A 113,324-nucleotide genomic window follows, 5' to 3' on the forward strand; every position below is an offset into this window, starting at 1 on the left:
CTGATAGGTCATCAGGCGTTCGTAGAGGACATGGTGCTGGCGTCTGGATTCAAGCAGCGACTGCTCCAGGCGCACGCGCGTGGACGCCAGGTGCCTGGCCGTGGGAACGGTGAACAGAAAGTTGGCGATCGGCTGGCTCAGCGCACTGTTCCAGTACTGATCGAAGCTGTACCCCAGTTGCTGGGCCACCGGCCCGAAGCCGAGCAGGTCGATGTCGGTGAAGTTCATGTCCGGCTCGGCGTCGAAGTATTCGTCGCCCAGGTTGCGCCCGCCGACGATGGCCACGCTGTTGTCGGCCAGCCACAGTTTGTTGTGCATGCGCCGGTGTTGCCGGGACAGTTGCAGCAGGCGGCCCACTGCACGCGTGGCGCCGGTGGATCGGCCCAGGTGCGTCGGGTTGAACAGGCGGATCTGGATGTTCTGATGCGCGGCCAGGGTGGCGATGGTCTTGTCCAGGCCATCGCTGGTGGTGTCGTCCAGCAGGATGCGCACGCGCACGCCGCGGTCGGCGGCCTTGAGCAGCTCGTCGACCAGCGCCCGGGTACTGAAACCGTCGTGGACGATGTAGTACTGCAGGTCGAGGCTGCCCTGGGCGTTGCGGATCAATTCGGCGCGTGCGCGAAACGCCTCATCGCTGCTCGACAACAGGCGGAACCCCGATTGTCCGTGGTGGGCCTGTACCTGAGCCTGCACCGACCTGCCGAAGGCCGATTGTTCGGCCGGTAACATCTCGCTGTAGTCCCGCGGCGCGTTCACGCTGGCGCAGCCTTGCAGGGCCAGGATCAAGGTCAACAGCAGCGGTAACAGCCTGGGGCAGGGCAAAGCGATCATCCTTGGCAGAGGGGGAGACGTGCAGTTCGACCCTGGCAGGCCGTCAAAGGTCGGCATCGGGGTGTGGATTTTCCACCAGCAGTTGCCGTGCGCAGTTGCCCACCGCGCGCACCGCGGCCTCTATCTGCGGCGTGGGCTTGCTGGCGAAGTTCATGCGCAGGCAATTGCGATATTTGCCCGACGCCGAAAAAATGCTGCCCACGGCGATCTGCACCCCCTGGTCGAGCAGCAGGCGGTTGAGCTTGAGGGTATCGAAGCCGTCGGGCAATTCGACCCACAGCATGAACCCGCCTTGCGGGCGGCTGCAGCGGGTGCCGGCGGGAAAGTAACGAGTGACCCAGTCGATCATCAGGTCGCGGCTGCGCTGATACTGGGTGCGCATGCGCCGTAGATGCGGTTCGTAGTGGCCGCCCTTGATGAATTCGGCGATGGCCAGCTGCGGCTGTGTCGATGTCGACCCGGTGCCGATGTACTTCATGTGCAGCACCCGTTCCAGGTAGCGGCCCGGGGCGACGAAACCGATCCGCAGACCCGGCGCCAGGGTCTTGGAGAACGAACTGCACAACAGCACCCGGCCGTCTTCGTCGAACGACTTGATCGTGCGCGGACGGGGGTAGCTGAAGGCCAGGTCGCCATACACATCGTCCTCGATGATCGCCACGTCGAAGCGCTGGGCGAGCGTCAGCAGCGCGCGCTTGCGGGCTTCGGGCATGACGTAGCCCAATGGGTTGTTGCAGTTGGGCGTCAGCTGTATGGCCTTGATCGGCCACTGCTCCAATGCCAGTTCAAGCGCCTGCAGGCTGATGCCGGTCAGCGGGTCGGTGGGGATTTCCAGAGCCTTCATGCCCAGGCCCTTGAGCGTCTGCATGGCGCCGAAGAAGCTCGGCGAGTCCACGGCGACGATATCGCCGGGTTCGCAGATGGCGCGCACGCTGGCCGACAGCGCCTCGTGGCAGCCGGTGGTGACCACCAGTTCGCCAATGCTCAACTGGCAACCGGCGTCCACCAGCAACCGGGCGATCTGCTCGCGCAGGGCCTGGGTGCCATACAGCGAATCGTAGTACAGGCCCGGCATGGCCTGGTGCCGGCTCAGACGGGCCAGCTCGCGCAGCAGGGGGCGCAGGGTCGGGCTGCTGACATCGGGCATGCCGCGGCCCAGCTGCACCACATCATCACGCGGCGCGGCGCGCATCAGTTCGACCACCTGGTCCCACTGCGAGATTTCCACCGGACGCTGCATGGGCCGGCCTACCGCTGGCAGCGCCGGCAGCTCACGGGCGGTGGGCACGAAATAGCCGGATTTGGGCCGCGGTGCCGCCAAGCCGTGGTCTTCGAGCTGGCGATAGGCTTGCTGCACGGTGCTCAGGCTGACGCCGTGCTCGATGCTCAGGGCGCGCACCGAGGGCAGTCGATCGCCGGGGCGATAGAGGCCCTGTTCGATGCGCCGAGTGAGCAGCTGGGCGAGGTTCATGTACAGGGTCATAGGATCGCTCGCGCGGGTAACCATACAGATGCGCCCAAAATACAGCATTCAGACCGGCAGGTCAGCTGACTGTATGAAAAACATAAGCCCTTTTTGAATCTGTATGAGATGCCCTCGGCTGCGGCACCATGGCCTTGCTGTCCAAACACTTCAAGGAGAACGGCCATGAATGGCTTGACCGATGTACGTCTGCTGCTGCGCACCGAAGAATTGCTGGAAGAGCCGAGGCTGCGCCCCTGCGCCGAGCGTGCACCGGCAGACCTGGGACGTTGGGCGCTGATGCTGCATCGCCTGCGCACACGGCCAGCCTTGCTGGAACTGGACAAGGACCAGTTGCGCGATATCGGCCTGGATGCGCAGCAGGCGCGTAGCGAAGGCTTGAAGCCGTTCTGGCGCCTGTAGTCGTGCGAGTTCCTGGCGGCTGCAGCGTTCGCAGCGCTAGCCCAGTTCCTTGAACCGGTGCCAGAGCATGCCCAGCGCCAGCAGCGGCGAGCGCAGGTGGCGACCGCCGGGAAAGGTCATGTGCGGGACCTTGGCGAACAGGTCGAAGCCGCGGCTGGCCTGGCCACTGATGGCCTCGCCGAGCAGCTTGCCGGCCAGGTGGGTAACGTTCAGGCCGTGCCCGGAGTATGCCTGGGCATAGAACACGTTGGGCTGTTCCTTGAGCCGGCCGATCTGCGGCAAACGGTTGGCGCCGATGCCGATCATGCCGCCCCACTGATAGTCGATGCGCACATCCGCCAGTTGCGGGAACACCTCGAGCATCTTGGGCCGCATGTACTGGGCGATATCCTTCGGGTCACGCCCTGAATAGTGACAGGCACCGCCGAACAGCAAGCGCCGATCGGCAGACAACCGGTAGTAGTCGACCGTCACGCGCTGGTCGCACACCGCCGTGTTGCGCGGCAGCAACTGCCGCGCCTGCTCGGCATCCAGCGGCTCGGTGGCGATGATATAGCTGCCTGCAGGCAGCACCTTGCCGCTCAGCTGTGGGTTGAGATCGTTCAGGTAGGCATTGCAGCCCAGCACCAGGTAGCGTGCCCGTACCTGGCCCTGAGCGCTGTGCACGCGCACCTGCGGGCCATACTCGATGCGTGTCACCCGCGAGTGCTCGAAAAGCTGCACGCCGAGCTGCCGCGCCACCTCGGCTTCGCCCAAGGCCAGGTTCAGCGGATGCAGGTGGCCGGAGCCCATGTCGACCAGGCCGCCGTGGTAGCGATCCGACCCGACCACGCTGCGCATGTCCTGCGCTTCGACGATCTGCAACTCATGCGCGTAGCCCAGGCTGCGCAGCGCCTCGGCTTCTTCCATGAAGCCCTGCAACTGGGCCGGTTTGTTGGCCAGATCACAGTAGCCCCAGGTCAGGTCGCACTCGATACGATGCTGGTCGATGCGCCGGCGCACGATTTCGACCGCTTCCAGCCCCATCAGGGTCAGGTCGCGCACACCGCCGTCGCCGATGACCTTGCGGAACTGCTCCAGGCCGTGGCCGACCCCACGAATCAATTGCCCGCCGTTGCGCCCACTGGCGCCCCAGCCGATCTGGTGGGCTTCGAGCAGCGCGACACTGAGCCCGCGCAGAGCCAGCTCGATCGCGGTATTGAGTCCGGAGAAACCGCCGCCCACCACGCAGACGTCGACGCTGACCTCACCCAGCAGGGGCGGGTATACCGGCTGCCGGTGCAGGCTGGCGGCGTAGTACGAAGCGGCGTGCTCGGCGTGAGCGTTCATGGATAGGGTCCTGATGGCAGTGTGTGGAAAACCTGACGCAGCATAAGCCGGGGTTTCCCATGGCGGCAACCGCGCGGCACAATGGCGCCTTGCCCACCAGGTGACCCGTCATGAGCTGCAACAGCCACAAGCTCCGCTTTCTTCGCGAGCAGATTCCCTCGTTCGAATGCGTGCCGGGCTGCCACGACTGCTGCGGTCCGGTGACCACATCGTCCGAGGAAATGGCCCGGCTGCCGCGCAAGACGGCCGCCGAGCAGGAGGCCGCGATGGCCCGCCTCGACTGTGTGCACCTGGGGCCGCAGGGATGCACGGTGTACGAGGAGCGCCCGCTGATCTGCCGGCTGTTCGGGACTACGCCGACATTGCCGTGCCCCAACGGACGGCGCCCCACCGAGCTGATCGACCCTGCCGTGGAACATCAGGTGCACAAGCTGATCGCCAGTACGCGTCAGGTGCTGGTCTGAAGCATCTGTGGATCAGTCCGGCACCGGCAGGTTCAGGCTCTCCTTCACTTCTTCCATGACGATGTAGCTCTTGGATTCGCGCACGTGGGGCAGTTTGAGCAGGATATCGCCCAGTAGCTTGCGGTAGGACGCCATCTCCGAGATACGTGCCTTGACCAGGTAGTCGAAGTCACCCGACACCAGATGGCATTCCAGCACATGGGGCAGCTTGAGCACGGCGCGGCGAAACTCTTCGAAGGTGTCGCCCGACTTGTAGTCCAGGCTGATCTCGACGAACACCAGCAGGCTGCCGCGCAGATGCTGCGGATTGAGCCGGGCGTAATAGCCCATGATGATGCCTTCGCGCTCCAGGCGGCGGACTCGCTCGGTGCACGGTGTGGTCGACAGGCCGACCTTCTCGCCCAGTTCGGTGAACGACATGCGTCCGTCGGCCTGCAGGATGCGCAGGATGTTGCGGTCGATCTTGTCGAGTTCGCGTTTGCTCTGGTGCTGGGTACGCACAGGCGATGCCCCTCCGTTAAAGCGCTGATGGCCGAGAATTGTCGCCAAATATAGCCTTGCATACAGTGAAAAGCACTGGCTGGACCTTTTTATACTGCCCACATCTTCGGACCTAACATCTTACGTCAGCGGATTTCCGCGATGAGGGCGACACACATGCGCGTTCTGGTACTCGGTAGTGGTGTGATCGGCACCGTCAGTGCCTATTATCTGGCTCGGCAGGGCATGGATGTGACCGTGGTCGATCGCCAGCCGGCCGTCGCCATGGAAACCAGCTTCGCCAATGCCGGGCAGGTATCGCCGGGCTATGCCTCGCCCTGGGCGGCGCCGGGTGTGCCGCTCAAGGCGATCAAATGGCTGCTGGAACGCCATTCACCGCTGGCGATCAAGCTGACCGGCGATGTCGACCAGTACCTGTGGATGGCGCAGATGCTGCGCAACTGCACCGCCAGCCGCTATGCGGTGAACAAGGAGCGCATGGTGCGCCTGTCCGAGTACAGCCGCGACTGCCTCGACGAGCTGCGCGCGGAAACCGGCATCGCCTACGAAGGCCGCACCCTGGGCACCACTCAGCTGTTCCGTACCCAGGCGCAACTGGACAACGCGGCCAAGGACATCGCCGTTCTGGAACAGTCCGGCGTGCCCTACGAATTGCTCGACCGCGAGGGCATTGCCCGCGTCGAGCCGGCCCTGGCATCGGTGACCGGCATTCTGGCCGGCGCCCTGCGCCTGCCCAACGACCAGACCGGCGATTGCCAGATGTTCACCACCCGCCTGGCGCAGATGGCCAAGGATCTGGGTGTGCAGTTCCGCTTCGGCCAGGCCATCGAGCGCCTGGATTTCGCCGGTGACCGCATCAACGGTGTATGGATCGACGGCAAGCTGGAAACCGCCGACCGCTACGTGCTGGCACTGGGCAGCTATTCGCCGCAGTTGCTCAAGCCATTGGGCATCAAGGCGCCGGTCTACCCGCTCAAGGGCTATTCGCTGACCGTGCCGATCATCAACCCGGCGATGGCGCCGACCTCGACCATTCTCGACGAGAGCTACAAGGTCGCGATCACCCGTTTCGACAACCGTATCCGCGTGGGCGGGATGGCCGAAATCGCCGGTTTCGACCTGAGCCTGAACCCGCGTCGCCGCGAGACCCTGGAAATGATCGTCAATGACCTGTACCCACAGGGGGGCGATCTGGCCCAGGCCAGTTTCTGGACCGGGCTGCGGCCAACCACCCCCGACGGTACGCCGATCGTCGGTGCCACACCGTTCAAGAACCTGTTTCTCAACACCGGTCACGGCACCCTGGGCTGGACCATGGCGTGCGGCTCGGGGCGCTTGCTTGCCGACCTGATCGCGCGTAAAACGCCGCAGATCAGCGCTGCCGGTCTCGACATATCGCGCTACGGCCAGCCGTACGACACGGTTCGCCGAGGCCAGTCAGCGCCGGCGCACTCGTAAGTTTCACACCTGCTCCTCGCCCGGTTCGGTATACAACCGGGCGACTTCGTCAACTTTTGCACAAGAAGCCCGCCATGCGTCCAGCTCGCGCCTCGATCGACCTTTCGGCCCTGCGCCACAACTATCGCCTGGCGCGTGAAATGAGCGGGGCCAAGGCACTGGCAGTGGTCAAGGCCGACGCCTACGGTCACGGTGCAGTGCGCTGCGCGCAGGCGTTGGAGGGCGAAGCGGACGGGTTCGCCGTGGCCTGCATCGAGGAAGCCCTGCAACTGCGCGCGGCTGGCATCGAGGCACCGGTGTTGCTGCTCGAAGGTTTTTTCGAAGCCAGCGAATTGCCCCTCATCACCGAGCATGGGCTGTGGTGCGTGGTGCACTCGCTGTGGCAGCTCGAAGCCATCGAGCAGGCGCGGTTGAGCCAGCCGCTGCAGGTCTGGCTCAAGCTCGACTCGGGCATGCACCGCGTGGGCCTGCACCCCAAGGATTACCAGAGCGCCTATCAGCGCCTGCTGGCCAGCGGCAAGGTGGCCAAGATCGTGCTGATGAGCCATTTCGCCCGCGCCGATGAACTGGACTGCCCGAGCAGTACCGAGCAATTGGCGGTATTCGACACGGCGCGCCAAGGCCTGTCAGCCGAAATCAGCCTGCGCAATTCCCCGGCCGTGCTTGGCTGGCCGCGGATCCCCAGCGACTGGGTGCGTCCGGGCATCATGCTTTACGGTGCCACACCGTTCGAAACCGCCACGCCTGCCAGCGCCGCTCTGCAGCCGGTGATGACCCTGCAATCCAAGGTCATCAGCGTGCGTGAGCTGCCTGCCGGGGAGGCCGTGGGCTACGGTGCGCGCTTCGTCACCCAGCGGCCGAGCCGAATCGGCGTGGTGGCCATGGGTTATGCCGATGGCTACCCGCGCCTGGCACCCAACGGGACGCCGGTGCTGGTCGACGGCGTACGCACCGGGTTGGCAGGGCGGGTGTCGATGGACATGCTCAATGTCGACCTGACCGATGTGCCCTATGCCGGCGTCGGCAGCACGGTCGAACTGTGGGGCAAGCAGGTGCTGGCCAGCGACGTGGCCCATGCTGCCGGGACCATCGCCTACCAGATCTTCTGCAACCTGCGCCGGGTGCCTCTGCAGTACCTCTAAGGCAACCTCTGGCGCCACGGCCAGGGCGCGTTGCGCCCATGTGCCGCGGCGGCGCCTGCCAATGTGTTGTAAATCCCGAACGCTGTTGCCATGATACCGGCCATCATGAACTGCACAGCATTCCAGGAGGCTTACGCATTGGACGTCGGCGAACGACTGCAAGCCATTCGCAAACTCAAGGGTTTGTCCCAGCGTGAACTCGCCAAACGGGCGGGCGTCACCAACAGCACCATTTCCATGATCGAGAAGAACAGCGTGAGCCCCTCGATCAGCTCGCTGCGCAAGGTGCTGGGCGGGATCCCGATGTCCATGGTCGAGTTCTTTTCCGAAGAGCTGCAGGCCGAACGGCCAACCCAGGTGGTGTACAAGGCCAGTGAGCTGATCGATATCTCCGACGGCGCGGTCACCATGAAGCTGGTGGGCAAGGCCCATCCAAGCCGGGCCATTGCCTTTCTCAGCGAGGTCTATCCACCCGGCGCCGATACGGGCATGGAAATGCTCATGCATGAGGGCGAGGAGACCGGCATCCTGGTGGAAGGGCGCCTGGAACTGGTGGTCGGCCAGGACACCTACGTGCTGGAAGAGGGCGACAGCTACTATTTCGAAAGCAGCAAGCCGCATCGCTTCCGCAATCCGTTCGATACGCCGGCACGCCTTATCAGCGCCGCCACACCGGCCAATTTCTAGGGAGCCTGGGCATGGTCCAGCGATGTTCCATCGAGGCAGCCGTGGACCAGGTGCTCGAACGACTGCCTGCCCACATTCACATGGGCATGCCGTTGGGCCTGGGCAAACCCAACCGCTTCGTCAACGCGCTGTATGCTCGGATCAAGAGCCTTCCCCAGCGACGCCTGACGATCTACACCGCACTGGTGCTGGGCCGGCCACCCTTGGGCGACGGTTTGCAGAAGCGCTTGCTCGAACCCTTCGTGGAGCGCGTTTTCGGTGATTATCCCGAGTTCGAGTTTCTCGCCGACCTGCGCCGTGACGAGCTGCCCGCAAACGTCAGCGTGCAGCAATTCTTCATGCAGCCGGGCAGTTTGTTGAGCAGCACGACGGCGCAGCAGAGCTATATCAGCAGCAACTACAGCCACGCCGCTCGCGACATCAATGCCAAGGGGCTGAACCTGGTAGCGCAACTGGTCAGCCAGCACCCCGAGCAGGCCGGTCGCCTGAGCCTGAGCTGCAATCCGGACATCACTCTGGACCTGCTGCCGATGATCGAAAAGCGTCGCGCTGCCGGCGAGACCATCCTGGTGCTGGGCCAGGTCCACGAGGCATTGCCGTTCATGCCGGGCAGTGCCGAAATCGACAGCGCGGCCTTTGACCTGCTGGTCGATACCGCAGAGCGCTCGACGCTGTTCTCGACGCCGAACATGCCGGTCGGCCTGCAGGATCACTTCATCGGTCTGCACGCCAGCACCCTGGTGCGCGACGGCGGCACCCTGCAGATCGGCATCGGTGCAATGGGCGATGCGCTGAGCGCTGCCTTGCTCGCGCGCCAGGCGGACAACGGCGGCTACCGGGCGCTGCTCGCTGAGCTCGATCTGTCGCCCTGGCAGGCGCTGATCCAGGCCGAAGGTGGGGTGGAGCCTTTCGCTACCGGCCTGTACGGTTGCAGCGAGATGTTCGTCAACGGCCTGCTGGCCCTGGCCGAAGCAGGCGTGATACGCCGCAAGGTGTATCCCGACGTGGCTCGCCAGGCGGCGGCCAACGCCGGTGTGCTGCACGCCGACGAGGACCGGGACGGGGTGGTGGTGCACGGCGGTTTCTTCCTCGGGCCGAACAGTTTCTATGAGCGCTTGCGCGAGCTGCCCCCGGCCAGCCTTGCGCAGTTCGACATGACCGCGATCAGCTACATCAACGAGTTGTACGGCGACGAGCAGCTCAAGCGTCTGCAACGGCGCGACGCGCGCTTCATCAACACCGTGTTCACGGCCACGGTCATGGGTGCGGCGGTGTCGGACCAGCTCGAAGACGGTCGGGTCATCAGCGGGGTCGGCGGGCAATACAACTTCGTCGTGCAGGGGCATGCCCTGGAAGGCGCGCGTTCGGTGCTGATCCTGCGCAGTTGGCGCGAGTCGGCGGGGGTGATCAGTTCCAACGTGCTGTGGGACTACGGCCATTGCACGATTCCACGGCACCTGCGCGACATCGTCGTGACCGAGTACGGCATCGCCGACTTGCGTGGGCGTACCGACGCCGAGGTGATCGAGGCGATGATCAACATCAGCGATTCGCGCTTTCAGCCCAGCCTGATCGACGAGGCCCAGCGTGCCGGCAAGTTGAGCCGGGATTTCGTGCTCGATCCGCGCTTCGCGAACAACACCAGCGAGCGTCTGCAGGCGATTCGCGAGCGGCATGCTCCACTGTTTCCGGAGTATCCGCTGGGGTGTGACTTCACCGATGAGGAAAAGGACCTGCTGCGGGCGCTGAACTGGCTCAAGAGCAAGTTCAAGCTCAGCGAAATGCTCGAGCTGGGCAAGGCAGCGCTCGAAGCGCCCCCGGCCAACCGCTACCCGCTGCACCTGCAGCGCATGGCGCTGGACCAGCCGCAGGGTTTGCGCGAAGAGCTTTACCAGCGCCTGGTACTGGCCGCCCTGCAGGAGACCGAAACCCCGGTGTTCTAGGCGCTACACCGCGTGGCTCCCTTCGCGGCCGATGACCGCTCCTACGCAGGCCAATGATGCTCGCCGTAGCGGTCATGGGCCGCTCCTACGCAGGCCAATGATGCCAGCCATAGCGGTCGTGGGTCGCTCCTACGCAGACCAATGATGCCAGCCATAGCGGTCATGGGTCGCTCCCACGCAGGCCGATGATGCTCGCCGTAGCGGTCATGGGTCGCGTCTACGCAGGCCGATGATGCTCGCCGTAGGAGCGGTCATCGGCCGCGAAGGGCTGGATGCGGTGTATCAGGTCACTCCAGGAAGGTCACGACGCCGTTGGCCAGCGACTGCACGCGCGCCAGGGACTCTACGCGATAGCCCTGTGCATCGAGCTCGGCGCGGCCGCCCTGGAAGGATTTTTCGATGACGATACCCAGCCCGGCCAGCTTGGCACCGGCCTGGTTGATGATCGAAATCAATGCCTGCGACGCCTTGCCGTTGGCCAGGAAATCATCGATCACCAACACGGTATCGCTGCTGTTCAAATGACGCGGCGAAATGGCCACGGTGCTTTCGGTCTGCTTGGTGAACGAATACACCGAAGCCACCAACAGGTTTTCCGTCAACGTCAGAGATTGATGCTTGCGCGCGAAGATCACCGGCACGCCCAGGCGCAGCCCGGCCATCACCGCCGGCGCGATACCCGAGGCCTCGATGGTGACGATCTTGGTGATCCCGGCATCGGCAAAGCGGCGAGCGAACTCGTCGCCGATCTGCTGCATCAAGAGCGGATCGATCTGGTGATTGAGAAAGGCATCGACCTTCAATACCTGATCGGAAAGCACGATGCCTTCTTCGCGAATCTTTTTGTGCAGAGCTTCCACGGTGGTTCCTCGATGTACCAATGTGCGCGGGCCGGCTGTGGCCCGGGCAGGGTTGAATTCAGCGTTTGAGCATGGCGCGGATGTCGGCCAATGCAGTATTGCCGCGCACGGCTTTGACTTCCGTGGGCGTATCGTCGTTGCCTTCCCAGGCCAGGTCGTCGGGCGGCAGCTCGTCGAGGAAGCGGCTGGGTGCGCAATCGATGATCTCACCGTACTGCTTGCGCTTGGCGGCAAAGGTGAACGCCAGGGTCTGTCGCGCGCGGGTGATGCCCACGTACGCCAGGCGGCGTTCTTCCTCGATGGTGTCGGCCTCGATACTGGAACGGTGCGGCAGGATTTCCTCTTCCATGCCCATGATGAACACGTAGGGAAACTCCAGCCCCTTGGAGGCGTGCAGAGTCATCATCTGCACGCCCTCGGCGCCGTCCTCTTCTTCCTGCTGACGTTCGAGCATGTCGCGCAGCACCAGCTTGCCGATCGCTTCCTCGACCGTCATGGCGCCGTCTTCGTCCTTCTCCAGGGTGTTCTTCAAGGCCTCGACCAGAAACCACACGTTGCTCATGCGGTAGTCGGCGGCCTTCTCGCTGGAGCTGTTGGTGCGCAGCCACTGCTCGTAGTCGATGTCCATGATCATGCTGCGCAGCGTGCCGATCGGGTCTTCACCGGCGCACTGCTCGCGGACCTTGTCCATGTAGCGCTTGAAGCGGCCCAGGCGGTCGGTGAAGCGGGCGTCCAGATGTTCGCCCAGGCCGATTTCGTCGGTGGCCGCGTACATCGAGATCTTGCGCTCGGTGGCATAGTTGCCGAGTTTCTCCAGGGTCGTCGAGCCGATTTCCCGACGCGGCACGTTGATCACGCGAAGAAAGGCATTGTCGTCGTCCGGGTTCACGATGAGGCGGAAATAGGCCATCAGATCCTTCACTTCCTGACGCCCGAAGAAGCTGTTGCCACCGCTCAGGCGATACGGAATCTGGTGGTGCTGCAACTTCAGCTCGATGAGCTTGGCCTGGTAGTTGCCCCGGTAGAGGATGGCGAAGTCACTGTAGGGCCGGTCGGTGCGCAGGTGCAGGCTGAGAATCTCGACGGCCACCCGCTCGGCCTCGGCATCTTCGTTGCGGCAGCGGATCACGCGGATTTCATCGCCGTGACCCATTTCGCTCCACAACTGTTTCTCGAACGCGTGGGGGTTGTTCGAGATGAGCACGTTGGCGCAGCGCAGGATGCGGCTGGTGGAGCGATAGTTCTGCTCCAGCATGACCACCTTCAGCGACGGGTAATCGTCCTTGAGCAGCATCAGGTTTTCCGGACGCGCGCCACGCCAGGCGTAGATCGACTGATCGTCGTCGCCGACCACGGTGAACTGGTTGCGCGTGCCGATCAACAGCTTCACCAGCAGGTACTGGCTGGCGTTGGTGTCCTGATATTCGTCCACCAGCAGGTAGCGGACCTTGTTCTGCCACTTTTCGAGAACGTCGGGGTGGTCCTGGAACAGCTTGACCGGCAGCAGGATCAGGTCGTCGAAGTCCACCGCGTTGAACGCGCGCAGCGTACGCTGGTAGTGGCTGTAGACGATGGCGGCGGTCTGCTCCTTGGGGTTGCGAGCCTGCTCCAGCGCCTGGGGCGGCAGGACCAGGTCGTTCTTCCAGGCGCCGATCATGTTCTTGATCTCGTCGACGCCGTCTTCGCCCGAGTACTCCTTCTGCATGATGTCGGTCATCAGCGCTTTCACGTCGGCTTCGTCGAAAATCGAGAAGCCTGGCTTGAAGCCCAGCCGCGCGTGTTCCTTGCGGATGACGTTGAGGCCCAGGTTGTGAAAGGTCGACACGGTCAGGCCGCGGCCCTCGCCGCCGCGCAGCAGGCTGCCGACGCGCTCTTTCATCTCGCGCGCCGCCTTGTTGGTGAAGGTCATGGCGACGATGTACTGGGCACGAATACCGCAGTTCTGGATCAGATGGGCGATCTTGCGGGTGATCACGCTGGTCTTGCCGGAGCCTGCACCGGCGAGCACCAAAAGAGGGCCGCCGACGTAGTTCACGGCTTCTTGCTGCCGGGGGTTGAGTCGGGACATGACGGGAGTCACTGACGAAATGGCCGCGCATTTTAGCACCGCTGGTTCAACTGTGCCGCGACCGCAGATCCATTAAAATTTGCCGGTTTGCCGACTTTGCAGCAGGATGTGGTTACACGTTGACACGTACTGTGGATTGGGTCTGCCCCGAGCTGCTGGCGAGGCCGTTTTTAAGCGCTATCGAATGACTGTGAAACTGTCCCAAGGAGCTCGTTTGTCTACGCCTGTCGAACCCGCGCGGCTGTTGCTGCTGGCCCAGGATCGCACCTGGGCCACGTCGCTGCGTGAGTGTCTGGCGACCCTTGGCAATGTGGCCACATTGATCGAGGCGTCCGCCTGGGATCCTGTGGCCGCGCACTTCGACAACCAGCCCGGCACCTTGCTGCTGACCACCACCGCGCTGCTGCCGGCGCCCGGCCGTTGCGCGCTGCCGATCGTGCTGCTGCTGACCCAGGAGCCGGACGAACCGCCGCCGGGTGCCAGCGACTGGTTGGTGCTGGGCGAACTCACCAGCGACACGCTGCGCCGCTGCCTGCGCCATGTGCGCGAGCGTGGCGTGCTGCAGGACACCCTGCAGCGCCTGGCCGAGCAGGACCCGCTGACCGGCATCGCCAACCGCCCCGGTTTCCAGACACTGCTTGCCGCGCGCCTGGCCGAGCAGGAGGGCCGCGGCGTAGCCCTGGGCCACCTGGACATGGACAACTTCCGCCATGCCAACGATGCACTTGGGCATCAGGCCGGCGATCGGCTGATCCTGCAGGTGGTGGCGCGCCTGAAGAAGCAGCTCGAGGCGGGCGATCAGGTCGCTCGCCTGGGCAGCGACGAGTTCGCCTTGTTGCTCGACACCCGGCGCGATCCATCGCGCGCCGAACGCCTGGCCGCCAACATCATCGAGGCCATGGCCGAGCCGTATTACGTGGACGGCGAAAGCCTGCTGATCGGCTGCAGCCTGGGCATCGCCCATGCCCGCGCCGGTGCGGGCGCCGATCCGCTGATGTGGCATGCGCACATCGCCATGCAGCAGGCCAAGAGCACCCAGGGCTGCAGCTATCATCTGTTCAACGAACGCATCAACCGTCACGCGCGCAGCCTGGCGGACCTGGAAAGCGAGCTGCGCCGCGCCCTGCGGCGTGACGAGCTGGAGCTGCACTACCAGCCGCGGCTGGACCTGAGCGGCAATACCATCGTCGGTCTCGAGGCCCTGGTGCGCTGGCGCCACCGCGAGCGTGGCGTGCTTGCCCCCGGCGAATTCGTGCCCCTGGCCGAGCAGAGTGGGCTGATCGTACCGATGGGTTACTGGGTGATTGCCCGCGCCCTGCGCGACATGCAGACCTTGCGCGATGGTGGCTTCGAACCATTGCACATGGCAATCAACCTGTCGTTCCGGCAGTTCCAGGACAGCCAGCTGCTCAGCACTCTGGGGCGCTTGATCGCCGAGCGCGGCATCGACGCCGGCTGGCTGGAATTCGAACTCACCGAAACCGCCGTGATGCGCCGCAACGACCTGGTGAAGCGGACCATGGACGCCTTGGGCTGCCTGGGCGTGCGTTTCTCCCTCGACGATTTCGGCACCGGCTTCTCCTCGTTCGTCCACCTGAGCAGCCTGCCGATCGCCTTGCTCAAGATCGACAAGAGCTTCGTCAGTGGCATGGAGCAGCGTCCGGAAAACAGCAAGTTGGTTCACGCCATGATCAACCTGGCGCACAACCTCGACCTCAAGGTCGTCGCCGAGGGCGTCGAAACCCCCGAGCAGCTGGCGTTGCTGCGCGATTTCGGCTGCGATCAGGTGCAGGGTTACCTGATCAGCCGGCCCCTGCCATTGGAGCAGCTGCAGGCATTCCTGCGATTCGGCCAGGCCCAGGCCATCAGGTCGCCAGCGCCGTAGGCCCAGCCAGGCGGCGCAGTCGGCGCATGCGCCACTCGAACGCCCAGGTCAAGGTGCAGGCCGAGCACAGCAGGCCCAGCGCCAACCCCCACCACACGCCCACCGCACCCAGCTGGAAGTGGAACGCCAGGCTCCAGGCCGCTGGCGCACCGATTGCCCAATAGCAGAAAAGCCCCACCAGAAACGTGGTCTTGGCGTCCTTGAGGCCGCGAATGGCGCCCATGGCAATGGTCTGGATGCCGTCGAACATCTCGAACCAGGCCGCCACCGCCAACAGGCTGATGGCCAGCTCGATGACACCGTGGAAGGCCGGATCGGCGCGGTCCAGAAAGACACCCACCAAAGGGCCCGGTGCGAGCCAGAACAGCAGGGCGAAGCCGAGCATCACCACCGCACCGAAGCCGATGCCGACCCGCCCGGCCAGGCGCGCAGCCAGCAAGTGCCCGGCGCCGTAGTGCTGGCCGATGCGCATGGTCACCGCGTAGGACATGCCGGCAGGCACCATGAAAGCCACCGAGATGATCTGCAGGGCAATCTGGTGCGCTGCCAGGGGCGTGCTGCCCATGGTGCCGATGCACAGTGCGGCGAAGGCGAACAGGCCGACTTCCACGGCGTAGGTGCCACCGATCGGCAGCCCCAATCGCCACAACTCGCGCAAGGCCGGCAGGTTCGGCCGGGCCAGACCCTTGAGCAGCGGGTAGGGCGTGTAGGCACGGTGATAGCGGATGTACAGCGCCAGGGCGATGGCCATCAGGTTGCTGACGATCGCGGTGACCATGCCGATGCCCACCAGGCCCAGTTTGGGCAAGCCGAACAGGCCCTCGATGAACGCATGGTTGAGCAGGTAGTTGGCTACCGTGGCAATGATGCTGATGACCATCACCGGCGTCGCCCGACCCAGCGCGGCGGTGAAGCCGCGCAGCGCCATGAAGCTCAGGAAGCCTGGCAGCGCGAAGGGCAGCAGCAAGAGGAACTGGGTGGCGAAAGCGACGTTGGCCGGAGTCTGCCCGAGCATGGCCAGGACCGGCCCCAGGTTCCACAGCAGAACCGCCGCCACCGCCGCCATGCCCCATGCCAGCCACAACCCGGCCTGGGTCAGGCGCGCCACGCCTTGCTGGTCGTTGGCACCCTTGCGGATCGACACCAGGGTGCCGACTGCAGCGATCACGCCGATGCAGAAAATCGAGACGAAGGAATAGCTGGCCGCCCCCAGGCCGCCGCCAGCCAGCGCCTCGGGGCTCAGGCGGGCCATCATCAGGGTGTCGGTCAGGACCATCAGCATGTGTGCCAGCTGCGAGGCGATCAGCGGCCCCGCCAGCCGAAGCAGGGCCTGAAGTTCGATACGTACGGTGGGCTGCATGATGAATCCGGCTCGGTCGGCTCAGGGGTGGGACGCAAGATTCTCAGCCTTGTGGCAGCGCAACGCAAATGTGATGTGTAACGTTCATGTCGCAGTGCGGCGCTCAAGTATTCTTTTGGATCGCCGATGTAGCAGTACCAATAAAATCAAGGATGGCAGGTGCAAGAAAGGTCTGGACCATCCCTGGCACTGCCTGCCACGTACACGTTTCCCAGGAGCTTCACATGTCTCAACCTCGCGCTCGTATCGCCACGCAGCTGGGCATTGCCCTGGCCGTGATCCTCGCGATCGTCATCACCGGCAGCACCGCCTTCGCCCTGCGTTCGCTGGACATCGCCAACCTGGCCATCCGCGAACAGCACATGGCCAGCGAGGCGCGGCTGCTGGCCGACCAGCTCAGCACCTTCCACAGCACCCTGCGCGACAGCACCCAGCGCCTGAGCGGGCTGTTCGAGAAGCGCTTCGCCGGCGGCCTGAGCGTGGACGCCAGCAGCCCGGTCACCGTGGCCAACCAGCAGACACCGAGCCTGCGCCTGGGCAGCCAGACCCTGAACAACGACTTCAAGGAAGTCGACGATTTCAAGCAGCTGACAGCGGGTGTCGCTACGGTGTTCGTGCGCAGCGGCGCCGAGTTCGTGCGCATCAGTACTTCCCTGACCAAGCAGGATGGCAGCCGCGCGATCGGTACCGCGCTCGACCATGCCCATCCCGCCTACCAGCGTTTGCTCGACGGCCAGAATTACATCGGCCGTGCGGTGCTGTTCGAGCGTTCCTACATGACCCAGTACACACCGGTGCGCGACGGCTCGGGCCAAGTGATCGCGGTATTGTTCGTCGGCTTCGACTACACCGACGCGCAGAACACCCAGTTCGCCAACCTGCAGCGCTTCCGCATCGGCCAGACCGGCTCGCTGGCCTTGCTCGACGAGCAGAATCGCTGGCTGGTAGCGCCAGCCAACGTCAACGACCCGGACGCTGCCGCCAAGGCATTGGCCGACCTGGCACTGCTGGATGGCAAGGGCCGGTTGTGGAACGACGGCAAGCAGGACATCTTCTCCGAAGCGGTGACATTCCCGGGCGGGCCCTGGAGCGTGGTGGCGAGCATGCCAAAGGCAGAAATCAATGCCGTGACCTGGAGCGTAGGGACGCAACTGGCGATCGGCAGCCTGCTGGCCATGCTGATCGCCGTGGGCGCAGCCATCTGGCTGCTGCGCAGCAAGCTGCGGCCTCTGGGCGAACTGGTGCGCCAGGCCGAAGCCCTGGGCGCGGGTGACCTCGATGCACGCCTGAAGGTGTCCAGCCATGACGAAATAGGCCAGCTGGCCAGCAGTTTCAACCACATGGGCGAAGCCTTGTCGAACATGGTCGTGCACATCCGCAATGCCGCCCATGAAGTCAGTGGCCGCGCGCAAACGTTGTCGAGCCTGTCGGCGGGCGCCTACGAGGGCATGGAGCACCAGTCCGGCGAGATTTCCAGCATGGCCGGCGCGGTCGAGGAATTCAGTGCGACGTCCCTGGATATCGCCGACAACATGGGCCACACCCAGCGGATGGCCCAGGACAACGCCCAGCAGACCCGCATCGGTCGAACCTCCATGGACGAGGCGTCCAATTCTCTCGAGCAGATCGCCGGCGCGCTGAACAGCACCGCTGGGGTGATCAACACGTTGGGCCAGCGCTCGCAGGAAATCGGCGGCATCGTCGGTGTGATCACCTCGATTGCCGAGCAGACCAACCTGCTGGCCCTCAACGCCGCCATCGAAGCGGCCCGTGCCGGCGAGCAGGGCCGGGGCTTTGCCGTGGTCGCCGACGAAGTGCGCAGCCTGGCCTCGCGCACCCGTCAGGCCACCGATGAAATCTCCGGCATGATCAGCAGCATCCAGAAGGAAACCGCCAACGCCATCAGCACCATGGATCAAGGCAACGTGTTGATGCGCGAAGGCCTGACGCGCAACGCCAAGGTCGCCCAGGCGTTGGCGCAGATCGACGAGCAGAGCCGTTCGGCCGGGAATCAGTTCGATGCCATCAGCACCGCCACCCAGGAGCAGAGCAGCACGGCCACCATGCTCAGCAGCAACCTGCAGAGCATTGCCATGACCAACGGCGAGCAGCGCGAGGTGGTGTCCAACCTGGCCCAGACCGCCCGCGAGCTGGAAGGCCTGGCCGCAGAGCTGCGCCAGGAAGTGAACCGTTTCCGTGTAGGCGGTGCCCGCTAGCGGCAGGCTCCGCCGCGACCGGCCTCAGTTCAGCGCGGCAAGGCCCAGTGCGCGGGCGCAGTCGTCCAGCGAGCGCTGCTGGGTCTGGGCGTACAGCGCGAGCTCGTCGAGTACCGTTCGGCCCAGGGCCTGATGGAACGCCTCCTGGCTCGACCCCAAACCATAGTCGGCCTGGGCATCGTCGCCCAGGTTGGACTGGAAGATGCCTGCGGCGCTGACCGGCAGGAAATCTTCGTAGACCAAGGGCTCGCAGCGAATCGCGCCATTGTCCAGCAGACCTTTCAGCGTCGTCTGGCCCGCGCTGGGCTGGCCGCTGGCGAAATAGCGAAAGAACGCCAGGTCCTGCTCGCGCATCTGGCCCAGATCATCCGGAAACTCACTGAACTGCTTGCCCAGCAGACGCATGTACTCGTCGGCATTGGTCTCGCTGGGGAACCCGGCAAGCGCGCTGCGCGAGGCGTTCAGCAAGCGATCGTACAGCGCACGCCCCTTGGGCGTCAGCGCCGCGCCGCGTTGCTCGATCTCGCCGAAGCGCGCGGTGTGGCTGCCTTCGGCGACAGCGGCCTGATCGGTGAAGGCGACCTTTTCCTGCAGCGCCTTGAAGCTGGTCTGCCGCAACAGGATGGCATGGCGACGCGGCGGCGGCCCTTCGATGACGGCCTTGGGTGTGATCCCGCGCGCGGGCATCAGCGCCTGCACCTTGTCGATGTCCAGCGTGCGCGGGGTCAGGTGATTGATGTGCGGCCCCTTGAACGCCACCACATCGGCGATCAGTCGATGGGCGTCGTGCAGGCGTTGATACTGGTCCGCTGTCACCGTGGCGTCGTGGTGCCAGCGGAAGGTTTCCAGGGCCTGCTCGACGAACGCATCGGCGTCGGCTTGGTCGAGGCCGCCGTCGCGCTCGAATCGCTCGATCAGGGCCAGGCACGGCGAGGTGAATATCTGCCGCTGCGCCAGCAGGTGGGTGGCCTGTTCGCGCAATGCGGCATCCTCGATCAGTTCCAGACGCAGCAGGGACGTGAACACGCGAAACGGGCTTACCTGCAAAGACTGTTCGTGCACCGCGCGAAATGCCGTGGAGTGCACCGGCACACCCGCCGAGGTGAGATCGTAGTAGCCCACCGGTTGCATGCCCATCACCGCGAACAGCCGAGCGATGGTTGCCAGCTCTGCGGCGGTGCCGACCCGAATCGCGCCATGGCGCTCGGCATCCAGACGCTCGATCTCGCCGGTGCGCGCCAGGGACGCGGCCAAATCCGGCTGTTGTTCCAGACCCTGGCGATTGACTTCGCCGACCAGGCTCATCAAGTCGCCATACAACGGCACTTCGTTCTTGTACATCTCGGACATGGCGCGGGAAAACGCGGCACGGGTCTGGTCGGGGCTGACGAAAGGCATGGCGAACTCCTGGCGCAAAGGGCTGGAAGTATGAAAGCGGGGAATGACCTGCGCGATCAAGCGAAAAAAAGTGCGGGGGTCATTCCCGCAGGTCGGCTTCGCTGTCGTTCATGCTGCGCCGCTAGTGGGCGATCTGCCCCAGAATCCAGTCGACCAGCGCGCGCACCTTCGGCACTTCCGCGGCGTGTTCGGCAAAGGCGACGAAATGCGCGCCCTGGCTGCTCATGGTGTGCGGCCAGGGCATGACCAGGTTGCCGCTGGCCAGGTGGTTCTCTGCCAGGTAGCGCGGCACCAGGGCCACGCCACAGCCGGACAGGGCAGCGCTGAGGCACATGTAGAAGGTATCGAAGCGCGGGCCGTGGTAGCTGTTCTGGGCGCTCAGGCCTTGCTCCAGAAACCACTCGTGCCACGCCTCGGGGCGCGACGTGCATTGCATCAATACCAGCTCGGCCAACTGTTCGGCGTGGGTCAGCGGCTGATCGAGCAGGTCGGGCGCGCACACCGGCACCACCTGATCGTCGAACAACTCGATGCAGGTCGCTCCGGGCCAGGTGCCCTGGCCGAAGAAAAACCCCACGTCGGCCTTGGCCTGCAGCAAGGCGAACGGCTCGAGTTCGTTGCGGATGTCCAGATGGATATTGGGGTGCGCCTTGCCGAAACCCTTGAGCTTGGGGATCAGCCAGCCCACGCCGAAGCTGGGCTGGGTGGCGACGGTGAGCACTTCGGTTTCGTCGCCGTAGGACAGGATGTAGCGGCTGGAAATGTCCACCTGAGTGAGGATCTTGTTCACTTCGGCCAGGTACAGCGAGCCGGCCGGTGTCAGTTGCAGGCGTCGGCGGATGCGCAGGAACAGGTGGTGACGCAGCATGTCTTCGAGCTGCGCAACCTGCTTGCTCACCGCGCTCTGGGTCAGGTGCAGTTCTTCCGCTGCGCGGGTGAAGCTCAGGTGGCGGGCGGCCGCTTCGAAGCACTGCAAGGCCGTCATCGAAGGAACAAGGCGTTTTGACATGGAGGCATCGCCGCAAGGTCATGAGGTGAGGGAATGATATATGGAATATTGCTCCGTTGTGGTGGTCTGGCCTGCGGATTAATACTGATCTCAATCCGTTCTTATCGTTAAAGCCTTGTGAGGAGAAAACAATGGTCGATGGCCTGCTCGAAAGCCTGGGTGTTGCGGCGAGTGCATTCAAGGATGGCAACCATCCTGTTCACACCCCAATCGACGGCAGCCAGATCGCCTCGGTGAGCCTGGAATCCAAGGCGCAGGTCGTGGCCAAGATCGAGCTGGGGCATAGCGCTTTCCTGGCCTGGCGTACCGTGCCGGCCCCCCGTCGTGGCGAGCTGGTGCGCCTGTTCGGCGAAGTCCTGCGCGCACACAAGGCCCAGCTCGGTGAGCTGGTCTCGGTCGAAGCGGGCAAGATCACCCAGGAAGGGCTGGGTGAAGTGCAGGAAATGATCGACATCTGCGATTTCGCCGTCGGCCTGTCTCGCCAGCTGTACGGCCTGACCATCGCTTCCGAGCGCCCAGGTCACCATATGCGTGAAACCTGGCAGCCGCTGGGCGTGGTCGGCGTGATCAGCGCCTTCAACTTCCCGGTGGCGGTGTGGGCATGGAACACTGCCCTGGCCCTGGTGGCCGGTGATTCGGTGATCTGGAAACCATCGGAAAAGACCCCGCTGACCGCGCTGGCCTGCCAGGCGCTGTTCGACAAGGCCCTGCAGCAGTTCGGCGATGCGCCCGAAGGCCTGGCGCAATTGATCATCGGCGATCGCGAAGCGGGCGAGGCGCTGGTCGATGACCCGCGCGTCGCCCTGGTCAGCGCCACCGGCAGCACCCGCATGGGTCGCGAAGTGGGTCCACGGGTCGCTGCGCGCTTCGGCCGCACCATCCTCGAACTGGGCGGCAACAACGCCATGATCCTGGCCCCCAGCGCCGACCTCGACCTGGCCGTGCGCGGCATTCTCTTCAGTGCCGTGGGCACCGCTGGCCAGCGCTGCACCACCTTGCGCCGGGTGATCGTGCACAGCTCGATCAAGGACGAAGTGGTTGCTCGGGTCAAGGCGGCTTATGCCAAGGTACGTATCGGCGATCCACGCAAGGACAATCTGGTCGGCCCGCTGATCGACAAGCAATCCTTCGATGCCATGCAGGGTGCCCTGGCCAAGGCGCGTGACGAGGGGGGCGAAGTGTTCGGCGGTGAGCGTCAGTTGGCCGATCAATACCCGAACGCCTATTACGTCGCACCCGCCATCGTTGAAATGCCTGGTCAATCGGATGTCGTGCGCCATGAAACCTTCGCGCCGATCCTGTATGTATTGAGCTACGAAGACTTCGACGAGGCCCTGCGCCTGAACAACGAAGTGCCACAGGGCCTGTCCTCGTGCATCTTCACCACCGACCTGCGTGAAGCCGAGCGATTCCAGAGCGCAGCGGGCAGCGACTGCGGCATCGCCAACGTCAACATCGGCACCAGCGGCGCGGAAATCGGCGGTGCCTTCGGCGGCGAAAAGGAAACCGGCGGCGGACGCGAATCCGGCTCCGATGCCTGGAAAGCCTACATGCGCCGCCAGACCAACACCGTCAACTACTCGCGCGAACTGCCGCTGGCCCAGGGCATCGTGTTTGATTGATGGTTGAGTGATGTGGGAGCGGGCTCTGCCCGCGATGACGACGGCGCGGTCCGAACCCGATTTCCCTGGCTTGGAATGAGTCATGAGCGAACTACGGCAACAATGTCTTTGGGAACACGTCACCGCCAAACCTGCCCACACTCCTGGGCTGGCCAGTGCATTACGCGCTGACGTTTGCGTGATCGGCGGCGGCATCACCGGGTTGTGCGCTGCCATCGAGTTGCTGGAGCAGGGCAAGCGTGTGGTGCTGCTCGATGCCAGTGAAATCGGCACCGGCGGCTCGGGCCGCAACGTCGGGCTGGTCAACGCCGGCACCTGGATTCCGCCCGACGAAGTCGAGCAGACCCTGGGCAGTGCGGTGGGCGGTCGTCTCAACAGCGTGCTCGGCGGCGCGCCGGCTGAAGTGTTCGCGCTGATCAAGCGCTATGGCATCGACTGCCAGGCGCACAACGACGGCACCCTGCACATGGCTCACAACGCCAATGGCGTGGCCGACCTGAAATCGCGCTGCGAGCAATGGCAGCGGCGCGGCGCCGACGTCGAGCTGCTCACCGGGGCGCAATGCGTGGACTACTGCGGCACTGAAAAGATCGAAGCGGCCTTGCTCGACCGGCGCGCCGGTACCATCAACCCCATGGCTTATACCCGTGGCCTGGGCTCGGCCGTCGAGCGCCTGGGCGGGCAGGTGTTCCAGCACTCGCCGGTGTTGGGCCTGGAACAGCAGGGTGGTGGCTGGCTGGTCAAGACTGCCAAAGGCGAAGTCAACGCCGACAAGGTACTGATCTCCACCGGCGCCTACACCGAAGGCGACTGGTGCAACCTGCATGGCCAGTTCTTCCGTGGTTACTACTACCAGGTGGCTTCCAAGCCTCTGCACTCGGCCGCGGCAGACGCCGTGCTCAAACACGGACAGGGTTCCTGGGACACCCGCCTGGTACTGAGCAGCATTCGCCGTGACGACGATGGCCGTTTGTTGCTCGGCAGCATGGGCCGCGTGGACAACAAGCCGGCCTGGTTCATCCGCCGCTGGGCCGACCGCATCCAGACCCATTACTTTCCCCAACTGGGCACGGTCGAATGGGAAATGCACTGGACCGGCTGCATCGACTTCACCCCCGACCACCTCATGCGCCTGTTCGAACCCGCCCCGGGGCTGGTTTCGGTCACCGGCTACAACGGCCGCGGCAACACCACCGGCACCGTCGTGGGCAAGGCCTTGGCGCAGTTTCTGCTGCATGGCCAGGCCGACAGGCTGCCCCTGCCGTTCTGCACGGATAAACCCGTTTCGGTACCGAGCCTGCGCACCGGCGTCTATGAAACCGGCTTCTCGCTCTACCACGCCGGCCAAGTCCTGCGCGTGGTTTTGTAGCCTCAACCCCTGTGGCAGCGGCGCAAGCCGCGTTGGCCCCGATCGCGTCCCGACAGATACACCGCACCCACCGCCGACGCGGCTCGCGCCGCTGCTACAGAGGTATCGCAATCCCCCGCCGGCGTGGTGAGCCCCGAACACCGCATTCACGACCGACGTGGTGATGAATGAATACCCAATCCCCTGTAGCAGCGGCGCAAGCCGCGTCGGCGGTATCCCCGATGGGCGTGCTGAAACGCAATGACGCCTGGCGTCTTACCGATCACTGCGCCGACGGCCGATACTGCAACGCCTCCGCCACATGCGTCCGCTCGATGTCTTTCGCCTGCTCAAGATCCGCCAGCGTACGAGCCACCTTCAACAACCGGTGCGCCGCCCGCAGCGACAGCGTCAGCCGTTCACAGGCGGTTTCCAGCCAGCGCTCATCTTCGACCGACAACCTGCAATGCTCGCGCAACCCCGGCAGATCGAGAAAGGCATTGGCACACCCCTGACGCCGACTCTGCAACTCGCGCGCCTCGGCCACCTTGCTGGCAGCACTGGCCGTATTCTCACCCGCCTGTGGCACATGGCTCAGCGCCGTCGCCTCGCGCGCTACCGTCAGATGCAGATCGATCCGGTCGAGCAACGGCCCGGACAGCTTGTTGCGGTACCGCTGAATCTGGTCGCTGCCGCATTGGCATTTGCCGCTGGGGTCACCCAGATACCCACACGGGCACGGGTTCATCGCCGCCACCAACTGGAACCGCGCCGGAAAACGGATCTTGTCCCGCGCCCGCGCAATCACGATCTCTCCGCTTTCCAGGGGTTCGCGCAAGACTTCCAGTACCTTCCTGTCGAACTCCGGCAATTCATCGAGAAACAGCACGCCATGATGCGCCAGGGTGATTTCTCCTGGCTGCGGCCGACTGCCACCGCCTACCAAGGCAGCGCCCGAGGCCGAATGATGAGGATGCCGAAAGGGCCGCTGCGGCCAGTTCTTCAGCGGCACATGGCTGGCCACCGACTGAATGGCCGCCACCTCCAGCGCTTCGCGCTCGTCCAGCGGCGGCAGCAATCCGGGCAATCGACTGGCGAGCAAGGTCTTGCCCGTTCCCGGTGGGCCGCTGAACAACAGGTTGTGCGCGCCAGCAGCGGCCACCAGCAGCGCACGCTTGGCCGCAACCTGGCCCTGCACTTCGCTCAGGTCCGGATAAGGCTTGCTCAACAGCAGCAGGCCATTGGCATTGAAAGGACTGATCGGGTTGCGCCCATTGAAGTGACTGACCAGCTGCATCAGATCATCCGCGGCAATCACCGTCAGGTTCGAGGCCAGCGCTGCCTCTTCGGCGTTATCCCTGGGCACGATCAGCGTTCGCCCCGCATCGCGAGCGGCGAGGGCAGCGGGCAAGACACCCTGCACCGGCCGCACGGCGCCCGACAGCGCCAGCTCGCCCAGGCATTCCACGTTATCCAGGGTAATGGCCGGAATCTGCCCGCTGCCCGCCAGGATACCCAGCGCAATGGCCAGGTCGAACCGCCCGCCGTCCTTCGGCAGATCCGCCGGCGCCAGGTTCAGGGTGATCCGCCGCGCCGGAAACTCCAGCCCCGAATTGAGAATCGCGCTGCGCACCCGATCCTTGCTCTCCTTGACCGAGGCCTCCGGCAGCCCCACCAGCGTCAGCGCCGGCAGCCCATTGGCCAGATGCGCCTCGACCGTGACCGCAGGCGCACCCACACCCACCTGAGCCCGGCTGTGAACGATAGCGAGAGACATGCATGCTCCATGCGTTGAAAGATGAACCGCTTCCTGCGGTGGTGGTGCGAGGGTAGTGGATGAGGGCGGGTATGCCAGTGGGGAAGTGATTCACGGTGCTACTGATTGGAAGTTGCTGTCAGTTCACCTCGCAGGAGGTGGCATACGCTCCTACGTCTGGTTGAAACCTCTCATGGCCATGATGATGAAGAACGCACCGATACACGTAACGATGCTTATAGAGTGTCCAAAGACCAGGTAGTCCAGTGCTATCGTAAATAGCGGTACCAAATAGAATAAAAAGCTAACTTGGCTGGCCGACCTAGATGACAGCATATAAAACAACAGGAGTACGGCGAGCGTTGAGACAACAAGGATCATCCACGCTGCCGACATCATGAAGGTAGGTGTAATGTCGAGCCGGACAGTCGTTAATGGTAGTGCTGTTATAAAGACACTTGCGGCGATCAGGTTTTGATAAAAAGCAGATACCATAGGGTCAATGCTCAATTTTTTTTGCATGACCGAGCCGAGAGTGATCGCTATGACAGAAACCCATGCGAATGCCAATCCCGCTAATGTGAAACCGCTGACATTTTTGGCGCCTATCACCGCGAGCACTAGGCCACCTAACCCTAGCGCTAGGAAGAGAAACCGATGGCGGGCAATGGGCTCGCCCGCTATCAACGGAGTAAGCAATGGCTGTAATCCCAATACCAGCGCCAGCAGCCCTGGAGTCAGGCCGTGGTCCAAGGCAAGGAAGTAGGCTGATTGATAAAAAACTTGCAGTAGAAGTCCTGTGACGAGCGTTTTTAGCAAGAGGTTGACAGGTAATGATAGCTTGGACCTTATGCCTGCTCCTCCGCTATACAGTGTGCACAAAACCAACACCGCCAGCAGAGCACCTGATGCGCGGATAGCCAGGAAAACTGAAACCGAAGCGTCTTCCAACCCTAGCTTGGCAAACACGGCTCCACTGCTCCACGCCAGCAGGAATAAAAGAGGCAAGCAACTCTGTAAGGCGATCATCATACCGCGCCCTTAGTTACGCCAGTCGTTGATCCTGAAGCGTTCGTTGATCGACCTATGTTCGACCAGATAATGTTTGAGGGCCTGCATCCTGGCCGCTACTTCTTGATCGCCGGCACGTAATGCCGCATCCCTTATCCAGTCGTAACACGCCAGAACAGGAATGTCATACTTGAAGTGGTACTTTGACAGGGCAAAGATAATATCTTTCATTGTATGGCGGCTGATGATCACGGCCACTGCGTCTATGATTCCTTCAATGCGGCTTTCCGCTATCGCCGCTCGCGTGATATCAATTCTCTGCTCTAGAGGTAATAATTTTGAAGATTGCAAGAGCACAGATCGCTGTTCGTCTTCCGGCCCAAGCAGAAAGTCCAAGCACAGAAACATCCGGCTCTTCAGGCCAACATTGATAGCGGCGTGATTCACCGCTGCGTCAAGAAACCAGACTTCGCCCGATTTCATTTGAAATACACCTGTTTCATCGGAATGAAAAGCTTCAGAGTTATCTTCAAGCGGTACAAATAAGCGCAAATATTGGTGTTGTCCATCAAACTCGACGAAGTCCCGATGCGGAATAACCATGCCATCGACAAGGCTGCGTGCGCGGACCATCTTCAAATCGTCAAATTTAAAGTTTTCAACTATCAAGCGATTGATTTCAACGCACGTTGTCAAGTGTGAGGTTGGTCGACATTCGCTAGTGTTCCGGTAGGTGCTATCACCACAGTCTCCGGAAGCATTGTAAAGCGATATGTTCTTCCAATGCCCTTGACCAAACTCGTCGTAGGCTTCAGGGATTTTTTCGATACCATTCAGATGCTTTATTTCACTTTCAATATTGTAAGAAGCTATGTCTATTTTTCCGATGATGGTGGATGTCATATTGCACTCCTTGTGCTTTTGATGCGCCAATATTAGCGGCTTGATTGATCGGCTGTGTACGAGAAATGATGATGAGAGGTATCTTGAAACGTGATAACCGATAAAATTGTGAATTTAGATCACAACCAGCTCCGAGCGTTCGTGACGGTCGTGGACACCAAGAGTTTTTCCAGGGCCGCTTTGCGATTGCACAGGGTGCAGTCAGCGGTCAGTCAACAGATACAAAAGCTGGAGGCTCAACTACAAGTACGGTTATTCAAAAGAGATACGCATGGCCTTGAACTGACGGCTAGCGGGGAGCGGTTGTTGTCCTATGCTCTACGCCTGCTTGAGGTCAACGATCGGGCAGTGTCAGAGCTTACAGGCCAGCGCTCCGTTCGGGTGATTCGTATCGGCACCTCAGACGTCTATGCATCAAGTTATCTATCTGAGTTGTTGCGCGCATTTCTTGCAACAGATACATCAGAGGTGAATTTTGAGGTTGTTACAGGATACGGCGTTGACATATGGAAGCTTTACGAGCTTGGACAGCTTGATCTCGTCTTGACCCAGGCCTGTCCTCATCATATAAACGCCGAACTTGTTTATACCGAAACACTCGCTTGGGTATGCTCAACAGCGAGTAACGTTGCGTCTATTGAGCCGCTACCCTTGGCATTGTTCACTTCCGGATGCGGCGACCGTGCTGTGGCGCTGAGTGCGCTGGATCGGGTGCGTAAGGCATATAGCGTCGGCCTACAGAGCACAACGTATGCTGGCATTTTAGCCGCAATCGGTTCTGGTCGCTATGTATCGGCTGTTCTCCCCAGCTCGATGACGGGTGACTATCGCGCGCTAGGCCCGGATGATGGATTTCCACGGCTTGGCCGAGTGGGCTTGTCGCTCGCTTGCCGCAGCGACGCCAACTCAAACGTACTGCAACATTTCAGTGAAATAGTACGTAGCTACTTCAAACACCTCGAGCAGCAGAAAAGTCCGTTACCCCACCTCGATCTCCCATGAACGCCTCCAGCCGCGACCGCAACCACCGCTCCGCCGGATCCGTATCGGTGATGCTCAACCACACCATCGACAAATCCAGCGTCGGCGCATCGAACGGTAGCGGTTCGTCGAACAGGTTTCCATGGGCGGCCATCGCGGTGGCGGCGTAGTCGGGCAGGCCGGCGAGCATGTCGGTGCCGGCTAGCAGGGCGGGCAGCGAGCTGAACTGGGGCACCGACAGCACCACTTGGCGGGTGCGGCCGATTTCCTGCAGCCACTCATCGGCGATACCGCTGGTGTGCGCAGTCGGTGACACCAGTACGTGGGGCCGGGCGCAGTATTCGTCCAGGGTCAGAGGGGTGGCCGATTTATCGGCGCGCAGCACGCGGGGGCGCATGCGGCGTAATAGTTTGCGCTTGGCATTGGCCGGCAGGCCGCGGGTCTGGCTGATGCCCACGGTGATGTCGCCGGAGGCGAGCAGGTCGGGAATGCGCCAGTAATCCACGTGCTGCACCACGATCACCACTTTCGGCGCCTCGGTGCGCAGTGCGCGCAGCACTTGCGGCAGCAGGCCGAACTCGACGTCGTCGGACAGGCCGATGCGGAAGGTCATGGTGCTTACGGCCGGGTCGAAATCATGGGTCAGGCTCAGCGCCACCGACATCGCGTCCAGCGCGGGGGAGAGGTGCCGAATGATTTCCTCGGCGCGCGCGGTGGGTTCCATGCGATGGCCGATGCGGATGAACAGCGGGTCGTTGAACAGGGCGCGCAGTCGGTTCAGGGCTGAACTGACCGTGGGCTGGCCGAGGAACAGCTTTTCCGCGACGCGGGTGACGTTGCGCTCGAGCATGAGGGCTTCGAACACCACCATCAGGTTGATATCGGCCTTGCGCAGCTCGTTGCGGTTCATCGAAGCACGTCCCTGCTGTTCAATGGCAATGCCGAGCGTGGCACAAAGCGGTGCAGCCGATCGGCCACCGAGCTGCGTCTCAGATATTACTCGGCCTTGGGTGCTGCCTTGGCTTCCATCTCGGCGACTTTGGCTTCCAGGCTCTCCAAGCGCGCACGGGTACGCGCCAGCACGACCATCTGGCTGTCGAATTCCTCGCGGCTGACCAGGTCGAGCTTGCTGAAGCCGGACTGCAGCAATGCCTTGAACTGACCTTCGAGCTCCGCGCGCGGCTGTGCGGTGTCACCGCTGAACAAGCGCGAGGCGTGGTCGCTCAGGGTGTCGAGGAACGCTTTGGGCGGGAGCATGGGAAATTTCCTGAGACAAAGTGATGCGCAGTGTATCACGCAGCCATGGCCTGAAAAGCCGGACGCCCGCGCACGGTTTTCGCGCACAGTGGTGCCCGGCACTGCACCCTTGTTGTGCGCCGGCTCGCTCTGCTTCATCAAGGCGCTGCACAAAAGCCGCGCAGGGTGGCCAAATCTCGCGGTTTGCACGACATGGCAAGCTTTCTGCTTAGAGCCAAGAGACCCATGCACTGATGGACTCGTCGTGACGAGAACGGTGCGCAGCTTCAAGGGACGTGTTTCGTCAGCAGTCGTTTATCGGTTGTCGGTCCGGGCTGCGGGGTCGACGACGCGTTACAAAGCCAGGCACTGCGCTTAGACTTGATCCGGGTTTGTTTTCCTGGGGCAAGTCCACCAATTCGGGAGAGAGTTTCATGAAGCTAGTCACTGCCATCATCAAGCCATTCAAGCTGGACGACGTGCGCGAGTCGTTGTCGGAAATCGGCGTGCAAGGCATCACCGTTACCGAAGTCAAGGGTTTCGGTCGGCAGAAAGGCCATACCGAGCTGTATCGCGGCGCGGAGTACGTGGTCGACTTCCTGCCCAAGGTCAAGATCGACGTCGCCATTGATGACAAGGATCTGGATCGCGTCATCGAAGCCATCACCAAGGCCGCCAACACCGGCAAGATCGGCGACGGCAAGATTTTCGTGGTCAATCTGGAACAGGCGATTCGCATTCGTACCGGCGAAACCGATACCGACGCAATCTAAAAAAAAGCCGACACAACCCAACGCCCCAGGAGTAAACAATATGACTCTGCGTCAATTCGCAGGGCTAGGAGCCCTGTTGTCCCTCGCAATGCCAGGCCTTGCCCTGGCGGACGAGGCGGCAGCCCCCGTTCTCAACTCCGGCGATACCGCCTGGATGCTGACCGCGACCGCCCTCGTGCTGTTCATGACCATTCCTGGCCTGGCGTTGTTCTACGGCGGCATGGTGCGCTCCAAGAACGTGCTCTCGGTGATGATGCAGTGTTTCGCCATTACTGGCCTGATCAGCATCCTGTGGATGGTCTACGGCTATAGCCTGGCCTTTGACACCACCGGCATGGAGCAGGGCGTCGTCAACTTCAATTCCTTCGTCGGCGGGCTGTCCAAGGCTTTCCTCAGCGGCGTGACGCCGAGCAGCGTCACCGGCCCGGCGGCACTGTTCCCTGAGGCAGTGTTCATCACCTTCCAGATGACCTTCGCCATCATCACACCGGCGCTGATCGTCGGCGCCTTCGCCGAGCGCATGAAGTTCTCCGCGATGCTGATCTTCATGGCCATCTGGTTCACCCTGGTCTATGCACCCATCGCGCACATGGTCTGGTCCGGCAACGGCGGCCTGATGTGGGACTGGGGCGTGCTGGACTTCGCGGGCGGTACCGTAGTGCATATCAACGCCGGTGTTGCCGGTCTGGTTGCGTGCATCGTGCTGGGCAAGCGCAAGGGCTACCCGACCACCCCGATGGCGCCGCACAACCTGGGCTACACCCTGATCGGCGCGGCCATGCTGTGGATCGGCTGGTTCGGCTTCAACGCCGGTTCGGCTGCAGCGGCGAACGGCACTGCCGGCATGGCAATGCTGGTCACCCAGATCGCCACCGCCGCTGCGGCGCTGGGCTGGATGTTCGCCGAGTGGCTGACCCACGGTAAGCCAAGCGCACTGGGCATCGCTTCGGGCGTGGTCGCTGGCCTGGTGGCCATCACTCCGGCGGCCGGTACTGTCGGTCCGATGGGCGCACTGGCAATCGGCCTGGTGGCCGGTGTCATCTGCTTCCTCTGCGCCACTACGCTCAAGCGCAAGATGGGCTACGACGACTCCCTGGACGCCTTCGGTGTACACGGCATCGGCGGCATCGTCGGCGCGATTCTGACTGGCGTGTTCGCAGCGCCCGCGCTGGGTGGTTTCGGCACCGTCGAAGACATCGGCGCGCAGGTCTGGATCCAGCTCAAGGGCGTCGGCTTCACCGTGGTCTACACCGGTATCGTGACCTACGTCATCCTCAAGGTGCTGGATGCGGTGATGGGTCTGCGAGTCAACGAAGAAGAAGAGGCCGTGGGCCTTGACCTCGCGCAGCACAACGAGCGCGGCTACAACTTGTAACCGTTCGGAAAAAAATGCCCGGCTTGCCGGGCATTTTTTTGCCTGCGATTTGTCATCTGCTTCAGGTCCGGTGGGTTTGCCGCCGGGGCTGTCGGCTGCCGTAGCGATCGCGCGCGGCGGCTCAGTGCAAAACAGTCGCGAACAGGCTCTTTGCTTTTTCCCAGAGCGCGCTAGAATGCGCCCCGAACGGACGAGAACGGTATGTGGCAGCAAACCCTCATCACCTTGCGAGCCAGGCCTCGCGGGTTTCACCTGGTGACTGACGAGTTGCTCGCACAACTGCCGCGCCTGCGCGAATGCCGCGTGGGCCTGCTGCATTTGTGGCTGCAACACACTTCGGCGTCGTTGACCGTCAACGAAAACGCCGATCCGGCCGTTCGCCGGGACTTCGAGCGTTTCTTCAACCGCCTCGTGCCACAGGGTGCAGACGGTTTCGAGCACAACGACGAAGGGCCCGACGACCTGCCAGCGCACTTCAAGGCCAGCTTGCTGGGCTGCCAGGTGACCGTTCCGGTGACCTCGGGAAGGCTGGCGACAGGTACCTGGCAAGGTATTTATTTGGGCGAGCATCGCGATCATGGCGGCGCGCGTCGGGTCCTTGCCACGCTGTATGGCGAGGACGCTTGACCGCTGGTTACCAGTGGATGTGAATTTTTTCCGGCAACCGTCGACATAAGGTAAAGCTGGGCTATAAATAATCTGCTTTCGCAAGTCATGAGGTAGAACATGAGCGACGATGATCTGGAAAACGACGACCTCGAAGTAGGCGAAGAAGACGAGGCCGAAGAAACCCTCGAGGCGGCTGCCGAAGACGTTGCGGAGGACGACGGTGGCGACACACCCGTGCCCGCTGCCAAGGGCAAGGCCAAGGCGGCGGTGTCGGTGGATGAACTGCCGAGTATCGAAGCCAAGAACAAAGAGCGCGATGCGCTGGCTCGGGCGATGGAAGAGTTCCTGTCGCGCGGCGGCAAGGTGCAGGAAGTCGAGCCCAACGTGGTGGCCGATCCACCCAAGAAGCCCGACAACAAGTACGGCAGCCGCCCTATCTGAAGGCTCGTCGCTCGAAGCAACATTGAAAAAGCCCGCGGTCGCTGCGGGCTTTTTTGTGGGTGCGGGGTAGACCCTGACGGCCTCTTCGCGGGCAGAGAACTCGCCGCCCGTCCGCTCCCACAGCTAGCCCAGTTGCAGCAGCAGTGCAGGCAACTGTGCCAGGCTGGCGACCTCGGCGTCAGGTTTGCCTTCGGCGGCCCATGGCTTGCCTTGCGGGTTGTACCAGATGGCCTTCATGCCCGCCTTCTGCGCGCCGACGATGTCATCGCTGGGGTGATCGCCAATGTGCACCGATTCGTGGGCGCCCGCATCGCCCAGGCGCATGGCTTCCAGAAAGGGCCGCGAATCCGGCTTGCCCACGCCCAGGTCCTCGGCACACAGCGCAAAGGTGAAGAAATCGGCGATGCCCAGTCGACGCACATCGGCGTTGCCGTTGGTAACCACGCCCAGGGTATAACGCTGGCAAAGGATCTCCAGAGCTGGCTGGGCCTCGGGAAAGATCTCCACCTGATGCCGAGCGTGCAGGAATACCTCGAAGGCCCTGTCTGCCAGCGAGGCCGCTTCATCCTCGGCATAGCCAGCGTCTTGCATGGTGTGCCGCAGCACACGACGGCGCAGCGCGCTGATGCGGTGCTTGAGCGAAGGGTCGGCGTCGACCAGGCGCTGGCGGATCTGGAACAGGTGCTCGACCGGCACTGGGCCCAGTGCCGGCGCCTGGTCGGCCAGCCAGTCGCGCAGGATGGCTTCGGCGCTGACGATGACCGGGGCGGTATCCCACAGGGTGTCGTCGAGGTCGAAAGTGATCAGCTTGATGCTCATGAGTCGCCGCCTTTGCGTTTTGCCCGTGGGTGGGCACTGTCGTAGACACTGGCCAGGTGCTGGAAGTCCAGGTGGGTATAGATCTGCGTGGTAGCGATGTCGGCGTGGCCAAGCATCTCCTGCACGGCACGCAGGTCGTGGGACGACTCGAGCAGGTGGCTGGCAAACGAATGACGCAGCATGTGCGGATGCAGGTTCTGCCCCAGCTCACGCTCGCCGGCGGCCTTGACCCGTACCTGGATGGCACGCGGCCCGAGCCTGCGGCCCTGCTGGCTGACGAACACGGCATCGTCGATGGGGTTGCTCATCGAGCGCAGCGCCAGCCACTGCTCCAGCGCCGCGCGCGCCTTGCGACCCACGGGCAGTACACGGGTCTTGCTGCCCTTGCCATGCACCTGCACCAGGCCGTCGGCGAGGTCGAGCTGCCCGAGGTCGAGGCTGGTCAGCTCCGACAAGCGCAGACCCGAAGAATAGAACAGCTCGAGAATGGCCTGGTCGCGATGGGCCAGGAAGTCGTCTTCCACCGCACCTTCGAGCAGCTGCAGGGCGCGATCGGTATCCAGCGTCTTGGGCAGGCGACGCTCACCCTTGGGCGGCGCCAGGCCATTGGCCGGGTCGTGGCTGCAGAGGCCTTCGCGATTAAGGTAGCGATACAGGCCACGCACGGCCGAAAGCAGGCGCGCCAGACTGCGCGACGACTGCCCTTGCTGATTCTGGCGAGCGATCAGACGCCGCAGCAGCTGGATGTCCATTCCCTGCCAGGTCGCCAGGCCTTCCTTCTCGCAAAATTCGATGACCTTGGTCAGGTCGCGCCGGTAGGCATCCAAGGTATGCACCGACACCTGGCGCTCACTGCGCAGGTGCGTGCAGTAGGCATCCAGTTGTTCGCGCACCTCAACGTACCGAGCGCAGCGCGCCGGTGTAGCGTGGCAATACCCGGCTGAGCACTTCGCCGATATGGCTGAGGAACAGCGTGCCCACCGAACTCTTGTAGTGCGCAGGGTCGCGGCTGCCGATGGCCAGTACGCCGTGCAGGCCTTGATGCAGCAATGGCACCAGCGCGGTCGAGCCGACCTGCGGGGCCTGGTCGCTGCCGAACAGGAACGCCAGTTCGTGTTCGCGCAAGGCACCACTGAGCGACTTGCCCTCCGACAACAGCCCACCGATGGCCTGCTGCGCTTCACCACTGGTCACGCTGCGGCCTACCGGGGCGGGAATGTCGTTGAACAGGATCAGGCTGACGAAGGGCACCTGGAAGTCTTCGCGCAGGCTGTCTTCGACGCTGATCACCAGCTCGTCCAGGGACGCGGCATCGAGCATGGCCAGAATCAGGCGGCGAGTCTTCTCGAACAGGCGATCGTTGTCGCGCGCGACCTCCATCAGGTGCGAAAGGCGCTGGCGCATCTCGCCGTTGCGGTCGCGCAGCAGACTCATCTGCCGTTCCACCAGCGACACCGTGTCGCCGCGCTGGTGGGGCAGGCGCAGCTGAGTCAGCAATTCCTCATGCTGCTCGAAGAACGCCGGGTTGGCGGCAAGAAAGTCGGCCACGGCCGAAGCCTCCAGGACCTCCGCAGGCGCGGGTACTTGAGGCTGGTCGGTCATTGGCTGTACTCGGTCATAAACGCACTTGTCCTTCGAAGACCCGAACCGCAGGGCCGGTCATGATCACCGAATGGCCTGGCCCGGCCCATTCGATGGACAGGCGGCCGCCCGGCAGGTCGAGCAGCAGTGGCGAATCCATCCAGCCCTGGCTGATGGCTGCGACTGCGGCAGCACAGGCGCCGGTGCCACAGGCCTGGGTCTCGCCGGCGCCACGCTCCCAGACACGCAACTGCGCGCGGGTGCGATCGACTACGTGCAGAAAGCCCACGTTCACCCGTGCCGGAAAGCGCGGATGGTGTTCGATCTTCGGCCCCAGTGCGTGCACCGGCGCATTGTTGATGTCGTCGACACGCAGCACTGCGTGGGGGTTGCCCATGGACAGGGCGGCGATCTCGACGCTCTGGCCATCGACGGACAGCTCGTAGCTGCGCGCCTGGGAGTCGGCCTGGAACGGGATGTCGGCCGGCACCAGGCGCGGCGGGCCCATGTCGACGCTGATCTGACCATCGCTGCGGACGTCCAGGGTGATGATGCCGCCCTTGGTTTCCACGCGAATGGTCTTCTTGGCCGTGAGGCGCTTGTCCAGCACGAAGCGGGCGAAGCAGCGCGCGCCGTTGCCGCATTGCTCCACCTCCGAACCGTCGGAATTGAAGATGCGATAGCGGAAGTCGACATCGGGATTGTTCGGCGCTTCGACCAGCAGCAATTGATCGAAGCCGATGCCGGTGTGGCGATCGCCCCACTGCTTGGCATGCCTGGGCAGGATATGGGCATGTTGGCTGACCAGGTCCAGCACCATGAAGTCGTTGCCCAGGCCATGCATCTTGGTAAAACGCAGTAGCATGGGATTACTCCGGCAACAGGCTTTCGCCGGCGAAAAGCTCGGCCACGGTTTCGCGGCGGCGTACTTCGAATGCCTGGTCACCATCGACCAGCACCTCGGCACAGCGGCCGCGCGTGTTGTAGTTCGAGCTCATGACGAAACCGTAGGCGCCGGCCGAATGCACGGCCAGCAAGTCGCCTTCGGCCAGCACCAGTTCACGCTCCTTGGCCAGGAAGTCACCGGTTTCGCAGATCGGCCCGACGATGTCGTAGGCACGTGCCTGACCTTCCCGCGGCTTGACCGGGCTGACATTCATCCATGCCTGGTACAGGGCCGGGCGGATCAGGTCGTTCATCGCCGCGTCGACGATGGCGAAATCCTTGTGCTCGGTATGCTTGAGGTATTCCACCTGAGTCAGCAAGACCCCGGCATTGGCCACGATGAACCGCCCCGGCTCGAACACCAGGGTCAGCTCGCGACCGTCCAGGCGCTCGCGCACGGCCTGGATGTAGTCGGCAACCAAGGGCGGCTGCTCTTCGCTGTAGCGCACGCCCAGGCCACCGCCCAGGTCGATGTGGCGCAGGTAGATGCCGCAGTCGCCAAGGCGATCGACCAGGTCGAGCAAGCGATCCAGGGCGTCGAGGAACGGTGCCAGCGTGGTCAGTTGCGAGCCGATGTGGCAATCCACGCCGATCACGTCGAGGTTGGGCAACTGCGCGGCACGTACATAGACGTCTTCGGCTGCAGCGATGTCGATGCCGAACTTGTTCTCTTTCAAGCCCGTGGAAATGTACGGGTGGGTGCCCGCGTCGACGTCCGGATTGACCCGTAGCGACACAGGCGCGCGCACGCCTAGCTCGGCGGCGACTTCCTGCAGGCGTTCCAGCTCGTCGGTGGATTCGACGTTGAAGCAGTGCACGCCTACTTCGAGGGCGCGGCGCATGTCGGCGCGGGTCTTGCCGACCCCGGAAAACACTACGCGCTCGGCGCGCCCGCCCGCAGCCAGCACGCGCTCCAGTTCGCCGCCCGAGACGATGTCGAAACCGGCGCCCAAACGCGCCAGGACATTGAGCACGGCCAGGTTGGAGTTGGCCTTCACGGCAAAGCAGACCAGCGACGGGGTGCCCTGCAGGGCATCGGCGTAGGCGTTGTACTGCGCCTCGATGTGGGCGCGCGAGTAGACGTACGTCGGCGTGCCGAAGCGCTGGGCCACGGCCGACAGGGCTACGCCTTCGGCAAACAGTTCACCGTCGCGGCGTTGAAAAGCGTCCATGGTGTTCCCTTAGTAGTGCTTGTGCGGTTGCGACGACTTGGCTTGGTCCTCGGGAGATTTGCTGTCATCGGGCAGGTAAAGCGGGCCCTTTTGACCACAGGCGGACACCAGGCAGGCAACGGCGACGAGCGCGGCCAGGGAAGAGATCAGGCGCTTCATGGCGAAATCCTTTGTATAAGCAGTAATTGCGCCCGAGTATACCCAGCGCCCGGCATGGTGGCTATGCAGGTGGGCCGCCAGCGGTGCCACCGATCCAGACGGGTGCATTATGCTTTGCATAAACCGCTGGCTGCTCGTATCTTGCCGCCCGTAGCGCGAACAGACACTTTCCGAGGTTCCTGCAATGAGTTTGACCGAAGCCCGTTTCCACGACCTGGTCGATGCCACCCAGCAGGCGCTGGAGGAGTTGCTCGAAGACCACGCCGACGACATCGAAATTTCCGCCGGCATGATGACCATCAAGTTCGACAACGGCAGCCAGCTGATCATCAGCCGCCAGGAGCCGCTGCGCCAGCTGTGGCTTGCCGCGCGCTCCGGTGGCTATCACTTCGATTACGACGAAGAGTCGGGCAAGTGGCGCTGCGAGAAATCCGAGGAATTGCTGGGCGAGGTACTGGCCCGGGCGACCGAGGAACAGGCCGGCGTCGAGCTGGATTTCGAAGAGATCTGATGGTGAGCCAGCCCGCACGCGCGCCCAAGCCGCTCTACAGCAACGTCAGCCCGTCGGTACAGTCACCTTGCGTGAGCCTGTGCCGGCTGGACGAAGAACGCGTTTGCCAAGGGTGTTTCCGCCATGTCGAGGATATCCGCGCCTGGCGCTCGGCCGATGACGATACGCGGCGCCAGATCATCGCTGTGGCCGAGCAGCGCCGGTTGCAGGCGCTGTCGGCGCCTGCTGGCGACTGACAGCACCTGCTTTCATCAAGCCCCGATGCTCAGGCAGGCTCGGCCACCGTCAGGATGGTGAGCAATGACTGCGCGTGCCCGGCAGCCTCATGGCCCAGGCTGGTCAGGTAGCCGCCATCGGGCTTGGTGATCAATTCCTTTTCATGCAGGCGAGTCGCGGCGGCAATGGCCGCAGGTGATGCAGTGTGGTGGATTTTCAGACCTTCCATGGTGTTGCCGAGGTTGAACAGGGCAAGGATTTCCAGCTCGGCAACCAGTTCCGGGGTGTAGGACGACATAGGCGCTCCCGACTTTCTTATGGAATGAACGACAGCACCGAGGGGCGCTGAACGCTGTACCCCGACACCGTGGCAGCGGGGTTTTTCCAGTGTAGTCAGCCGCAGGCGAACGCGCCTGTTCAGCGTCAGACTTTTTCCGCGGGCAGCTCGGGCAAGGCACGCAGAGCGGCTTCGTACCAGGCCGTGTCGAACGCGCGATCCTGCTCCAGAATGGCATCGATCTCGATCGCCAGTACATGGGCCATCATGTTGAGGATGTCCTCGCGCTCATAGCCCACCAGCGTCAGCTTGTTGAACGTGGCCTTGGCCGCGGGCGGGTTGTCGCTTTCGATCTGATTCTCGATGGCCTGGGTGAGGGTGGCTTCGGCAAATGCTTCGTCGTCGTCTGGCAGGTTGTCGCTCATGGGGATGTTCTCGATCGGGGTCAATGTCGGGTTCTGGGGGGAGCCCTTCGCGGGCAGAGACCCGCTCCCACAGGATATCTAACATCTACTGTGGGAGAAGGGCGCGAAGAGGCCGGACCTGCCAAGCGCCTAGCGAGCCGCCAGCAAATCGCGGCCGCGAGCGACTGCCGCACGTACCTGAGCAGGCGCCGTGCCGCCGATGTGGTCGCGGGCATTGACCGAGCCTTCCAGGGTCAATACCTCGAACACGTCCGCATCGATCTGGTCGCTGAACCGGCGCAGCTCTTCCAGGCTCATTTCCGCCAGGTCCTTGCCGGTGTCCACGCCATGCTTGACCGCATGCCCGACGATCTCGTGGCAATCGCGGAACGGCAGGCCACGGCGCACCAGGTAATCGGCGAGGTCGGTGGCGGTGGAGAAACCACGCAGCGCGGCTTCGCGCATCATGGCGTGCTTGGGCTTGATGGCCGGGATCATGTCGGCAAAGGCCCGCAGCGAGTCGCGCAGCGTGTCGGCGGCGTCGAACAGCGGTTCCTTGTCTTCCTGGTTGTCCTTGTTGTAGGCCAGCGGCTGGCCCTTCATCAGGGTCAGCAGGCCCATCAGCGCACCGAATACCCGGCCGCTCTTGCCGCGCACCAGTTCCGGTACGTCGGGGTTCTTCTTCTGCGGCATGATCGAGCTGCCGGTGCAGAAGCGGTCGGGCAGGTCGATGAACTGGAATTGCGCGCTGGTCCACAGCACCAGCTCCTCGGAGAAGCGCGACAGGTGCATCATCGCGATGCTGGCCGCAGCGCAGAATTCGATGGCGAAGTCACGGTCCGAAACGCCATCCAGCGAGTTGCCGCCGACGGCTTCGAAGCCCAGCAGCGTGCAGGTCAGCTCGCGGTCGATGGGGTAGGTGGTGCCGGCCAGCGCGGCGCTGCCCAGCGGCATGCGGTTGGTGCGCTTGCGGCAATCGACCAGACGTTCATGGTCGCGGCTGAGCATTTCGAACCACGCCAGCAGGTGATGCCCGAAGGTTACCGGCTGCGCGGTCTGCAGGTGGGTGAAGCCCGGCATGATGGTGTCGGCCTCGCGCTCGGCCTGTTCCAGCAATCCCTGCTGCAGGCGGGTGATTTCGCTGAGGATGAGGTCGATCTCGTCACGCAGCCACAGGCGAATGTCGGTGGCCACCTGATCGTTGCGGCTGCGTCCGGTGTGCAGCTTCTTGCCGGTGACACCGATGCGATCGGTCAGGCGCGCTTCGATGTTCATGTGCACGTCTTCCAGATCCGTGCGCCAGTCGAACTGGCCCGCCTGGATTTCCTGCTCGATGGTGCGCAGACCGTCGACGATGGTGTCGCGCTCCGCATCGGTGAGCACACCGACCTTGGCCAGCATGGTGGCGTGGGCGATCGAGCCCATGATGTCATGGCGGTACAGGCGCTGGTCGAAATCGACCGAGGCGGTGAAGCGGGCGACGAAGGCGTCGACGGGTTCACTGAAGCGGCCGCCCCAGGACTGGTTGGTCTTGTCAGTGCTCATGAATTGGCTCGTGCAAGGCGTGAACGGGAAATTGCCGCAATAATAACAAATGCGGCCCGGGTCTGTTGGCGGCATAGTGCAGGTGTCTATCGTCTGCATTCACTCCTTCGCGGGCAGAGGGCTCGCCGCCCGCCTCCGCTCTCACAAGTGATCACGTTGACCTGTGGGAGCGGGTCTCTGCCCGCGAAGAGGCCTGCGACACACTACAGCAGCCAGGGAACCGTACATGTTCAGCAAGCCGTCGAACCCTCCCGAGCCGGACTTTTTCCTGCCCGAGCTATGCCTGCCCCAGGCACTGTTGATGCTGATCGTGCTGGCGCAGTTGCTGGTGTTCGTGCTAGTGCTGGCCGAACCCATGAACCCAGGCTTCAACTGGGTGCGCCTGGCCCTGACTTCGCTGTTCGTGCAATGGATCGTGCTGCTCTCGGCGGCCTTGCTCTGTGCCCTGCGCCCCTGGCTGGCGCGCCTGCGCCCCGGTATGGCGGGTGGGTTGTGCTGCGCCCTGGTGGTGGGCCTGACCCTCGCGGGCACGGCGGTGATCGACTACTTCCAGTTGGGCGGGCTCGACACGCCGACCGTGGAGGTCAATCGGTACCTGCGCCACGCCCTGATCGGGCTGATCATGTCGGCCTTGCTGCTGCGCTACTTCTACCTGCAGAGCCAGTGGCGGCGCCAGCAACAGGCCGAATTGCAGTCGCGTATCCAGGCCCTGCAGGCGCGCATTCGCCCGCACTTTCTGTTCAATAGCTTGAACAGCATCGCCAGCCTGGTGGTCAGCGATCCGGTCAAGGCCGAGCAGGCGGTGCTCAATCTGTCCGACCTGTTTCGTGCCAGCCTGGCCCAGCCCAACAGCCTGGTGATGTGGCGTGATGAGGTGGAGTTGGCCAAACGTTATTTATCGATTGAGCAATATCGTCTCGGCGAGCGTCTACAGTTGCACTGGAGGATCGAAACAATCCCGGATGATCTGCCGATCCCCCAACTTACTTTGCAACCGTTGTTGGAGAATGCGCTGGTACATGGCATCGCCCCTTTGATTTCGGGCGGGGTGGTCAGCGTGGAGGCCGACTACAAAGGGGGAGAGTTCATATTGACCATCAGCAATCCCTACCAAGAGGCCGCCACAGCGCAGGCGTCGGGCGGAACCCAGCAGGCGCTGGCAAACATTGGCGCTCGACTTGCGGCACTTTTCGGTCCGCGCGCAAGTCTTAGCGTGAATCGCCGTGACGGTCGTCACTTCACTTGTCTACGTTATCCATGTGCGAGACTCACGCAGGAATCCAGCGCTCTATGAATGTCCTGATCGTTGATGACGAACCCCTTGCCCGCGAACGTTTGAGCCGACTGGTTGGCGAGCTCGAGGGCTACCATGTGCTCGAACCCGGCGCCAGCAACGGCGAAGAAGCCTTGAGCATGATCGAGGCACAGAAGCCGGACGTAGTCCTGCTCGACATTCGCATGCCCGGCCTGGATGGCCTGCAGGTCGCCGCCAGGCTGTGCGAGCGCGACACGCCGCCGGCGGTGGTGTTCTGCACCGCCCATGACGAGTTTGCCCTGGATGCCTTTCAGGTCAGTGCCGTGGGCTACCTGGTCAAGCCAGTGCGCTCCGAACACCTGCTCGAAGCGTTGAAGAAGGCGGAAAAACCCAACCGCGTGCAACTGGCCGCCCTGACACGTCCGGCGGCCGAGGCGGGGACCGGTCCGCGCAGCCACATAAGCGCAAGAACCCGCAAGGGCATCGAGTTGATTCCGTTGGATCAGGTGATCTACTTCATTGCCGATCACAAGTACGTCACCCTGCGCCACGAAGGCGGCGAGGTCTTGCTCGATGAACCGCTCAAGGCGTTGGAAGACGAGTTTGGCGATCGCTTCGTGCGTATCCATCGCAACGCCCTGGTGGCCCGCGAGCGCATCGAGCGCTTGCAGCGCACGCCCCTGGGTCACTTTCAGCTCTATCTGAAGGGGCTCAACGGCGACGCGCTGATCGTCAGCCGACGCCATGTGGCCGGCGTGCGCAAGATGATGCAGCACCTCTAGCCCTCAGCAGGCGTGCCCAGTCCGCCGGGCTGGGCGCGGCCTGGCGCACAGCTGGTATCATCGTCCGCTAATCTTCATACGGATCGATTCATGCCCATTCGCGAAATCCGCATCGCCACCCGTAAAAGCGCGCTTGCTCTGTGGCAGGCCGAATACGTCAAGGCCCGCCTGGAGCAGGCGCATCCCGATCTGCAGGTCACCCTGGTGCCGATGGTCAGTCGCGGCGACAAGCTGCTCGACTCACCCTTGTCGAAGATCGGCGGCAAGGGGCTGTTCGTCAAGGAGCTGGAAACCGCCCTGCTCGAAGGCACGGCGGACATCGCCGTGCACTCGATGAAAGACGTGCCGATGGACTTCCCCGACGGGCTGGGGCTGTACTGCATCTGCGAGCGCGAAGACCCTCGCGACGCCTTCGTTTCCAACGCCTGGGACAGCCTGGAGGCGCTGCCGCCCGGCAGCATCGTCGGCACCTCCAGCCTGCGTCGCCAGACCCAGCTGCTGGCGCGACGTCCCGACCTGCAGATCCGCTTTCTGCGCGGCAACGTCAACACCCGCCTGGCCAAGCTCGATGCCGGTGAATACGACGCGATCATTCTGGCTGCGGCCGGCCTGATCCGCCTGGGCTTCGAAGAGCGCATCACCACCAGCATCAGCGTCGAAGACAGCCTGCCTGCGGGCGGCCAGGGCGCGGTCGGCATCGAGTGCCGGACGGCCGACAGCGAGATCCACGCGCTGCTGGGGTCATTGCATCACCGCGATACCGAATTTCGCGTGAGCGCCGAGCGTGCCTTGAACAAGCACCTCAACGGTGGTTGCCAGGTGCCCATCGCCTGTTACGCCGTGCTCGAAGGGGAACAGATCTGGCTGCGCGGCCTGGTGGGCGACCCGGCTGGGCAGCGTCTGCTGCATGCTCAGGCACGCGCGCCGCTGGCCGATGCGCAACAGTTGGGCGTACAGGTGGCCGAAGCCTTGCTGGAGCAGGGCGCCGACGACATTCTGCGCGCGGTGTACGGCGAGGCCGGTCATCCTTGAACCCTTGGCGAGTGTTGCTGACCCGACCCTGCGACGAGTGCGCGCTGCAAGCCCAGGCGCTGCTGGAACAGGGCGTGTTCGCGGCGAGCCTGCCATTGCTGGCGATCGAGCCGCTAGCGGACAGCGACACTCAGCGGCAGGTGCTGGCCGAACTGAATCGATACAATGCCGTGATCGTGGTCAGCAAGCCCGCCGCGCGCCTGGCCCTGGACCGCGCGCCTGCCAACCTCAGGCAGACCTCGTGGTTCAGCGTCGGTGCCGGCACGGCGGCCATTCTCGAAGAGCGTGGGCTGACCGTGACGTATCCTGAAACAGGAGACGATAGCGAAGCCTTGCTGAATCTGGCCCAATTGCGCGTCGCATTGGCGAGCCCCGATCCACGGGTGCTGATCATCCGTGGCGAAGGCGGACGCGAGGCTCTGGCCGAGCACTTGCGTGAGCAGGGCGCGACGGTAGAGTATCTGCAACTGTACCGACGCAGCATTCCGGTCTACCCACCGGGTGCGCTGGCGTCCCGTGTCGCATCGGAACGCTTGAACGCCTTGGTGGTCAGCAGTGGGCAGGGTTTTCAACACTTGCACCAATTGGCAGGCGAGCAGTGGTCGGTGATCCGTACCCTGCCGCTGTTCGTGCCCAGCCCGCGGGTAGCTGCGCTGGCGCGTGAAGCCGGTGCGGTGAATGTTGTGGATTGCCGAGGTGCCAGTACCTCGGCGTTGCTGGCGGCGCTGCGCACGCAGGCCGCACCCAGATCGTAAGGCGCGACCGCCAGCGAGGCGACCGCGCCCCTATGCAAAGGATGGACACGTGAGCGAAACAGCCTTGCCCAAAGACGAATCCAAGAGCGCCCCACAGGTGCCTTTCGAACAGCCAGCCGCCTTGCCCCCGCAGCGCTCGGCCAATGGCAACGGCTTGGCGATCATTGCGCTGCTGCTTGCCGCTGCCGGTCTGGCCGCAGCAGGCTGGGGCGTGTGGCAGGTGCGCACGCTGACCGCCGGCCACCAGCAGCAGTCGCGGGTGATCGAAGGGCTCGCCACGCAAACGCTGACGCTGGAACACAACGAACGGCAACTCAGTGCCGATCTCGCGCAGTTGCCCGACTCCAACGAACTCGAAGACCGCCACCGCCTGCTCGCCCAGTTGCAGGGCGATCAGCAGCGCTTGAGCCAGCGCCTGGAAACCGTGCTGGGCGCCAGCCGCAAGGACTGGCGTCTGGCCGAAGCGGAGCACCTGCTGCGTCTGGCCAGCCTGCGCCTGTCTGCTCTGCAGGACGTCACCAGCGCCAAGGCGCTGGTGCAGGGCGCCGACGAAATCCTGCGCGAGCAGGACGACCCACAGGCCTTCGCCGCACGCGAGCAACTGACCCGCAGCCTGGCGTCGCTGCAAGGCACCACCCAGCCGGATCGCACCGGGTTGTTCCTGCAGCTGAGCGCCTTGCGCGAGCAGGCCACGCAGCTGACGGCGCTGGCGCCCGAATTCCAGGCGGCCGCGGCAGCTGCGCAGGGCAACTCACCCGAAGGCGAGACCCGCTTGCGCCAGTGGTGGAACAAGATTTCCGGTTTCTTCCGGGTCGACTTCAGCCCCGATGACAGCATCCGGCCGTTGCTGGCCGGGCAGAGCCTGAGTCAGGTTCGCCTCGCCTTGAGCCTGGCGCTTGAGCAGGCCCAGTGGGCCGCGCTAAATGGTCAGGGCAAGGTATATACGCAAGCGCTGGACGACGCCCGCAGTATTCTGGTGGCAGGCTTCAATCGCGAGAATGGCCCGACCCAGGCCATGATCGAACAGTTGACCGCCCTGAAGAATCAGCCGGTTTCGGTCACCACACCTGATCTGGATGCAAGCCTCAACGCCATCCAGGCCTACCTGCAACATCGTCATACGCCGGTCGAAGGCCTGCAGAAGTCGACCGAAGCAGCGCCGGCCGCTGTGGAGAGCCAACCATGAAACGGTTCTACGTGATCCTGTTTCTGGTGATTGCCGCCATGGTCGGCCTCGGCCTGGCCGTGGCCAAACACCCCGGCTACGTATTGATCGACTACCCCCATGTGATGCGCTACGAGTCGGGCCTGTGGAGCACGCTGCTGGCGTTGCTGGTGCTGGTCTTGGTGGCGTTCGTCGTCTACCTGCTGATCAGCGTGCTGGTCAGCTCCGGCCGCGTGGTCAATCCATGGTCGGGCCGCAATCGCAACCGCCGCGTGCAGACATCCATCGAGAAGGGCCAGCTGGACCTCGCCGAAGGGCGCTGGGCCAGTGCCCAGAAGCACTTGCAGCACGCAGCCGAAAATGAACGCCAGCCATTGCTCTATTACCTCGGCGCAGCACGCGCCGCCAATGAGCAGGGCCGCTACGAAGACAGCGACAACCTGCTCGAACGGGCCCTGGCACGTCAGCCACAAGCGGAATTGGCAATTGCCTTGAGCCATGCTCAGTTGCAGAGCGATCGCGGCGACAGTGACGGCTCCCTGCAGACCCTGCAGGCCATGCACGAGCGTCATCCGCGTAACGTACAGGTGCTGCGGCAGCTGCAGCGTGTGCATCAGCAGCGTGGTGACTGGCCAGCAGTGGTCAAGCTGCTGCCACAACTGCGCAAGGACAAGGCCCTGCCGGCGGCCGAACTCGCCGAGCTCGAGCGACGTGCCTGGGGCGAGAACCTGAGCGTGGCGGCGCACGCGCCCGTGCAGGAACAAGGGCAGGGAGAGGCCGGCCTGGCTGCACTGGAGCACGCCTGGCAGGCACTCAGCTCAGCACAGCGCCAGGAACCCGCATTGGTGCTCGCCTATGCCGAGCAATTGCGTCAGGTGGGTGCCCAAGCCCAGGCTGAAGACGTGCTACGGACTGCGCAGAAGCGTCAGTACGACACGCACCTGGCTCGCCTCTATGGCCTGGTGATCGGCACTGACCCTGCGCGCCAACTGCAGACTGCCGAAGGCTGGCTCAAACAGCACCCCCACGATGCCGGGTTGTTGCTGACCCTGGGTCGCCTGTGCCTGCAGAACCGCTTGTGGGGCAAGGCCCGCGACTACCTGGAAAGCAGCCTGCGCCTGCAGCGCAGCCCGGAAACCTGCGCAGAACTTGCACGCCTGCTCGCCCAGTTGGGCGATACCGAACGCAGCAACCAGTTGTTCCAGGAAGGCCTCGGGCTGCTTGACGAACGGTTGCTGGCTGCACCCCTGCCCACTTCGGTGCGCACGCTCTGAATTGCTTTCGCGTGTAGAACGAGGCCGCGCCACTGCTCTGCCCCCGTGCGCACCCGGAGGCAGGGGCAGGCGCCAGTAAAACCGGCATTTGGCGCAATGTCCCCCTGATTAAACGCTTGTATGAACTTTATCCGATGCGTACCTTGATGCCATTGGCGCACGGGCATAATCTCCCCCTGCATGTACATCGACATTCGCCGTCACAGACCGCGAATCGGTCCGAGCCCTGCTTCCTGTCGTACAGGAGCGCGAAGCCGGGCATGACCCACAAGGGAAGCACTCATCATGTTGGAAAGTTGCCAGAATGCCCAGGAACGTTGGGGCGGAGTTCACCTGCTGATCGATCGCTGGCTGCAGGAGCGCAATGAGCTGATCAAGGCGTTCGATGCATTGGGCGACACGCCTCAGGCCCTGGTCGAAGATCGCAAGAGGCTGCAGGATTTCTGCGGCTTGCTGGTCGACTACACATCGGCCGGCCATTTTGAAATCTACGAACAGTTGACCGACGAAGCCAAGGCGTTCAATGACAAGCGTGGTCTGGAACTGGCCGACACGATCTGGCCACGCATCGACGAAATCACCCAGAAAGCGCTCGACTTCAACGATTACTGCGACAAGGGCGACTGCTCCGATGCCGCCGTCATTCTGGACAAGCTCAAGGAGCTGGGTCGGTTGTTGCACGAGCGCTTCGAGCTCGAGGACTGCCTGATCGAGGTCTTGCACAACGCTCACAAGGAAGAGTCCGTCGCCCAGGCGTGACTCTCTTTCGACGCGGCCCTAAGGGGCCGTGGCCAGCAGATGAATGTCGAACGTCAGCGGTGTATTGGGTGGTATCAAGGCACCGGCGCCGTCTGTTCCATAGGCGTGGGCCGATGCAATGACCACACGCCACTTCGCGCCGACCGGCATCTGCGGCAACACCGTACGCCAGCCCTCGATGACGCTGTTCAAGCGAAACCACTGCGCCTGGGTGCTTTGGTCGAACACGCTGCCGTCGGGCAGCTTCCCCACGTATTGAACCTGCATACGCCCATCGGCGGTGGCAGGTGCCCCTGCGCCAGGTTCCAGTACGGTTACCAGAATGCCCTCAGCGATCTCCCGCACCCCGGCCTTGGCTCGTTCGGCGGCCATGAAGCGGCGCTCGGCGGCCAGCGCCTGTTCCGTATCGGCTGCTTCGTCAGGCTTGTCCGTCTTGTCCGCCTGTGCCTGATACTGAGCCAGCAATTGGCCGATGCGCTCGTCGCTCAATGCCAGCGGCTCTTGTCGATACGCCTCCTGCAAGCCCTTGAGCAGGGCGTCGAGTTGAAGCCCGGGGGCGTCCTGGCGCAGGCGTTCCCCCAGGCTGGCGCCCACACTGTAGGCCAGGTCGCGGGCACCGTCCGGCGCAGCTTGCGCGTGCGCTTGTGGCAGGGCCAGGGACAATGGCACCAGGGACAACGACAACAGCAGGCGAGGCAACATCACATTCTCCAGGACAAGACACGGCGAGCATGGACCGATTATGCCACCGACCGGGAAACGGGGCCTCGCGGACACAGTCAACATGTTCTGGCGGCTCTACAGCCACAGGTCTAGTATGAGCCTCTACCCATCGGCCAGGAGGTAACCCATGTCGGCTAACAAGAAGCCCGTAAACACCCCGTTGCATTTGCTTCAACAGCTTTCCGGCAGTTTGCTCGAGCACCTCGAAAGTGCATGTTCCCAGGCCTTGGCCGATGCTGAAAAACTGCTCGCCAAGCTCGAGAAGCAGCGCGGCAAGGCCCAGGAAAAACTGCACAAGTCGCGCACCAAGGTGCAGGACGCTGCTACCGCCGGCAAGAAAAAGAAGCAAGCCAAGGCGCACGACTCGGTGAGCGAACTCGAACAACTGCTCGACGAGCTCAAGGACCGCCAGGCCGAAACCCGCGCCTACATCGTCGAGCTCAAGCGCGACGCCCAGGAAAGCCTGAAACTGGCGGCCGGGGTAGGGCGCGTCCAGGAAGCGGCGAGCAAGGCAATCGAAACCCGTTCGGCCAAGCCCAAGGCAACCCCTGCGGCCGCGGCCAAGTCGGCCAGCCCGGCAGCCAAGCCTGCCGCTCGCACGCCTGCCAAGAGCACCCCAGCCGGGTCGACTGCACGTGCGGCCGCGAAGCCTGCAGCCAGCAAAACCACCCGTGTAGCTGCCGCCGCCACTGCGAGCAAGCCGGCGGTTTCCCGCAGCACTACGCGCAAGGCCCTGGCGGCCCCGGGCGCGGCGGTCAAGCCTGACGCCAAGGCACCCGCCAAGCCGGCTGCGCGGCCGGCCAGAAAGCCTGCGGCCGCCAAGTCGCTTGCCGCAGCCGTGCATTCGAGTGCGACCGAGTCCGGTGCTCCCGCCACTGGCGCTCAGGACGACAAGGGCGACGCATCTTCGAGCCAAGCCTGAGTCTCCCTGGCTGCCACGCCCAGCACGTGTAACGCCGCGCTCGAGTGCGCGGCCGCTGCGGGTAGCAAAGCAGGCAGCCAGGTCATGCTCAAGCCCTGCGTAGCGAGGGGCCAAGGTGCGGCCTGATCGTGCAGGCGCTGCAGCAACTGGCGTTCGGCGTTCAGTTCCAGTGCCTTGACCGATTCGCGCAGGTGCATCAGCTCAGGGTCTTGCACGGCCTGGGCTCGCCACTGCTGGCGCAATTCGCGCAAGGGTCGCACCACGTCCTCATGCCAAGGCGTGGCGATCGCCTCCAGCAGCGTCACCCGTTCGCATGTGCAGGCCACGCCCCTGGCATCCAGCCAGGCACCGCACAGCAGCAGGCACACGTTGGCGCCATCTGCCTGCAGCTGCAGGCAGGTGGTTTCGATGCCTGGTCGGGCATAGAGGTCCAGGGCAAACTTCCACAACTCATCATGCATCGTGCTACTCGCGCCAGTGGGCAAGGAAGCTGGTAGACTTCGCCGCCATTATGATCCGACTTCAGAACCTCACTTTACAGCGTGGCCCGCAGCGTCTGCTAGAAGACGCCGAGCTGACCCTGCACGCCGGTCAGAAAGCCGGCCTCATCGGCGCCAACGGTGCTGGCAAATCCAGCCTGTTCGCCTTGCTGCGTGGCGAGCTTGTGCCCGACTCCGGCAATTGCTACCTGCCCGCCGATTGGCGTATCGCTCACATGCGCCAGGAAGTCGATACCCTCGAACGCATTGCGGTCGACTACGTACTCGATGGCGATGTGCGTCTGCGCGAAGTCCAGCAGGCACTGGCGGACGCCGAGGCCACGCAGGACGGTGCGGCCCAGGCGCGCCTGCATGCCGAGCTCGACAGTGCCGACGGCTATACCGCGGACGCACGTGCACGCAAGCTGCTCGCAGGGCTTGGTTTCAGCAACGAGCAGATGGACCGTCAGGTCGGTGATTTTTCCGGGGGCTGGCGGATGCGCCTGAGCCTGGCTCAGGCCTTGATGTGCCCTTCCGACCTGCTGCTGCTCGACGAACCGACCAACCACCTGGATCTCGACGCCATTCTGTGGCTCGAGGACTGGCTCAAGGGCTATCCCGGCACCCTGCTGTTGATCTCCCACGACCGCGACTTCCTCGACGAAGTCGTCGATCACGTGGCCCACGTCGAACAGCAGAAGCTGACCCTGTACCGTGGTGGCTACAGCGCCTTCGAACGCGCCCGTGCCGAACGCCTGGCGCAGCAGCAGCAAGCGTACGAGAAGCAGCAGGTGCAGCGCGCGCACATGGAGAAGTACATTGCGCGCTTCAAGGCCCAGGCCACCAAGGCGCGTCAGGCACAGAGCCGGATCAAGGCCCTGGAGCGCATGGAAGAGCTGTCGGCGGCACACGTCGACTCGCCCTTCGACTTCGTGTTCCGCGAATCGGTGAAGATTTCCAGCCCCTTGCTCGACCTGTCCGAAGGTCGGCTGGGCTACGGCGAAACGGCCGTGCTGGAGAAGGTCAAGCTGCAGCTTGCCCCCGGTGCGCGGATTGGCCTGTTGGGCCCCAATGGCGCGGGCAAGTCGACCCTGATCAAGAACCTCGCTGGCGAGCTCACGCCCATCGGCGGACGCCTGGTACGTGGCGAGAACCTGGTGGTGGGCTATTTCGCCCAGCACCAGCTGGACTCCCTGGACAGCAAGGCCAGCCCGTTGCTGCATCTGCAGCGGCTGGCGCCGGGCGAGCGTGAGCAGGTACTGCGCGACTTCCTCGGTGGCTTCGATTTCCGTGGTGCGCGCATCGATGAACCGGTGCTGAATTTCTCCGGTGGCGAAAAGGCCCGCCTGGCGCTGGCGTTGATTGCCTGGGAACGGCCCAACCTGTTGCTGCTCGACGAACCGACCAACCACCTCGACCTGGAGATGCGCCTGGCCCTGACCATGGCCCTGCAGGAGTTCAGTGGTGCGGTGCTGGTGGTGTCCCACGACCGGCATCTGCTCAAGAGCACCACCGACGATTTCCTGTTGGTGGCCGATGGCAAGGTCGAGCCGTTCGATGGCGATCTGGACGACTACGCGCGCTGGCTGGTGGATTATCGCCAGCGTCATGCCCCGGTCAGCAATACCCCGGTCAACCTCGACAAGACCGACAAGAAAGCCCAGCGGCAGGCCGCGGCCGCGCTGCGTCAGCAACTGGCACCGCACAAGCGCCAGGCCGACAAGCTGGAGCGCGATCTGGGTGAAGTGCACGAGAAACTGGCGAAGATAGAAGCCGCCTTGTCCGACAGCGCCCTCTACGAGGCCGCGCGCAAGGATGAACTACGCGACCAACTTGCCCAACAGGCCAAGCTCAAGGTGCGCGAGGGTGAGCTGGAAGAGCAGTGGATGGAAGCGCTGGAACTGCTCGAAGACATGCAGGCGCAGCTCGAGGCATTGGCCTGATACTGGGGCTTGATGCCGAGCTGCCTGCACGGGCCCATAGCCAAATTCGCTGCGCCGTTTTACCTTAGGCTGTCCCTATTCGAGCGTCGAGGTTCGTATGCTGCTGGAAACCTGGTTGGCCTTTTTGGTGGCGTGCTGGATCATCAGTCTTTCGCCTGGGGCCGGAGCTATCGCGTCCATGTCCAGTGGCCTGCAGCACGGTTTCCTGCGCGGCTATTGGAATGCGATCGGCCTGCAGTTGGGGCTGCTTCTGCAAATTGCGATCATTGCGGCTGGCGTCGGGGCCGTGCTCGCGGCGTCGGCCACGGCGTTCCAGGCGATCAAGTGGTTTGGCGTGCTCTATCTGCTCTATCTTGCGTTCAAGCAATGGCGTGCACTGCCTGCCGACCTCGGTGAGGAAGCGGGGCAAAAGCCGGCTGGCAAGGCCTCGAGCCTGGTGCTGCGTGGTTTTCTGGTAAACGTCGGCAACCCCAAGGCGCTGGTATTCATGCTGGCGGTATTGCCGCAATTCATCAATCCGCACGCGCCACTGCTGGTTCAATACCTGACCATTGCAGCCACCATGGTGACCGTGGACCTGATCGTCATGGCCGGCTATACCGGGTTGGCGGCGAAGGTGCTGCGGCTGCTGCGCACGCCGCGTCAGCAGCGACGCATGAACCGCACCTTCGCCGGCTTGTTCGTGGCGGCGGCGACCCTGCTCGCTACGCTGCGGCGGGTGCCTGCCTGAATTCGGCGGTCAGGCCTGGGTGAGTTCGATCACCCGGTCCACCAGCTTGTTGATGCCGGCGGCGGCTTCGCTGATGGTCTTGGCGCTCATGTAGGCGGGGGTGCTGACCAGCTTGCGGGCGGGGTCCTCGACGATCTCGGTCACTTCGCATTCCTGGTGGGTGCCACCCATCTTCTCGATGGCCTGCGCGGTTTCGGCATCGGTACCGATGGTGCAGGTCACGCCGGGGCCGTAGATTTTTGCCGCCAGCGCCGGTGAGATGCAGATCAAGCCAACCGGCTTGCGCGCTTCGGCGAAGGCCTCGGCCAGTGCCTGCACTTGCAGGTTGACCGAGCAGGCGGCGCCGTCGCTGGCGAAAGAGGACAGATTCTTCGCCGCGCCGAATCCGCCTGGAACGATCAAGGCATCGAAGTCGTCGGCGTTGGCCAGGGCGATGTCCTTGACCTCGCCACGGGCGATCCGCGCCGATTCCACCAGCACGTTGCGCGACTCGGGCATTTCCTCGCCGTTCAAGTGGTTGATCACATGCTTCTGGGCGACGTCGGGCGCGAAGCACTGCACTTCGCAGCCGCGCTGGTCCAGGCGCAGCAAGGTGATCACGCTTTCCTGAATTTCGCTGCCGTCATAGACGCCACAGCCGGAAAGGATCACCGCGATTTTCTTGGTCATGTCGAACTCCGATTGTGGCCACTGCTTCATTGGCATGTGTTCAGTAGCATGGATCACGCTCGGCGGCGTGTGTTCAGTTCGAGCGGGCCCTCAGGGCTGCTCGTCACCGGGCGCAGGCGTCGCCGCAGGGGCTTCCAGGCGCGCCTGGCGGGCGATGCGTGCGGCCTTGATGCGGCGCCGTACCCACAGCAGGACGCCGATCAGCACCAGCGCGCCAAGGACCCACAGCTCGTATTTCTTGACGTTGCCCAGCATGTGTTCGAGGAACGAGCCGAAATGGTAGGCCGCCAGGCCCAGTGCCGTGGCCCATACTGCGGCGCCGATGCCGTTGAGCAGCAGGTAACGCCGTGGTGGATAGCCGGACAAGCCGATTGCCACTGGCATGACAGTGCGCAGGCCATAGACGAAACGAAAGCTCAGCACCCAGATGTCCGGATGCCGGCGGATGTGCTCCAACGCACGGTCGCCCAACAGCTGCCAACGAGGTTTGCGCGCCAGTAGCTTGCGTCCATGCTTGCGGCCCATGAAATACCATAGCTGGTCGCCTGCGTAGCTGCCGAAGAAGGCCACCACCACAACCATGTTGATATCCATGTAGCCACGGAACGCCAGAAACCCGGCCAGGACCAGAATGGTCTCGCCTTCGAAGAACGTGCCGAGGAACAGGGCGAAATAGCCAAAATCGTTCAGGAATTGTTGGAGCATTTTATCGATGCTGGCGAAGTGAATGCGCAGCCTAACCCGTCATGGACATACATGAAAGTGTCCAAATGTGTCTTGTCGTGAACAATGCTTGTCAACCTGAGAACGCAGACACCTTGTGGATGCGGCCGGTCATGTCATGCAACCGTCATAATCCATGCTTATAACTGTCGCGCCCCCCTTCCAAGCGTGCAGGCGTCAATGGCATCCTGACGCATTACGCGATCCGTGCCGCTCAATTGCAAAGGGCAGTTACGCCCTCGGGAACGCCAGATGAACAACGAAGCCCAGACTCAAGTCGCTCTCACCCAAGATCAGCCGGTGGTCGAAACCCCGGTAGAAGCGCCGTTGGTCATAGAAGCCATCGTCGAACCCGCGCACCCGAGCGAGGCCCTCGCGCCGGCGCCGCACATCGTCGTGCCGGGGCTGGACGACAGCAGCCTGTACATCCATCGCGAGCTGTCGCAGTTGCAGTTCAACATCCGGGTGCTGGAGCAGGCGTTGGATGAATCCTATCCGCTGCTCGAGCGGCTCAAGTTCCTGCTGATCTTTTCCAGCAACCTCGACGAATTCTTCGAGATCCGCGTCGCAGGGCTCAAGAAGCAGATCACCTTTGCCCGCGAACAGGCCGGCGCCGACGGTCTGCAGCCGCATCAGGCGCTGGCGCGGATCAGCGAGCTGGTGCATGGCCATGTCGATCGCCAGTACGCCATCCTCAACGACATCCTGTTGCCGGAGCTGGAGAAACACCAGGTTCGCTTCATTCGTCGGCGGCATTGGACAACCAAGCTCAAGACCTGGGTGCGTCGCTATTTCCGCGACGAAATCGCGCCGATCATCACGCCCATCGGCCTGGACCCTACGCACCCGTTCCCGCTGCTGGTGAACAAGAGCCTGAACTTCATCGTCGAGCTCGAAGGCGTCGATGCCTTCGGTCGCGACTCTGGCCTGGCGATCATTCCGGCACCGCGGTTGCTGCCGCGGGTGATCAAGGTGCCCGAGGACGTAGGCGGGCCGGGCGACAATTTCGTGTTCCTGTCCTCGATGATCCATGCCCATGCCGATGACCTGTTCCAAGGCATGAAAGTGAAGGGCTGCTATCAATTTCGCCTGACCCGCAACGCCGACCTGTCGGTCGATACCGAGGACGTCGAAGACCTGGCGCGTGCGCTGCGCGGCGAGCTGTTCTCGCGTCGCTACGGCGATGCGGTACGTCTGGAAGTGGCCGACACCTGTCCCAAGCTTCTGTCCGACTATCTCCTCAAGCAGTTCAACCTGTCGGACACCGAGCTGTATCAGGTCAACGGCCCGGTCAACCTGACGCGTCTGTTCAGCATCACTGGTCTGGACAGCCATCCCGAGCTGCAGTACCTGCCGTTCACGCCACAGATTCCGAAGCTGTTGCAGAACAGCGAGAACATTTTCAGCGTGGTCAGCAAGCAGGACATCCTGCTGCTGCACCCCTTCGAATCGTTCACGCCCGTGGTCGATCTGTTGCGCCAGGCGGCCAAGGACCCTCATGTGCTGGCCGTGCGGCAGACGCTGTACCGCAGCGGTGCCAATTCCGAGATCGTCGATGCGTTGGTGGATGCCGCCCGCAATGGCAAGGAAGTCACCGTCGTCATCGAGCTGCGCGCGCGCTTCGACGAGGAATCCAACCTGCAGCTGGCCAGCCGTCTGCAAGCCGCGGGCGCGGTGGTGATCTACGGCGTGGTGGGCTTCAAGACCCACGCCAAGATGATGCTCATTCTGCGCCGCGAGGCGGGCGAGATCGTACGCTATGCACACCTTGGCACCGGTAACTACCACGCCGGCAATGCCAAGCTGTACACCGACTACAGTCTGCTGACCTCGGACGATGCACTGTGCGAAGACGTCGGCAAGTTGTTCAGCCAGTTGATCGGCATGGGCAAGACCTTGCGCATGAAGAAGCTGTTGCATGCACCCTTCACGTTGAAGAAGGGCATGCTCGACATGATCGCTCGCGAGACCCAGTACGCCATCGAAGGCAAGCCGGCGCACATCATTGCCAAGTTCAACTCGCTGACCGACCCGAAGGTCATTCGCGCGCTGTACAAGGCCAGCCAGTCAGGCGTGCGCATCGATCTGGTGGTGCGCGGCATGTGCTGCCTGCGTCCGGGCATTCCCGGGGTGTCGCACAACATCCATGTGCGCTCGATCATCGGGCGGTTCCTGGAGCACACGCGGGTGTTCTACTTCCTCAACGGGGGCGAGGAGCAGATGTTCCTGTCCAGTGCCGACTGGATGGAGCGCAACCTCGACAAGCGCGTCGAAACCTGTTTCCCGGTGGAAGGCAAGAAGCTGATCGTGCGGGTCAAGAAGGAGCTGGAAAGCTACCTGACCGACAATACCCATTCCTGGATCCTGCAGGCCGACGGGCGCTACGTGCGCAACACCCCGACCGGCAACCAGAACGCCCGCAGCGCGCAGGACACGCTGCTCGAACGGCTGAGCAACCCGATCCTGCCGGTGCGCTAGCAGCCAGCAAGATCGGAGGTGCGGCTTTCGCGGCCACTGGCCGCTCCTACGGAAATCGAGTTGCACCGTAGGAGCGGTCATCGGCCGCGAAACAGGCGCTGCGGCCTATCAGGCAGATGGCGGTGCGGCTTTCGCGGCCACTGGCCGCTCCTACGGGAATCGCGTTGCACTGTAGGAGCGGTCATCGGCCGCGAAACACCCGATGCGGTTTATCAGGCAGGTGGCGGTGCGGCTTTCGCGGCCACTGGCCGCTCCTACGGGAATCGCGTTGCACCGTAGGAGCGGTCATCGGCCGCGAAACATGCGCTGCGGTTTATCGGGCAGGTAGCGGTGCGGCTTTCGCGGCCACTGGGCGCTCCTACGGGAATCGCGTTGCACTGTAGGAGCGGTCATCGGCCGCGAAACATGCGCTGCGGTTTATCGGGCAGATGGCGGTGCGATCTCAGCGCACGGTGAGGGTGAAGCCTACGCGGGTTAGCCATTCGGCTTCCTGGGCGAAGTCGGCCTGGGTCAGCTGGTTGTTCTCCAGCCAGCCATCGGGGAACACTACATCCAGGCTCTTGGCCTTGGCATGCAGGGACACCGCCGGCATCTCCTGGGTACCACGGATGTGGTGGAACAGGATGGCGAAGCGCAGCAGCACGCACAGACGGATCAACTGCACACCGTCATCGCCGAACTCGGCGAACTTGTCCTTGGGAATGTTGCGGCGGTGGCCGCGCACCAGCAGCGCCAGCATCTGCTGGTCTTCGCGCGAGAACCCGGCCAGGTCGGAGTGTTCGATCAGGTAGGCGCCGTGCTTGTGGTAATGGTAATGGGCAATGTCCAGGCCTATCTCGTGAACCTTCGCCGCCCAGCCCAGCAGCTCGCGCCAGACCCCGTCTTCCAGCTCCCAGTCCGCCGCCACCTGGTCGAAGGCATGCAGCGCCTTGCGCTCGACGCGCTCGGCCTGCTCGACATCGACGTGGTAGCGGGTCATCAACGAACCCAAAGTACGTTCGCGCACATCTTCGTGGTGATGACGGCCCAACAGGTCGTACAGCACGCCTTCGCGCAGGGCGCCATCGCAATGGTCCATGCGCTGCAGGGCGAGGGCATCGAAGATCGCTTCGAGAATCGCCAGCCCGGCGGGAAAGATGGTCCGGCGGTCCGGCTTGATGCCGTCGAAATCGATCTTGTCGACATCGCCCAGCTTGAACAGCTTGCGCTTGAGCCAGGCCAGCCCCTCGGCATTGACCTCGCCGCTGCCCTGGCCGCCGGCCTTGAGGGCCAGGCCGATGGCGCGGATGGTGCCGGAGGAGCCGATGGCCTCGTCCCAGCTGAGCCGGTGCAGGGCATTCTCGATGCTCATGATCTCCAGGCGCGCCGCCGTATACGCCTGGGCGTAGCGGGCCGGGGTGATCTTGCCATCGCGGAAGTAGCGCTGGGTGTAGCTCACGCAGCCCATCTGCAGGCTCTCGCGCAGCAGGGGTTCGAAGCGCTGGCCGATGATGAACTCGGTGCTGCCGCCGCCGATGTCGGCGACCAGGCGCTTGCCCGGCGTGTCGGCCAGGGTGTGGGAGACGCCCAGATAGATGAGGCGGGCCTCTTCGCGGCCCGAGATGACCTCTACCGGATGGCCGAGGATCTGCTCGGCGCGGACGATGAATTCGTTGCGGTTGCGGGCTTCGCGCAGGGCGTTGGTGCCCACGATGCGCACCGCGCCCAGGGGCAGGCCGTTGATCAGTTGGGCGAAGCGCTTGAGGCAGTCCAGACCGCGCTGCATCGACTCTTCGCTGAGCTTGCGCTCTTCGTCGATGCCGGCGGCCAGCTGGACCTTTTCGCCCAGGCGTTCGAGGATGCGGATTTCATTGACGTGGGCCTTGGCCACCACCATATGAAAGCTGTTCGAGCCCAGGTCGATGGCGGCGATCAGGGACAGGTTCTTGGCTTTGGTCTGCGGCATGGTCAAAGGATCTCGGTCGTTAACCCCCGCATCGTGCCACGATCAGGCGACGGCGCCAACGCGCCATCCTGATCTTTGCCCCAAGGTCCGAGCTCTGGCGAGCCCGAACGGCATTCATGCCGGCTGCATGCCGATGAACTGCGCCAGCTCGGGCGTGCGCGGATTGACGAACAATTCCTTGGGATCGCCCACCTCGTGCACCTTGCCATGGTGCATGAACACCAGCTTGTCGCCGACCTCGCGGGCGAAGCGCATTTCGTGGGTGACCATGATCAGGGTCATGCCGTCTTCGGCCAGCTTGCGCACCACGCTGAGCACCTCGTTGACCAGCTCCGGGTCCAGCGCCGAGGTGATCTCGTCGCACAGCAGCACCTTGGGCGACATGGCCAGTGCGCGGGCGATCGCCACGCGCTGTTGCTGGCCGCCGGACAGACGTTCGGGGAACGCATCGAACTTCTCGCCCAGGCCGACCCGTTCGAGCATCTCGCGAGCCAGTTCGCGGGCGCGAGCCTTGGGCACTTTCTGCACCACCTGAGGGGCCAGCATCACGTTTTCGCCCACGCTCAGGTGCGGGAACAGGTTGAACTGCTGGAACACCATGCCGACCTTCTGGCGCAGGCTGCGCAAGTCGGCGCGCGCCGCATCCAGGTATTCACCGTCGACTTCGATGACGCCGTCGTTGATCGATTCCAGGCCGTTCAGGGTACGCAGCAAGGTGCTCTTGCCCGAGCCGCTGCGACCGATGATCGCGACCACCTGACCTTCGTCCACACTCAGGTCGATGCCCTTGAGCACATGATGATCGCCGTAGTACTTGTGCAGGGCGGAAATCCTAAGCAGCGGCATGCAGCCTCCTTTCCAGATAGCGGGCACTGAGCGACAGCGGGTAGCACAGGGCGAAGTAGCCCAGGGCGACGAAGCCGTAGACCATGAAGGGTTCGAAGGTGGCGTTGGCCAGCATGCTGCCGGTCTTGGTCAGCTCGGTGAAGCCGATGATCGAGGTCACCGCGGTGCCCTTGACCACTTGCACCGAGAAGCCCACGGTCGGCGCCACGGCAATGCGCAAGGCCTGGGGCAGGATCACGTGGCGCAGCTGCTCGTTGCGGGTAAGCGCCAGGCTGGCGGAGGCTTCCCACTGGCCGTTGCCGATGGACTCCACGCAGCCGCGCCAGATCTCGGCCAGATAGGCGCTGGTGAACAGCGTCAGGGCCAGGGCGGCGGCCACCCAGGGCGAGATGTCCACGCCCATCAGCGCCACGCCGAAGAACACCAGAAACAGCTGCATCAACAGAGGCGTGCCCTGGAACACTTCGATATAGCAGCGTGCCAGCGTGCGCAGCGGATGCGTGGGCGAGATGCGCAGGGTCATCACCAGCAAGCCGATCAAACCACCGCCAATGAACGCCACCAGGCTCAAGGCCAGGGTCCATTGCAGGCCGATGAGCAGGTTGCGCACGATGTCCCACAGGGTGAAATCCATCAGCTGTTCCTCATGATGAAACGCCGACCCAGCCAGTTCAACAGCATGCGGATCAGGATCGACATGACCAGGTACACCAGCGTGGTCAGCAGATACGTCTCGAAGGCGCGAAAATTGCGAGACTGGATGAAATTGGCGTAGAAGCTCAGCTCCTGCGTGGCGATCTGCGAGCACACCGCCGAACCCAGCATGACGATGATGATCTGGCTGCTCAGCGCCGGCCAGACCTTGGCCAGGGCCGGCTGGAGAACCACGTAGCGAAACGCCTCGAAGCGGCTCATGGCCAGGGCCGCAGAGGCTTCGAGCTGCCCCTTTGGCACGGCCTGGATGCCGGCGCGGATGATCTCGGTGGAATACGCCCCCAGGTTGACCACCATGGCAAGCACCGCGGCTTGCCACTCGCTGATCTGCACGCCCAGGCTGGGCAGGCCGAAGAAAATGAAGAACAGCTGGACCAGGAAGGGCGTGTTGCGGATGAGCTCCACGTAGACCCCGAAGAGGCCGGCGAACGGCTTGATCTGCCAGGCCCGCACGGCGCCGCCGACGATGCCCACGGCTACCCCGAGCAGTGCGCCGATGGCGGTGAGCTCAAGGGTGAACAGCGCACCCTTGAGCAGCAGGTCGGCCTGTGCGAGTACCGGGGCGAAAGCGAACTGATAGGCCATTGGGTGCGCTCGACAATCAGAGGTCGGCGGGCAGCGGCTGCTTCAGCCAGGTCTGCGCATTCTTTTCCAGGCTGCCGTCACTCTTGCCCACAGCGATGATCTGATTGACCTTGGCCAGCAGCTCGGGCTGTTGCTTGTTGATGCCCACGTACACCGGCGAGTCCTTGAGCTTGATCTTCAAGGCTGGAATGCGTTTAGGGTTCTTTTCCGAGATGGCCACCATCACCACGTTGCCGCTGGCGATCAGGTCGGTCTGGCCGGCGAGGTAGGCGGCGATGGTCGAGTTGTTGTCTTCGAAGCGCTTGATGGTGAGGCCTTCGGGCGCGACCTTGCTCAGCTCGATGTCTTCGATGGCGCCACGGGTCACGCTGATGGTCTTGCCCTTGAGGTCGTCCAGCGTGGCGATCGGCGCTTCCGGCGGGCCGAACACGGCCAGGTAGAACGGCGCGTAGGCGCTGGAGAAATCGATGACCTGTTCACGCTCGGCATTCTTGCCCAGGCTGGAGATCACCAGGTCGACCTTGCCGGTGGTGAGGTAGGGAATGCGGTTGGTGGAGTTCACCGGAGTGAGCTGCAGCTTCACTTTGAGTTGGTCGGCGATCAGCTTGGCCGTGTCGATGTCCAGTCCGCGCGGTTGCATGTCGGGGCCGACCGAGCCGAACGGCGGGAAATCCTGCGGCACGGCAACGCGCAAGGTGCCGCGCTCGGTGATGTCGCTCAAGCCATCGGCATGGGCTGCCTGGCCCAGCATGAAACTGGCGACCAGGGCGGTGAACAGCAGGCTGCAGCGCGAAATCATGGCGATACTCCGATTGCGATCGAGTCGAGGTTGCCAGGGAGGTAGCACAGCGCGTGCCAGAATGGGGCAGGGGGCGTGCGCCGCGGCGTGGGATCGGGGTTCTAGCTGCCACGAGTGCTCTGTGCCGGACTGGCCGCGCACCGTTGCGGAGCGCACTGGGCAGTGCCTGCGGTCATTCCTGGTGCGCCGAGCGGGGTTCCATTGCCTGTATCACCGATGTTCATAGTGATGATCAATGATCATCGGCTTCCTGTAGCAGCGCTGTGCCGCTATGATGGGCCACGTTTTTCTTTCCGAATATGACCACGGAGACACTCCATGAGCAGCGACCTTATCAAGCACGTCAGCGACGCCAGCTTCGAAGCAGATGTACTCAAGGCTGACGGTGCTGTACTCGTCGACTACTGGGCCGAATGGTGTGGCCCGTGCAAGATGATCGCCCCGGTGCTCGACGAAATCGCCGAAACGTACAAGGGCAAGCTGACCGTCGCCAAGCTCAACATCGACGAGAATCAGGAAACCCCGGCCAAGCATGGCGTGCGCGGCATCCCGACGCTGATGCTGTTCAAGAACGGCAACGTCGAGGCGACCAAGGTCGGCGCGCTGTCCAAGTCGCAGTTGGCAGCCTTCCTGGATGCCAATATCTGATACCTGAAAGGCCCCGCATTCGTCGGGGCTTTTTTCTGGGCGCGATACTGGACGCCTACAAATCGAGGTGTTACATTCGGCCTCGCATTGGTTTCTCCTCTGCCCCCTGCAAGCCGTCGCCGACGCACTCCTACTCGAATCAGTACGCGATCCTGTCGCCTTCTCTGCGGCGCGGCCTCATTAAGCCCAAAGCTTAATTTCTCCCCTCCATACATGATTACGTCATTCCCTTATGAACCTGACTGAACTCAAGCAAAAGCCGATCACCGATCTGCTCGAAATGGCCGAACAGATGGGCATAGAAAATATGGCCCGTTCGCGCAAGCAGGATGTGATTTTCTCCCTGTTGAAGAAGCACGCCAAAAGCGGTGAGGAAATCTCCGGTGATGGCGTGCTGGAGATTCTCCAGGACGGCTTCGGCTTCCTGCGTTCGGCTGACGCCTCGTACCTGGCCGGCCCAGACGACATCTACGTCTCGCCCAGCCAGATCCGCCGCTTCAACCTGCGTACCGGCGACACCATCGTCGGCAAGATCCGTCCGCCCAAGGAAGGCGAGCGTTATTTCGCCCTGTTGAAAGTCGATACCATCAACTTCGACCGTCCGGAAAACGCGAAAAACAAGATTCTCTTCGAAAACCTCACGCCGCTGTTCCCTACGGTGCGCATGAAGATGGAAGCCGGCAACGGTTCCACCGAAGACCTCACCGGTCGTGTCATCGACCTGTGCGCACCGATCGGCAAGGGCCAGCGTGGCCTGATCGTCGCTCCGCCGAAAGCGGGCAAGACCATCATGCTGCAGAACATCGCGTCGAACATCACGCGCAACAACCCGGAATGCCACCTGATCGTCCTGCTGATCGACGAGCGTCCGGAAGAAGTCACCGAGATGCAGCGCACCGTGCGCGGCGAAGTGGTCGCCTCGACCTTCGACGAGCCGCCAACCCGCCACGTGCAAGTGGCCGAGATGGTGATCGAGAAGGCCAAGCGCCTGGTCGAGCACAAGAAGGATGTGGTCATCCTGCTCGACTCCATCACTCGCCTGGCGCGTGCCTACAACACCGTGATCCCGAGCTCCGGCAAGGTCCTGACCGGTGGTGTCGACGCCCATGCCCTGGAGAAGCCCAAGCGTTTCTTCGGTGCTGCGCGAAACATCGAGGAAGGCGGTTCGCTGACCATCATCGCCACCGCGCTGGTCGAAACCGGCTCGAAGATGGACGAAGTGATCTACGAAGAGTTCAAGGGTACCGGCAACATGGAACTGCCCCTGGACCGCAAGATCGCCGAGAAGCGCGTCTTCCCGGCCATCAACATCAACCGTTCCGGTACCCGTCGCGAAGAGCTGCTGACCGCCGACGACGAACTGCAGCGCATGTGGATCCTGCGCAAGCTGCTGCACCCGATGGACGAAGTGGCGGCCATCGAGTTCCTGATCGACAAGCTCAAGCAGACCAAGACCAACGACGAGTTCTTCCTGTCGATGAAACGCAAGTAAGCCCACCCGCTGCTTGACCCGAATGGCGCCCTTGCGGCGCCATTCGCATTTTCAACGTTGCATAGCCATGCCAGACCCGTTCGGCCGACAAGGATTGTTATGACTCACCTAGCCTATCGACGTGACATCGACGGCTTGCGCGCCGTGGCGGTCATTGCCGTGGTGTTGTTCCACTTTGGTATTCCGGGTTTTGCCGGCGGGTTCGTCGGCGTTGACGTGTTCTTCGTCATCTCGGGTTATCTGATCACCTCGATCATCTGCCGCGAGCGTGCCTCGGGCCACTTCAGTTTTGTGGAGTTCTGGGTGCGCCGTGCGCGGCGGATCCTGCCCGCCCTGGTGGTGATGGTGGTGGCCTGTTTGATCGTTGGCTGGTTCCTGCTGGTGCCGCGTGACTATGAAGAGCTGGGGCGCTCAGCGCGCTACCAGGCCATGTTCATGTCCAACGTGCTGTTCGCCCGGCAGGACGGCTATTTCGATACCGATTCGGAGCTCAAGCCACTGCTGCACACCTGGTCGCTGGCGGTGGAAGAGCAGTTCTATATTCTCTTGCCGCTGTTGCTGGCCGTGCTCGGCCGGTATGTGAAGGCATGGCGCACAGGCTTGTTCGGCATTGCCCTGGCATCGTTTGCGGTGAGCGTCTGGCAGGTTCAGCAAGCCCCGGCGCAGGCATTCTTTCTATTGCCGGCGCGCGCGTGGGAACTGTTGGCCGGCAGCCTGCTGGCGGTGGCGCCGGTGTTCCAGCGCCCACTGACAGTGGCCGTGCGTCAGGGCGTGGCCACCGCCGGGATCGCTGCCGTGGGCGTGGCCATTGCCTGCTATGACTGGCGTACCCCGTTCCCCGGCATGGCGGCACTGCTGCCGGTGTTGGGCACGCTGGCGATCATCTGGTCCGGCGCTGGCCAGCCAACCTGGCTGTCACGGCTGCTGGGCACGCGGCCGATGGTGGCGGTGGGCTTGATCTCCTATTCCTGGTACCTGTGGCACTGGCCGGTGCACGTATTCGCCGACTATGCCGCCGTGGACGGTATCGCTGGGCACGAAAACCTTGCGCTGATCCTGGGCAGTCTGCTGCTCGGCTACCTGTCCTGGCGCTGGGTCGAAACGCCCCTGCGCGGTCGGCGCTGGCTGGCCCAGCCGCGTCAGGCGCTGTTGGCCGCATTGCTGGCCATGGTGGTGGTGGGCCTGGCGGGGCAATCCCTGCGCTGGAGCGATGGCGTACCGTCGCGGCTGTCGGCGCAGGCACTGGCCTACGCCGAGGCCGGCGAATGGCATGCCGGGCAGCGTGACTGCATGTTCGAGAAAACCACTGCGCCCGAACGCCTCATCTGTCACCTTGGACGCCAAAGCAAAGACGTGCTGCCACCGCTGATCTGGGGCGACAGCCATGCAGCCGCGCTGATGCCGGCACTGCGCGTACACAGCGAGCGCACCGGGCAGGCACTCGATCTGGCCAGCTCGGCCGGCTGCGTACCGGTCGCAGGGCTGGAGCGCAACGACCTGTGCCGGCAGTTCAATGCGCAGGTCCGGAGCGTGATCGCGCAGGCGCCGCAGCGCGACGTGGTGCTGGTCGCGCGCTGGACGTTGTACCTGTATGGCGACGAGCATGGCGACCTGACCTATCGCTTGCCCGGTACCGATGCGCCGGTGCAGATGGCCGAAGCGCTCAAGCGCGAAGTCCGAGCCTTGCGCCAGGCGGGCAGCCGGGTCTGGCTGCTCGATGAAGTCCCTTTGCAGAACGCCAACGCACCTTACCGGCTGAGCCGCCTGGCCATGCTCCAGCGATCGACCGACGGCATCGGGCGCCCGCTGCGCGAACACCGACAGCGTCAGGCGTCCATGCAGGGGCTGTTCGCCGAGCTGGCGGCCAGTGATCCCCAGGTGCGCATCCTCGATACGACCCAGCTGTTCTGCGCCGATGGCATGACCTGCGTGGCCGAGTCTGCCGGGCGTTCGCTGTACATGGACGACAACCACCTGGGTGACGACGCGGCCGGGTTCGTGGCGCCCTTGTTCGCCCCGCTGCTTGCGCCCGTAGACGCGCCAGCGCCTGGCAATTCCCATTAAAGCCCAGCCGGCGGCTGCCAGCGGCCGCCAGAGCAGGTAGGATGTACGCTTATTTTCTAACTGGCATGGTCGATGAAATTCAAGGATCTTCGGGATTTCGTGCAGCAGCTTGAGCAGCGCGGAGAGTTGAAACGCATTCAGGTGCCCATCTCGCCGGTGCTCGAAATGACCGAGGTGTGCGACCGCACCCTGCGTGCCAAGGGCCCGGCCCTGCTTTTCGAAAAGCCCACCGGCTTCGATATCCCGGTGCTCGGCAACCTGTTCGGCACGCCCGAGCGGGTGGCCATGGGGATGGGGGCCGAATCGGTGAGCGAGCTGCGCGAGATCGGCAAGCTGCTGGCGTTCCTCAAGGAGCCCGAGCCGCCCAAGGGCCTGCGCGATGCCTGGTCGAAACTGCCGATCTTCAAGAAGATCATCGCCATGGCCCCCAAGGTGGTGAAGGACGCGCCTTGCCAGGAAATCGTCTTGGAAGGCGACGACGTCGACCTTGGCATGCTGCCCGTGCAGCACTGCTGGCCGGGCGACGTGGCACCCCTGATCACCTGGGGCCTGACCGTCACCAAGGGGCCGAACAAGGAACGCCAGAACCTGGGTATCTACCGCCAGCAGGTGATCGGCCGCAACAAGGTCATCATGCGCTGGCTGAGCCATCGCGGTGGCGCCCTGGATTACCGCGAGTGGTGCGACAAGCACCCTGGCCAGCCGTTTCCCGTGGCCGTGGCCCTGGGTGCCGACCCTGCGACCATTCTGGGCGCGGTGACGCCGGTACCCGACAGCCTTTCCGAGTACGCCTTCGCTGGGCTGCTGCGCGGCAACCGCACCGAGCTGGTGAAATGCCGTGGCAACGACCTGCAGGTGCCGGCCACTGCCGAGATCATCCTCGAAGGGGTGATTCATCCGGGCGAGATGGCCGACGAAGGGCCCTATGGCGACCATACCGGCTACTACAACGAAGTCGACAAGTTTCCAGTGTTCACGGTGCAGCGCATCACTCACCGGATCAAGCCGATCTACCACAGCACCTACACCGGCCGGCCACCCGATGAGCCGGCGATCCTGGGCGTGGCGCTGAACGAAGTGTTCGTGCCCATCCTGCAGAAGCAATTCCCGGAAATCACCGACTTCTACCTGCCGCCCGAAGGCTGCTCGTACCGCATGGCGGTGGTGACCATGAAGAAGCAGTACCCGGGGCACGCCAAGCGGGTGATGCTCGGGGTCTGGTCGTTCCTGCGCCAGTTCATGTACACCAAGTTCGTCATCGTCACCGACGACGACATCAATGCCCGCGACTGGAACGACGTGATCTGGGCCATCACCACGCGCATGGATCCCAAGCGCGATACCGTGCTGATCGACAACACGCCGATCGACTACCTGGATTTCGCCTCGCCGGTGTCCGGCCTGGGCTCCAAGATGGGCCTGGACGCCACGCACAAGTGGCCGGGCGAGACTACGCGCGAATGGGGTCGGGTCATCGTCAAGGACGAGGCCGTGACCCGCCGCATCGATGAACTCTGGAATCAGTTGGGAATAGATTGATGCGTGTGACCTTGCAACCTTCGGGCGTGGTGCTGCAAACCCTGCCCGGTGAGCGGATTCTGGCGGCCGCGCAGCGTCTGGGCTATGACTGCCCGCAGAGCTGCCGCAATGGCAACTGCCATGTGTGCAGCGCGGTGCTGGTGGAAGGCAGTGTTCGCGAGGAGGGCGCGGTGATCGACCGCGGCGAGTTTCATACCTGCATCGCCGAGCCGCTGGAAGACTGCGTGATCCTCTGGGACGGCGTACTGGCCAAGGGCGAGCTGCCGGTGCGCAGCCTGGCCTGCCAGCTGATCGACTGCGTCGATATCGGCGGCGATGTCTGGCGCGTGCGCCTGCGTGCGCCGGCCGGCAAGCCGCCGCGCTACCATGCCGGGCAATACCTGATGATCGAGCGCGACAACGGCGAAAAGTCGGCCTTCTCCCTGGCCTCTGCACCCCACAGCGGGCGCGACCTGGAGCTGCACGTACTGGTCCGCGAAGCCAGTGCGCAGAGCTTGATCGAGCAGTTGCAGCGCAATGGCATGGCCCGTGTGCACATGCCCTATGGCGATACCCACCTGGCCGAGTTGCCGGATGGGCCGCTGGTGCTGATTGCTGCAGGTACCGGCATGGCGCAGATGAACAGCCTCATCGAGCACTGCCGTCGCGCAGGGTTCAAGCATCCGGTGCATCTGTACTGGGGTGTACGTCGCCCCGAGGATTTCTATGCGCTGGAGCATTGGGAGCAATGGAAGCAGTTGCCCAACCTGTTCCTGAACAAGGTAGTGAGCGACCTGTGCGGCTGGGAAGGGCGCTGCGGCATGCTGCATGAAGCGGTCTGCGAGGACATAGCCGACCTGACCGCCGTGCATGTCTATGGCAGCGGTTCACCGGCGATGATCTACGCCACGCTCGATGCCCTGGTGAATGCCGGGATGGATGCGCACCAGATGCGTGCCGACGTCTTTGCCTACGCGCCGCGGCCCGCCTGATTGCCACTGCCCCTGCGTCATTTCGTTGCCTGCTTCTGCTGTCGTGATGCCTGCGTCGAACCTGACGCAGTGGCATTGCTGTGAAATCGTGCACGTCGATGTGTCCGTGAGCCTGTTTGGTGCTTATAACTTATTTATTTGAAGTTGATTATAAGCGCTTGTATTTATTGATCTATCTGCCATACGGTAGGAACGCGGCAGTTGCAATGCGTTAGAGTTGGGCTTCATTGCAATCTTACGGGGATAACAGGCGACTGCTTATGTCGGTACTCGAAACTGCGCACTTGAATGTGGTCTATCCGCCGTCGCTCGATCTCGGGCCGCAATTGACCCACGAGCAACTTCTTCATTCGTTGGACACCACGATGCGACGCCATCGTGGCGGGCCGGTCTGGCTGTTCGCCTACGGCTCGCTCATCTGGCGGCCCGAATGCAGCGCTGCGGAGCGGCGCCGAGCGCGTGTGCATGGCTATCACCGGGGCCTGTACCTGTGGTCCCACGAACACCGTGGCACACCCGAGCGACCCGGCCTGGTGTTCGGTCTGGACCGAGGCGGCTCATGCGCCGGGTTCGCCTATCGCTTGCCTCAGGAAGATCTGGAGAGTTCGCTGCTGGCGCTGTGGAAGCGCGAGATGCCCTATCCCTCGTACCGCCCGCATTGGCTCAACTGCCGTCTCGAAGACGGCACCAAGGTGCAGGCGTTGGGGTTCGTATTGGAGCGGCATTTGCCCAGCTATGCCGGCAACCTGCCGGATAACCTGCTGACGCAGATTCTCGACAGTGCCAGCGGGCGATTTGGCAGCACCCGCGATTACGTCGAGCAAACCATCAGTGCCCTGCGCAATCACGCAATGCCGGACAAGAACCTGGAAGCCAGGCTCAAGCGTTGCCACCAGGGCAGCTGCACTCAAGCCTCGCAGCAATTCCTGCCCTGACGGCGCTTCACGCCTTGCGTCAGGCGTTACGCTGGGTGCTGGCCACCTGTTTGTGCCAGAGCGTGGGGATCAGGAAGACGATCGCCAACAGGCAGGCGCCGATCAGCAGGACGAAACCACCGTCCCAGCCGAAGTGGTCCACGGTGTAACCCATCGCCGCGCTGGCGGCGACCGAGCCGCCCAGGTAGCCGAACAGACCAGTGAAGCCCGCGGCGGTGCCGGCCGCTTTCTTGGGCGCCAGTTCCAGGGCCTGCAGGCCGATCAGCATGACCGGGCCGTAGATCAGGAAGCCGATCGAGACCAGTGCGATCATGTCCACGGTCGGGTTGCCGGGCGGGTTGAGCCAGTACACCAGGGTTGCCACGGTCACCAGCGCCATGAACACCACGCCGGTCAGCCCACGGTTGCCACGGAAGATCTTGTCCGACATCCAGCCGCACAGCAACGTGCCGGGAATACCGGCCCACTCATAGAAGAAATAGGCCCACGAGGTGGTGTCGACGGTGAAGTGCTTGGCTTCCTTGAGGTAGGTCGGCGCCCAGTCCAGTACGCCATAGCGCAGCAGATAGACGAACACGTTGGCCAAGGCGATGTACCAGAGCATCTTGTTGCGCAGCACGTACTTGACGAAGATTTCCTTGGCGCTGAATTCTTCTTCGTGGCTTGAATCGTAGCCTTCCGGGTAATCGTTCTTGTATTGCTCGATGGGCGGCAGGCCGACCGATTGCGGTGTGTCGCGCATGGTCGCAAAGGCAAACAGGGCCACCAGCAGGGCAACTGCGGCCGGTACGTAGAACGCCGCGTGCCAGTCGTTGAACAAGCCCATGCCGAGCAGGAACAGCGGGCCGATCAAGCCACCGCCGACGTTGTGCGCAACGTTCCACACCGACACCACGCCGCCGCGTTCCTTCTGCGACCACCAGTGCACCATGGTCCGGCCACTCGGCGGCCAGCCCATGCCTTGCGCCCAGCCGTTGATGAACAGCAGGATGAACATCATGGTGACGCTTGACGTTGCCCACGGCGCAAAGCCGAAGACGAACATCACGCCGGCGGAAACCAGCAACCCGAACGGCAGGAAGTAGCGCGGGTTGGAGCGGTCGGACACGATCCCCATGAGGAATTTGGACAGGCCATAGGAGATGGCGATGGCCGACATCGCCAAGCCCAATTGGCCTCGGGTATAGCCCTGTTCTTCGATCAGGTAAGGCATGGCCAGCGAGAAGTTCTTGCGCAGCAGGTAGTAACCGGCGTAACCGATGAATATCCCGGCGAAGATCTGCCAGCGAAGGCGACGGTAGGTGCTGTCTATCTTTTCATCGGGCAGGGCTGCACGATGCGGGGCGGGGCGGAAGAAGGCGAACATTCACAAGCTCCATTTATTGTTATTTGCTGCGGATTCGAATGTTACAGTTTCGTTACCGAAAATAAAACGACTTACCGCCCAGCGGAGTTTGCGAAAATGTTGCAATGCGAACTTAAGCGGTTCAGTTCTGTTCACCAACTCGCTTGACGCTTCTGCATAATCGTTTCAGCTCGGTGGATTCGAACGAGCTACTGAATCGCCCGTGCTGGCCGATACAGTCAGCACACGATCTTGCGGAGACATATGTGATGAAAGCCTGGGTATTCATAGGGCTGGCGTTGGCCCTGCCGACCGCCGTGATGGCCAACGAGGCAGCCAAAGAGGGCGAGAACGCAGCGCCCAAGGTTGCCTATATCGGCATGACCCCACCGTTCGTGGGCAACTACGCCTTGGACGGTGGCCCCAAGCTGCACGTGTACAAGGCGGACATCGCTTTGAAGGTCACCGGCGCGGAAGCGGAAGCTGCCGTGAAGCGCCAGGACCCGCTGCTGCGCAATCAATTGGTAGCACTGTTCGCACAGCAGACCGCCGAATCGATGGGCAACGTCGAAGCCAAGGAGAAACTGCGTCAGGAAGCCCTCAAGCAATTGCAGCAGGTGATGAACGACGAAGAGGGCAAGCCTATCGTCGAAGACCTGCTGTTCAATAACCTGATCGTGCAGTGAACTGATTGTTTTGCAGCAAGGCGGACAGAAGATTGCCATTGGCGTAGGCTGTCTCAAAATTACCGAGTTTTGAGACAGCGATGTTCAAGATCCCTCCCGCCGTTATCCGCGATCCGCTTCAACGCATTGCTCGGGATTGTCCGGAGCGCATAGCTGAGTACCTGGCTCTCAACGCACCCTTGGATGGCAAGGGCCGGTATCAGCATTTCGACAAGCTTCGTTTCCGCATTCCTGAAGGACTGAACCATGAACTGGTGTGGTCGCTGGTGAAGTTGGCGCGTGAACGGCAACTGAGCGACGTCGTTGTACTGGGTCAGCCTGCACATCAATGCCAACTGCTACTGACGCCAGCGATCCATGCCGCGACCTCCGAGACTGACCGGCACACTACGGGTGCTGCATTGGAGTGGATGAGCAACAAGATCGGTGAGCAGAAACATGTGACATACCTGCTCAACGACCTCATAGAAGACGAGGCCATCAGCAGTAGCCAGTTGGAGGGTGCATCGACCACGACCCAAGTGGCCAAGGACTTGCTCAAGCGTCAGCGAGGTCCGCGCACTCCAGATGAAAAGATGATTCTGGGCAATTATCGGATGATGCAGTTCGTGTGGGAGCATCGCACACGACCGCTGAGTGCTGATTTGATCGCCGAGATCCACCAAGTGGGTGTGGAGAACATCGACGACGAGCATTATCACCCAGGTGTGTTCCGCGTTAACGATGAGGTAGTGGTCCAGGACGGCGATGGCAATGTGGTGTATACACCACCGCCAGCACGCGGTCTGGAGTCGCGGCTGGAAGCCTTGGCCGAATGGGCCAACAGCAACCATGGTGAGTTCAGGACCAATCGTTACCTGCATCCGCTGATCAAGGCGATCGTCCTGCACTTTGCCATTGGCTATGAGCACCCTTTTCACGACGGCAATGGCCGGGTGGCCCGGTCATTGTTCTACTGGTTCATGTTCAAGCATGACTTCGCTGCCTTTCGTTACATAGCTATCAGCAAATTGCTCAAGGCCGCCCCTGTGCAGTACGGCAAGAGTTATCTCTATACCGAAACCGACGATATGGACCTGACGTATTTCGTCGACTACCAAAGTCGCACGATCATTCGCGGCATCGCGGATTTCAAAGAAGCCTACGAAAAAACGCTGGCCGATATGAACTCATTCAATCGCTTCCTGTTCGACAGTGGTTTGTATGCACAGCTGAGCGACAAGCAGAAAACCGTACTGCAGGTGGCTAGCAACGAGAAGGGGATGAAGTTCACGGCTGTGAACCTGAAAGAGAGCTTGGGCTGCTCGTACAACACGGCAGCTTCGGTACTCAACGGTCTTGTGGATTTAGGTTTGTTTCAGAAACGCAAGGATGGACGTGAGTGGGTGTTTTCTTTGGCGCAGACGGGGCTGCATCGTTAGACGCTGAAAAGGTTAAGTCTTGTGCACACAACGCGCTATGCAGGTACGCATGGCGCACTGCGGCTATGTGGAGCGAGGGCCAGAAGCGTAACGTCATGGCCAGTTCGACATAGCCTTCTATCGCAATCCCAGCACAATTTCCCACTGCTGTGTCGTTACCGGCATCACCGAAAGCCGGCTGCCTTTTTGTACCAGCGCAAGTTCGGCAAGCCCGCTCTGCTGCTTCAACAAGGCCAAGCCGAGCACGGGGTCGAAGGTTTCGACGTGGGCTACATCCACCGAAGTCCAGGGGTTCTTTTCGGTGCTGGCCTTGGGATCGAAGTAATGACTGTCCGGGTCCAGGGCAGTGGGGTCGGGATAGTCGCTCGCGACGATGCGACCAATGCCGGCGATGCCTGGCTCGGGGCAGCTGGAATGATAGAAGAAGAAATGGTCGCCAACGGCCATGGTGCGCATGAAGTTGCGTGCCTGATAGTTGCGTACGCCGTCCCAGCGCGTCTGGCCAAGCGTGGCTAGGCCCTGGATGGACAATTCGTCAGGCTCGGATTTCATCAGCCAATAGGCCATGGCGAGTGTTCCTCAATAATGTGAAATGGCCAGCTTTTGTGGGATTCAAGCGCACCCGACAATTGGTCGTGAACAACGTTTGCTTGTCTACCAAGCTTGCCCCAGAATGCGCGCAAATTTAAGCCCGACGCTGCTGCTCGGCACGCCAGAATATCGTTCTGTCGATTCTTTAATTGCCTGTAGGGGGGCAACGTCGATGCGCCGTAAGCCGGACTTGTTGTGGACATTGGTGATTTTGTTGGGCTTGGGTATCGTCACCACTGGATACGCGCAGAGTCTGTGGGCGAGCAAGGCGGATACCGCTGCAGAGCTGATCGTGGTGCAGACTTCGATGGTGCAGGCTTCGATGGTGCAAGGTTCGATGGCAAGTCCGCGGTAACGATGGCGCCTGTTCGCGGCCACTGACCGCTCCCGCAGGTTGGCGCCGCGGCGCAAGGCTCACCTCAGATACCAACCCTTGTCCGTCACCGTTCCCTGCAGCGGTATATCCCAACTGGCCTGCGCCAGGCGCTCCACCTTCTGACACTCATGGGCCAGCCCCAGCAGCACCGGGGCTTGCCAGGCCGTGCGGCGATTGCGGTAGGCCAGGCTGCGGTCGTAGAAGCCGCCGCCCATGCCCAGGCGCCCACCTTCGTCGTCGAACCCCACCAGCGGCAGCAGGATCAGGTCCAGTGCCCAGATGGTGCGCTGGCGTGCGCGCTGGATACGGGGTTCTGGAATGCCAAAGCGGTTGGGACGAAGTTTTTCGCCTCGGCGTACCTGCTGAAACACCATCCTGGTGCGCGGCCAATCGCTGAGCACCGGCAGGTAGGTGCGCTTGCCGCGCCGTTGAGCTTCGCGCAACAGAGGCCGCGGGTCTATCTCGCCGTCGTTGGGCAGGTACAGGGCAATGTGTCGGGCACGGCGAAACAGCCGATGCTGGGCCAGTTGTCGGTAGAGATCGCGAGCGGCCAGGCGCTGCTGTGCAGGGGTAAGGGCGCGACGCGCCGCACGTAGCTGGCGGCGCAGGGATTGACGAGGCTGTGTTTGACGAGGCAGCGGCGCGGATACGGTCATGGGCGCGGTCGATCCTGATCAAGGCGCCGTTGGACAGTGCTGCCCGGCGACGAATGAAAAAGCCCACGCCAAGTGTTGCCGGCATGGGCTGGAAATTCAGGTACTCCCCGACGAACCGCTGTCGGTGTAGCCCTTGAACCCGAAAGTTCAAGGTGGAGATCACAGGAGGTTTTAAGGCTTTCCGTCGAGCGGACATGCACACCAACCCCACGTGCAACCCCCGTGGTTGTGCGTATCGGCTCAGGGACATGACCGACTGGCAAGCACTCCAGGGAGTGATGCCAGTATACAGAAAAGCTTTGCGGATTTCAGCCCTTGGGCGTTTCCGGATCGGTGGCAAGCACCAGGTCCACGCGTTCGAGCAGGTCGCGAACCTGCTCGCGAGTGGTGCCGTTGACCGACAGCTCCGGTGTGTCCTGGCGATGCAGCAGATCGTGAGTGATGTTCAGTGCGGCCATGACGGCAATGCGGTCGGCACCGATCACTTTGCCGCTGCTGCGGATCTCGCGCATCTTGCCGTCCAGGTAGCGTGCGGCGTTGACCAGATTGCTGCGCTCCTGCGGCGGGCAGATGATCGAGTATTCCTTGTCCAGGATCTGAACGGTGACGCTATTGCTTGAACTCATGAGTCTTGCTCCAGGGCCTTGAGGCGCGAAATCATGGACTCGACCTTACGCCGGGCGATTTCATTCTTTTCGATGAGATTTGCGCGTTCCTCGCGCCAGGTTTTTTCCTGCGCTAATAGGAGTCCGTTTTGTCGTTTTAGTTGCTCGACTCGTCCGATCAATGATTCGAGTCGGCTCATCAGCGCTTGCAGGTCGTTGTGTTCCATGGAGTCCCGGTGGGTACGGTTGGGAAATGTTGCCCGCCGATGAACTGGCGGGCCCGGTGAAGATGAACACGTAGTTGTCCGCGTCGATAGTCTGGCGCGGTTGCCGGTGCTAGGATACAAGGCCTTCATTCTAGTCATTGCGCCGTCTGGCGCCTAGTTGCCCATGCCTATTCAGAATTCTCCCTATCACGCCTTCGCCGCCCTGCTCACCAGCAGCGGCCACACCGTTTCGCCCGCCGAACTGCACGGGCTGTTGCTGGGTCGCAGTTGCGCCGGTGCCGGCTTCGAGATCGAGCCATGGCTGCTGGATGCCGCCGATCTGCTGGGTACACCGGCCGCAGACAACGTTCGCCAGGCGCTCATCGGCCTGCAGGAAATGGTCAAGGGCGAACTCACCAGCGACGACATGACCGTGGTGCTGCTGGTCCCCAGCGACGAATCGCCGTTGCCCGAGCGCGCCGCCGCGCTGGGCGAGTGGTGCCAGGGCTTCCTCGCCGGTTTCGGCCTGACCGCGCGCGACACGGCGCTGAGCACCGAAGCCATGGAAGTGCTGCAGGACCTGGCCGCCATCGCCCAGGTGCAGGATGCGCTGGAGGAGTCCGAAGACGGCGAGACCGACTACATGGAAGTCATGGAATACCTGCGGGTAGCACCGCTGCTGCTCTACACCGAATCGGCCAAGCAACCCACCGCAGCCAGCGCCAAGCCGTCGCTGCATTGACCGGAGCCTTTGCCTGCCCATGAGCCACATCCCGAAATCGGAATTTGCCCGCCGCCGCAAGGCGCTGATGGCGCAGATGGTGCCCAACAGCATCGCCATCCTGCCTGCCGCCGCCGTGGCCATCCGCAATCGCGACGTGGAGCACATCTACCGCCAGGACAGCGACTTCCAGTACCTGAGCGGCTTTGCCGAGCCCGAGGCGGTGATTGCCCTGATTCCGGGGCGCGAGCATGGCGAGTATGTGCTGTTCTGCCGCGAGCGCAATCCCGAGCGCGAGCTGTGGGACGGCCTGCGGGCCGGGCAGGAGGGGGCAATCCGCGATTTCGGTGCCGATGACGCTTTTCCCATCAGCGATATCGACGACATCCTGCCCGGCCTGATCGAGGGGCGCGACCGCGTCTATTCGTCGATCGGCAGCCACCCCGAGTTCGACCGGCACCTGATGGACTGGATCAACAGCATCCGTTCCAAGGCGCGCCTGGGCGCCCAGCCACCCAATGAATTCGAGGCGCTCGACCACCTGCTGCACGACATGCGCCTGTACAAGTCGGCTGCCGAGGTCAAGGTCATGCGCCGGGCCGCCGATATTTCCGCACGCGCCCATGTACGCGCCATGCAGGCCTGTCGTGCCGGGCTGCACGAGTACAGCCTGGAGGCCGAGCTGGACTACGAGTTCCGCAAGGGCGGGGCGAAGATGCCGGCCTATGGCTCGATCGTCGCGGCCGGTCGCAATGCTTGCATCCTGCATTACCAGCAGAACGATGCGGTGCTGCGCGACGGCGATCTGGTGTTGATCGACGCCGGCTGCGAAATCGACTGCTATGCCAGCGACATCACCCGGACCTTCCCCGTGAGCGGCCGCTTTTCACCCGAACAGAAAGCCATCTATGAGCTGGTGCTCGAGGCGCAGCAGGCGGCCTTCGCCGCCATCGGGCCCGACAAGCACTGGAACCAGGCCCATGAAGCGACGGTCCAGGTCATTACCCGGGGGCTGGTGCGGCTGGGCCTGCTCAAGGGTGAGGTCGACGAGCTGATCGCCCGCGATGCGCACCGCGCGTTCTACATGCACCGCGCCGGGCACTGGCTGGGGCTGGATGTGCACGATGTCGGCGAGTACAAGGTCGGCGGCGAGTGGCGGGTGCTCGAACCCGGCATGACCTTGACCGTCGAACCTGGCATCTACATAGCGCCCGACAACCTCAGCGTTGCGAAGAAGTGGCGCGGCATTGGCGTACGAATCGAGGACGATGTTGTGGTGACCAAGAAAGGCTGCGAGATTCTTACCGAGGCAGTGCCCAAGTCGGTCGCCGAGATCGAGGCGCTGATGGCCGCCGCACGGGCGGACGCATGAGCCGCTTCAACCTGGCCATCATTGGTGGCGGGCTGGTCGGCGCGAGCCTGGCCCTGGCGTTGCAGGCCGGGGCCAGGGCGCGCGGCTGGAAGATCGTGCTGATCGAGCGTTTCGCGCCGGGCGATGCCTATCAGCCCAGCTATGATGCGCGCTCCTCGGCGTTGTCCTTCGGCACCCGGCAGATCTACGAACGCCTGGGCTTGTGGCCGGCGATCAGCCAGCGCGCCGAAGCGATCCGCCAGATCCACGTGTCCGACCGCGGTCGCTTCGGCACCGCGCGGCTTCGTGCCGATGACGAGGGCGTGCCGGCCTTGGGCTATGTGGTGGAGAACGCCTGGCTGGGGCAGTGCCTGTGGCAGGCGCTGGACCAAGAGGTCGTGAGCTGGCGGTGCCCAGCGGAAGTGACTCGGATGCAGGCGCTGGCTGACGGCCATGAATTGACCCTGGACGACGGCACCCAGCTGCAGTGCGACCTGGCCGTGCTGGCCGACGGCGGTCGTTCCGAGTTGCGCGAGCAGCTGGGCATCGCCGTGCAACAGACGCGCTACGATCAGGACGCCCTGATTGCCAACGTCACCCCAGGCAATGCGCACCAGGGCCAGGCGTTCGAGCGCTTCACCGATGACGGGCCGATGGCCCTGTTGCCGTTGCCCGACAACCGCTGCGCACTCATCTGGACCCGTACTCCCGCCGACATTCGACGCTTGCAGGGCTTGCCCGACCAGGCATTTCTGCAAGAGCTGCAGGGGGTGTTCGGCTATCGCCTGGGCACGCTGCAGCGCGTCGGCGCTCGGCACGTCTACCCGCTGTCGCTGGTGCAGGCCGAGGAGCAGGTGCGCTCCAATCTGGTCGTGCTCGGCAACGCGGCGCATGCCTTGCACCCCATCGCCGGGCAGGGCTTCAACCTGTCGATGCGCGACGTGCAGGCGCTGGCCGAGGCCTTGCTCGCCAGCACCGGTCATTTGGGGCAGCTATCCCTGCTGCGTGGCTATGCGCAACGCCAGCGCCTGGACCAGCGGCTGACCGTGGGCTTTTCGGACCAGTTGACGCGGCTGTTCGCAACGCCCGATCCATGGCTTGCAGTAGGCCGTAACCTGGGCCTGCTGGGGCTCGATCTGCTACCGCCGGCCAAGCGCTGGTTCGCACGCCAGGCCATGGGCCTGGGCACTCGGTCGGAGATCGAAGGGCAATGAATTCAGTGACCCATACGAATGAACTGCGCGCCGACCTGGTCATCGTCGGCGCGGGCATGGTCGGCAGCGCGCTGGCACTTGCCCTGCGTGACAGCGGCCTGGACATCCTGCTGATCGACGGCGGGCCGTTGACCGGCAAGCCGTTCGACGCACTGGCGCCGTTCGAGGCTAGGGTCAGTGCGCTGTCCGTGGCCAGCCAGCGCATTCTTCAGCGCCTGGGCGCCTGGGACGGTATCCAGGCGCGGCGTGCCAACCCCTACGGCCACATGTGCGTATGGGACGGCAGCGGTACCGGGCAGATCAATTTTTCCGCGGCCAGCGTGCATGCCGACACCCTGGGGCACATCGTCGAGAATCGCGTGGTTCAGGACGCGCTGCTCGAGCAGTTGCAGGACAGCGGAATTCGTCTGCTGGCCAATGCCCGGCTGGAGCAGTTGCGCTATTCGGGCGATGACCGACTGTTGACCCTGGCCGGTGGCCAGACCGTGCGTACCCCGCTGGTGATCGCCGCAGACGGCGCGCATTCGGCGGTCCGTGGTCTGGCGGGTTGCGAGACGCGCGAGTGGGATTACCTGCACCACGCCATCGTGACCAGCGTGCAGTGCAGCGAGGGGCATCGCGATACGGCGTGGCAACGTTTTACCGATGACGGCCCGCTGGCGTTTCTGCCTCTGCAGCGCGGAGATGGCAAGCATTGGTGCTCGATCGTCTGGTCGGCCACGCCGGAGCAGGCCGAGCGCTTGATGGCGCTGGATGACGCCGCGTTCTGCAAAGCCCTGGGGCAGGCCTTCGAGGGCCGTCTGGGCGAAGTGGTCGCTGCCGATGCCCGCCTGTGCGTACCATTGCGCCAGCGGCATGCCAAGCGCTACGTGGAGACCGGCCTGGCGCTGATCGGCGATGCCGCGCACACCATCCATCCGTTGGCCGGGCAGGGGGTCAACCTGGGTTTGCTCGACGCCGCCGTGCTGGCCGAAGAGCTGATACATGCCCGACAGCGAGGCGAACGGCTCGCCGGCCTGCCCGTGCTGAGCCGCTATGAGCGTCGGCGCATGCCGCACAACCTGGCCTTGATGGGGGCCATGGAAGGCTTCGAGCGCCTGTTCCAGGCCGATCAGCTGCCGCTGCGCTGGCTGCGCAACACGGGCTTGAAATGGGTGGAACGACTACCCGAAGCCAAGGCGCTGTTCGTCCGCCAGGCGCTTGGCCTCACGGGGGATCTGCCTGCGCTGGCACGCCTGTAGGCATTAGGTGTGATCGATGGCTGGTAACATTTGGTAACGGCTGGGCCCCAAGTTCGGTTGAGAAGCTAAATGTGATTCACTACCATTTCGCCCTCACTCGAATGGCAAGGGTTCCCTCATGATGGCGCGCAAACGTCTTCTCGCTGCACTGGCGCTCTGTCTGTTGGGTGGCAACGCCCACGCTGCCGATGAAGTGGTCGTCTATTCTTCGCGCATCGACGAGCTGATCAAGCCGGTGTTCGACGCCTACACCGCGAAAACCGGGGTCAAGGTCAAGTTCATCACCGACAAGGAAGCGCCGTTGATGCAGCGCATCAAGGCCGAAGGGCAGAACGCCACGGCCGACCTGCTGCTCACCGTCGACGCCGGCAACCTGTGGCAGGCCGAGCAGATGGGTATCCTGCAACCCATCACGTCAGCCGTCATTGACGGCAACATTCCCGCGCAATACCGTGCCGCGTCCCATCAATGGACCGGCCTGAGCCTGCGCGCGCGGACCATCGCCTACGCCAGCGAACGGGTCAAGCCGCAGGAGCTGAGCACCTACGAGGCCTTGGCCGACAAGCAGTGGGAAGGGCGGTTGTGCCTGCGTACGGCGAAGAAGGTCTACAACCAGTCGCTGACCGCCACGTTGATCGAGACCCATGGCGCCGAGAAGACCGAGCAGATTCTCAAGGGCTGGGTGAACAATCTGTCCACCGACGTGTTCTCCGATGACATTGCGGTGCTGCAGGCCATCGACGCCGGGCAGTGCGACGTGGGTATCGTCAACAGCTATTACTATGGGCGCCTGCACAAGCAGCAGCCGAATCTGGGCGTGAAGCTGTTCTGGCCGAACCAGGGCGATCGCGGCGTTCATGTGAACCTGTCGGGCATTGGCCTGAACAAGTATGCACCGCATCCGCAGGCGGCCATTTCGATGGTCGAGTGGATGACCGGGCCGCAGGCGCAGGCGATCTTTGCCGGGGTGAACCAGGAGTTTCCGGCCAACCCGACGGTGGCTCCATCTGCAGAAGTCGCCAGTTGGGGTGAGTTCAAGGCCGACACCTTGCCCGTGGAAGTGGCCGGCAAGCGTCAGGCCGAGGCGATCCGGTTGATGGATCGGGCGGGCTGGAACTGAGCTGATATCGGTGGGGCGGCCTTCGCGGGCAGAGACCCGCTCCCACAGAAGAACGGGTGCTATTGGTGCCTTTTTGCTTCCGCTGTGGGAGCGGGTCTCTGCCCGCGAACGGCGCGCCACCGTACATGCTGACACTGCGCAGTAAGCTCCACACGGTAGTGGACGGCGTCGAGAAGCCTGCAACCTGAAAACCACGAGTGAACCCATTGTCTTCTTCCGTCCAACGCCGTTGGTACCCGCTGGTCCTGGCCGTGGTCGGGCTGGTGCTGCTGCCGTTGAGCGTGCTTGTGCTTTCCTGGCAAAGCATCGACATGCAGATATGGTCCCACCTGTGGGATACGCAGATGCCGCGCCTGTTGGGCAATACGCTTACCCTGGTGCTTGGCGTAGGTACGGGCGTGACGGTGCTTGGCGTCAGCCTCGCCTGGCTTACCAGCCTGTGTGAATTCCCCGGCCGGCGCTGGCTCGACTGGGCCTTGATGTTGCCGTTTGCCATTCCGGCCTACGTACTGGCGTTCGTCTTCGTCGGCCTGCTGGATTTTGCCGGGCCGGTGCAGAGCCTGCTGCGCGAGTGGTTCGGCAGCGGCCTGCGCCTGCCGCGGGTGCGCTCCACGGGAGGGGTCATCATCGTTCTGGTGCTGGTGTTCTACCCGTACGTCTACCTGCTGGCGCGGACCGCGTTCCTGGCCCAGGGCAAGGGCTTGATGGAGGCGGCGCGCATGCTCGGCCAATCCCCCTGGCAAGCCTTCTGGCGAGTAGCCTTGCCGGTGGCCCGGCCGGCCATCGGTGCGGGCGTGGCACTGGCATTGATGGAAACCCTGGCGGATTTCGGCGCCGTGGCGGTGTTCAATTTCGACACCTTCACCACGGCCATCTACAAGACCTGGTACGGCTTCTTCAGCCTCTCCAGCGCGGCGCAGCTGGCCAGCCTGCTGTTGCTGGCCGTGATGCTGGTGCTTTACGGCGAGCGGCGTGCGCGCGGTCAGGATCATGCGGCCAGCGAACGCCCGCGTGGGCAGGCGCTGTATCGGCTGCGCGGGCTCAAGGCATGGGTGGCCAGCGGCTGGTGTGCGCTGGTGTTCGCCTGCGCCTTCGTCGTGCCCATGCTGCAGTTGGTGGTGTGGTGCTGGCAGCGCGGGCGCTTCGACCTCGACGAACGTTACCGTGAGCTGATCGTGCATACCCTGTACCTGGGCGCCATGGCCGCGCTGATCACGGTCACGGTAGCGCTGCTGCTGGCGTTTGCGCGGCGGCAGGCGCCTACGCGAGGCATTCGCGCCGGAGTGGCGGTGGCGAACCTGGGCTATGCCTTGCCGGGGTCGGTGCTGGCGGTGTCGCTGATGCTGGCTTTCAGTTTTCTCGACCGCGAGCTGGTCGTGCCGCTGTCCGGCTGGCTGGGCGGGGCCGGGCGGCCATTGCTGCTGGGCAGTGTGGCGGCGCTGCTGGTGGCCTATCTGGTACGGTTCATCGCGGTGGCCTATGGGCCGCTGGAAAGCAGCCTGGCGCGGATTCGCCCCTCGCTGCCCGAGGCGTCACGAAGCCTGGGAGTGGGTGGTCCGCGGCTGTTCTTCAAGGTCTATCTGCCCCTGTTGCTGCCCGGCACGCTCAGCGCCGCGCTGCTGGTGTTCGTCGACACGCTCAAGGAGATGCCGGCGACCTTGCTGATGCGCCCGTTCGGCTGGGACACGCTGGCGGTGCGGGTATTCGAAATGACCAGTGAAGGGGAATGGGCGCGGGCGTCGCTGCCTGCCCTGACCCTGGTGCTGGTCGGCCTGCTGCCGGTCATCGGGTTGATTCGACGTTCGGCGCGCCAGGTCGGTCGAAACCACTGACCGGCTACACGACCTTGTCGCTACAGATATCACGCCCGCGACCTTGTCGCTACAATGCGCCGCATCCGGCGCAGGCACCAAGGACAATTCGCCTGCGCTTTCGCCACGCCCGGAAGGAGAAACCCATGGGACAGCGCACGCCTCTGTATGACCTGCATCTTGCCCTCGGCGCAAAGCTGGTCGATTTTGGCGGTTGGGACATGCCCCTGCATTACGGCTCGCAAGTCGAAGAGCATCATCAGGTACGTCGCGATTGCGGCGTCTTCGACGTGTCGCATGTGACCGTGATCGATGTCCAAGGGCCGGACGCCCGGGCGTTCCTGCAATACCTGTTGGCCAACGATGTCGCCACCCTGACCGGCCCTGGCCAGGCCTTGTACAGCGCCATGCTCAACGCCGAGGGCGGGGTCGTGGACGATCTGATCGCCTACTGCACCGAGGAAGGCTATCGCCTGGTGGTCAATGCCGCGACCCGTGACAAGGACCTGGCCTGGCTCAGCGCCCAGGCAGGCACGTTCGATGTGCAATGGCGCGAGCGCCCCGAGCTGGCGTTGCTGGCCGTGCAAGGGCCGCAGGCACGGCGCAAGGTCGCCGCCCTGCTGGGCAGCCAACGCCGCGAGCTGCTTTTGCAACTGAACCCTTTCGAAGGCCGTCACCATCGCGACTGGTTCATTGCCCGCACCGGCTATACCGGCGAGGACGGTATCGAGATCGTCTTGCCCGCCGCGCAGGCGGTCGATTTCTTCAACGAATTGATCGGTGCGGGCATTTCGCCCATCGGCCTGGGCGCGCGCGATACGCTGCGTCTGGAAGCCGGGATGAATCTGTATGGCCAGGACATGGACGAGGCGCATTCGCCGCTGGCGTCCAACATGGCCGGCAGTGTGGCGTGGCAACCGAGCGCGCGCGCCTTCATCGGGCGCGAGGCGCTGGAGCGTGAACGGGCCGCCGGGCCGGCGATGAAACTGGTCGGCCTGGTGCTCGAAGAACGCGGGGTGCTGCGCGCGCATCAGGTGGTCCGCATCGCCGGAGTTGGCGAAGGAGAGATCACCAGTGGTAGTTTCTCCCCTACGCTGAGCAAGTCGATTGCATTGGCGCGTGTACCGATGGCGACCGCGGACCGTGCGGAAGTCGAGATACGTGGCAAATGGTACCCGGTACGGGTGGTCAAGCCGACCTTCGTCCGGCATGGTAGAACCCTGATCTGAATCGTATGGCGGGCTGGCCGCTGACCCTTGTTGAGGACAATGTTATGAGCGATATCCCTGCTGAACTCCGTTTTGCCGAAAGCCACGAGTGGGCACGCCTGGAAGCAGATGGCACGGTGACCGTGGGCATCAGCGATCACGCCCAGGAAGCCTTGGGTGACGTGGTGTTCATCGAGCTGCCGGAAGTCGGCAAGGTCTTCGCCGCCGGCGATCAGGCGGGCGTGGTCGAGTCGGTCAAGGCCGCTTCGGACATCTACTCCCCAGTGGGGGGCGAGGTGATCGCGATCAACGAAGCGTTGGCCGATGGCCCGGAAAGCGTCAACGGCGAACCCTATGGCGCCTGGTTCTTCAAGCTCAAGCCAAGCGCTGCCAGTGAGCTGGACACGCTGCTCGACGCTGCCGGCTACAAGGCCGCCATCGGCGAATGACGGCCAGCGGGGGCGGCCATCGCCGCCCCCCGTGCGTTCAATACGGTCGATCCCCCATTATCGTCGCTCGATGCATCACGCGTCGCTGCGGGCGGTAGTCGTCTATCGCGTAATGCTGGGTCACGCGGTTGTCCCAGAAGGCCACGTCCCCCTGGCGCCATTGCCAGCGTACGCAGAACTCCGGACGCGTGCTGTGGGCGAACAGCAGGTCGAGCAGCGCCTGACTTTCAGCTGTCGAAAGTTCGTTGATGTGGGTGGTGAAACCATCGCTGACGAACAACGCCTTGCGCCCGCTGACTGGATGGGTCCGTACCACCGGGTGTGACAGCGGGGGATGTTGCCGGCGGGTCTGCTCCCAGCGCGCCAATGCCTGGGCATCGTTGCCAAAGCGTTCGAGCGGGAACGATTTGGCGAAATCATGGGTGGCGGTCAGACCGTCGAGCAGGGCCTGCATGGGCCTGGACAGCGCCTCGAATGCCGCGATTCCGCTGGCCCAGCAAGTGTCCCCGCCAAAGGGCGGTACCTGCTGGGCGGTCAGTATGGCGCCCATCGCCGGTTCCGCCAGAAAGGTCACGTCGGTGTGCCAGATGGCGTTGTCGCGTACGTCGGTCACGGCGGTGTCGAGCACCAGCACGTCGGGTTGCCCCGGCACACTGGGATAGATCGGATGAACGTGCAGGTCACCGAACTGCTGCGCCAGCCGTGCCTGCTGAAAAGGCGTCAGCGGCTGGTCGCGCCAGAACAGCACCTGATGGGCGAGCAGCGCGGCGTCGATCTCGCGCTGCTGGGCCGGGGTCAGTTCCCGACTGAGGTCGACGCCTTCGATGACCGCGCCGATGGTCGGGTTCAAGGGTGTGATGTGCAGAGTCATGTTGGTCAGCTCTGTTGGCAAAGTGGCTGGTTCAGTGGCTCTGGCCGTGCCAGGGCACCAGGCGCCGCTGCAGGGCGCGCAGGCCCATTTCCAGAGCGAAGGCGATCAGCGCGATGACCAGGATGCCCAGCACCACCACATCGGTGACCAGAAATTGCGCGGCCGACTGCACCATGAAGCCCAGGCCGCTGGTGGCTGCGATCAACTCGGCGGCGACCAGGGTCGACCAGCCGACGCCCAGGCCGATGCGGATACCGGTGAGGATGTCCGGCAGCGCACTGGGTATGATCACGTGGCGGATCAGCTGCGCCCGGGTGGCGCCCAGCGATTGCGCGGCGCGCAAACGGGCGGGATCGACATTGCGCACGCCGGTGGCCGTGGCGATGGCAATCGGCGCGAAGATGGCCAGGTAGATCAGCAACACCTTGGAGGTTTCACCGATGCCGCACCAGATCACGATGAGCGGCAGGTAGGCCAGCGGCGGGATGGGCCGGTAGAACTCGATCAGCGGATCGAGAATGCCTTGCGCTATGCGGTTGTGGCCGATGGCGATGCCCACCGGAATGGCGAACAGCACGGCGAATGCCAAGGCCAGGCCGATGCGCCCCAGGCTGGCACCCAAATGTTGCCACAACGTGGCGTCCATATAGCCCTGGGTTGCCAGCAGCCAGGCTTTGTCCAGCACCGCGCCGGGCGAGGGCAGGAACAGGGGCTCTATCAGCTCGGAGGCGGTCACCGCCCACCACAGTGCCAGCACGCCTGCCAGGGTCAACGTGCTGATGGCGCGCGTACTCAAGCGCCAGGGCCGGCGCGCGGCAGGTGCGCGGGCGCTGTCGAGAGCGTGCGTCGGGTAGAGGCTCATGCCGGCTCCTTGCGCGCAATGGCGCCCTGTGTGACAACGCGCTGGGCGAAAACCTGGGCAAGGACGTGCTCGCGGGTTTCGATGAATCGGCGATCGGACTTGATCGCCCGGGCGCTCTCGCCAGCGGCATAGCGCTGGCCGAAGTCCAGGCTCAGGCGCTCCTCGACATGGCCGGGGTTGGGCGCCAGCAGAATCAGATCGGTGGCCAGAAATACCGCTTCTTCGATGTCGTGGGTAATCAGGAACACCGGCTTGGCGGTACGTTGCCAGACCTGCAGCAGCAACTCCTGCATCTGCTCCCGGGTGAACGCATCCAGTGCGCCGAACGGCTCGTCCATCAACAGCACCTGCGGGTCGGCCGCCAGCGCTCGAGCCAGGCCCACGCGTTGACGCTGGCCACCGGAGAGTTGCCATATCTGTCGCTCGCCGAAACCTGCCAGGTCGACCAGCGCAAGCATGTCCCGCGCCCGCGCCTCACGCTGCGCCCGGCCGGTGCCTGCCAGTTGCAAACCGAAGGCGACATTGGTCAGGACGTCCTGCCAGGGCAACAAGGCGTCATCCTGAAAGACCACGCCACGGTCGGCCCCCGGCCCCTTCACCGCAACGCCGTCCAGGGTGATGCGGCCACTGCTGGGAGCCACGAAACCGGCGATCAGGTTGAGCAGCGAAGTCTTGCCGCTGCCCGATGGGCCCAGCGCGACGCACAGCTGCTGTGGCCCCAGGCTCAGCGAGATGTCCTGCAGCACCGGCTGCGCGGCGCCCGGGTAGTGGGCGCCGATACGGTCAAGAATCAATTGGGCCACGGTCGAACTCCGGTTGGCATGCGCGCGATCACTGAACGAACTGGGCGCTGACGTACGGCGTGTAGTCAGGCAGGAGCGCTTCCAGCTTGCCCTGCTCCTTGAGGAACTCGGCCGTCTTGGCCACCGCCTGCGCGGTGCCGCCACCCAGCAGCGCGGCGGAGGCCTGGGCCTGGGCATCGGGGTAGGTGGAGCCGGCGAGCAGGTCGGGGACGTCTGCGGCGTTGGCTCCCGTCAATTTGGCGATCTTGCGTACCGGCTCGGAATCGGCGGTCCACTGCGCCTGGTTCTTCGCATAGTCGGCGAACGAATCCAGCGTGACCTTGGCGAACCGGGCGATCACCTCGGGGTGCTTCTCGGCGTAATCCTTGCGCGCCACCCAGACCTCGAAAGTCGGTGCGCCCCACTGGCCGACCTGTGCGGCATCGGTCAGGGTCTTGCCGCTCTTGCGGATCTCGCCCAGGGCCGGCGACCAGACGAAGGCGCCATCGATGTCGCCACGTTTCCACGCAGCGGCAATTTCGGCCGGCTGCAGGTTGACCACCTTGACCTTGCCTTCCAGACCCCAATGCTTCAACGCGCCGAGCAGGCTGTAGTGGGAAGTGGACACGAACGGTGTGGCAATGGTCTTGCCGACCAACTGCTGCGGGTTGTCGATACCGCTGCCGTTGCGCACCACCAGGGCTTCGGCGGAATTGATCTGTGCAGAAACGATGAAGGCGACAATGGGCAGCTTGCGTGACGTGGCGGCTGCCAGCGGGCTCGATCCCAGGTTGCCGATCTGTACATCGCCCGAGGCAATCGCCGTGACCACTTCCGGGCCACTGTTGAAGCGCCGCCAGTCGATCTTCTCGCCAATGGCCTTTTCATAGGTGCCATCGGCCTGGGCGACCTTGCTGGGGTCGATGCCGGTCTGGTAGCCGACGGTCAACGTAGCGGCCTGGATGCCCATGGCCAGGCTGGCCAGGGCCAGGGTGCTGACCAGTTTTCGTGCGAAATGCTGCTTGGCCATGGTGGCTGCCTTTTGCGAGAGTCGGGTGGCTGAGGACCTTCGAACCCGCGCTGCCAAAGCGCGAAACGGCAAGTGTCGGAAGGGCGAATGAGGGCGAATCTAAACGATATAAGAAACGGCTTTGAAATACCGTTTAGGAATTAGCTTATGTTTTGCAACTGGATTGAACTTTTTTGTTTGGACGCACAAGGTTGTTATGCATTTAAATTCTAAAAAAACTTGAAACAATTCTTTTTGGTTTTGTGAAAATTTCGTTAACCTCGGCACCCAGAGTTTGGCTTAGACCAAGGTCTCGAATCGGCTTGTAAACATTGACTAACCGGTCACGCTTTGGCGCTAATCGCGCATCTGCGGACAAGGGGCGCCAGACCCCCGACCAAAGACACCACAAAAATTAGAAACCAGAGGAGCATCACATGTACAAGCAGTCGCTCGCCGCAGCCATCGCGCTCGCCAGCATCTCCACCAGTGTCTACGCCGCCGATCCGGCACCCTCGGGTTTCCTCGAAGCCAGCAAAGCAACGCTGAGCTCGCGGACCATGTATTTCCGCAACGATACCCGTGAAGGCACGGCGAACGACCAGGAAGAATCGGCTCAAGGCTTCCTCTTCAACTTCATTTCTGGCTACACCCCCGGCACCGTCGGCTTCGGTCTGGACGTGCAGGGCATGACCGGCATCCACCTGGACGGCGGCCGTGGTCACCACCCGAACAACAACAGCTTCTTCCCAAGCGACACCGACGGTTCGGCCGAGAAGTCGTGGTCGCGTGTAGGCGCCAACGGCAAGGTCAAGTTCGCCAAGACCGAACTCAAGGTGGGTAGCGCACTGCAGCCCAACCTGCCGATCCTGGTATCCAACGATGGTCGCTTGCTGCCTGCGGTTTACCAGGGCGGTATCCTGACCTCCAAGGACCTGGACAACTTCACCTTCACCGTCGGCCGACTGAACAAGTCTGCGGGCCGTGCGACCAGCAACTACTCGGGCCTGGGCCTGAACGGCGGTACGCAGGACTCGAACAACTTCCAGTTCGCCGGTGTCGACTGGAAGGCCACCAAGGATCTGACCCTGCAGGTCTACCACGCGCAGCTGGAAGACTATTACAAGCAGACCTTCCTCGGCGCCGTGCACGTACTGCCCCTGGGTGAAGACCAGTCGTTCAAGACCGACCTGCGCTACTTCGACAGCAGCTCCGACGGCAAGAACGGTGATGCTGGCTACCGCTTCAACAACAACAGCGGCTACGCCAAGAACCCTGGCGAAGTCGACAACAAGACCTGGAGTGCCATCTTCACCTACAGCATCGCTGGCCACGCATTCCTGGCCGGTTACCAGCAAGTGGGCGACGACGGCGGCATGCCGTTCATCAACAACGGCAGCGTTGTCGATGGCAACAACCGCAACGAAGGCAACGGCGGTTCCAGCGTCTATCTGTTCACCGACAGCATGGTCAACTCGTTCACCCGCGCTGGCGAAAACACCACGTTCGCCCAGTACTCCTATGACTTCAGCCGCATCGGCGTCCCTGGCCTGAAAGCCTCGGTTGCCTACCTGCATGGCGACGACATTCGCGCGGCCGGTACCGGTGACTCGAACAACTCCGAGTGGGAACGCGACATGCGCGTCGACTACGTGATCCAGAGCGGTCTGCTGAAGAACTTCGGCGCCACCCTGCGTAACGGTACCTACCGCAGCGACGTCGGCACCAACACCGATCAGACCCGTCTGATCTTCAACTACACGTACGCTTTCAAGTAATACGTGCCGTTGGAAAAAGCCCGCCTTGTGCGGGCTTTTTGTTTTCTGCCCTGGCGTTATTCCCGTTTCGCCTAGCCCCAGCACGATCCATTCTTTTTGTTTCCGGGCCGCTCAGTGCACAGTCATGCGCACAACAGCCCAGGAGCATCACCATGACCATTCGACTCGGCGACATCGCCCCCGATTTCCAGCAGGACTCGAGCCAGGGCACCATCAGCTTCCATCAATGGCTGGGCGACCAATGGGGGGTGCTGTTCTCGCACCCCGCCGATTTCACGCCGGTGTGCACCACCGAACTGGGTTTTACCGCCAAGCTCGCCGACGAGTTCGCCAGGCGCAACGTCAAGGCCATCGCGCTGTCGGTGGATCCGGTCGAATCCCATCATCGCTGGATCGGCGACATCGACGAGACTCAGGGCACCACAGTGAATTTCCCGATCCTGGCCGATGCCGACCGCAAGGTGTCCCAGCTCTACGATCTGATTCACCCGAACGCCAGTGACACCCTTACGGTGCGTTCGCTGTTCGTCATCGACCCGAACAAGAAGGTGCGGCTGACCATCACGTACCCGGCCAGTACCGGGCGCAATTTCCACGAGATCCTGCGGGTGATCGATTCGCTGCAATTGACCGACAGCCACAAGGTTGCTACCCCGGCCAACTGGCAGGATGGCGATGACGTGGTGATCGTGCCTTCGCTCAAGGACGAAGAGGAAATCAGGCAGCGCTTCCCCAAGGGCTACACGGCAGTGAAACCCTACCTGCGCCTGACCCCCCAGCCCAACCGCTGATCTGAACCTGATACAACTTGCCCTCTGTAGCAGCGGCGCGAGCCGCGTCCAGGACGTCGCGGTGTATCAAATGCACCGCATGGCCCGCTGACGCGGCTTGCGCCGCTGCTACAGGGATCGCGGTGATATCCATGCGGTGTGCGCAGAAGGGATAGGAAAATGTAGGTATATGTTTTTATCGAATAACCAAATGAATAAATATGATTTAAAGATATAAATCCTGCCTGCTACTGTTCCTTCCATTCCGGCGACTTCTCCAGAAGCGCTCCGATTTCGCTATTCAAGGATTTACCCCATGCTGGTCGTATCCCTGGGCGGCAGCCCCAGCCTGCGCTCGCGCTCCGGCGTACTGCTGGAGCGCAGCAAGCAGTGGCTGCAACGACAAGGCGTCGAAGTGGTGACGTTTCAGGTACGGGACTTCCCGGCCGAAGACCTGCTGCATGCCCGCTTCGACAGCCCGCACGTACTGCATTTCAACGAACTGGTCGGCAAGGCCGATGGCCTGGTGGTTGCCACGCCGGTATACAAGGCGTCGTTCTCCGGTGCGCTGAAGACGCTACTGGACCTGCTTCCCGAGCGTGCTCTGAGCAACAAGGTGGTGCTGCCCATTGCCACCGGTGGCAGCATCGCCCACATGCTGGCGGTGGACTACGCGCTGAAACCAGTGCTGGCTTCGCTCAAGGCCCAGGAAATGCTCCAGGGCATCTTCGCCGACGACAGCCAGATCGCCTATGGCGAAGGCAGTCATGCAGCCCAGTTGGCGCCAGCGCTCGAGCAGCGCCTGGAAAATGCGCTGCAGGAGTTTCATGCCTTCCTGCTGCGCAAACCACAGACCCATGACCCGGCCTTGCTCATGCAAAGCCTGCGCAGTGCCCGCTGGAGCATCTGATTCCAACCGCCGCTCGCGGCCGCGACACTTTTCGCTGTACCCACCTTACTGGCCCGCCAACGGGCAAGCAGGTGCAACCCAATTCCCCCTGCAGAAGGAGAGTGCCATGCGCACCCTGTTCTTGCGTCGTGGCGTGGTCGCACTGTTTGCTGCGGCTGTGTCGTTCGGCGCCATCACCCAGGCCCAGGCTGAAACCCTGCGCATCGGTTACCAGAAATACGGCACGCTGGTGCTGCTCAAGGCCAAGGGCACGCTGGAGAAACGCCTGGCGGCCCAGGGCGTCGACGTCAAATGGACCGAGTTTCCCGGCGGCCCGCAGTTGCTCGAAGGGCTGAACGTCGGTTCGATCGATTTCGGCGTGACCGGTGAAACCCCGCCGGTATTCGCCCAGGCCGCCGGGGCCGATCTGCTGTATGTGGCCTACGAGCCGCCAGCCCCGACCAGCGAAGCGATCCTGGTACCCAAGGATTCGACGATCCGCTCGGTCGCTGAACTCAAGGGCAAGAAGGTTGCGCTGAACAAGGGTTCCAACGTGCATTACCTGCTGGTGCGCGCGCTGGAAGAAGCCGGGCTCAAGTACTCCGACATCCAGACCGTCTACCTGCCGCCTTCCGATGCCCGCGCGGCGTTCGAGCGCGGCAGCGTCGATGCGTGGGTGATCTGGGATCCCTACCAGGCAGCGGCCGAGCAGCAGTTGCAGGCGCGCACCCTGCGCAACGGCCAGGGCATCGTCGACAACCTGCAGTTCTACCTGGCCACCAAACCCTATGCCGAGCAGCACCCCGAGGTGATCACCGCGCTGGTCGAGGAGGTACGCGCCGTGGGCGAGTGGTCCAAGGCGCATCCCGAAGAAGTGACCGCCCAGGTCGCACCGTTGCTGGGCCTGCCAGCGGACATCACCCTGACCTCGGTGAAACGCCAAGGCTACGGCGCGCAATTTCTCAACCCGCAGACCGTCGCCGCGCAGCAGAAGATCGCTGACAGCTTTCACCAGCTCAAGCTGATCCCCAAGCCGCTGCGCATTCAGGATGTGATCTGGACACCGCCGGCCAACGTTGCCAAGGCACCGTGATCCGCTGCGCCCCCGCCATCGCACAACTGCACCGGTGCCCGCGCATCGGTTCCGAGCCACGTCAGGAGACAACTCCATGAGCCTCAATATTTTCTGGTTTCTTCCCACCCACGGCGACGGTCATTACTTGGGCACCTCCGAAGGTGCACGGGCAGTCGACCACGGTTACCTGCAACAGATCGCGCAGGCGGCCGATCGCCTCGGCTACGGCGGCGTACTGATCCCTACCGGGCGCTCCTGCGAAGACTCCTGGCTGGTGGCGGCCTCGTTGATTCCGGTCACCCAGCGCCTGAAATTCCTGGTTGCCCTGCGCCCTGGAATCATCTCGCCCACCGTGGCCGCGCGTCAGGCAGCGACCCTGGACCGCTTGTCCAACGGCCGCGCGCTGTTCAACCTGGTCACTGGCGGCGACCCTGACGAGCTGTCCGGCGACGGTCTGTTCCTTACCCACGAGGAGCGCTACGAGGCGTCGGTGGAATTCACCCGTATCTGGCGCCGCGTGCTGGAAGGCGAAACGGTCGACTACGATGGCAAGCACCTCACCGTCAAAGGCGCCAAGCTGCTCTATCCGCCGGTGCAGCAGCCGCGTCCGCCGCTGTACTTCGGCGGGTCTTCCGATGCGGCTCAAGACCTTGCCGCCGAACAGGTGGAGATGTACCTGACCTGGGGCGAGCCACCGGCAGCGGTGGCCGAGAAGATCGCCCAGGTGCGCGAGAAGGCCGCCAAGCTCGGCCGGACCGTACGCTTCGGAATCCGCCTGCACGTGATCGTGCGTGAAACCAATGCAGAAGCCTGGCAGGCCGCCGAGCGGCTGATCGCCCATGTCGACGACGATACCATTGCCCGCGCCCAGGCTTCGCTGGCGCGCTTCGATTCGGTGGGTCAGCAGCGCATGGCCGCATTGCATGGCGGCAGCAAGGACAAGCTGGAGGTGAGCCCCAACCTGTGGGCCGGCGTCGGCCTGGTCCGCGGCGGCGCCGGAACCGCGCTGGTCGGTGACGGCCCGACGGTGGCCGAGCGAGTCAAGGAGTACGCCGCACTGGGCATCGACACGTTCATCTTCTCCGGCTACCCGCACCTGGAAGAGTCGTACCGCGTGGCCGAGCTGTTGTTCCCGCACCTGGACGTGCAGCGCCCGGAAGCGCCGACCGGCGCCAACTACGTCAGCCCGTTCGGTGAGATGGTGGCCAACGACATTTTGCCCAAGGCCGCCCAGCGCTGAGAAACTGCCATGAGTACAACGAGCAAAATCGTCCACCGGCTGGCGCCTTGGGCGCTGCCGGTGGGCCTGCTGTTGATCTGGCAGCTGGCGGTCAGCGTCGGCTGGCTGTCGACGCGGATCCTGCCAGCGCCCAGCGCGGTGTTCGCTGCAGGCGTCGCGCTGTTCAAGTCCGGGGAGATCTGGACGCACCTGGCCATCAGCGGCTGGCGCGCGGGCATCGGCTTCGCCATCGGTGGCGGCATCGGTCTGCTACTGGGGCTGATCAGCGGCCTGTCGCGCTGGGGCGAGCGCCTGCTCGACACCTCGGTGCAGATGATCCGCAACGTCCCGCACCTGGCGTTGATTCCGCTGGTGATTCTGTGGTTCGGTATCGATGAGTCGGCGAAGATCTTTCTGGTCGCGCTGGGCACATTGTTCCCGATCTACCTGAACACCTACCACGGCATCAAGAACGCCGACCCTGCGTTGGTGGAAATGGCACGCAGCTATGGCCTGTCCGGATTTCGTTTGTTCTGGCAGGTGATTCTGCCCGGGGCGTTACCTTCCATTCTGGTCGGCGTGCGTTTCGCCCTCGGCCTGATGTGGCTGACGCTGATCGTTGCGGAAACCATTTCCGCCAGCTCCGGCATCGGTTACCTGGCCATGAACGCGCGCGAATTCCTGCAGACCGACGTGGTGGTGCTGGCCATCGTGCTCTATGCGATTCTCGGCAAGCTGGCCGATTTGGCGGCGCGTGGGCTGGAGCGAGTGTGGCTGCGCTGGCACCCGGCCTACCAAACCAAGGGAGGTGCAGCATGACCGTTTTCAAGGAACAGCCGCAGAACCTGCGGCGCGGGATTCCACTGGCGGTTCGCCAGCTACGCAAGACCTTTGGCGAGCGCGAGGTACTGCGCGAGATCGACCTGAACATTCCGGCCGGGCAGTTCGTGGCCATCGTCGGCCGCAGCGGGTGCGGCAAGAGCACCTTGCTGCGCCTGCTGGCAGCACTCGACCAACCCACCAGCGGACAACTACTGGCAGGTTCCGGTCCGCTCAGCGATGCGCGCAACGACACCCGGCTGATGTTCCAGGAAGCCCGCCTGCTGCCATGGAAACGAGTGATCGACAACGTGGGCCTGGGGCTGTCCGGCAATTGGCGCGAGCAGGCCTTGCAGGCGCTCGAAGCGGTGGGCCTGGCCGAGCGCGCCGATGAGTGGCCGGCGGGGTTGTCCGGCGGGCAGAAGCAGCGCGTGGCGCTGGCGCGGGCCCTGATTCACAAGCCGCGGCTGTTGCTGCTGGACGAGCCCTTGGGGGCGCTGGATGCGCTCACGCGCATCGAGATGCAGCAGTTGATCGAGAGCCTGTGGCGCAAGCACGGTTTCACCGTGTTGCTGGTAACCCACGATGTGGCCGAGGCGGTGGCGATTGCCGACCGGGTGATTCTGATCGAGGAGGGGCGCATTGGTCTTGACCTGGCCGTCGAGTTGCCACGTCCGCGCGCTCGCGGTTCCCATCGCCTGGCGGCGCTGGAAAGCGAAGTGCTCAATCGAGTATTGGCGCTGCCGGGCAATCCACCGGAGCCCGAGCCGCCGTCGCCGTTGCCGACCCAGTTGCGCTGGGCACGCTGATCCGGACGCGGTACGTCAGGTATCCGCACGTACCGCCGACGCGGCTCGCGCCGCTGCTACAGGGACTGCATACCTAGACGAAACGGCGATCCCCCGTAGCAGCGGCGCGAGCCGCGTCCGGGTGCGACGCGATGCACCTGCCGCACCGCAGCCCAGAAGACACACCGCATTCAGATGACACGATGAAACCCTGTAGCAGCGGCGCAAGCCGCGTCCGGGTGCGACGCGGTGCACCTGCCGCACCGCAGGCCAGAAGACGCGTTCATGAACGCTGTGGTATGGCTGGCATACCACAGGGTCCGGCCCTTATACGGTGTGCAGGTACCAGTTGTACTCGAGGTCCGAGATGGAGTGCTCGAATTCTTCCAACTCGCTTTCCTTGCAGGCCACGAAGATATCGATGTATTTCGGATCGATGTATTTGGCCAACACCTCGCTGTCGTCCAGCAGGCGCAGGGCATCGCGCAGGTTGGTCGGCAGGCTCTGCTCGTTCTGCTCGTAGGAGTTGCCCGTCACCGGCTCGTTGGGCTCGACCTGATTGGTCAGGCCGTGGTGCACGCCGGCCAATACTGCGGCCATCAACAGGTAAGGGTTGGCATCGGCGCCGGCAACGCGGTGTTCCAGGCGCACGGCATCCGGGGTTCCGGTAGGCACGCGCAAGGCAACGGTACGGTTGTCCAGGCCCCAGCAGGGCGAGTTGGGCACGTAGAACTGAGCACCGAAGCGGCGGTACGAATTGACGTTCGGGCACAGGAACGCCATCGACGCGGGCAGGGTCTCGAGCACACCGCCGATCGCGTGACGCAATGCGGCGTTCTGCTCGGGATCCTCACTGGTGAAGATGTTCTTGCCGTCCTTGTCCAGGATCGAGATGTGCACGTGCAGCCCGTTGCCCGCCTGGCCCGGATAGGGCTTGGCCATGAACGTGGTGTCCATCTCGTGGTCGTAGGCGATGTTCTTGATCAGGCGCTTGAGCAGCACTGCATAGTCGCAGGCCTTCATGGCATCCGGGACGTGGTGCAGGTTGACCTCGAACTGCGCCGGCGCACTTTCCTTGACGATGGCGTCGGCCGGGATGCCCTGTTCCTTCGCCCCTTCGAGGATGTCCTGCAGGCAGTCCACGTACTCGTCCAGGTCGTCGATCAGATACACCTGGGTCGAATGCGGACGCTTGCCGGAGATCGGCGAGCGCGGCGGCTGCGGTCGACCGTTCACGTTTTCCTGGTCGATCAGGTAGAACTCCAGCTCGAAGGCGGCGCAGATGGTCAGGCCCATGGCGTCGAACTTCTCGACGACCTGGCGCAGCACTTCACGCGGGTCGGCGAAGAACGGCTCGCCTTCGAGTTCGTGCATGGTCATCAGCAACTGCGCGGTAGGGCGCTTCTGCCAAGGCTCGTTGCACAGGGTGTCGGGAATGGGGTAGCAGATACGATCGGCATCGCCGATGTCCAGGCCAAGACCGGTGCTTTCCACGGTAGAGCCGTTGATGTCCAGGGCAAACAGCGAGGCGGGCAGGTTGATGCCTTTCTCGTAAACCTTGTGGAGGCTGGTGCGCTCGATGCGCTTGCCACGCACCACACCATTCATATCTGCAATCAGAAGGTCGACGTACAGAACCTCAGGATGTTCCTTAAGGAATGCGTTCGCTTCGTTAAGCTGAACGGCACGCGGGGGTACCGACATGATGCAACACCTTTGTTGTTAAAAATATCAATCATTGGGTCGAACAGGTTTCAGTCAATCCGAAAGCCAACACTAAGTCAAGCGAGCCGGGTTTTGCCCTGAAAGAGCGCTGTTGAGCCTCTTTTGCTGCATATCGGGGCGCATGCGCCTGGCAATTACGGTGCCTTGCAACTGGCTGAAAAGTGTCTGCGGAAGTTTGCCGCCTGATAGTTGTGGAAAAAAATGAACAAGGCTAAGCTCGTTTTCAACCCGCCATTTCAATAATACCGAGGGTGAGTCATGGCACGCCTGCCATTATCTGATGGAGCTCGCTGCAGCCACCGGTTGCCGGCGACCAGAATAATTGACAGCCCACGGCGTTGCGTCTCTGTTTTTTTGTCCCTCCTGTACTGCCTGAGCCCCGAAACCGCTACCCTGAGCTTCACGTTCCGGCCGGGTATCGAGAGGCCGGGTGGGCAGTGTGCAGCCCTCGCTTGACCGCTTTCCCAACGACGCCCACGCGTCAACTCGTGCCCGGCTCGCCGCGAGCCAGGTCAATGGCCTCCTGAGGTATTTATGAGTCCCAACCTCGACCAGCTCACCGATTGGTTGAAAGATCACAAGATCACCGAAGTCGAATGCCTGATCGCCGACCTCACCGGGATCACCCGCGGCAAGATTTCCCCGACCAACAAGTTCATCGCCGAAAAAGGCATGCGCTTGCCGGAAAGTGTTCTATTGCAAACCGTGACTGGCGACTATGTAGAAGACGACATCTACTACGAGTTGCTCGACCCTGCCGACATCGACATGATCTGCCGCCCCGACGAGAACGCGGTGTTTCTCGTTCCCTGGGCCATAGAGCCCACGGCGCAGGTCATCCACGACACGTACGACAAGCAGGGCAACCCCATCGAGCTGTCGCCGCGCAACGTGCTCAAGAAGGTCTTGAAACTGTATGCGGACCGAGGCTGGCAGCCGATCGTGGCGCCGGAGATGGAGTTCTACCTGACCAAGCGCTGCGAAGACCCGGACTTCCCGCTGCAGCCGCCGATCGGCCGCTCGGGACGCCCGGAAACCGGTCGACAGTCGTTTTCCATCGAGGCGGCGAACGAGTTCGATCCGTTGTTCGAAGACGTCTACGACTGGTGCGAGGCGCAGAACCTTGACCTCGACACCCTGATCCACGAAGACGGCACGGCGCAGATGGAAATCAACTTCCGGCACGGCAATGCCCTGCACCTGGCCGACCAGATCCTGGTGTTCAAACGCACCATGCGCGAGGCCGCGCTCAAGCACAACGTCGCCGCCACCTTCATGGCCAAGCCGATGACGGGCGAGCCGGGCAGTGCCATGCACCTGCACCAGAGCATCGTCGATTCGGCCACCGGCAAGAACATCTTTGCCAATGAAGACGGCTCGATGAGCCAGCTGTTCCTGCACCACGTCGGCGGCCTGCAGAAATTCATTCCCGAACTGCTGCCGCTGTTCGCGCCCAACGTCAATTCGTTCCGTCGTTTCCTGCCCGACACTTCGGCGCCGGTCAACGTCGAGTGGGGCGAGGAAAACCGCACCGTTGGCCTGCGCGTGCCCGACGCCACGCCGCAGAACCGGCGGGTCGAGAACCGCTTGCCGGGCGCCGATGCCAACCCGTACCTGGCCATCGCCGCCAGCCTGTTGTGCGGCTATATCGGCATGGTCGAGGGCCTGAACCCGAGTGCGCCGGTGCAGGGCCGTGGCTACGAACGGCGCAACCTGCGCCTGCCGTTGACCATCGAGGATGCGCTGGAGCGCATGGAAAACTGCAAGACGGTGGAGAAGTACCTGGGCAAGAAATTCGTCGTTGGCTATGTTGCGGTCAAGCGCGCCGAACACGAAAACTTCAAACGCGTGATCAGCTCGTGGGAACGTGAGTTCCTGCTGTTCGCGGTGTGAGAAAAAGGAGCGACAGATGAGCAACAACAACCCCCAGACCCAGCATTGGCAAGACTTGAGCAGCGCCCACCACCTGGCGCCGTTCAGCGACTACACGCAGCTGGCGCAGAAGGGTCCGCGGATCATCACCAAGGCCGACGGCGTGTACCTGTGGGACAGCGAAGGGCACAAGATCCTCGACGGCATGGCCGGCCTGTGGTGCGTGGCGATCGGCTACGGTCGCGAGGAACTGGTGCAGGCAGCCAGCAAGCAGATGCGCGAACTGCCGTACTACAACCTGTTTTTCCAGACCGCCCACCCGCCCGCTCTCGAGCTGGCCAAGGCCATCGCCGACCTGGCGCCCGAGGGCATGAACCATGTGTTCTTCACTGGCTCCGGTTCCGAGGGCAACGACACCGTGCTGCGCCTGGTGCGCCATTACTGGGCGCTCAAGGGCAAGCCCGAGAAAAAGGTGATCATCAGCCGCATCAATGGCTACCACGGCTCCACCGTGGCCGGCGCCAGCCTGGGCGGCATGGCGGGCATGCACGAGCAGGGCGATCTGCCGATCCCGGGCATCGTGCACATTGCCCAGCCGTACTGGTTCGGCGAGGGCGGTGACATGACCCCGGACGCGTTCGGCATCTGGGCCGCCGAGCAGTTGGAAAAGAAGATCCTGGAAGTGGGCGAAGACAACGTCGCGGCGTTCATCGCCGAGCCGATCCAGGGCGCCGGCGGTGTGATCATTCCGCCCGAGACCTACTGGCCGAAGGTCAAGGAAGTGCTGGCGCGCTACGACATCCTGTTCGTGGCCGATGAAGTCATCTGCGGCTTCGGCCGTACCGGCCACTGGTTCGGCAGCGACTACTATGATCTGGCGCCCGACCTGATGACCATCGCCAAGGGCCTCACCAGCGGCTACATCCCCATGGGCGGCGTCATCGTGCGCGACGAGGTGGTGCAGGTGATCAACCAGGGTGGCGACTTCAACCACGGCTTCACCTATTCCGGGCATCCGGTCGCGGCGGCGGTGGCGCTGGAAAACCTGCGTATCCTGCGCGACGAGCACATCGTCGACACGGTCCGGACCGATGCGGCACCGTATTTGCAAAAGCGTCTGCGCGAACTGCAGGACCATCCGCTGGTGGGTGAGGTCCGTGGCCTGGGCATGCTCGGCGCCATCGAACTGGTCAAGGACAAGGCGACTCGCAGCCGTCACGAAGGGCGGGGCGCCGGTATGATCTGTCGGCAGTTCTGCTTCGACAACGGGCTGATCATGCGGGCCGTCGGTGACACCATGATCATTGCACCGCCGCTGGTCATCAGCCACGCCGAGATCGACGAGCTGGTGAGCAAGGCACGGCTTTGCCTGGACCTGACACTCGAAGCACTCGGGGGCTAGATGCTAGGCTTGCTCCCGTCGGGAGCATCGGTACGCAAAATGCGACGGCGTTCCGTAGGAGCGGTCACCGGCCGCGAAAGCTGCGACGCGGTCTCGACTGATACCGCAGTGGTTTCTTCGCGGCCAATGACCGCTCCTACGGATCATCAAAACACGGCACTCGATCAATATTGGCATCAGGTTAAGACCAAGAACATTTAGGAGCACAACGCATGAAGATATTTGGCAAGACCCTCCTCGCCGTGGCCCTGATGGGGGCGATGGCCAGTGCTGCGCAGGCAGACGACAAGGTTCTGCACGTGTACAACTGGTCGGACTACATCGCGCCGGACACGATCAAGCAATTCGAGGCGGAGTCGGGGATCAAGGTCGTCTACGACGTATTCGACAGCAACGAAACCCTGGAAGCCAAACTGCTGGCCGGCAAGTCCGGCTACGATATCGTCGTGCCTTCCAACAACTTCCTGGCCAAGCAGATCAAGGCCGGTGTGTACCAGGAACTGGACCGCTCGAAACTGCCGAACTGGAAAAACCTCAACGAATCGCTGCTCAAGGCGGTGTCGGTGAGCGACCCGGACAACAAGCATGCCTTCCCGTACATGTGGGGCTCGATCGGCATCGGCTTCAACGCCGACAAGGTCAAGGCTGCGCTGGGCGCCGATGCACCGACCAACAGCTGGGACCTGCTGTTCAAGCCGGAAAACGCGGCCAAGCTGAAGTCGTGCGGCATCAGCTTCCTTGATTCGCCCACCGAGATGCTGCCGATCGCCCTGCATTACCTGGGCTACCCGACGGACTCGCAGGACAAGAAGCAGCTTGCCGAGGCCGAGGCGCTGTTCCTCAAGGTGCGTCCATCGATCGGTTACTTCCATTCCTCCAAGTACATCTCCGACCTGGCCAACGGCAATATCTGCGTGGCCGTGGGGTATTCGGGTGACATCTACCAGGCCAAGTCGCGCGCCGAAGAAGCGGGTGGCAAGGTCAAGGTCAGCTACAACATTCCCAAGGAAGGCGCTGGCAGCTTCTTCGACATGGTCGCCATCCCCAAGGATGCCGAGAACGTCGAAGGCGCCTACAAGTTCATGACCTTCCTGATGAAACCGGAAGTCATGGCCGAGATCACCAACAGCGTGCAGTTCCCCAACGGTAACCAGGCTGCAACAGCATTGGTGGATAAAGCCATCAGCGGCGATCCGGGCATCTACCCGCCGGCCGATGTGCAGGCCAAGCTGTATGCCATTGCCGACCTGCCGGCGGCGACGCAGCGCATCATGACGCGCAGCTGGACCAAGATTAAGTCGGGCAAGTAAGCCGGGCTGGTATTGCGATGCGCCTTTCGCGGCCGATGACCGCTCCCACACATACCCCGTAGGAGCGGCCCGTGGCCACGAATGGCGCACCGCGAGCTCGGGCCAGGTGAATCAGCAATTGCGGCGCGCGCGCATGGGCTGTAAGTTGCGCGCCGGTTTGTCTTATAGAACAAACGCTTGAGAGGACCTCCACTTGTCACACTCTTTGTTTCGCAAGGCCATGCTGATCGGTGCGGGTCTGACCCTGGCGCTCAATGCTCAAGCGGCAGGCACCGTACACATCTACAACTGGTCCGACTACATCGGCGAGAGCACCCTGGCGGATTTCGAAGCCGCCACCGGGATCAAGCCGATCTACGACGTCTTCGACTCCAATGAAACCCTGGAAGGCAAGTTGCTGGCCGGCCATACCGGCTACGACGTGGTGGTGCCGTCCAACCACTTCCTGGGCAAACAGATCAAAGCCGGGGCTTTCCAGAAACTGGACAAGGCCCAGCTGACCAACTATTCCAACCTTGATCCGGTGCTGCTCAAGCGCCTGGAAAAGAACGATCCGGGTAACCAGTACGCCGTTCCCTATCTGTGGGGTACCAACGGCATTGGTTACAACGTGGAAAAGATCAAGGCCGTGCTGGGCGTCGACAAGATCGACTCCTGGGCCATGGTGTTCGAGCCCGAAAACATCAAGAAACTGTCCAAGTGCGGCGTCGCCTTCCTCGACTCGCCCGACGAGATGTTCCCGGCCGTGCTCAACTACATGGGCCTGGACCCCAACACCACCGACGAGAAGCTCTACAAGCAAGCCGAGGCCAAGCTGCTCAAGGTCCGTCCGTACGTGACCTACTTCCATTCCTCCAAGTACATCAGCGACCTGGCCAATGGCAACATCTGTGTGGCCGTGGGTTATTCCGGCGACATATTCCAGGCCAAGGCACGGGCCGAGGAAGCCGGCAAGGGCATCAAGCTGGCCTACTCGATTCCCAAGGAAGGCGGCAACCTGTGGTTCGACATGCTGGCCATCCCCGCCGATGCGCCGGATGCCAAGCAGGGCCTGGCGTTCATCGACTACCTGTTGAAACCTGAAGTGATTGCCAAGGTGAGCGACTATGTCGGCTATGCCAACCCCAATCTCAAGTCCGGCGAGCTGATGGATCAGGACGTGCGCAACGACGAGGCGGTCTACCCGCCACAGGCCATCCAGGACAAGCTCTACGTCAACGTCGAGCTGCCGCCCAAGGTGCAGCGTTTGATGACCCGCAGCTGGACCAAGGTCAAGTCGGGCAAATAACTACTCGGGGCGGCCCGATCCAGAGCCGCCCCCACTCAAGTTTGGGAGTTTCGTGAATGGCTGTTGCCTCCAGCGCCTACAAAAAAGCCCTCGAAGGCAGCCAGCAACCGAAAAAGGTGCTGGTCCGGATCGAAAAGGTAACGAAGAAATTCGACGAAACGGTGGCCGTGGACGACGTGTCGCTGGAAATCAACCAGGGTGAGATCTTCGCCTTGCTGGGCGGGTCCGGTTCCGGCAAGTCCACCCTGCTGCGCATGCTGGCTGGCTTCGAACGGCCGACCGAGGGGCGTATTTTCCTCGACGGTGTGGACATCACCGATATGCCGCCCTACGAGCGGCCGATCAATATGATGTTCCAGTCCTATGCATTGTTTCCGCACATGACCGTGGCGCAGAACATCGCCTTCGGGCTCAAGCAGGACAAACTGCCGGCGGCCGAAATCGACGCACGCGTGGCGGAAATGCTCAAGCTGGTGCAGATGACCCAGTACGGCAAGCGCAAGCCGCACCAGTTGTCCGGTGGCCAGCGCCAGCGCGTTGCGCTGGCACGCTCGCTGGCGAAAAAGCCCAAGCTGTTGCTGCTCGACGAGCCGATGGGCGCGCTGGACAAGAAGCTGCGCTCGCAGATGCAACTGGAACTGGTGGAGATCATCGAGCGGGTCGGCGTGACCTGCGTGATGGTGACCCACGACCAGGAAGAGGCCATGACCATGGCCCAGCGCATCGCCATCATGCACCTGGGCTGGATCGCGCAGATCGGCAGCCCGATCGACATCTACGAAACCCCCACCAGCCGCCTGGTGTGCGAGTTCATCGGCAACGTCAACCTGTTCGAAGGCCAGGTGGTCGAGGACATGGAAGGCTACGCACTGATCAGCAGCCCGGAGCTGGAGCGCAGCATCTATGTCGGTCACGGTGTAAGTACCGCTGCCGAAGACAAGAACGTGACCTACGCCATTCGCCCGGAAAAGATGCTGGTGACCACCCAGCAGCCCGACAGCGAACACAACTGGTCGCGCGGCAAGGTCCATGACATCGCCTACCTGGGCGGCCATTCGGTGTTCCACGTGCAGTTGCCGTGCGGCAAGCTGGTGCAGTCGTTCGTGGCCAACGCCGAGCGCCGTGGCGCCCGGCCGACCTGGGACGACGAAGTGTTCGTCTGGTGGGAAGACGACAGCGGCGTGGTACTGCGCTCATGAAGCTGCGCAAGATCAAACGCAAGCTCAAGAGGATCATCCCCAACGGTCGCCAGATGGTCATCGGCGTACCGTTCCTGTGGCTGTTCCTGTTCTTCATGCTGCCGTTCTTCATCGTGCTCAAGATCAGCTTCGCCGAAGCCGACGTGGCGATCCCGCCGTACACCGAAATCTGGAGCTACGCCGAACAGAAGTTCGAGTTGATCCTCAATTTCGCCAACTACGCGCTGCTCACCGAAGACGATCTGTACATCTCGGCCTATCTGGGCTCGTTGAAGATGGCCTTCTTCAGCACCCTGATCTGCCTGCTGCTCGGCTATCCCATGGCCTATGCCATCAGCAAGGCACGCAAGGACCTGCAGACCGTGCTCCTGCTGCTGATCATGATGCCGACCTGGACGGCGATCCTGATCCGCGTGTATGCCTGGATGGGCATCCTGAGCAACAACGGCCTGCTCAATGCCTTCCTGATGTGGCTGGGGGTGATCGATCAGCCGCTGCAGATTCTCAACACCAACCTGGCGGTGTACATCGGGGTGGTCTATGCGTACCTGCCGTTCATGATCCTGCCGTTGTTCGCCAATCTGGTGAAGCATGACAACAGCTTGCTGGAGGCCGCCTCCGACCTGGGCTCGAGCACCTTCAACAGTTTCTGGAAAATCACCGTGCCGTTGTCGAAGAACGGCATCATCGCCGGCTGCATGCTGGTATTCATTCCGGTGGTCGGCGAGTTCGTGATTCCCGAGCTGCTGGGTGGCCCGGAAACCCTGATGATCGGCCGCGTGTTGTGGCAGGAATTCTTCAACAACCGTGACTGGCCCGTTGCCTCGGCATTGGCTGTGTTGATGCTGGCAATTCTGATCGTGCCCATCGTGCTGTTCAATCGCAGCCAGGCCAAAGAACTGGAGGGCAAGGCATGAAGCGTTTCGGGTTCTCCAAACTGATCCTGGTGCTGGGTCTGGTGTTCATCTATGCGCCGATGCTGATCCTGGTCATCTATTCCTTCAACGCCTCGCGCCTGGTGACGGTCTGGGGCGGCTGGTCGGTGCAGTGGTACGTCGGCCTGCTGGACAACTCCCAGCTGATGGGCGCGGTGATGCGCTCGCTGGAAATCGCCTGCTACACGGCAGTGACGGCCGTGGCCCTGGGGACCATGGCGGCGTTCGTGCTGACGCGCATCAGTCGCTTCAAGGGGCGCACCATGTTCGGCGGCCTGGTGACGGCGCCGCTGGTGATGCCCGAGGTGATTACCGGTCTGTCCTTGCTGCTGCTGTTCGTGGCCATGGCCCAGGTGATCGGCTGGCCGCAGGAGCGTGGCATCGCCACGATCTGGATCGCTCATACCACCTTCTGTGCCTCGTACGTGGCGGTGGTGGTGTCATCGCGGTTGCGCGAGCTGGACCTGTCGATCGAAGAGGCGGCCATGGACTTGGGTGCGCGGCCCTGGAAGGTGTTCTTTCTGATCACTATTCCCATGATCGCGCCATCGCTGGCGGCCGGCGGGATGATGTCCTTCGCGCTGTCGCTGGACGATCTGGTGCTGGCCAGCTTCGTTTCCGGGCCGGGTTCCACGACCCTGCCGATGGAAGTGTTTTCGGCGGTCCGTCTGGGCGTGAAGCCTGAGATCAATGCGGTGGCCAGCCTGATTCTGCTGGCCGTTTCGTTGGTGACGTTCCTGGTGTGGTATTTCGGGCGTCGGGCCGAAGAGCGTCGTCGCAAGGCGATCCAGCAAGCCATCGAGGAAAGCGCCGCCAACTCCTGGCAACAGCCGAAGACTCAGCGGCCGGCAGCGTCGGTGTGATGAGGCAAGGGCGCTGGGTCTCCAGCGCCCTTGCCAGCACACGTATTGCCTTGGAACAATCGTCCATGCCCATTGCATTTCATCCCGACACCCTGCGAAATTCCCTGCCACCCTTGGGCGCCCGACAGCCGCTGTCCGCTGAGGCTCAGGCCTACCAGCGCTTCTATCAGCTAGACCTGCCCGTACAAAGCTGGCTGGGGCGCTTCAGTGCTGCCGGCTTCGACTTGGTGGCCCAAGTGTGGCTGTCGGAGCGGCCTGTCGCCACGCTCTTCGTCATGCACGGTTTCTACGATCACATGGGGTTGTACCGGCACGCCGTGCAGTGGGCCTTGGCGCGTGGCTTCGCGGTCATTTCCTGCGACCTGCCGGGCCATGGTCTGTCCAGCGGCGAGCGAGCCAGCATTCACAGCTTTGCCGATTACCAGGCCACGCTCGATGGCCTGTTCGCCGAAGCATGTACCCTGCAGCTGCCGCAGCCCTGGCACTTGCTGGGGCAGAGCACCGGTGGCGCGATCATCGTCGACCATCTGCTGCACCAGGGCGCGCAGTCCGCGGCGCAGGGGCAGGTGCTGCTGATGGCGCCGCTGGTGCGGCCCAGCGCATGGGGTTTGTCCAAACTCAGCTATCGCGTGCTCAAGCCGTTCGTCAACGGCATTGCCAGGCGGTTCAGCGTCAATACCAACGACCCGGATTTCATGCCGTTCCTGCAGGCGGACCCGCTGCAGCCCGTGCGCCTGCCGACAGCGTGGGTGGGGGCGTTGGTGCAGTGGGTGCAGCACATCGAGGCAGCGCCGCGCAGCCCGCGCACGGTGGTGGTCGTGCAGGGAGAGGATGACGACACCGTGGATTGGCGGCACAACCTCAAGGTGCTGCGCGCAAAGTTCGCCGAGGTGCGGGTGTTGCAGGTGGCGGGGGCCCGGCATCATCTGGTCAATGAGCTGCCTGCGATTCGGGCGAAGTGTTTCGATTTCTTCGAACAGAATCTGTAACCGAGTCGTCGGCTTCGCGGCCGCTGACCGCTCCTACGGGGGTGGGCCATTGCTGCGGGTGGGTCAGCGGCCGCGAACGGCGCCCCTCAGTTTCCCGCCTTGCCCGGTGTCTGTCCAACCGCCAATCCTGCCCGTACCGCCTCCAGGGCCGCCTGATAATAAGCCTGGCCAGCGGCAGACTCGGCGAAGCCGACGAACTCCTCCAGCTCCGGATCGGACAATTCGCGGTACACGTACAGCAGCGTATTGTTCAGGTCGATGGCGATCTGCTGTTGCAGCCGCTCACGCTGGCCATCGAGCAGACCTGCAGCCTGGCCGCCCCCCAACAGACCTGGAATCATCGAGCTGAGGCTGTCGGCGGCCACCCCGGCGATCGCCAGGCTGACCTCTGCGCCCGCCTGGCGCGCCGGCAGTGCCTGCGCCAGATGGCCGATCAACAGCGCGCGGGTCGACTCGACCTGCAGTTTCGGCAGGCCCTGGGCGTTCTTGGCCAGTTGATCACTGCGGGTGGCCAGCAGCTCGGCGGCGACGATCTTGCGGCCCAGGGCAGACTCGAAGAAGGCGAGGGCAGGCTTGGGATCGGCCAACCCCTGACGCAGCCGCGCTTCGGCACGCTGGTCCATGGCCTGGGCCGCGAAGCGTTGGTCGCTGTTGCTCACCAGTGCCTGGAAAACCGCCGGTGGCAAGCTGCTCTGGTAGCGCTGCTGGGCCGCCTTGAGGGCGTCGCTGAAATGCGCCCTTTGTTCAGGCCAGCCAGCGGCCTTGTACAGCAGGTCGTGGTCGTCGGCCCAGGCGGGCGTCGTACTGAACATCATCAAGAACACAAGGACGCGGCGCATAGGGACTCCTGTCGGCAAGGGGCCATTGTCCGTGGCATTGCCTGGCTTTGTCGAGAAGTGACATGCACGCTGCGCCTCGATGCATCGACTGCGCAGCGACCTCGTGCAAGCCTCTGTCGGTTTTGCAGGCGTATGGATACTATGCCGGGCATGCAAATACCTTCTGATCATCCACTGCTGCTGCGCATCGTCGACGACCTGGCCGAGCACGGCTGGTCGCAGCAGGAACTCTTCGTGCCCCAGGCTTTGACCCTGGCGCTGGCGGCCGAGTGCCGTACCCGCCATGCCCAAGGCGAACTGGCGCCGGCGGCCGTCGGGCGCGGTCCATCCCAGGAGATCCGCGAAGGCATTCGCGGTGACCGCATCCAGTGGATCGAACCGGGCGAAGCCGTGCCGTGCGACGCCTACATGCAGATCATGGACAGCCTGCGCGAAGCGCTCAATCGTGGTCTTTTTCTGGGCCTGGAAGACTTCGAATGCCATTTCGCCCTGTACCCACCGGGCAGCGTGTACCTGCGTCACCTGGATCGCTTTCGCGACGATGACCGGCGCATGGTGTCAGCGGTGCTGTACCTGAACGATGCGGATTGGGGCGAGGAGGATGGCGGTCAGTTGCGTATGTACCTGCAAGGCGACACGGTGTACGACGTGCAGCCGATCGGTAGCACGCTGGTGGTGTTTCTTTCCGGCGAGGTGCCGCACGAAGTGATGCCGGCGCAGCGCAATCGGCTGTCGCTGACCGGCTGGTTCCGCCGTCGGGGCAACGAGCCGTTCTGATACACCGCGTCGCCTGGTTCGCGGCTACTAGCCGCTCCTACAGGGGATCTGGGTTGATTGTAGGAGCGGCTGGCAGCCGCGAACCAGAGGACGCGGTGTGCCAGGCACACCGCAATCCGGCCGCTATCAGAACAATACGCGGCAGCGAATGGTTCCGGTGACCTGTTGCAGCTTTTCCTGCGCCAGGTCCGAGTAATCGGCGTCGACGTCGATCACTACATAGCCGACCTTTTCGTTGGTCTGCAGGAACTGGCCGGAGATGTTGATGGCGTTCTCGGCGAAGACCTTGTTGATCTCCATCATCACGCCCGGCACGTTCTCGTGGATGTGCAGCAGACGGTGCTTGCCAGGGTGCGCGGGCAAAGCCACTTCCGGGAAGTTGACCGACGACACCGAGGTACCGTTGTCGCTGTACTTGACCAGTTTCTCGGCCACTTCCAGGCCGATGTTGGCCTGCGCCTCGGCGGTGGAACCACCGATGTGCGGGGTCAGGATGACGTTGTCCAGGCCACGCAGCGGGCTTTCGAAGATGTCGTCGTTGGAGCGTGGCTCGACCGGGAACACGTCGATGGCAGCGCCGATCAGGTGCTTGTCCTTGATCGCCTCGGCCAGTGCGTCGAGCTCGACCACGGTGCCGCGCGCGGCGTTGATGAGGATACCGCCCTTCTTGATGGCACGGATTTCCTTCTCGCCGATCATCCACTGGGTGGCGGCGGTTTCGGGCACATGCAGGGTGACGATGTCGCTCATGCCCAGCAGCTCGGTCAGGCTGCCGACCTGGGTGGCGTTGCCCAGCGGCAGCTTGGTCACGGTGTCGTAGAAGTACACCTGCATGCCCAGGCCTTCGGCCAGGACCGACAGCTGGGTGCCGATCGAGCCATAGCCGACGATGCCCAGTTTCTTGCCGCGGATCTCGAAGGAGTTCGCCGCGCTCTTGATCCAGCCGCCACGGTGGCAGGAAGCGTTCTTCTCGGGGATGCCACGCAACAGCAGAATGGCTTCGGCCAGCACCAGTTCGGCCACGGAACGGGTGTTGGAATACGGTGCGTTGAACACCGCGATACCGCGTTCGCGAGCGGCGGCCAGATCAACCTGGTTGGTGCCGATGCAGAAGCAGCCCACGGCGACCAGTTTCTTCGCACAGTCGAACAGCTCTTCGGTCAGCTGGGTGCGCGAGCGAATGCCGATGAAGTGCGCATCGGCAATCTTTTCCTTGAGTTCGGCTTCGGGCAGCGACTTGGTGTGGTACTCGATGCTGGTGTAGCCGGCAGCCTTGAGGACGTCCACGGCGGATTGGTGGACGCCTTCGAGAAGAAGGAACTTGATCTTGCTCTTGTCGAGGGAAGTCTTGCTCATCTGCGTAAACCTGTGTCCCGAAAAAAATGGCAGGAAGTGAAGCGGCGCACACCGGGCCAGGGCTCGATTGGCGGGGGGCGTATGCTAGCATAGCCTCCCTGTCGTACGCCCATCCTGGGTCATGAGCCGTTCTCAGGGTGACTATGAATGGTCCGAGGTTTAGCGGGCCGCGAATCGCCCGATTCGTGAATCCTTCACTTGCAGAGTCGCGTCCATGAACCGTCATGCCCTGATCGATGAACTCAAGACCCTGCTCGAGCCTGGCAAGGTCCTCACCGATGCCGCTTCGCTCGACACCTACGGCCGGGACTGGACCAAACAGTACGCCCCGGCACCCAGCGCCATCGCCTTTCCCAAGACCACCGAGCAGGTCCAGGCCATCGTGCGGTGGGCCAACGAGCGCAAGGTGGCGCTGGTCCCTTCGGGTGGGCGTACCGGTCTGTCGGCTGCGGCGGTAGCGGCCAACGGCGAGGTGGTGGTGTCGTTCGACTACATGAACAAGGTGCTCGACTTCAACGCCACCGACCGCACCGTGGTCTGCCAGCCAGGCGTCATCACCAAGCAGCTGCAGAACCTGGCCGAGGAAAACGGCCTGTACTACCCGGTGGATTTCGCCTCGTCGGGTTCCAGCCAGATCGGCGGCAACATCGGCACCAACGCCGGCGGCATCAAGGTCATCCGCTACGGCATGACGCGCAACTGGGTGGCGGGCCTCAAGGTGGTCACAGGCCAGGGCGATGTACTGGAGCTGAACAAGGACCTGGTCAAGAACGCCACCGGCTACGACCTGCGTCAGTTGTTCATCGGCGCCGAAGGCACCCTGGGGTTCATCGTCGAGGCCACCATGCGCCTGGACCGTGCGCCGAAGAACCTCACCGCGATGGTGCTCGGCACCGCCGACTTCGATGCGATCATGCCGGTGCTGCATGCGTTTCAGGGCAAGCTCGACCTCACGGCGTTCGAGTTCTTTTCCGACAAGGCGCTGGCCAAGGTGCTGGGCCGCGGCGACGTGCCGGCGCCGTTCGAAACGGCCTGCCCGTTCTATGCCCTGCTGGAGTTCGAAGCCACCACCGACGACATCGCCGACACCGCGCTGGCCACCTTCGAACACTGCGTGGAGCAGGGCTGGGTGCTCGATGGCGTCATGAGCCAGAGCGAGCAGCAGTTGCGCAACCTGTGGAAGCTGCGCGAGTACATCTCCGAAACCATTTCCCACTGGGTGCCGTACAAGAACGACATCTCGGTGACCATTTCCAAGGTGCCGGCTTTCCTGCGCGAGATCGACGCCATCGTCAGCGAGCGCTATCCGGCATTCGACGTGCTCTGGTACGGCCACATCGGCGACGGCAACCTGCACCTGAACATCCTCAAGCCCGAGCACATGGACAAGGACGCATTCTTTGCCGAATGTGCGCTGGTCAATACCGAGGTCTTCGAAACCGTGCGCAGGTACAACGGCTCCATCTCCGCCGAGCACGGCGTGGGCATGGTCAAGCGCGACTACCTGCAGTACAGCCGCTCGCCGGTCGAAATCCAGTACATGAAAGCCATGAAGGCAGTGTTCGACCCCAATGGGATCATGAACCCTGGCAAGATCTTTTCCATTTGATACGTTCATCTGAGCAGAGGTTCGAGCAATGAGCTACCAGCACCAGTACATCGACGGTACCCGCATCCACTTTCCGCTGGGCAAGGTGGTGTGCATCGGCCGCAACTACGCCGAGCATGCCAAGGAGCTGGACAACCCGATTCCGACCGAGCCGCTGCTGTTCATCAAGCCAAGCAGCTGCGTGGTGCCGTTGCAGGAAACCTTCACCATTCCGACCGATCGCGGCGCGGTGCACTATGAGGCGGAAATCGCGGTGCTGCTGGGCAAGTCACTGAGCACCCGGCCCAGTGCCGAAGAAGTCATCGATGCCATCTCCGGCTTCGCCCCGGCGCTGGACCTGACCCTGCGCGACGTCCAGGCGCGCCTGCGCGAGAAGGGCCTGCCGTGGGAAATCGCCAAGTCGTTCGACGGCGCGGCAGTGATCGCACCGTTCGTGTCGGCCGACAGCTTCCCCGACCTCACCGACATCCCGATACGCCTGACCATCGATGGCGACGTGCGCCAGGACGGCAACAGCAACCTGATGCTCAACGCCATCGTGCCGATGATCCAGTACATGGCCGGGTGCTTCTCGCTGCAGGCTGGCGACGTGATCCTCACCGGCACCCCGGCCGGGGTAGGCCCGCTCGAAATCGGCGCCGAAATCGTGCTGGAACTGCCCGGTGTCAGCCGCTTCACCAGCCGCGTCCAGTAGTCGCCCCACGCCTCACCTTTTTTTTACATTCGATCTGGATAATGCCCCCACCCAAGTGGGTGCATTGTTCGGATGTGCCCGTATGAATCCGTCTCCAGCAAGGGTACTTCATGGTCCGCGCCGCGCTGCATTCATCCCGCCCCCTGCATAAACGTTGGTACCTGTGGACCTTGCTGGTGCTGCTGATCGCCTACATCGTCGCGGTGGTCTTGCACTGGGACGACCGCGCCGAGCTGTGGGTGCAGGAGTGGACGCACAACAGCACCGAGCGCAAGGCCAGTGTCTGGCTACCTGACTATGAAGCCGTGATCGACGCCAAGGCCCTGCCCGGCATGGAAGGCGACGAAGCCTCGGACATCACCTATCACCCCGGCACCCGTACCTTGTTCGCGGTGATGGGCAAGAACCCCTATCTGGTCGAGCTGAGCCTGCAGGGCGACGTGCTGCGCAAGATGCCGCTGACCGGCTGGAGCAATCCGGAGGCCATCACCACACTCGCCGATGGGCGCCTGGCGATCATCGACGAGCGCCAGCACCAACTGACCGTGGTCAAGGTCGAGGCCGACACCCGCGAGCTGAACATCGCCGACTTCGCGCCGTTCGACCTCGGCCCTTCGGCGGACCAGAACAAGGCTTTCGAAGCCCTGGCCTGGGATCCGCGCAACCAGCGCCTGTTGCTTGGCGAAGAAAGACCACCGGCGCTGTTCTCGCTGAAGCTGGGCAGCGATGGCCTGCCCACCGGCGAGAAGCAACGCCTCGATGCGCCCGACCTGGACATGCGCAACCTTTCGGCGCTGGCAGTGGATCCGCGCACCGGTCACCGCCTGCTGCTCTCGGCCGACTCGCACCTGCTCATGGAATACGACGAAACCGGCAAGCAGTGGAGCTTCATGACCCTGCTGGGCGGCATAAACGGCCTCAAGGACACCATTCCCCGCGCCGAAGGCGTGACCATGGACGACGAAGGCACGATCTACCTGGTCAGCGAGCCGAATCTGTTCTACGTATTGCGCAAGCGTTGAGCCGGATAGCAGCGTCTTCTGGCGCTGCAATTGCTTCGACGTTTCCTACAAATCAATCCGTAGAAACTTAAGCCTGGCTTCATCATTTAATGGTTTGATGCGCACACTTCACTTCAGAGCCCGACGCGATGCGTTTCTTCGTTCGACCCATTCACCTGCTGCTGATCGCGGCACTGCTTGCACTGATCTGCGCCTTCGCCGCACTGCATCACTTTCGCTGGATCGAACGGGCCAGTTTCAACGTCGAGCGCTGGCTCGGAGGCCCGCTGCCAGGCGCAATCAACCTGGACAGCTATCAGGTGGATATCGAGGCGCAGGTGGTCGAAGGCCTGGACGACGACATCTCGGCACTGACCTTCGATCCATCGCGCAAGACCCTGTTCACCGTTACCAACCAACGTTCCGAGCTGATCGAGCTGTCGCTGCAGGGCACCATCCTGCGACGTATCGCGCTGGTCGGGTTCGGCGACCCGGAGGCGGTCGAGTACATCAGCCCTGGCGTCTACGTGATCACCGACGAGCGCCAGCAGCGCCTGATCAAGGTCAACGTCACCGACGATACGCAGATCATCGACGCCCAGCAGGCCGAGCAGTTGAGCCTCAACTTCGGTGGCCGCAGCAACAAGGGTTTCGA

108 protein-coding genes, 1 other RNA gene and 1 pseudogene (2 of these 110 only partly in view) are annotated in these 113,324 nt (G+C 63.0%); 65 read left to right on the plus strand and 45 right to left on the minus strand.

Features of this window, described 5'->3' with window-relative positions:
• Together IFT44_RS15715 and IFT44_RS15720 are read right to left on the minus strand one after the other, a co-directional pair.
• On the minus strand, window positions 1-831 hold the 5' portion of the coding sequence (locus IFT44_RS15715; protein WP_122479955.1) for a phospholipase D family protein. 732 nt of this gene lie to the left of the window's left edge; 831 of the gene's 1,563 nt are visible here — the first part of the coding sequence; its start codon is at window positions 829-831; its stop codon lies off the left edge, out of view.
• A 43-nt stretch (window positions 832-874) separates the two neighbouring features.
• On the minus strand, window positions 875-2,314 hold the full coding sequence (locus IFT44_RS15720; protein WP_192176199.1) for an aminotransferase-like domain-containing protein: 1,440 nt from the start codon (window positions 2,312-2,314) through the stop codon (window positions 875-877).
• A gap of 165 nt (window positions 2,315-2,479) precedes the next feature.
• On the opposite strand from IFT44_RS15720, the gene IFT44_RS15725 reads away from it, so the two are divergent.
• Complete coding sequence (locus IFT44_RS15725; RefSeq protein ID WP_122479953.1) at window positions 2,480-2,716, plus strand: DUF1127 domain-containing protein; 237 nt, start codon at window positions 2,480-2,482, stop codon at window positions 2,714-2,716.
• 36 nt (window positions 2,717-2,752) lie between these two features.
• Here IFT44_RS15725 and IFT44_RS15730 read toward each other — a convergent pair whose 3' ends face one another.
• Window positions 2,753-4,045, minus strand: a complete 1,293-nt coding sequence (locus tag IFT44_RS15730; RefSeq protein ID WP_192176200.1) for an NAD(P)/FAD-dependent oxidoreductase — start codon at window positions 4,043-4,045, stop codon at window positions 2,753-2,755.
• 110 nt (window positions 4,046-4,155) lie between these two features.
• On the opposite strand from IFT44_RS15730, the gene IFT44_RS15735 reads away from it, so the two are divergent.
• The gene (locus IFT44_RS15735) at window positions 4,156-4,509 is read left to right on the plus strand and encodes a YkgJ family cysteine cluster protein (RefSeq protein WP_122479951.1); all 354 of its coding nucleotides are present in this window, start codon (window positions 4,156-4,158) and stop codon (window positions 4,507-4,509) included.
• Window positions 4,510-4,521: 12 nt separating this feature from the next.
• Here IFT44_RS15735 and IFT44_RS15740 read toward each other — a convergent pair whose 3' ends face one another.
• On the minus strand, window positions 4,522-5,010 hold the full coding sequence (locus tag IFT44_RS15740) for an Lrp/AsnC ligand binding domain-containing protein (protein ID WP_043192202.1): 489 nt from the start codon (window positions 5,008-5,010) through the stop codon (window positions 4,522-4,524).
• A 156-nt stretch (window positions 5,011-5,166) separates the two neighbouring features.
• On the opposite strand from IFT44_RS15740, the gene dadA reads away from it, so the two are divergent.
• From dadA to IFT44_RS15760, 4 genes are all read left to right on the plus strand, one after another.
• Window positions 5,167-6,468, plus strand: coding sequence for a D-amino acid dehydrogenase (gene dadA, locus IFT44_RS15745; RefSeq protein ID WP_185794671.1), 1,302 nt, complete (start codon window positions 5,167-5,169; stop codon window positions 6,466-6,468).
• Between the two features lie 74 nt (window positions 6,469-6,542).
• The gene (gene alr, locus IFT44_RS15750; protein ID WP_192176201.1) at window positions 6,543-7,610 is read left to right on the plus strand and encodes an alanine racemase; all 1,068 of its coding nucleotides are present in this window, start codon (window positions 6,543-6,545) and stop codon (window positions 7,608-7,610) included.
• 138 nt (window positions 7,611-7,748) lie between these two features.
• Window positions 7,749-8,297: a cupin domain-containing protein gene (locus tag IFT44_RS15755; protein WP_122479948.1), complete on the plus strand. Its 549-nt coding sequence runs from the start codon at window positions 7,749-7,751 to the stop codon at window positions 8,295-8,297.
• Window positions 8,298-8,308: 11 nt separating this feature from the next.
• Window positions 8,309-10,240: an acetyl-CoA hydrolase/transferase C-terminal domain-containing protein gene (locus IFT44_RS15760; RefSeq protein ID WP_122479947.1), complete on the plus strand. Its 1,932-nt coding sequence runs from the start codon at window positions 8,309-8,311 to the stop codon at window positions 10,238-10,240.
• A 287-nt stretch (window positions 10,241-10,527) separates the two neighbouring features.
• On the opposite strand, the gene IFT44_RS15765 is transcribed toward IFT44_RS15760, so the two are convergent.
• Both IFT44_RS15765 and rep read right to left on the minus strand, forming a co-directional pair.
• Window positions 10,528-11,100, minus strand: a complete 573-nt coding sequence (locus IFT44_RS15765; protein WP_122716026.1) for a xanthine phosphoribosyltransferase — start codon at window positions 11,098-11,100, stop codon at window positions 10,528-10,530.
• 58 nt (window positions 11,101-11,158) lie between these two features.
• Window positions 11,159-13,168 (minus strand): DNA helicase Rep, encoded by a 2,010-nt coding sequence (gene rep, locus IFT44_RS15770; protein WP_122479945.1) that lies wholly within the window; start codon window positions 13,166-13,168, stop codon window positions 11,159-11,161.
• A gap of 214 nt (window positions 13,169-13,382) precedes the next feature.
• Here rep and IFT44_RS15775 point away from each other — a divergent pair, with 214 nt between their 5' ends.
• Complete coding sequence (locus tag IFT44_RS15775; protein ID WP_122479944.1) at window positions 13,383-15,053, plus strand: putative bifunctional diguanylate cyclase/phosphodiesterase; 1,671 nt, start codon at window positions 13,383-13,385, stop codon at window positions 15,051-15,053.
• Here the strand turns inward: IFT44_RS15775 and IFT44_RS15780 are convergent.
• On the minus strand, window positions 15,034-16,413 hold the full coding sequence (locus IFT44_RS15780; RefSeq protein WP_192055108.1) for a NorM family multidrug efflux MATE transporter: 1,380 nt from the start codon (window positions 16,411-16,413) through the stop codon (window positions 15,034-15,036). The two genes, IFT44_RS15775 and IFT44_RS15780, sit on opposite strands and share 20 nt — an antisense overlap.
• Before the next feature lie 224 nt (window positions 16,414-16,637).
• Here IFT44_RS15780 and IFT44_RS15785 point away from each other — a divergent pair, with 224 nt between their 5' ends.
• Window positions 16,638-18,629 (plus strand): methyl-accepting chemotaxis protein, encoded by a 1,992-nt coding sequence (locus IFT44_RS15785; RefSeq protein ID WP_192059360.1) that lies wholly within the window; start codon window positions 16,638-16,640, stop codon window positions 18,627-18,629.
• A gap of 24 nt (window positions 18,630-18,653) precedes the next feature.
• On the opposite strand, the gene hglS is transcribed toward IFT44_RS15785, so the two are convergent.
• Together hglS and IFT44_RS15795 are read right to left on the minus strand one after the other, a co-directional pair.
• Window positions 18,654-20,027, minus strand: coding sequence for a 2-oxoadipate dioxygenase/decarboxylase HglS (gene hglS / locus IFT44_RS15790; protein WP_192176202.1), 1,374 nt, complete (start codon window positions 20,025-20,027; stop codon window positions 18,654-18,656).
• A 121-nt stretch (window positions 20,028-20,148) separates the two neighbouring features.
• Window positions 20,149-21,036, minus strand: coding sequence for a LysR substrate-binding domain-containing protein (locus tag IFT44_RS15795; RefSeq protein WP_192103109.1), 888 nt, complete (start codon window positions 21,034-21,036; stop codon window positions 20,149-20,151).
• Window positions 21,037-21,167: 131 nt separating this feature from the next.
• On the opposite strand from IFT44_RS15795, the gene amaB reads away from it, so the two are divergent.
• Entirely contained in the window at window positions 21,168-22,658 is a 1,491-nt protein-coding gene (amaB, locus tag IFT44_RS15800; RefSeq protein WP_192103112.1) for an L-piperidine-6-carboxylate dehydrogenase, read from the plus strand.
• 82 nt (window positions 22,659-22,740) lie between these two features.
• Window positions 22,741-24,027: an L-pipecolate oxidase gene (amaA, locus tag IFT44_RS15805; RefSeq protein WP_192176203.1), complete on the plus strand. Its 1,287-nt coding sequence runs from the start codon at window positions 22,741-22,743 to the stop codon at window positions 24,025-24,027.
• Between the two features lie 262 nt (window positions 24,028-24,289).
• Here amaA and IFT44_RS15810 read toward each other — a convergent pair whose 3' ends face one another.
• From IFT44_RS15810 to IFT44_RS15820, 3 genes are all read right to left on the minus strand, one after another.
• Complete coding sequence (locus IFT44_RS15810) at window positions 24,290-25,783, minus strand: YifB family Mg chelatase-like AAA ATPase (RefSeq protein ID WP_192176204.1); 1,494 nt, start codon at window positions 25,781-25,783, stop codon at window positions 24,290-24,292.
• 150 nt (window positions 25,784-25,933) lie between these two features.
• Window positions 25,934-26,794, minus strand: a complete 861-nt coding sequence (locus tag IFT44_RS15815; protein ID WP_197975888.1) for a DMT family transporter — start codon at window positions 26,792-26,794, stop codon at window positions 25,934-25,936.
• Between the two features lie 9 nt (window positions 26,795-26,803).
• Window positions 26,804-27,676, minus strand: coding sequence for an aspartyl/asparaginyl beta-hydroxylase domain-containing protein (locus IFT44_RS15820; RefSeq protein ID WP_192137840.1), 873 nt, complete (start codon window positions 27,674-27,676; stop codon window positions 26,804-26,806).
• A gap of 90 nt (window positions 27,677-27,766) precedes the next feature.
• Between IFT44_RS15820 and IFT44_RS15825 the strand changes: the two genes are divergently transcribed.
• Window positions 27,767-28,678, plus strand: coding sequence for a LysR family transcriptional regulator (locus IFT44_RS15825; protein ID WP_192176205.1), 912 nt, complete (start codon window positions 27,767-27,769; stop codon window positions 28,676-28,678).
• Here the strand turns inward: IFT44_RS15825 and IFT44_RS15830 are convergent.
• Window positions 28,626-29,567, minus strand: a complete 942-nt coding sequence (locus tag IFT44_RS15830) for a LysR family transcriptional regulator (RefSeq protein WP_192176206.1) — start codon at window positions 29,565-29,567, stop codon at window positions 28,626-28,628. The two genes, IFT44_RS15825 and IFT44_RS15830, sit on opposite strands and share 53 nt — an antisense overlap.
• An 86-nt stretch (window positions 29,568-29,653) precedes the next feature.
• On the minus strand, window positions 29,654-29,914 hold the full coding sequence (locus IFT44_RS15835) for an accessory factor UbiK family protein (protein WP_122479935.1): 261 nt from the start codon (window positions 29,912-29,914) through the stop codon (window positions 29,654-29,656).
• 413 nt (window positions 29,915-30,327) lie between these two features.
• Here IFT44_RS15835 and glnK point away from each other — a divergent pair, with 413 nt between their 5' ends.
• The 4 genes from glnK (at window position 30,328) to sutA (ending at window position 33,091) form a co-directional block, all read left to right on the plus strand.
• Window positions 30,328-30,666 carry a P-II family nitrogen regulator gene (gene glnK / locus IFT44_RS15840; RefSeq protein WP_002555808.1) on the plus strand — a complete coding sequence of 113 codons (339 nt, stop codon included), beginning with the start codon at window positions 30,328-30,330 and terminating at the stop codon, window positions 30,664-30,666.
• A gap of 40 nt (window positions 30,667-30,706) precedes the next feature.
• Window positions 30,707-32,041 (plus strand): ammonium transporter, encoded by a 1,335-nt coding sequence (locus IFT44_RS15845; protein ID WP_122479934.1) that lies wholly within the window; start codon window positions 30,707-30,709, stop codon window positions 32,039-32,041.
• Window positions 32,042-32,242: 201 nt separating this feature from the next.
• Entirely contained in the window at window positions 32,243-32,668 is a 426-nt protein-coding gene (locus tag IFT44_RS15850; protein ID WP_122479933.1) for a secondary thiamine-phosphate synthase enzyme YjbQ, read from the plus strand.
• 99 nt (window positions 32,669-32,767) lie between these two features.
• Window positions 32,768-33,091 (plus strand): transcriptional regulator SutA, encoded by a 324-nt coding sequence (gene sutA, locus IFT44_RS15855; RefSeq protein ID WP_122479932.1) that lies wholly within the window; start codon window positions 32,768-32,770, stop codon window positions 33,089-33,091.
• A 123-nt stretch (window positions 33,092-33,214) separates the two neighbouring features.
• Here the strand turns inward: sutA and IFT44_RS15860 are convergent, their stop codons facing one another.
• Genes IFT44_RS15860 through lptM form a run of 6 tightly spaced genes read right to left on the minus strand, consistent with a single transcriptional unit; the run spans window position 33,215 to window position 37,767 of the window.
• A complete protein-coding gene (locus IFT44_RS15860; RefSeq protein ID WP_192176207.1) occupies window positions 33,215-33,910 on the minus strand; it encodes an HAD family hydrolase in 696 nt (231 codons plus the stop codon).
• The gene (xerC, locus tag IFT44_RS15865; protein ID WP_192176208.1) at window positions 33,907-34,803 is read right to left on the minus strand and encodes a tyrosine recombinase XerC; all 897 of its coding nucleotides are present in this window, start codon (window positions 34,801-34,803) and stop codon (window positions 33,907-33,909) included. Before xerC ends, IFT44_RS15860 begins: the two co-directional genes overlap by 4 nt.
• Window position 34,804: 1 nt before the next feature.
• Window positions 34,805-35,512, minus strand: a complete 708-nt coding sequence (locus IFT44_RS15870) for a DUF484 family protein (RefSeq protein ID WP_192176209.1) — start codon at window positions 35,510-35,512, stop codon at window positions 34,805-34,807.
• A 13-nt stretch (window positions 35,513-35,525) separates the two neighbouring features.
• Window positions 35,526-36,356 carry a diaminopimelate epimerase gene (gene dapF, locus IFT44_RS15875; RefSeq protein WP_192176210.1) on the minus strand — a complete coding sequence of 277 codons (831 nt, stop codon included), beginning with the start codon at window positions 36,354-36,356 and terminating at the stop codon, window positions 35,526-35,528.
• Window positions 36,357-36,360: 4 nt separating this feature from the next.
• Entirely contained in the window at window positions 36,361-37,608 is a 1,248-nt protein-coding gene (gene lysA / locus IFT44_RS15880) for a diaminopimelate decarboxylase (protein WP_192103119.1), read from the minus strand.
• A gap of 9 nt (window positions 37,609-37,617) precedes the next feature.
• A complete protein-coding gene (gene lptM / locus IFT44_RS15885; protein ID WP_043192229.1) occupies window positions 37,618-37,767 on the minus strand; it encodes an LPS translocon maturation chaperone LptM in 150 nt (49 codons plus the stop codon).
• Window positions 37,768-37,951: 184 nt separating this feature from the next.
• On the opposite strand from lptM, the gene cyaY reads away from it, so the two are divergent.
• Both cyaY and IFT44_RS15895 read left to right on the plus strand, forming a co-directional pair.
• Entirely contained in the window at window positions 37,952-38,278 is a 327-nt protein-coding gene (gene cyaY, locus IFT44_RS15890) for an iron donor protein CyaY (protein ID WP_122479926.1), read from the plus strand.
• On the plus strand, window positions 38,278-38,514 hold the full coding sequence (locus IFT44_RS15895; RefSeq protein ID WP_192055088.1) for a DUF1289 domain-containing protein: 237 nt from the start codon (window positions 38,278-38,280) through the stop codon (window positions 38,512-38,514). The genes cyaY and IFT44_RS15895 overlap by 1 nt, the downstream gene beginning before the upstream one ends.
• 29 nt (window positions 38,515-38,543) lie before the next feature.
• On the opposite strand, the gene IFT44_RS15900 is transcribed toward IFT44_RS15895, so the two are convergent.
• From IFT44_RS15900 to argH, 3 genes are all read right to left on the minus strand, one after another.
• Window positions 38,544-38,792: a TIGR02647 family protein gene (locus IFT44_RS15900; RefSeq protein WP_122479924.1), complete on the minus strand. Its 249-nt coding sequence runs from the start codon at window positions 38,790-38,792 to the stop codon at window positions 38,544-38,546.
• Window positions 38,793-38,917: 125 nt separating this feature from the next.
• Complete coding sequence (locus IFT44_RS15905) at window positions 38,918-39,196, minus strand: hypothetical protein (protein WP_192059379.1); 279 nt, start codon at window positions 39,194-39,196, stop codon at window positions 38,918-38,920.
• 129 nt (window positions 39,197-39,325) lie between these two features.
• Complete coding sequence (argH, locus tag IFT44_RS15910; RefSeq protein ID WP_192176211.1) at window positions 39,326-40,720, minus strand: argininosuccinate lyase; 1,395 nt, start codon at window positions 40,718-40,720, stop codon at window positions 39,326-39,328.
• A gap of 226 nt (window positions 40,721-40,946) precedes the next feature.
• Here argH and IFT44_RS15915 point away from each other — a divergent pair, with 226 nt between their 5' ends.
• From IFT44_RS15915 to rsd, 7 genes are all read left to right on the plus strand, one after another.
• The gene (locus IFT44_RS15915; RefSeq protein ID WP_122479921.1) at window positions 40,947-42,014 is read left to right on the plus strand and encodes a sensor histidine kinase; all 1,068 of its coding nucleotides are present in this window, start codon (window positions 40,947-40,949) and stop codon (window positions 42,012-42,014) included.
• Window positions 42,011-42,757, plus strand: a complete 747-nt coding sequence (locus IFT44_RS15920) for a LytR/AlgR family response regulator transcription factor (protein ID WP_122479920.1) — start codon at window positions 42,011-42,013, stop codon at window positions 42,755-42,757. The genes IFT44_RS15915 and IFT44_RS15920 overlap by 4 nt, the downstream gene beginning before the upstream one ends.
• Before the next feature lie 90 nt (window positions 42,758-42,847).
• Window positions 42,848-43,789 carry a hydroxymethylbilane synthase gene (hemC, locus tag IFT44_RS15925; RefSeq protein ID WP_122479919.1) on the plus strand — a complete coding sequence of 314 codons (942 nt, stop codon included), beginning with the start codon at window positions 42,848-42,850 and terminating at the stop codon, window positions 43,787-43,789.
• Complete coding sequence (locus IFT44_RS15930) at window positions 43,786-44,544, plus strand: uroporphyrinogen-III synthase (protein ID WP_192176212.1); 759 nt, start codon at window positions 43,786-43,788, stop codon at window positions 44,542-44,544. Before hemC ends, IFT44_RS15930 begins: the two co-directional genes overlap by 4 nt.
• Window positions 44,545-44,593: 49 nt before the next feature.
• On the plus strand, window positions 44,594-45,730 hold the full coding sequence (locus IFT44_RS15935; RefSeq protein ID WP_192176213.1) for a uroporphyrinogen-III C-methyltransferase: 1,137 nt from the start codon (window positions 44,594-44,596) through the stop codon (window positions 45,728-45,730).
• Window positions 45,727-46,983, plus strand: coding sequence for a heme biosynthesis HemY N-terminal domain-containing protein (locus IFT44_RS15940; protein ID WP_192176214.1), 1,257 nt, complete (start codon window positions 45,727-45,729; stop codon window positions 46,981-46,983). The genes IFT44_RS15935 and IFT44_RS15940 overlap by 4 nt, the downstream gene beginning before the upstream one ends.
• A 285-nt stretch (window positions 46,984-47,268) precedes the next feature.
• Window positions 47,269-47,742 carry a sigma D regulator gene (gene rsd, locus IFT44_RS15945; RefSeq protein ID WP_122479915.1) on the plus strand — a complete coding sequence of 158 codons (474 nt, stop codon included), beginning with the start codon at window positions 47,269-47,271 and terminating at the stop codon, window positions 47,740-47,742.
• An 18-nt stretch (window positions 47,743-47,760) separates the two neighbouring features.
• Here the strand turns inward: rsd and IFT44_RS15950 are convergent, their stop codons facing one another.
• On the minus strand, window positions 47,761-48,444 hold the full coding sequence (locus tag IFT44_RS15950) for an FKBP-type peptidyl-prolyl cis-trans isomerase (RefSeq protein WP_192055081.1): 684 nt from the start codon (window positions 48,442-48,444) through the stop codon (window positions 47,761-47,763).
• 148 nt (window positions 48,445-48,592) lie between these two features.
• On the opposite strand from IFT44_RS15950, the pseudogene IFT44_RS15955 reads away from it, so the two are divergent.
• A pseudogene (locus tag IFT44_RS15955) lies at window positions 48,593-49,333 on the plus strand (AlgP family protein); the annotation flags it as partial.
• Window positions 49,334-49,347: 14 nt separating this feature from the next.
• Here the strand turns inward: IFT44_RS15955 and IFT44_RS15960 are convergent.
• Window positions 49,348-49,848 carry a TIGR02444 family protein gene (locus IFT44_RS15960; RefSeq protein WP_192059391.1) on the minus strand — a complete coding sequence of 167 codons (501 nt, stop codon included), beginning with the start codon at window positions 49,846-49,848 and terminating at the stop codon, window positions 49,348-49,350.
• Between the two features lie 50 nt (window positions 49,849-49,898).
• Between IFT44_RS15960 and IFT44_RS15965 the strand changes: the two genes are divergently transcribed.
• Entirely contained in the window at window positions 49,899-51,809 is a 1,911-nt protein-coding gene (locus IFT44_RS15965; protein WP_122796174.1) for an ATP-binding cassette domain-containing protein, read from the plus strand.
• A gap of 97 nt (window positions 51,810-51,906) precedes the next feature.
• Window positions 51,907-52,539 carry a LysE family transporter gene (locus tag IFT44_RS15970; protein ID WP_185794693.1) on the plus strand — a complete coding sequence of 211 codons (633 nt, stop codon included), beginning with the start codon at window positions 51,907-51,909 and terminating at the stop codon, window positions 52,537-52,539.
• Between the two features lie 9 nt (window positions 52,540-52,548).
• On the opposite strand, the gene elbB is transcribed toward IFT44_RS15970, so the two are convergent.
• Together elbB and IFT44_RS15980 are read right to left on the minus strand one after the other, a co-directional pair.
• A complete protein-coding gene (gene elbB, locus IFT44_RS15975; RefSeq protein WP_192059393.1) occupies window positions 52,549-53,208 on the minus strand; it encodes an isoprenoid biosynthesis glyoxalase ElbB in 660 nt (219 codons plus the stop codon).
• 90 nt (window positions 53,209-53,298) lie between these two features.
• Window positions 53,299-53,913, minus strand: a complete 615-nt coding sequence (locus IFT44_RS15980; RefSeq protein ID WP_122479910.1) for a DedA family protein — start codon at window positions 53,911-53,913, stop codon at window positions 53,299-53,301.
• A gap of 270 nt (window positions 53,914-54,183) precedes the next feature.
• Between IFT44_RS15980 and ppk1 the strand changes: the two genes are divergently transcribed.
• Entirely contained in the window at window positions 54,184-56,409 is a 2,226-nt protein-coding gene (gene ppk1 / locus IFT44_RS15985) for a polyphosphate kinase 1 (RefSeq protein ID WP_122479909.1), read from the plus strand.
• 442 nt (window positions 56,410-56,851) lie between these two features.
• Here the strand turns inward: ppk1 and ppx are convergent, their stop codons facing one another.
• From ppx to IFT44_RS16010, 5 genes are all read right to left on the minus strand, one after another.
• Window positions 56,852-58,354, minus strand: coding sequence for an exopolyphosphatase (gene ppx / locus IFT44_RS15990; RefSeq protein ID WP_122480128.1), 1,503 nt, complete (start codon window positions 58,352-58,354; stop codon window positions 56,852-56,854).
• Window positions 58,355-58,468: 114 nt separating this feature from the next.
• Complete coding sequence (locus tag IFT44_RS15995) at window positions 58,469-59,200, minus strand: amino acid ABC transporter ATP-binding protein (protein WP_122479908.1); 732 nt, start codon at window positions 59,198-59,200, stop codon at window positions 58,469-58,471.
• Window positions 59,187-59,837 carry an amino acid ABC transporter permease gene (locus IFT44_RS16000; protein WP_185794800.1) on the minus strand — a complete coding sequence of 217 codons (651 nt, stop codon included), beginning with the start codon at window positions 59,835-59,837 and terminating at the stop codon, window positions 59,187-59,189. Before IFT44_RS16000 ends, IFT44_RS15995 begins: the two co-directional genes overlap by 14 nt.
• Complete coding sequence (locus IFT44_RS16005) at window positions 59,834-60,499, minus strand: amino acid ABC transporter permease (RefSeq protein ID WP_056844749.1); 666 nt, start codon at window positions 60,497-60,499, stop codon at window positions 59,834-59,836. Before IFT44_RS16005 ends, IFT44_RS16000 begins: the two co-directional genes overlap by 4 nt.
• Before the next feature lie 16 nt (window positions 60,500-60,515).
• On the minus strand, window positions 60,516-61,298 hold the full coding sequence (locus IFT44_RS16010; protein WP_192059398.1) for a transporter substrate-binding domain-containing protein: 783 nt from the start codon (window positions 61,296-61,298) through the stop codon (window positions 60,516-60,518).
• 318 nt (window positions 61,299-61,616) lie between these two features.
• Here IFT44_RS16010 and trxA point away from each other — a divergent pair, with 318 nt between their 5' ends.
• From trxA to IFT44_RS16040, 6 genes are all read left to right on the plus strand, one after another.
• Complete coding sequence (gene trxA, locus IFT44_RS16015; protein ID WP_043192254.1) at window positions 61,617-61,946, plus strand: thioredoxin TrxA; 330 nt, start codon at window positions 61,617-61,619, stop codon at window positions 61,944-61,946.
• Between the two features lie 232 nt (window positions 61,947-62,178).
• The gene (gene rho, locus IFT44_RS16020) at window positions 62,179-63,438 is read left to right on the plus strand and encodes a transcription termination factor Rho (RefSeq protein ID WP_043192255.1); all 1,260 of its coding nucleotides are present in this window, start codon (window positions 62,179-62,181) and stop codon (window positions 63,436-63,438) included.
• A gap of 99 nt (window positions 63,439-63,537) precedes the next feature.
• Complete coding sequence (locus IFT44_RS16025; protein ID WP_192176215.1) at window positions 63,538-65,502, plus strand: acyltransferase family protein; 1,965 nt, start codon at window positions 63,538-63,540, stop codon at window positions 65,500-65,502.
• A 72-nt stretch (window positions 65,503-65,574) separates the two neighbouring features.
• Window positions 65,575-67,041 carry a 4-hydroxy-3-polyprenylbenzoate decarboxylase gene (gene ubiD / locus IFT44_RS16030; RefSeq protein WP_122479904.1) on the plus strand — a complete coding sequence of 489 codons (1,467 nt, stop codon included), beginning with the start codon at window positions 65,575-65,577 and terminating at the stop codon, window positions 67,039-67,041.
• Complete coding sequence (locus tag IFT44_RS16035; RefSeq protein WP_122479903.1) at window positions 67,041-68,012, plus strand: CDP-6-deoxy-delta-3,4-glucoseen reductase; 972 nt, start codon at window positions 67,041-67,043, stop codon at window positions 68,010-68,012. Before ubiD ends, IFT44_RS16035 begins: the two co-directional genes overlap by 1 nt.
• Before the next feature lie 260 nt (window positions 68,013-68,272).
• Entirely contained in the window at window positions 68,273-68,947 is a 675-nt protein-coding gene (locus IFT44_RS16040) for a gamma-glutamylcyclotransferase (protein WP_192059404.1), read from the plus strand.
• A 19-nt stretch (window positions 68,948-68,966) separates the two neighbouring features.
• Here the strand turns inward: IFT44_RS16040 and glpT are convergent, their stop codons facing one another.
• Entirely contained in the window at window positions 68,967-70,313 is a 1,347-nt protein-coding gene (glpT, locus tag IFT44_RS16045; RefSeq protein WP_122479901.1) for a glycerol-3-phosphate transporter, read from the minus strand.
• A 248-nt stretch (window positions 70,314-70,561) separates the two neighbouring features.
• On the opposite strand from glpT, the gene IFT44_RS16050 reads away from it, so the two are divergent.
• The gene (locus IFT44_RS16050) at window positions 70,562-70,978 is read left to right on the plus strand and encodes a flagellar basal body-associated protein FliL (protein WP_192059406.1); all 417 of its coding nucleotides are present in this window, start codon (window positions 70,562-70,564) and stop codon (window positions 70,976-70,978) included.
• Window positions 70,979-71,058: 80 nt separating this feature from the next.
• Window positions 71,059-72,399 carry a Fic family protein gene (locus IFT44_RS16055; RefSeq protein ID WP_192059407.1) on the plus strand — a complete coding sequence of 447 codons (1,341 nt, stop codon included), beginning with the start codon at window positions 71,059-71,061 and terminating at the stop codon, window positions 72,397-72,399.
• Window positions 72,400-72,516: 117 nt separating this feature from the next.
• Here the strand turns inward: IFT44_RS16055 and IFT44_RS16060 are convergent, their stop codons facing one another.
• Window positions 72,517-72,966: an EVE domain-containing protein gene (locus IFT44_RS16060; protein ID WP_192103147.1), complete on the minus strand. Its 450-nt coding sequence runs from the start codon at window positions 72,964-72,966 to the stop codon at window positions 72,517-72,519.
• 196 nt (window positions 72,967-73,162) lie between these two features.
• Here IFT44_RS16060 and IFT44_RS16065 point away from each other — a divergent pair, with 196 nt between their 5' ends.
• Window positions 73,163-73,345: a hypothetical protein gene (locus tag IFT44_RS16065; RefSeq protein WP_192176234.1), complete on the plus strand. Its 183-nt coding sequence runs from the start codon at window positions 73,163-73,165 to the stop codon at window positions 73,343-73,345.
• Between the two features lie 59 nt (window positions 73,346-73,404).
• Here IFT44_RS16065 and IFT44_RS16070 read toward each other — a convergent pair whose 3' ends face one another.
• The 4 genes from IFT44_RS16070 to IFT44_RS16085 all read right to left on the minus strand — a co-directional run bounded on the left by IFT44_RS16070 (window position 73,405) and on the right by IFT44_RS16085 (window position 74,854).
• A complete protein-coding gene (locus tag IFT44_RS16070; RefSeq protein WP_192176216.1) occupies window positions 73,405-74,022 on the minus strand; it encodes a 5-formyltetrahydrofolate cyclo-ligase in 618 nt (205 codons plus the stop codon).
• Between the two features lie 100 nt (window positions 74,023-74,122).
• Window positions 74,123-74,300, minus strand: a non-coding RNA gene (gene ssrS, locus IFT44_RS16075) — 6S RNA.
• Window positions 74,301-74,330: 30 nt separating this feature from the next.
• A complete protein-coding gene (locus IFT44_RS16080) occupies window positions 74,331-74,648 on the minus strand; it encodes a cell division protein ZapA (RefSeq protein WP_122479895.1) in 318 nt (105 codons plus the stop codon).
• Window positions 74,645-74,854 carry a TIGR02449 family protein gene (locus IFT44_RS16085; RefSeq protein ID WP_122479894.1) on the minus strand — a complete coding sequence of 70 codons (210 nt, stop codon included), beginning with the start codon at window positions 74,852-74,854 and terminating at the stop codon, window positions 74,645-74,647. Before IFT44_RS16085 ends, IFT44_RS16080 begins: the two co-directional genes overlap by 4 nt.
• Before the next feature lie 163 nt (window positions 74,855-75,017).
• On the opposite strand from IFT44_RS16085, the gene IFT44_RS16090 reads away from it, so the two are divergent.
• From IFT44_RS16090 to gcvH, 8 genes are all read left to right on the plus strand, one after another.
• Window positions 75,018-75,575, plus strand: coding sequence for a YecA/YgfB family protein (locus tag IFT44_RS16090; RefSeq protein ID WP_185794701.1), 558 nt, complete (start codon window positions 75,018-75,020; stop codon window positions 75,573-75,575).
• A gap of 19 nt (window positions 75,576-75,594) precedes the next feature.
• Complete coding sequence (pepP, locus tag IFT44_RS16095; protein WP_192176217.1) at window positions 75,595-76,926, plus strand: Xaa-Pro aminopeptidase; 1,332 nt, start codon at window positions 75,595-75,597, stop codon at window positions 76,924-76,926.
• Window positions 76,923-78,119, plus strand: coding sequence for a 2-octaprenyl-6-methoxyphenyl hydroxylase (gene ubiH / locus IFT44_RS16100; protein ID WP_192176218.1), 1,197 nt, complete (start codon window positions 76,923-76,925; stop codon window positions 78,117-78,119). Before pepP ends, ubiH begins: the two co-directional genes overlap by 4 nt.
• 23 nt (window positions 78,120-78,142) lie before the next feature.
• Window positions 78,143-79,360 carry a 2-octaprenyl-3-methyl-6-methoxy-1,4-benzoquinol hydroxylase gene (locus tag IFT44_RS16105; RefSeq protein WP_192176235.1) on the plus strand — a complete coding sequence of 406 codons (1,218 nt, stop codon included), beginning with the start codon at window positions 78,143-78,145 and terminating at the stop codon, window positions 79,358-79,360.
• Window positions 79,361-79,478: 118 nt separating this feature from the next.
• Complete coding sequence (locus IFT44_RS16110; protein ID WP_192176219.1) at window positions 79,479-80,480, plus strand: extracellular solute-binding protein; 1,002 nt, start codon at window positions 79,479-79,481, stop codon at window positions 80,478-80,480.
• 206 nt (window positions 80,481-80,686) lie between these two features.
• On the plus strand, window positions 80,687-82,312 hold the full coding sequence (locus IFT44_RS16115) for an ABC transporter permease (protein ID WP_192050078.1): 1,626 nt from the start codon (window positions 80,687-80,689) through the stop codon (window positions 82,310-82,312).
• 125 nt (window positions 82,313-82,437) lie between these two features.
• A complete protein-coding gene (gene gcvT / locus IFT44_RS16120; RefSeq protein WP_192176220.1) occupies window positions 82,438-83,520 on the plus strand; it encodes a glycine cleavage system aminomethyltransferase GcvT in 1,083 nt (360 codons plus the stop codon).
• A 44-nt stretch (window positions 83,521-83,564) separates the two neighbouring features.
• On the plus strand, window positions 83,565-83,948 hold the full coding sequence (gene gcvH, locus IFT44_RS16125; RefSeq protein WP_122479886.1) for a glycine cleavage system protein GcvH: 384 nt from the start codon (window positions 83,565-83,567) through the stop codon (window positions 83,946-83,948).
• A 37-nt stretch (window positions 83,949-83,985) separates the two neighbouring features.
• On the opposite strand, the gene tauD is transcribed toward gcvH, so the two are convergent.
• The 4 genes from tauD to tauA are packed head-to-tail and all read right to left on the minus strand — an operon-like array spanning window position 83,986 to window position 87,493.
• Complete coding sequence (gene tauD / locus IFT44_RS16130; RefSeq protein ID WP_192176221.1) at window positions 83,986-84,819, minus strand: taurine dioxygenase; 834 nt, start codon at window positions 84,817-84,819, stop codon at window positions 83,986-83,988.
• A gap of 31 nt (window positions 84,820-84,850) precedes the next feature.
• Window positions 84,851-85,681, minus strand: a complete 831-nt coding sequence (gene tauC, locus IFT44_RS16135) for a taurine ABC transporter permease TauC (RefSeq protein ID WP_192055056.1) — start codon at window positions 85,679-85,681, stop codon at window positions 84,851-84,853.
• Complete coding sequence (gene tauB, locus IFT44_RS16140; RefSeq protein WP_122479883.1) at window positions 85,678-86,484, minus strand: taurine ABC transporter ATP-binding subunit; 807 nt, start codon at window positions 86,482-86,484, stop codon at window positions 85,678-85,680. Before tauB ends, tauC begins: the two co-directional genes overlap by 4 nt.
• Window positions 86,485-86,512: 28 nt before the next feature.
• Window positions 86,513-87,493 (minus strand): taurine ABC transporter substrate-binding protein, encoded by a 981-nt coding sequence (tauA, locus tag IFT44_RS16145; RefSeq protein WP_122796192.1) that lies wholly within the window; start codon window positions 87,491-87,493, stop codon window positions 86,513-86,515.
• A 416-nt stretch (window positions 87,494-87,909) separates the two neighbouring features.
• On the opposite strand from tauA, the gene IFT44_RS16150 reads away from it, so the two are divergent.
• The 7 genes from IFT44_RS16150 (at window position 87,910) to ssuB (ending at window position 94,831) form a co-directional block, all read left to right on the plus strand.
• On the plus strand, window positions 87,910-89,250 hold the full coding sequence (locus IFT44_RS16150; protein WP_192176222.1) for an OprD family outer membrane porin: 1,341 nt from the start codon (window positions 87,910-87,912) through the stop codon (window positions 89,248-89,250).
• Window positions 89,251-89,402: 152 nt separating this feature from the next.
• Entirely contained in the window at window positions 89,403-90,041 is a 639-nt protein-coding gene (locus tag IFT44_RS16155; protein WP_122479880.1) for a peroxiredoxin, read from the plus strand.
• A gap of 295 nt (window positions 90,042-90,336) precedes the next feature.
• The gene (gene ssuE, locus IFT44_RS16160) at window positions 90,337-90,930 is read left to right on the plus strand and encodes an NADPH-dependent FMN reductase (RefSeq protein ID WP_122479879.1); all 594 of its coding nucleotides are present in this window, start codon (window positions 90,337-90,339) and stop codon (window positions 90,928-90,930) included.
• Between the two features lie 106 nt (window positions 90,931-91,036).
• Window positions 91,037-92,002, plus strand: coding sequence for a sulfonate ABC transporter substrate-binding protein (locus IFT44_RS16165; protein WP_185794712.1), 966 nt, complete (start codon window positions 91,037-91,039; stop codon window positions 92,000-92,002).
• A gap of 76 nt (window positions 92,003-92,078) precedes the next feature.
• Window positions 92,079-93,224, plus strand: a complete 1,146-nt coding sequence (gene ssuD, locus IFT44_RS16170) for an FMNH2-dependent alkanesulfonate monooxygenase (RefSeq protein ID WP_185794713.1) — start codon at window positions 92,079-92,081, stop codon at window positions 93,222-93,224.
• 9 nt (window positions 93,225-93,233) lie between these two features.
• Window positions 93,234-94,022, plus strand: a complete 789-nt coding sequence (gene ssuC, locus IFT44_RS16175; protein WP_192176223.1) for an aliphatic sulfonate ABC transporter permease SsuC — start codon at window positions 93,234-93,236, stop codon at window positions 94,020-94,022.
• Complete coding sequence (gene ssuB / locus IFT44_RS16180) at window positions 94,019-94,831, plus strand: aliphatic sulfonates ABC transporter ATP-binding protein (RefSeq protein ID WP_122479875.1); 813 nt, start codon at window positions 94,019-94,021, stop codon at window positions 94,829-94,831. The genes ssuC and ssuB overlap by 4 nt, the downstream gene beginning before the upstream one ends.
• A 306-nt stretch (window positions 94,832-95,137) precedes the next feature.
• Here the strand turns inward: ssuB and IFT44_RS16185 are convergent, their stop codons facing one another.
• A complete protein-coding gene (locus IFT44_RS16185) occupies window positions 95,138-96,514 on the minus strand; it encodes a glutamine synthetase family protein (protein WP_122479874.1) in 1,377 nt (458 codons plus the stop codon).
• Window positions 96,515-97,069: 555 nt separating this feature from the next.
• On the opposite strand from IFT44_RS16185, the gene IFT44_RS16190 reads away from it, so the two are divergent.
• The 8 genes from IFT44_RS16190 to IFT44_RS16225 all read left to right on the plus strand — a co-directional run bounded on the left by IFT44_RS16190 (window position 97,070) and on the right by IFT44_RS16225 (window position 106,393).
• Window positions 97,070-98,428, plus strand: a complete 1,359-nt coding sequence (locus IFT44_RS16190; protein WP_122479873.1) for a glutamine synthetase family protein — start codon at window positions 97,070-97,072, stop codon at window positions 98,426-98,428.
• Window positions 98,429-98,444: 16 nt separating this feature from the next.
• Window positions 98,445-99,809, plus strand: a complete 1,365-nt coding sequence (locus IFT44_RS16195; protein ID WP_122479872.1) for an aspartate aminotransferase family protein — start codon at window positions 98,445-98,447, stop codon at window positions 99,807-99,809.
• 212 nt (window positions 99,810-100,021) lie between these two features.
• Window positions 100,022-101,119 carry a polyamine ABC transporter substrate-binding protein gene (locus IFT44_RS16200; protein ID WP_122479871.1) on the plus strand — a complete coding sequence of 366 codons (1,098 nt, stop codon included), beginning with the start codon at window positions 100,022-100,024 and terminating at the stop codon, window positions 101,117-101,119.
• 193 nt (window positions 101,120-101,312) lie between these two features.
• Window positions 101,313-102,407, plus strand: coding sequence for a polyamine ABC transporter substrate-binding protein (locus tag IFT44_RS16205; RefSeq protein WP_122479870.1), 1,095 nt, complete (start codon window positions 101,313-101,315; stop codon window positions 102,405-102,407).
• Between the two features lie 56 nt (window positions 102,408-102,463).
• The gene (gene potA / locus IFT44_RS16210) at window positions 102,464-103,606 is read left to right on the plus strand and encodes a polyamine ABC transporter ATP-binding protein (RefSeq protein ID WP_122479869.1); all 1,143 of its coding nucleotides are present in this window, start codon (window positions 102,464-102,466) and stop codon (window positions 103,604-103,606) included.
• 35 nt (window positions 103,607-103,641) lie between these two features.
• Window positions 103,642-104,523, plus strand: coding sequence for an ABC transporter permease subunit (locus IFT44_RS16215; RefSeq protein ID WP_163007645.1), 882 nt, complete (start codon window positions 103,642-103,644; stop codon window positions 104,521-104,523).
• Entirely contained in the window at window positions 104,520-105,404 is an 885-nt protein-coding gene (locus tag IFT44_RS16220; RefSeq protein WP_122479867.1) for an ABC transporter permease subunit, read from the plus strand. Before IFT44_RS16215 ends, IFT44_RS16220 begins: the two co-directional genes overlap by 4 nt.
• 65 nt (window positions 105,405-105,469) lie before the next feature.
• Window positions 105,470-106,393: an alpha/beta hydrolase gene (locus tag IFT44_RS16225; protein ID WP_192176224.1), complete on the plus strand. Its 924-nt coding sequence runs from the start codon at window positions 105,470-105,472 to the stop codon at window positions 106,391-106,393.
• Between the two features lie 86 nt (window positions 106,394-106,479).
• Here IFT44_RS16225 and IFT44_RS16230 read toward each other — a convergent pair whose 3' ends face one another.
• Window positions 106,480-107,232 (minus strand): DUF2059 domain-containing protein, encoded by a 753-nt coding sequence (locus IFT44_RS16230; protein WP_122479865.1) that lies wholly within the window; start codon window positions 107,230-107,232, stop codon window positions 106,480-106,482.
• Between the two features lie 141 nt (window positions 107,233-107,373).
• Here IFT44_RS16230 and IFT44_RS16235 point away from each other — a divergent pair, with 141 nt between their 5' ends.
• The gene (locus tag IFT44_RS16235) at window positions 107,374-108,009 is read left to right on the plus strand and encodes a 2OG-Fe(II) oxygenase (RefSeq protein ID WP_192176225.1); all 636 of its coding nucleotides are present in this window, start codon (window positions 107,374-107,376) and stop codon (window positions 108,007-108,009) included.
• A 126-nt stretch (window positions 108,010-108,135) separates the two neighbouring features.
• Here the strand turns inward: IFT44_RS16235 and serA are convergent, their stop codons facing one another.
• Window positions 108,136-109,365 (minus strand): phosphoglycerate dehydrogenase, encoded by a 1,230-nt coding sequence (serA, locus tag IFT44_RS16240; protein WP_185794720.1) that lies wholly within the window; start codon window positions 109,363-109,365, stop codon window positions 108,136-108,138.
• 214 nt (window positions 109,366-109,579) lie between these two features.
• On the opposite strand from serA, the gene IFT44_RS16245 reads away from it, so the two are divergent.
• The 4 genes from IFT44_RS16245 to IFT44_RS16260 all read left to right on the plus strand — a co-directional run.
• Window positions 109,580-110,974, plus strand: a complete 1,395-nt coding sequence (locus IFT44_RS16245; RefSeq protein ID WP_192059435.1) for an FAD-binding oxidoreductase — start codon at window positions 109,580-109,582, stop codon at window positions 110,972-110,974.
• A gap of 28 nt (window positions 110,975-111,002) precedes the next feature.
• A complete protein-coding gene (locus IFT44_RS16250; RefSeq protein WP_122479861.1) occupies window positions 111,003-111,668 on the plus strand; it encodes a fumarylacetoacetate hydrolase family protein in 666 nt (221 codons plus the stop codon).
• Between the two features lie 110 nt (window positions 111,669-111,778).
• The gene (locus IFT44_RS16255) at window positions 111,779-112,690 is read left to right on the plus strand and encodes an SdiA-regulated domain-containing protein (protein ID WP_192176226.1); all 912 of its coding nucleotides are present in this window, start codon (window positions 111,779-111,781) and stop codon (window positions 112,688-112,690) included.
• Between the two features lie 128 nt (window positions 112,691-112,818).
• Window positions 112,819-113,324, plus strand: partial view of an SdiA-regulated domain-containing protein gene (locus IFT44_RS16260; protein ID WP_122479859.1) — the 5' portion only. It continues 403 nt past the right edge of the window; the window shows 506 of its 909 coding nt (coding positions 1-506); its start codon is at window positions 112,819-112,821; the stop codon falls past the right edge of the window.

This window comes from Pseudomonas sp. CFBP 13710 (assembly GCF_014842235.1).
Taxonomy (GTDB): domain Bacteria; phylum Pseudomonadota; class Gammaproteobacteria; order Pseudomonadales; family Pseudomonadaceae; genus Aquipseudomonas; species Aquipseudomonas baltica.

Coding starts and splice junctions, on each gene's coding strand:
- IFT44_RS15720 (WP_192176199.1), bottom strand. CDS start 2,314: ATGACCCTGTACATGAACCTCGCCCAGCTGCTCACTCGGCGCATCGAA.
- IFT44_RS15725 (WP_122479953.1), top strand. CDS start 2,480: ATGAATGGCTTGACCGATGTACGTCTGCTGCTGCGCACCGAAGAATTG.
- IFT44_RS15730 (WP_192176200.1), bottom strand. CDS start 4,045: ATGAACGCTCACGCCGAGCACGCCGCTTCGTACTACGCCGCCAGCCTG.
- IFT44_RS15735 (WP_122479951.1), top strand. CDS start 4,156: ATGAGCTGCAACAGCCACAAGCTCCGCTTTCTTCGCGAGCAGATTCCC.
- dadA (WP_185794671.1), top strand. CDS start 5,167: ATGCGCGTTCTGGTACTCGGTAGTGGTGTGATCGGCACCGTCAGTGCC.
- alr (WP_192176201.1), top strand. CDS start 6,543: ATGCGTCCAGCTCGCGCCTCGATCGACCTTTCGGCCCTGCGCCACAAC.
- IFT44_RS15760 (WP_122479947.1), top strand. CDS start 8,309: ATGGTCCAGCGATGTTCCATCGAGGCAGCCGTGGACCAGGTGCTCGAA.
- rep (WP_122479945.1), bottom strand. CDS start 13,168: ATGTCCCGACTCAACCCCCGGCAGCAAGAAGCCGTGAACTACGTCGGC.
- IFT44_RS15780 (WP_192055108.1), bottom strand. CDS start 16,413: ATGCAGCCCACCGTACGTATCGAACTTCAGGCCCTGCTTCGGCTGGCG.
- IFT44_RS15785 (WP_192059360.1), top strand. CDS start 16,638: ATGTCTCAACCTCGCGCTCGTATCGCCACGCAGCTGGGCATTGCCCTG.
- hglS (WP_192176202.1), bottom strand. CDS start 20,027: ATGCCTTTCGTCAGCCCCGACCAGACCCGTGCCGCGTTTTCCCGCGCC.
- IFT44_RS15795 (WP_192103109.1), bottom strand. CDS start 21,036: ATGTCAAAACGCCTTGTTCCTTCGATGACGGCCTTGCAGTGCTTCGAA.
- amaB (WP_192103112.1), top strand. CDS start 21,168: ATGGTCGATGGCCTGCTCGAAAGCCTGGGTGTTGCGGCGAGTGCATTC.
- amaA (WP_192176203.1), top strand. CDS start 22,741: ATGAGCGAACTACGGCAACAATGTCTTTGGGAACACGTCACCGCCAAA.
- IFT44_RS15810 (WP_192176204.1), bottom strand. CDS start 25,783: ATGTCTCTCGCTATCGTTCACAGCCGGGCTCAGGTGGGTGTGGGTGCG.
- IFT44_RS15815 (WP_197975888.1), bottom strand. CDS start 26,794: ATGATGATCGCCTTACAGAGTTGCTTGCCTCTTTTATTCCTGCTGGCG.
- IFT44_RS15820 (WP_192137840.1), bottom strand. CDS start 27,676: ATGACATCCACCATCATCGGAAAAATAGACATAGCTTCTTACAATATT.
- IFT44_RS15830 (WP_192176206.1), bottom strand. CDS start 29,567: ATGAACCGCAACGAGCTGCGCAAGGCCGATATCAACCTGATGGTGGTG.
- IFT44_RS15835 (WP_122479935.1), bottom strand. CDS start 29,914: ATGCTCCCGCCCAAAGCGTTCCTCGACACCCTGAGCGACCACGCCTCG.
- glnK (WP_002555808.1), top strand. CDS start 30,328: ATGAAGCTAGTCACTGCCATCATCAAGCCATTCAAGCTGGACGACGTG.
- IFT44_RS15845 (WP_122479934.1), top strand. CDS start 30,707: ATGACTCTGCGTCAATTCGCAGGGCTAGGAGCCCTGTTGTCCCTCGCA.
- IFT44_RS15850 (WP_122479933.1), top strand. CDS start 32,243: ATGTGGCAGCAAACCCTCATCACCTTGCGAGCCAGGCCTCGCGGGTTT.
- sutA (WP_122479932.1), top strand. CDS start 32,768: ATGAGCGACGATGATCTGGAAAACGACGACCTCGAAGTAGGCGAAGAA.
- IFT44_RS15860 (WP_192176207.1), bottom strand. CDS start 33,910: ATGAGCATCAAGCTGATCACTTTCGACCTCGACGACACCCTGTGGGAT.
- IFT44_RS15870 (WP_192176209.1), bottom strand. CDS start 35,512: ATGACCGACCAGCCTCAAGTACCCGCGCCTGCGGAGGTCCTGGAGGCT.
- dapF (WP_192176210.1), bottom strand. CDS start 36,356: ATGCTACTGCGTTTTACCAAGATGCATGGCCTGGGCAACGACTTCATG.
- lysA (WP_192103119.1), bottom strand. CDS start 37,608: ATGGACGCTTTTCAACGCCGCGACGGTGAACTGTTTGCCGAAGGCGTA.
- lptM (WP_043192229.1), bottom strand. CDS start 37,767: ATGAAGCGCCTGATCTCTTCCCTGGCCGCGCTCGTCGCCGTTGCCTGC.
- cyaY (WP_122479926.1), top strand. CDS start 37,952: ATGAGTTTGACCGAAGCCCGTTTCCACGACCTGGTCGATGCCACCCAG.
- IFT44_RS15895 (WP_192055088.1), top strand. CDS start 38,278: ATGGTGAGCCAGCCCGCACGCGCGCCCAAGCCGCTCTACAGCAACGTC.
- IFT44_RS15900 (WP_122479924.1), bottom strand. CDS start 38,792: ATGTCGTCCTACACCCCGGAACTGGTTGCCGAGCTGGAAATCCTTGCC.
- IFT44_RS15905 (WP_192059379.1), bottom strand. CDS start 39,196: ATGAGCGACAACCTGCCAGACGACGACGAAGCATTTGCCGAAGCCACC.
- argH (WP_192176211.1), bottom strand. CDS start 40,720: ATGAGCACTGACAAGACCAACCAGTCCTGGGGCGGCCGCTTCAGTGAA.
- IFT44_RS15915 (WP_122479921.1), top strand. CDS start 40,947: ATGTTCAGCAAGCCGTCGAACCCTCCCGAGCCGGACTTTTTCCTGCCC.
- IFT44_RS15920 (WP_122479920.1), top strand. CDS start 42,011: ATGAATGTCCTGATCGTTGATGACGAACCCCTTGCCCGCGAACGTTTG.
- hemC (WP_122479919.1), top strand. CDS start 42,848: ATGCCCATTCGCGAAATCCGCATCGCCACCCGTAAAAGCGCGCTTGCT.
- IFT44_RS15940 (WP_192176214.1), top strand. CDS start 45,727: ATGAAACGGTTCTACGTGATCCTGTTTCTGGTGATTGCCGCCATGGTC.
- rsd (WP_122479915.1), top strand. CDS start 47,269: ATGTTGGAAAGTTGCCAGAATGCCCAGGAACGTTGGGGCGGAGTTCAC.
- IFT44_RS15950 (WP_192055081.1), bottom strand. CDS start 48,444: ATGTTGCCTCGCCTGCTGTTGTCGTTGTCCCTGGTGCCATTGTCCCTG.
- IFT44_RS15960 (WP_192059391.1), bottom strand. CDS start 49,848: ATGCATGATGAGTTGTGGAAGTTTGCCCTGGACCTCTATGCCCGACCA.
- IFT44_RS15965 (WP_122796174.1), top strand. CDS start 49,899: ATGATCCGACTTCAGAACCTCACTTTACAGCGTGGCCCGCAGCGTCTG.
- IFT44_RS15970 (WP_185794693.1), top strand. CDS start 51,907: ATGCTGCTGGAAACCTGGTTGGCCTTTTTGGTGGCGTGCTGGATCATC.
- elbB (WP_192059393.1), bottom strand. CDS start 53,208: ATGACCAAGAAAATCGCGGTGATCCTTTCCGGCTGTGGCGTCTATGAC.
- IFT44_RS15980 (WP_122479910.1), bottom strand. CDS start 53,913: ATGCTCCAACAATTCCTGAACGATTTTGGCTATTTCGCCCTGTTCCTC.
- ppk1 (WP_122479909.1), top strand. CDS start 54,184: ATGAACAACGAAGCCCAGACTCAAGTCGCTCTCACCCAAGATCAGCCG.
- ppx (WP_122480128.1), bottom strand. CDS start 58,354: ATGCCGCAGACCAAAGCCAAGAACCTGTCCCTGATCGCCGCCATCGAC.
- IFT44_RS15995 (WP_122479908.1), bottom strand. CDS start 59,200: ATGCCGCTGCTTAGGATTTCCGCCCTGCACAAGTACTACGGCGATCAT.
- IFT44_RS16005 (WP_056844749.1), bottom strand. CDS start 60,499: ATGGCCTATCAGTTCGCTTTCGCCCCGGTACTCGCACAGGCCGACCTG.
- IFT44_RS16010 (WP_192059398.1), bottom strand. CDS start 61,298: ATGATTTCGCGCTGCAGCCTGCTGTTCACCGCCCTGGTCGCCAGTTTC.
- trxA (WP_043192254.1), top strand. CDS start 61,617: ATGAGCAGCGACCTTATCAAGCACGTCAGCGACGCCAGCTTCGAAGCA.
- rho (WP_043192255.1), top strand. CDS start 62,179: ATGAACCTGACTGAACTCAAGCAAAAGCCGATCACCGATCTGCTCGAA.
- IFT44_RS16025 (WP_192176215.1), top strand. CDS start 63,538: ATGACTCACCTAGCCTATCGACGTGACATCGACGGCTTGCGCGCCGTG.
- ubiD (WP_122479904.1), top strand. CDS start 65,575: ATGAAATTCAAGGATCTTCGGGATTTCGTGCAGCAGCTTGAGCAGCGC.
- IFT44_RS16035 (WP_122479903.1), top strand. CDS start 67,041: ATGCGTGTGACCTTGCAACCTTCGGGCGTGGTGCTGCAAACCCTGCCC.
- IFT44_RS16040 (WP_192059404.1), top strand. CDS start 68,273: ATGTCGGTACTCGAAACTGCGCACTTGAATGTGGTCTATCCGCCGTCG.
- glpT (WP_122479901.1), bottom strand. CDS start 70,313: ATGTTCGCCTTCTTCCGCCCCGCCCCGCATCGTGCAGCCCTGCCCGAT.
- IFT44_RS16050 (WP_192059406.1), top strand. CDS start 70,562: ATGAAAGCCTGGGTATTCATAGGGCTGGCGTTGGCCCTGCCGACCGCC.
- IFT44_RS16055 (WP_192059407.1), top strand. CDS start 71,059: ATGTTCAAGATCCCTCCCGCCGTTATCCGCGATCCGCTTCAACGCATT.
- IFT44_RS16060 (WP_192103147.1), bottom strand. CDS start 72,966: ATGGCCTATTGGCTGATGAAATCCGAGCCTGACGAATTGTCCATCCAG.
- IFT44_RS16065 (WP_192176234.1), top strand. CDS start 73,163: ATGCGCCGTAAGCCGGACTTGTTGTGGACATTGGTGATTTTGTTGGGC.
- IFT44_RS16070 (WP_192176216.1), bottom strand. CDS start 74,022: ATGACCGTATCCGCGCCGCTGCCTCGTCAAACACAGCCTCGTCAATCC.
- IFT44_RS16080 (WP_122479895.1), bottom strand. CDS start 74,648: ATGAGTTCAAGCAATAGCGTCACCGTTCAGATCCTGGACAAGGAATAC.
- IFT44_RS16085 (WP_122479894.1), bottom strand. CDS start 74,854: ATGGAACACAACGACCTGCAAGCGCTGATGAGCCGACTCGAATCATTG.
- IFT44_RS16090 (WP_185794701.1), top strand. CDS start 75,018: ATGCCTATTCAGAATTCTCCCTATCACGCCTTCGCCGCCCTGCTCACC.
- pepP (WP_192176217.1), top strand. CDS start 75,595: ATGAGCCACATCCCGAAATCGGAATTTGCCCGCCGCCGCAAGGCGCTG.
- ubiH (WP_192176218.1), top strand. CDS start 76,923: ATGAGCCGCTTCAACCTGGCCATCATTGGTGGCGGGCTGGTCGGCGCG.
- IFT44_RS16110 (WP_192176219.1), top strand. CDS start 79,479: ATGATGGCGCGCAAACGTCTTCTCGCTGCACTGGCGCTCTGTCTGTTG.
- gcvT (WP_192176220.1), top strand. CDS start 82,438: ATGGGACAGCGCACGCCTCTGTATGACCTGCATCTTGCCCTCGGCGCA.
- gcvH (WP_122479886.1), top strand. CDS start 83,565: ATGAGCGATATCCCTGCTGAACTCCGTTTTGCCGAAAGCCACGAGTGG.
- tauD (WP_192176221.1), bottom strand. CDS start 84,819: ATGACTCTGCACATCACACCCTTGAACCCGACCATCGGCGCGGTCATC.
- tauC (WP_192055056.1), bottom strand. CDS start 85,681: ATGAGCCTCTACCCGACGCACGCTCTCGACAGCGCCCGCGCACCTGCC.
- tauA (WP_122796192.1), bottom strand. CDS start 87,493: ATGGCCAAGCAGCATTTCGCACGAAAACTGGTCAGCACCCTGGCCCTG.
- IFT44_RS16150 (WP_192176222.1), top strand. CDS start 87,910: ATGTACAAGCAGTCGCTCGCCGCAGCCATCGCGCTCGCCAGCATCTCC.
- IFT44_RS16155 (WP_122479880.1), top strand. CDS start 89,403: ATGACCATTCGACTCGGCGACATCGCCCCCGATTTCCAGCAGGACTCG.
- ssuE (WP_122479879.1), top strand. CDS start 90,337: ATGCTGGTCGTATCCCTGGGCGGCAGCCCCAGCCTGCGCTCGCGCTCC.
- IFT44_RS16165 (WP_185794712.1), top strand. CDS start 91,037: ATGCGCACCCTGTTCTTGCGTCGTGGCGTGGTCGCACTGTTTGCTGCG.
- ssuD (WP_185794713.1), top strand. CDS start 92,079: ATGAGCCTCAATATTTTCTGGTTTCTTCCCACCCACGGCGACGGTCAT.
- ssuC (WP_192176223.1), top strand. CDS start 93,234: ATGAGTACAACGAGCAAAATCGTCCACCGGCTGGCGCCTTGGGCGCTG.
- ssuB (WP_122479875.1), top strand. CDS start 94,019: ATGACCGTTTTCAAGGAACAGCCGCAGAACCTGCGGCGCGGGATTCCA.
- IFT44_RS16185 (WP_122479874.1), bottom strand. CDS start 96,514: ATGTCGGTACCCCCGCGTGCCGTTCAGCTTAACGAAGCGAACGCATTC.
- IFT44_RS16190 (WP_122479873.1), top strand. CDS start 97,070: ATGAGTCCCAACCTCGACCAGCTCACCGATTGGTTGAAAGATCACAAG.
- IFT44_RS16195 (WP_122479872.1), top strand. CDS start 98,445: ATGAGCAACAACAACCCCCAGACCCAGCATTGGCAAGACTTGAGCAGC.
- IFT44_RS16200 (WP_122479871.1), top strand. CDS start 100,022: ATGAAGATATTTGGCAAGACCCTCCTCGCCGTGGCCCTGATGGGGGCG.
- potA (WP_122479869.1), top strand. CDS start 102,464: ATGGCTGTTGCCTCCAGCGCCTACAAAAAAGCCCTCGAAGGCAGCCAG.
- IFT44_RS16220 (WP_122479867.1), top strand. CDS start 104,520: ATGAAGCGTTTCGGGTTCTCCAAACTGATCCTGGTGCTGGGTCTGGTG.
- IFT44_RS16225 (WP_192176224.1), top strand. CDS start 105,470: ATGCCCATTGCATTTCATCCCGACACCCTGCGAAATTCCCTGCCACCC.
- IFT44_RS16230 (WP_122479865.1), bottom strand. CDS start 107,232: ATGCGCCGCGTCCTTGTGTTCTTGATGATGTTCAGTACGACGCCCGCC.
- IFT44_RS16235 (WP_192176225.1), top strand. CDS start 107,374: ATGCCGGGCATGCAAATACCTTCTGATCATCCACTGCTGCTGCGCATC.
- serA (WP_185794720.1), bottom strand. CDS start 109,365: ATGAGCAAGACTTCCCTCGACAAGAGCAAGATCAAGTTCCTTCTTCTC.
- IFT44_RS16245 (WP_192059435.1), top strand. CDS start 109,580: ATGAACCGTCATGCCCTGATCGATGAACTCAAGACCCTGCTCGAGCCT.
- IFT44_RS16250 (WP_122479861.1), top strand. CDS start 111,003: ATGAGCTACCAGCACCAGTACATCGACGGTACCCGCATCCACTTTCCG.
- IFT44_RS16255 (WP_192176226.1), top strand. CDS start 111,779: ATGGTCCGCGCCGCGCTGCATTCATCCCGCCCCCTGCATAAACGTTGG.